This is a genomic window from Pseudomonas sp. lyk4-R2A-10 (assembly GCF_030209075.1).
Classification (GTDB): domain Bacteria; phylum Pseudomonadota; class Gammaproteobacteria; order Pseudomonadales; family Pseudomonadaceae; genus Aquipseudomonas; species Aquipseudomonas glycinae.
The window spans coordinates 1-112,758 of sequence record NZ_JARVSR010000006.1 but is presented as its reverse complement, the minus strand read 5'-3'; the positions used below and the strand labels follow the sequence as shown (position 1 = coordinate 112,758).

Annotated in this window: 112 protein-coding genes (1 of these 112 only partly in view); 20 read left to right on the top strand and 92 right to left on the bottom strand. The window is 60.8% G+C overall.

Annotation, left to right across the window (positions count from 1 at the left end):
* Positions 1–372, top strand: the 3' portion of a protein-coding gene (locus tag QRN46_RS09815) for a pirin family protein (RefSeq protein ID WP_285354591.1). Its footprint begins 519 nt before the window's first position; 372 of the gene's 891 nt are visible here — the last part of the coding sequence; the start codon falls outside the window, past its left edge; the stop codon is at positions 370–372.
* A gap of 42 nt (positions 373–414) precedes the next feature.
* Here QRN46_RS09815 and QRN46_RS09810 read toward each other — a convergent pair whose 3' ends face one another.
* The 4 genes from QRN46_RS09810 to QRN46_RS09795 form a co-directional block, all read right to left on the bottom strand.
* Positions 415–1,143, bottom strand: coding sequence for a dienelactone hydrolase family protein (locus QRN46_RS09810; RefSeq protein WP_285354590.1), 729 nt, complete (start codon positions 1,141–1,143; stop codon positions 415–417).
* Positions 1,144–1,211: 68 nt separating this feature from the next.
* Positions 1,212–3,116 (bottom strand): molecular chaperone HtpG, encoded by a 1,905-nt coding sequence (htpG, locus tag QRN46_RS09805; RefSeq protein ID WP_285354589.1) that lies wholly within the window; start codon positions 3,114–3,116, stop codon positions 1,212–1,214.
* Between the two features lie 81 nt (positions 3,117–3,197).
* Positions 3,198–3,650, bottom strand: coding sequence for a PaaI family thioesterase (locus QRN46_RS09800; protein ID WP_285354588.1), 453 nt, complete (start codon positions 3,648–3,650; stop codon positions 3,198–3,200).
* Complete coding sequence (locus QRN46_RS09795) at positions 3,647–4,123, bottom strand: PaaI family thioesterase (protein ID WP_285354587.1); 477 nt, start codon at positions 4,121–4,123, stop codon at positions 3,647–3,649. The genes QRN46_RS09800 and QRN46_RS09795 overlap by 4 nt, the downstream gene beginning before the upstream one ends.
* 158 nt (positions 4,124–4,281) lie before the next feature.
* On the opposite strand from QRN46_RS09795, the gene QRN46_RS09790 reads away from it, so the two are divergent.
* The gene (locus QRN46_RS09790) at positions 4,282–4,518 is read left to right on the top strand and encodes a hypothetical protein (protein WP_011333123.1); all 237 of its coding nucleotides are present in this window, start codon (positions 4,282–4,284) and stop codon (positions 4,516–4,518) included.
* 77 nt (positions 4,519–4,595) lie between these two features.
* Here QRN46_RS09790 and QRN46_RS09785 read toward each other — a convergent pair whose 3' ends face one another.
* From QRN46_RS09785 to sdhC, 12 genes are all read right to left on the bottom strand, one after another.
* A complete protein-coding gene (locus tag QRN46_RS09785; protein ID WP_085655465.1) occupies positions 4,596–4,997 on the bottom strand; it encodes an MAPEG family protein in 402 nt (133 codons plus the stop codon).
* Positions 4,997–5,734 (bottom strand): DUF599 domain-containing protein, encoded by a 738-nt coding sequence (locus tag QRN46_RS09780; RefSeq protein ID WP_011333121.1) that lies wholly within the window; start codon positions 5,732–5,734, stop codon positions 4,997–4,999. Before QRN46_RS09780 ends, QRN46_RS09785 begins: the two co-directional genes overlap by 1 nt.
* Before the next feature lie 151 nt (positions 5,735–5,885).
* The gene (brnQ, locus tag QRN46_RS09775; RefSeq protein WP_011333120.1) at positions 5,886–7,199 is read right to left on the bottom strand and encodes a branched-chain amino acid transport system II carrier protein; all 1,314 of its coding nucleotides are present in this window, start codon (positions 7,197–7,199) and stop codon (positions 5,886–5,888) included.
* 328 nt (positions 7,200–7,527) lie between these two features.
* Positions 7,528–8,412, bottom strand: a complete 885-nt coding sequence (sucD, locus tag QRN46_RS09770) for a succinate--CoA ligase subunit alpha (RefSeq protein ID WP_011333119.1) — start codon at positions 8,410–8,412, stop codon at positions 7,528–7,530.
* On the bottom strand, positions 8,412–9,578 hold the full coding sequence (gene sucC / locus QRN46_RS09765; RefSeq protein ID WP_007959029.1) for an ADP-forming succinate--CoA ligase subunit beta: 1,167 nt from the start codon (positions 9,576–9,578) through the stop codon (positions 8,412–8,414). The genes sucD and sucC overlap by 1 nt, the downstream gene beginning before the upstream one ends.
* Before the next feature lie 201 nt (positions 9,579–9,779).
* Positions 9,780–11,216 (bottom strand): dihydrolipoyl dehydrogenase, encoded by a 1,437-nt coding sequence (gene lpdA, locus QRN46_RS09760; RefSeq protein ID WP_011333117.1) that lies wholly within the window; start codon positions 11,214–11,216, stop codon positions 9,780–9,782.
* Between the two features lie 97 nt (positions 11,217–11,313).
* Complete coding sequence (gene odhB / locus QRN46_RS09755; RefSeq protein WP_085648494.1) at positions 11,314–12,537, bottom strand: 2-oxoglutarate dehydrogenase complex dihydrolipoyllysine-residue succinyltransferase; 1,224 nt, start codon at positions 12,535–12,537, stop codon at positions 11,314–11,316.
* 42 nt (positions 12,538–12,579) lie between these two features.
* Complete coding sequence (locus QRN46_RS09750) at positions 12,580–15,411, bottom strand: 2-oxoglutarate dehydrogenase E1 component (RefSeq protein ID WP_011333115.1); 2,832 nt, start codon at positions 15,409–15,411, stop codon at positions 12,580–12,582.
* A gap of 253 nt (positions 15,412–15,664) precedes the next feature.
* Positions 15,665–16,369 (bottom strand): succinate dehydrogenase iron-sulfur subunit, encoded by a 705-nt coding sequence (locus QRN46_RS09745; protein WP_007959035.1) that lies wholly within the window; start codon positions 16,367–16,369, stop codon positions 15,665–15,667.
* 11 nt (positions 16,370–16,380) lie between these two features.
* Positions 16,381–18,153, bottom strand: coding sequence for a succinate dehydrogenase flavoprotein subunit (gene sdhA, locus QRN46_RS09740; RefSeq protein ID WP_011333114.1), 1,773 nt, complete (start codon positions 18,151–18,153; stop codon positions 16,381–16,383).
* A 3-nt stretch (positions 18,154–18,156) separates the two neighbouring features.
* Positions 18,157–18,525, bottom strand: a complete 369-nt coding sequence (gene sdhD / locus QRN46_RS09735) for a succinate dehydrogenase, hydrophobic membrane anchor protein (RefSeq protein WP_007977503.1) — start codon at positions 18,523–18,525, stop codon at positions 18,157–18,159.
* A complete protein-coding gene (sdhC, locus tag QRN46_RS09730) occupies positions 18,519–18,893 on the bottom strand; it encodes a succinate dehydrogenase, cytochrome b556 subunit (protein ID WP_011333113.1) in 375 nt (124 codons plus the stop codon). Before sdhC ends, sdhD begins: the two co-directional genes overlap by 7 nt.
* Positions 18,894–19,257: 364 nt before the next feature.
* Between sdhC and gltA the strand changes: the two genes are divergently transcribed.
* Entirely contained in the window at positions 19,258–20,547 is a 1,290-nt protein-coding gene (gene gltA / locus QRN46_RS09725; protein WP_007959044.1) for a citrate synthase, read from the top strand.
* 1,039 nt (positions 20,548–21,586) lie between these two features.
* On the opposite strand, the gene QRN46_RS09720 is transcribed toward gltA, so the two are convergent.
* The 3 genes from QRN46_RS09720 to QRN46_RS09710 form a co-directional block, all read right to left on the bottom strand.
* Positions 21,587–23,245, bottom strand: coding sequence for a cation acetate symporter (locus QRN46_RS09720; RefSeq protein WP_011333112.1), 1,659 nt, complete (start codon positions 23,243–23,245; stop codon positions 21,587–21,589).
* Complete coding sequence (locus QRN46_RS09715) at positions 23,242–23,553, bottom strand: DUF485 domain-containing protein (RefSeq protein ID WP_011333111.1); 312 nt, start codon at positions 23,551–23,553, stop codon at positions 23,242–23,244. The genes QRN46_RS09720 and QRN46_RS09715 overlap by 4 nt, the downstream gene beginning before the upstream one ends.
* Before the next feature lie 230 nt (positions 23,554–23,783).
* Positions 23,784–24,635 (bottom strand): glycine betaine ABC transporter substrate-binding protein, encoded by an 852-nt coding sequence (locus tag QRN46_RS09710; protein WP_011333110.1) that lies wholly within the window; start codon positions 24,633–24,635, stop codon positions 23,784–23,786.
* Positions 24,636–24,922: 287 nt separating this feature from the next.
* On the opposite strand from QRN46_RS09710, the gene QRN46_RS09705 reads away from it, so the two are divergent.
* Positions 24,923–26,518, top strand: a complete 1,596-nt coding sequence (locus QRN46_RS09705) for a glycoside hydrolase family 17 protein (protein ID WP_285354586.1) — start codon at positions 24,923–24,925, stop codon at positions 26,516–26,518.
* A 30-nt stretch (positions 26,519–26,548) separates the two neighbouring features.
* Here the strand turns inward: QRN46_RS09705 and QRN46_RS09700 are convergent, their stop codons facing one another.
* Complete coding sequence (locus QRN46_RS09700; RefSeq protein ID WP_011333108.1) at positions 26,549–26,917, bottom strand: hypothetical protein; 369 nt, start codon at positions 26,915–26,917, stop codon at positions 26,549–26,551.
* Between the two features lie 223 nt (positions 26,918–27,140).
* Between QRN46_RS09700 and mlaY the strand changes: the two genes are divergently transcribed.
* Together mlaY and QRN46_RS09690 are read left to right on the top strand one after the other, a co-directional pair.
* The gene (gene mlaY, locus QRN46_RS09695; protein WP_011333107.1) at positions 27,141–28,439 is read left to right on the top strand and encodes a lipid asymmetry maintenance lipase MlaY; all 1,299 of its coding nucleotides are present in this window, start codon (positions 27,141–27,143) and stop codon (positions 28,437–28,439) included.
* Positions 28,432–29,220, top strand: coding sequence for an MlaA family lipoprotein (locus tag QRN46_RS09690; protein ID WP_011333106.1), 789 nt, complete (start codon positions 28,432–28,434; stop codon positions 29,218–29,220). Before mlaY ends, QRN46_RS09690 begins: the two co-directional genes overlap by 8 nt.
* Positions 29,221–29,284: 64 nt before the next feature.
* Here QRN46_RS09690 and QRN46_RS09685 read toward each other — a convergent pair whose 3' ends face one another.
* Positions 29,285–30,199: a DUF808 domain-containing protein gene (locus QRN46_RS09685; RefSeq protein ID WP_011333105.1), complete on the bottom strand. Its 915-nt coding sequence runs from the start codon at positions 30,197–30,199 to the stop codon at positions 29,285–29,287.
* A 134-nt stretch (positions 30,200–30,333) separates the two neighbouring features.
* On the opposite strand from QRN46_RS09685, the gene QRN46_RS09680 reads away from it, so the two are divergent.
* Positions 30,334–30,939, top strand: a complete 606-nt coding sequence (locus QRN46_RS09680; RefSeq protein WP_007959290.1) for a TetR/AcrR family transcriptional regulator — start codon at positions 30,334–30,336, stop codon at positions 30,937–30,939.
* A 90-nt stretch (positions 30,940–31,029) separates the two neighbouring features.
* On the opposite strand, the gene QRN46_RS09675 is transcribed toward QRN46_RS09680, so the two are convergent.
* Complete coding sequence (locus QRN46_RS09675; RefSeq protein WP_007959289.1) at positions 31,030–31,470, bottom strand: GlcG/HbpS family heme-binding protein; 441 nt, start codon at positions 31,468–31,470, stop codon at positions 31,030–31,032.
* Between the two features lie 268 nt (positions 31,471–31,738).
* Here QRN46_RS09675 and gcl point away from each other — a divergent pair, with 268 nt between their 5' ends.
* The 8 genes from gcl to QRN46_RS09635 all read left to right on the top strand — a co-directional run bounded on the left by gcl (position 31,739) and on the right by QRN46_RS09635 (position 41,220).
* On the top strand, positions 31,739–33,514 hold the full coding sequence (gene gcl / locus QRN46_RS09670; RefSeq protein ID WP_011333103.1) for a glyoxylate carboligase: 1,776 nt from the start codon (positions 31,739–31,741) through the stop codon (positions 33,512–33,514).
* A gap of 119 nt (positions 33,515–33,633) precedes the next feature.
* Positions 33,634–34,416, top strand: a complete 783-nt coding sequence (gene hyi, locus QRN46_RS09665; protein ID WP_011333102.1) for a hydroxypyruvate isomerase — start codon at positions 33,634–33,636, stop codon at positions 34,414–34,416.
* 42 nt (positions 34,417–34,458) lie between these two features.
* Entirely contained in the window at positions 34,459–35,352 is an 894-nt protein-coding gene (locus tag QRN46_RS09660) for a 2-hydroxy-3-oxopropionate reductase (RefSeq protein WP_085605836.1), read from the top strand.
* A 170-nt stretch (positions 35,353–35,522) separates the two neighbouring features.
* Positions 35,523–36,797: a glycerate kinase type-2 family protein gene (locus tag QRN46_RS09655; RefSeq protein ID WP_221615232.1), complete on the top strand. Its 1,275-nt coding sequence runs from the start codon at positions 35,523–35,525 to the stop codon at positions 36,795–36,797.
* Positions 36,794–38,209, top strand: a complete 1,416-nt coding sequence (pyk, locus tag QRN46_RS09650) for a pyruvate kinase (protein ID WP_011333099.1) — start codon at positions 36,794–36,796, stop codon at positions 38,207–38,209. The genes QRN46_RS09655 and pyk overlap by 4 nt, the downstream gene beginning before the upstream one ends.
* Positions 38,210–38,354: 145 nt before the next feature.
* Positions 38,355–39,269, top strand: coding sequence for an urea transporter (locus QRN46_RS09645; RefSeq protein WP_221615231.1), 915 nt, complete (start codon positions 38,355–38,357; stop codon positions 39,267–39,269).
* Between the two features lie 21 nt (positions 39,270–39,290).
* Positions 39,291–40,115, top strand: a complete 825-nt coding sequence (locus tag QRN46_RS09640; protein WP_039769763.1) for an ion transporter — start codon at positions 39,291–39,293, stop codon at positions 40,113–40,115.
* A 106-nt stretch (positions 40,116–40,221) separates the two neighbouring features.
* The gene (locus tag QRN46_RS09635; RefSeq protein ID WP_085747093.1) at positions 40,222–41,220 is read left to right on the top strand and encodes a sulfate ABC transporter substrate-binding protein; all 999 of its coding nucleotides are present in this window, start codon (positions 40,222–40,224) and stop codon (positions 41,218–41,220) included.
* Between the two features lie 55 nt (positions 41,221–41,275).
* Here the strand turns inward: QRN46_RS09635 and QRN46_RS09630 are convergent, their stop codons facing one another.
* Entirely contained in the window at positions 41,276–41,896 is a 621-nt protein-coding gene (locus QRN46_RS09630) for a DUF5666 domain-containing protein (RefSeq protein ID WP_085655459.1), read from the bottom strand.
* A gap of 241 nt (positions 41,897–42,137) precedes the next feature.
* On the opposite strand from QRN46_RS09630, the gene QRN46_RS09625 reads away from it, so the two are divergent.
* Positions 42,138–43,325, top strand: coding sequence for an MFS transporter (locus tag QRN46_RS09625; protein ID WP_011333094.1), 1,188 nt, complete (start codon positions 42,138–42,140; stop codon positions 43,323–43,325).
* Between the two features lie 45 nt (positions 43,326–43,370).
* On the opposite strand, the gene QRN46_RS09620 is transcribed toward QRN46_RS09625, so the two are convergent.
* The 12 genes from QRN46_RS09620 to ccmA all read right to left on the bottom strand — a co-directional run bounded on the left by QRN46_RS09620 (position 43,371) and on the right by ccmA (position 51,605).
* Positions 43,371–43,775: a type II toxin-antitoxin system HicB family antitoxin gene (locus QRN46_RS09620; RefSeq protein WP_011333093.1), complete on the bottom strand. Its 405-nt coding sequence runs from the start codon at positions 43,773–43,775 to the stop codon at positions 43,371–43,373.
* Entirely contained in the window at positions 43,775–43,987 is a 213-nt protein-coding gene (locus QRN46_RS09615) for a type II toxin-antitoxin system HicA family toxin (protein WP_041475177.1), read from the bottom strand. Before QRN46_RS09615 ends, QRN46_RS09620 begins: the two co-directional genes overlap by 1 nt.
* A gap of 234 nt (positions 43,988–44,221) precedes the next feature.
* Entirely contained in the window at positions 44,222–44,629 is a 408-nt protein-coding gene (locus QRN46_RS09610) for a hypothetical protein (protein ID WP_064378639.1), read from the bottom strand.
* A 25-nt stretch (positions 44,630–44,654) separates the two neighbouring features.
* Positions 44,655–45,857, bottom strand: coding sequence for a c-type cytochrome biogenesis protein CcmI (gene ccmI, locus QRN46_RS09605; protein WP_285354585.1), 1,203 nt, complete (start codon positions 45,855–45,857; stop codon positions 44,655–44,657).
* A complete protein-coding gene (locus QRN46_RS09600; protein ID WP_011333089.1) occupies positions 45,854–46,324 on the bottom strand; it encodes a cytochrome c-type biogenesis protein in 471 nt (156 codons plus the stop codon). The genes ccmI and QRN46_RS09600 overlap by 4 nt, the downstream gene beginning before the upstream one ends.
* The gene (locus QRN46_RS09595; RefSeq protein WP_285354584.1) at positions 46,321–46,857 is read right to left on the bottom strand and encodes a DsbE family thiol:disulfide interchange protein; all 537 of its coding nucleotides are present in this window, start codon (positions 46,855–46,857) and stop codon (positions 46,321–46,323) included. Before QRN46_RS09595 ends, QRN46_RS09600 begins: the two co-directional genes overlap by 4 nt.
* Entirely contained in the window at positions 46,854–48,842 is a 1,989-nt protein-coding gene (locus QRN46_RS09590; RefSeq protein WP_011333087.1) for a heme lyase CcmF/NrfE family subunit, read from the bottom strand. Before QRN46_RS09590 ends, QRN46_RS09595 begins: the two co-directional genes overlap by 4 nt.
* A 3-nt stretch (positions 48,843–48,845) precedes the next feature.
* Positions 48,846–49,301 carry a cytochrome c maturation protein CcmE gene (gene ccmE, locus QRN46_RS09585; protein ID WP_285354583.1) on the bottom strand — a complete coding sequence of 152 codons (456 nt, stop codon included), beginning with the start codon at positions 49,299–49,301 and terminating at the stop codon, positions 48,846–48,848.
* Entirely contained in the window at positions 49,298–49,474 is a 177-nt protein-coding gene (ccmD, locus tag QRN46_RS09580; RefSeq protein ID WP_011333085.1) for a heme exporter protein CcmD, read from the bottom strand. The genes ccmE and ccmD overlap by 4 nt, the downstream gene beginning before the upstream one ends.
* On the bottom strand, positions 49,471–50,226 hold the full coding sequence (locus QRN46_RS09575) for a heme ABC transporter permease (protein ID WP_039769743.1): 756 nt from the start codon (positions 50,224–50,226) through the stop codon (positions 49,471–49,473). Before QRN46_RS09575 ends, ccmD begins: the two co-directional genes overlap by 4 nt.
* 78 nt (positions 50,227–50,304) lie before the next feature.
* Complete coding sequence (ccmB, locus tag QRN46_RS09570; RefSeq protein WP_011333083.1) at positions 50,305–50,973, bottom strand: heme exporter protein CcmB; 669 nt, start codon at positions 50,971–50,973, stop codon at positions 50,305–50,307.
* A complete protein-coding gene (gene ccmA / locus QRN46_RS09565; RefSeq protein WP_011333082.1) occupies positions 50,970–51,605 on the bottom strand; it encodes a cytochrome c biogenesis heme-transporting ATPase CcmA in 636 nt (211 codons plus the stop codon). The genes ccmB and ccmA overlap by 4 nt, the downstream gene beginning before the upstream one ends.
* A 197-nt stretch (positions 51,606–51,802) precedes the next feature.
* Between ccmA and fliK the strand changes: the two genes are divergently transcribed.
* From fliK to QRN46_RS09550, 3 genes are all read left to right on the top strand, one after another.
* Positions 51,803–53,377 (top strand): flagellar hook-length control protein FliK, encoded by a 1,575-nt coding sequence (gene fliK, locus QRN46_RS09560; RefSeq protein WP_285354582.1) that lies wholly within the window; start codon positions 51,803–51,805, stop codon positions 53,375–53,377.
* Positions 53,374–53,712, top strand: coding sequence for an EscU/YscU/HrcU family type III secretion system export apparatus switch protein (locus QRN46_RS09555; protein WP_011333080.1), 339 nt, complete (start codon positions 53,374–53,376; stop codon positions 53,710–53,712). The genes fliK and QRN46_RS09555 overlap by 4 nt, the downstream gene beginning before the upstream one ends.
* Positions 53,713–53,843: 131 nt before the next feature.
* Positions 53,844–55,247: an RCC1 domain-containing protein gene (locus tag QRN46_RS09550; RefSeq protein ID WP_285354581.1), complete on the top strand. Its 1,404-nt coding sequence runs from the start codon at positions 53,844–53,846 to the stop codon at positions 55,245–55,247.
* Between the two features lie 136 nt (positions 55,248–55,383).
* Here the strand turns inward: QRN46_RS09550 and QRN46_RS09545 are convergent, their stop codons facing one another.
* From QRN46_RS09545 to flhA, 14 genes are all read right to left on the bottom strand, one after another.
* Positions 55,384–55,776, bottom strand: a complete 393-nt coding sequence (locus QRN46_RS09545) for a DUF2802 domain-containing protein (protein ID WP_011333078.1) — start codon at positions 55,774–55,776, stop codon at positions 55,384–55,386.
* Complete coding sequence (locus QRN46_RS09540; RefSeq protein WP_007959223.1) at positions 55,777–56,262, bottom strand: chemotaxis protein CheW; 486 nt, start codon at positions 56,260–56,262, stop codon at positions 55,777–55,779.
* Positions 56,263–56,335: 73 nt separating this feature from the next.
* Complete coding sequence (locus QRN46_RS09535) at positions 56,336–57,289, bottom strand: CheW domain-containing protein (protein WP_221615225.1); 954 nt, start codon at positions 57,287–57,289, stop codon at positions 56,336–56,338.
* Between the two features lie 2 nt (positions 57,290–57,291).
* Positions 57,292–58,080 carry a ParA family protein gene (locus QRN46_RS09530; RefSeq protein WP_011333076.1) on the bottom strand — a complete coding sequence of 263 codons (789 nt, stop codon included), beginning with the start codon at positions 58,078–58,080 and terminating at the stop codon, positions 57,292–57,294.
* A 43-nt stretch (positions 58,081–58,123) separates the two neighbouring features.
* The gene (gene motD / locus QRN46_RS09525) at positions 58,124–59,014 is read right to left on the bottom strand and encodes a flagellar motor protein MotD (RefSeq protein WP_011333075.1); all 891 of its coding nucleotides are present in this window, start codon (positions 59,012–59,014) and stop codon (positions 58,124–58,126) included.
* A 12-nt stretch (positions 59,015–59,026) separates the two neighbouring features.
* The gene (locus tag QRN46_RS09520) at positions 59,027–59,767 is read right to left on the bottom strand and encodes a flagellar motor protein (protein ID WP_011333074.1); all 741 of its coding nucleotides are present in this window, start codon (positions 59,765–59,767) and stop codon (positions 59,027–59,029) included.
* Entirely contained in the window at positions 59,767–60,903 is a 1,137-nt protein-coding gene (locus QRN46_RS09515; RefSeq protein ID WP_011333073.1) for a protein-glutamate methylesterase/protein-glutamine glutaminase, read from the bottom strand. Before QRN46_RS09515 ends, QRN46_RS09520 begins: the two co-directional genes overlap by 1 nt.
* 49 nt (positions 60,904–60,952) lie before the next feature.
* Positions 60,953–63,217 carry a chemotaxis protein CheA gene (locus QRN46_RS09510; RefSeq protein WP_285354580.1) on the bottom strand — a complete coding sequence of 755 codons (2,265 nt, stop codon included), beginning with the start codon at positions 63,215–63,217 and terminating at the stop codon, positions 60,953–60,955.
* 39 nt (positions 63,218–63,256) lie between these two features.
* Entirely contained in the window at positions 63,257–64,045 is a 789-nt protein-coding gene (locus QRN46_RS09505; RefSeq protein ID WP_011333071.1) for a protein phosphatase CheZ, read from the bottom strand.
* Between the two features lie 17 nt (positions 64,046–64,062).
* Positions 64,063–64,434, bottom strand: a complete 372-nt coding sequence (locus tag QRN46_RS09500; protein WP_003183998.1) for a chemotaxis response regulator CheY — start codon at positions 64,432–64,434, stop codon at positions 64,063–64,065.
* A 167-nt stretch (positions 64,435–64,601) separates the two neighbouring features.
* On the bottom strand, positions 64,602–65,342 hold the full coding sequence (gene fliA / locus QRN46_RS09495; RefSeq protein ID WP_011333070.1) for an RNA polymerase sigma factor FliA: 741 nt from the start codon (positions 65,340–65,342) through the stop codon (positions 64,602–64,604).
* Positions 65,339–66,169 (bottom strand): flagellar synthesis regulator FleN, encoded by an 831-nt coding sequence (gene fleN, locus QRN46_RS09490; RefSeq protein ID WP_003222917.1) that lies wholly within the window; start codon positions 66,167–66,169, stop codon positions 65,339–65,341. Before fleN ends, fliA begins: the two co-directional genes overlap by 4 nt.
* 113 nt (positions 66,170–66,282) lie before the next feature.
* Positions 66,283–67,623: a flagellar biosynthesis GTPase FlhF gene (gene flhF / locus QRN46_RS09485; protein ID WP_007951958.1), complete on the bottom strand. Its 1,341-nt coding sequence runs from the start codon at positions 67,621–67,623 to the stop codon at positions 66,283–66,285.
* A gap of 11 nt (positions 67,624–67,634) precedes the next feature.
* Positions 67,635–69,764, bottom strand: a complete 2,130-nt coding sequence (flhA, locus tag QRN46_RS09480) for a flagellar biosynthesis protein FlhA (RefSeq protein WP_011333069.1) — start codon at positions 69,762–69,764, stop codon at positions 67,635–67,637.
* A gap of 597 nt (positions 69,765–70,361) precedes the next feature.
* Here flhA and QRN46_RS09475 point away from each other — a divergent pair.
* The gene (locus QRN46_RS09475; protein ID WP_285354578.1) at positions 70,362–70,736 is read left to right on the top strand and encodes a DUF6124 family protein; all 375 of its coding nucleotides are present in this window, start codon (positions 70,362–70,364) and stop codon (positions 70,734–70,736) included.
* A 111-nt stretch (positions 70,737–70,847) separates the two neighbouring features.
* Here QRN46_RS09475 and flhB read toward each other — a convergent pair whose 3' ends face one another.
* The 43 genes from flhB to rfbF form a co-directional block, all read right to left on the bottom strand.
* Positions 70,848–71,987: a flagellar biosynthesis protein FlhB gene (flhB, locus tag QRN46_RS09470; protein WP_011333061.1), complete on the bottom strand. Its 1,140-nt coding sequence runs from the start codon at positions 71,985–71,987 to the stop codon at positions 70,848–70,850.
* 3 nt (positions 71,988–71,990) lie between these two features.
* Positions 71,991–72,776 carry a flagellar biosynthetic protein FliR gene (gene fliR, locus QRN46_RS09465; protein WP_011333060.1) on the bottom strand — a complete coding sequence of 262 codons (786 nt, stop codon included), beginning with the start codon at positions 72,774–72,776 and terminating at the stop codon, positions 71,991–71,993.
* A gap of 3 nt (positions 72,777–72,779) precedes the next feature.
* Positions 72,780–73,049: a flagellar biosynthesis protein FliQ gene (gene fliQ, locus QRN46_RS09460; RefSeq protein ID WP_007951951.1), complete on the bottom strand. Its 270-nt coding sequence runs from the start codon at positions 73,047–73,049 to the stop codon at positions 72,780–72,782.
* Positions 73,046–73,804 carry a flagellar type III secretion system pore protein FliP gene (gene fliP / locus QRN46_RS09455; RefSeq protein WP_007951950.1) on the bottom strand — a complete coding sequence of 253 codons (759 nt, stop codon included), beginning with the start codon at positions 73,802–73,804 and terminating at the stop codon, positions 73,046–73,048. Before fliP ends, fliQ begins: the two co-directional genes overlap by 4 nt.
* The gene (gene fliO / locus QRN46_RS09450) at positions 73,804–74,262 is read right to left on the bottom strand and encodes a flagellar biosynthetic protein FliO (protein ID WP_007951949.1); all 459 of its coding nucleotides are present in this window, start codon (positions 74,260–74,262) and stop codon (positions 73,804–73,806) included. Before fliO ends, fliP begins: the two co-directional genes overlap by 1 nt.
* Positions 74,263–74,721, bottom strand: coding sequence for a flagellar motor switch protein FliN (gene fliN, locus QRN46_RS09445; protein ID WP_011333057.1), 459 nt, complete (start codon positions 74,719–74,721; stop codon positions 74,263–74,265).
* Between the two features lie 57 nt (positions 74,722–74,778).
* Entirely contained in the window at positions 74,779–75,747 is a 969-nt protein-coding gene (gene fliM / locus QRN46_RS09440; protein WP_003222890.1) for a flagellar motor switch protein FliM, read from the bottom strand.
* A 9-nt stretch (positions 75,748–75,756) separates the two neighbouring features.
* Positions 75,757–76,260 carry a flagellar basal body-associated protein FliL gene (gene fliL / locus QRN46_RS09435; RefSeq protein WP_011333056.1) on the bottom strand — a complete coding sequence of 168 codons (504 nt, stop codon included), beginning with the start codon at positions 76,258–76,260 and terminating at the stop codon, positions 75,757–75,759.
* 145 nt (positions 76,261–76,405) lie between these two features.
* A complete protein-coding gene (locus QRN46_RS09430) occupies positions 76,406–77,767 on the bottom strand; it encodes a flagellar hook-length control protein FliK (RefSeq protein ID WP_011333055.1) in 1,362 nt (453 codons plus the stop codon).
* 105 nt (positions 77,768–77,872) lie between these two features.
* Positions 77,873–78,220: an Hpt domain-containing protein gene (locus QRN46_RS09425; RefSeq protein ID WP_007951942.1), complete on the bottom strand. Its 348-nt coding sequence runs from the start codon at positions 78,218–78,220 to the stop codon at positions 77,873–77,875.
* A gap of 30 nt (positions 78,221–78,250) precedes the next feature.
* A complete protein-coding gene (locus tag QRN46_RS09420; RefSeq protein WP_221615221.1) occupies positions 78,251–79,954 on the bottom strand; it encodes an ATP-binding SpoIIE family protein phosphatase in 1,704 nt (567 codons plus the stop codon).
* A gap of 5 nt (positions 79,955–79,959) precedes the next feature.
* Positions 79,960–80,259, bottom strand: a complete 300-nt coding sequence (locus QRN46_RS09415) for an STAS domain-containing protein (protein WP_011333053.1) — start codon at positions 80,257–80,259, stop codon at positions 79,960–79,962.
* Between the two features lie 101 nt (positions 80,260–80,360).
* Complete coding sequence (gene fliJ, locus QRN46_RS09410) at positions 80,361–80,810, bottom strand: flagellar export protein FliJ (protein ID WP_011333052.1); 450 nt, start codon at positions 80,808–80,810, stop codon at positions 80,361–80,363.
* A gap of 6 nt (positions 80,811–80,816) precedes the next feature.
* Complete coding sequence (gene fliI, locus QRN46_RS09405; protein WP_011333051.1) at positions 80,817–82,175, bottom strand: flagellar protein export ATPase FliI; 1,359 nt, start codon at positions 82,173–82,175, stop codon at positions 80,817–80,819.
* The gene (gene fliH, locus QRN46_RS09400) at positions 82,165–82,971 is read right to left on the bottom strand and encodes a flagellar assembly protein FliH (protein WP_221615220.1); all 807 of its coding nucleotides are present in this window, start codon (positions 82,969–82,971) and stop codon (positions 82,165–82,167) included. Before fliH ends, fliI begins: the two co-directional genes overlap by 11 nt.
* A gap of 4 nt (positions 82,972–82,975) precedes the next feature.
* A complete protein-coding gene (gene fliG / locus QRN46_RS09395; RefSeq protein WP_007958288.1) occupies positions 82,976–83,995 on the bottom strand; it encodes a flagellar motor switch protein FliG in 1,020 nt (339 codons plus the stop codon).
* Positions 83,988–85,775, bottom strand: a complete 1,788-nt coding sequence (fliF, locus tag QRN46_RS09390; protein ID WP_007958290.1) for a flagellar basal-body MS-ring/collar protein FliF — start codon at positions 85,773–85,775, stop codon at positions 83,988–83,990. Before fliF ends, fliG begins: the two co-directional genes overlap by 8 nt.
* A 15-nt stretch (positions 85,776–85,790) precedes the next feature.
* The gene (gene fliE / locus QRN46_RS09385) at positions 85,791–86,120 is read right to left on the bottom strand and encodes a flagellar hook-basal body complex protein FliE (RefSeq protein WP_201819386.1); all 330 of its coding nucleotides are present in this window, start codon (positions 86,118–86,120) and stop codon (positions 85,791–85,793) included.
* A gap of 129 nt (positions 86,121–86,249) precedes the next feature.
* Positions 86,250–87,641 carry a sigma-54-dependent transcriptional regulator gene (locus QRN46_RS09380; protein WP_201819388.1) on the bottom strand — a complete coding sequence of 464 codons (1,392 nt, stop codon included), beginning with the start codon at positions 87,639–87,641 and terminating at the stop codon, positions 86,250–86,252.
* A 5-nt stretch (positions 87,642–87,646) separates the two neighbouring features.
* Entirely contained in the window at positions 87,647–88,858 is a 1,212-nt protein-coding gene (locus tag QRN46_RS09375) for a sensor histidine kinase (protein ID WP_011333046.1), read from the bottom strand.
* Between the two features lie 110 nt (positions 88,859–88,968).
* Positions 88,969–90,444, bottom strand: a complete 1,476-nt coding sequence (locus QRN46_RS09370; protein WP_003222863.1) for a sigma-54 dependent transcriptional regulator — start codon at positions 90,442–90,444, stop codon at positions 88,969–88,971.
* A 172-nt stretch (positions 90,445–90,616) separates the two neighbouring features.
* Positions 90,617–90,913, bottom strand: coding sequence for a flagellar protein FliT (gene fliT / locus QRN46_RS09365; RefSeq protein WP_011333045.1), 297 nt, complete (start codon positions 90,911–90,913; stop codon positions 90,617–90,619).
* Between the two features lie 10 nt (positions 90,914–90,923).
* The gene (fliS, locus tag QRN46_RS09360) at positions 90,924–91,322 is read right to left on the bottom strand and encodes a flagellar export chaperone FliS (RefSeq protein ID WP_011333044.1); all 399 of its coding nucleotides are present in this window, start codon (positions 91,320–91,322) and stop codon (positions 90,924–90,926) included.
* A 129-nt stretch (positions 91,323–91,451) separates the two neighbouring features.
* Positions 91,452–92,906 carry a flagellar filament capping protein FliD gene (gene fliD, locus QRN46_RS09355; RefSeq protein ID WP_221615219.1) on the bottom strand — a complete coding sequence of 485 codons (1,455 nt, stop codon included), beginning with the start codon at positions 92,904–92,906 and terminating at the stop codon, positions 91,452–91,454.
* An 80-nt stretch (positions 92,907–92,986) separates the two neighbouring features.
* Complete coding sequence (locus QRN46_RS09350; RefSeq protein WP_011333042.1) at positions 92,987–93,346, bottom strand: flagellar protein FlaG; 360 nt, start codon at positions 93,344–93,346, stop codon at positions 92,987–92,989.
* A 74-nt stretch (positions 93,347–93,420) separates the two neighbouring features.
* Complete coding sequence (locus tag QRN46_RS09345; protein ID WP_011333041.1) at positions 93,421–94,272, bottom strand: flagellin domain-containing protein; 852 nt, start codon at positions 94,270–94,272, stop codon at positions 93,421–93,423.
* A 243-nt stretch (positions 94,273–94,515) separates the two neighbouring features.
* Positions 94,516–94,782 (bottom strand): hypothetical protein, encoded by a 267-nt coding sequence (locus QRN46_RS09340; protein ID WP_011333040.1) that lies wholly within the window; start codon positions 94,780–94,782, stop codon positions 94,516–94,518.
* Positions 94,779–96,071, bottom strand: a complete 1,293-nt coding sequence (locus QRN46_RS09335) for a motility associated factor glycosyltransferase family protein (RefSeq protein WP_285354577.1) — start codon at positions 96,069–96,071, stop codon at positions 94,779–94,781. The genes QRN46_RS09340 and QRN46_RS09335 overlap by 4 nt, the downstream gene beginning before the upstream one ends.
* An 86-nt stretch (positions 96,072–96,157) precedes the next feature.
* A complete protein-coding gene (locus QRN46_RS09330; RefSeq protein ID WP_011333038.1) occupies positions 96,158–97,084 on the bottom strand; it encodes a ketoacyl-ACP synthase III in 927 nt (308 codons plus the stop codon).
* Positions 97,085–97,309: 225 nt separating this feature from the next.
* Complete coding sequence (gene pseI / locus QRN46_RS09325; RefSeq protein WP_285354576.1) at positions 97,310–98,362, bottom strand: pseudaminic acid synthase; 1,053 nt, start codon at positions 98,360–98,362, stop codon at positions 97,310–97,312.
* Entirely contained in the window at positions 98,359–99,861 is a 1,503-nt protein-coding gene (gene pseG / locus QRN46_RS09320) for a UDP-2,4-diacetamido-2,4,6-trideoxy-beta-L-altropyranose hydrolase (protein WP_285354575.1), read from the bottom strand. Before pseG ends, pseI begins: the two co-directional genes overlap by 4 nt.
* A complete protein-coding gene (pseF, locus tag QRN46_RS09315) occupies positions 99,858–100,553 on the bottom strand; it encodes a pseudaminic acid cytidylyltransferase (RefSeq protein WP_201819393.1) in 696 nt (231 codons plus the stop codon). The genes pseG and pseF overlap by 4 nt, the downstream gene beginning before the upstream one ends.
* Positions 100,550–101,170 carry a pseudaminic acid biosynthesis-associated methylase gene (locus QRN46_RS09310; protein WP_011333034.1) on the bottom strand — a complete coding sequence of 207 codons (621 nt, stop codon included), beginning with the start codon at positions 101,168–101,170 and terminating at the stop codon, positions 100,550–100,552. Before QRN46_RS09310 ends, pseF begins: the two co-directional genes overlap by 4 nt.
* Positions 101,171–101,201: 31 nt before the next feature.
* Positions 101,202–102,359, bottom strand: a complete 1,158-nt coding sequence (gene pseC / locus QRN46_RS09305; RefSeq protein WP_285354574.1) for a UDP-4-amino-4,6-dideoxy-N-acetyl-beta-L-altrosamine transaminase — start codon at positions 102,357–102,359, stop codon at positions 101,202–101,204.
* Positions 102,356–103,357, bottom strand: a complete 1,002-nt coding sequence (gene pseB, locus QRN46_RS09300) for a UDP-N-acetylglucosamine 4,6-dehydratase (inverting) (RefSeq protein WP_011333032.1) — start codon at positions 103,355–103,357, stop codon at positions 102,356–102,358. Before pseB ends, pseC begins: the two co-directional genes overlap by 4 nt.
* A gap of 29 nt (positions 103,358–103,386) precedes the next feature.
* Positions 103,387–106,311, bottom strand: coding sequence for a glycosyltransferase family 2 protein (locus QRN46_RS09295; RefSeq protein ID WP_285354573.1), 2,925 nt, complete (start codon positions 106,309–106,311; stop codon positions 103,387–103,389).
* A 51-nt stretch (positions 106,312–106,362) separates the two neighbouring features.
* Complete coding sequence (locus QRN46_RS09290) at positions 106,363–107,091, bottom strand: cephalosporin hydroxylase family protein (RefSeq protein ID WP_011333030.1); 729 nt, start codon at positions 107,089–107,091, stop codon at positions 106,363–106,365.
* Between the two features lie 30 nt (positions 107,092–107,121).
* Positions 107,122–107,787, bottom strand: coding sequence for an acetyltransferase (locus QRN46_RS09285; protein WP_041475175.1), 666 nt, complete (start codon positions 107,785–107,787; stop codon positions 107,122–107,124).
* The gene (locus QRN46_RS09280) at positions 107,784–108,905 is read right to left on the bottom strand and encodes a DegT/DnrJ/EryC1/StrS family aminotransferase (protein WP_221615214.1); all 1,122 of its coding nucleotides are present in this window, start codon (positions 108,903–108,905) and stop codon (positions 107,784–107,786) included. Before QRN46_RS09280 ends, QRN46_RS09285 begins: the two co-directional genes overlap by 4 nt.
* Positions 108,902–110,128, bottom strand: coding sequence for a class I SAM-dependent methyltransferase (locus tag QRN46_RS09275; protein WP_201819403.1), 1,227 nt, complete (start codon positions 110,126–110,128; stop codon positions 108,902–108,904). Before QRN46_RS09275 ends, QRN46_RS09280 begins: the two co-directional genes overlap by 4 nt.
* A complete protein-coding gene (gene rfbC, locus QRN46_RS09270) occupies positions 110,125–110,685 on the bottom strand; it encodes a dTDP-4-dehydrorhamnose 3,5-epimerase (RefSeq protein ID WP_007958330.1) in 561 nt (186 codons plus the stop codon). The genes QRN46_RS09275 and rfbC overlap by 4 nt, the downstream gene beginning before the upstream one ends.
* Positions 110,682–111,764 (bottom strand): CDP-glucose 4,6-dehydratase, encoded by a 1,083-nt coding sequence (rfbG, locus tag QRN46_RS09265; RefSeq protein WP_011333026.1) that lies wholly within the window; start codon positions 111,762–111,764, stop codon positions 110,682–110,684. The genes rfbC and rfbG overlap by 4 nt, the downstream gene beginning before the upstream one ends.
* Positions 111,746–112,519, bottom strand: a complete 774-nt coding sequence (rfbF, locus tag QRN46_RS09260; RefSeq protein ID WP_011333025.1) for a glucose-1-phosphate cytidylyltransferase — start codon at positions 112,517–112,519, stop codon at positions 111,746–111,748. Before rfbF ends, rfbG begins: the two co-directional genes overlap by 19 nt.
* Positions 112,520–112,758 lie beyond the last annotated feature (239 nt).

The following is a 112,758-nucleotide window of genomic DNA, read 5'->3' as shown; positions in this document are numbered from 1 at the left end:
ACGCTGTATGCCGAATTGAAGATGCAAACCGCGACCACACTGCTGATCCCGACCGAGCATGAAGAGCGGGCGCTGTACGTGTTGAGTGGTGATGTGCAGCTGAATGGCGAAGCGGTCGAACCCCATGCACTGGTGGTGTTGCCGACCGGGGAAGAGATGAGCCTGTTCGCCGAAAGCGACAGCCACGCGGTGCTGTTCGGCGGTGCGCCACTGGACGGTCCACGGCGGATCAACTGGAATTTTGTCGCGAGCGATCCGGCGGCGATCGATGAGGCGCGGCGCAAGTGGGCGGCCGGGGATTGGCCGACGGTGCCGGGGGAAGTCGAGCGGATCGAGCTGCCTAAATCGCGCAGCGAGCCGACACCGCTGTAAAGCAACACTCCCACACCAGGCGTGGGAGTGTGTTCAGCCGATTCAGCCCTTGAACACCTCTTCCAGCAAGTCATGCATCGACTTGAACGCACGCGCTGCGGTCTTCGCGTCGTACATCATCTTGCCCGGCACATTGGCGTGCGGATCGGTGAACGAGTGCACCGCGCCGCCGTAGCTCAGCAACTGCCAGTCCACACCAGCAGCGTTCATCTCGTCTTCGAATGCCGGCAACTGCTCTTTCGGCACCAGCGGATCGGAAGCACCGTGCAGCACCAGCACCGAGCCCTTGATGTTCTTGGCGTCCGCCGGATTCGGCGAATCCAGGGTGCCGTGGAACGACACCGCCGCTTTTACCGAGGCACCGGTGCGAGCCAGATCCAGCGCACAGCAGCCGCCGAAGCAGAAACCGAACACCGCCAGTTTCGAGGTATCGACCGCCGCTTCGCCCTGCTTCTGCAATTGCTCGAATGCGGCCTGCATACGCTTGCGCAGCAGCGCACGATCATTCTTCAGTGGCATCATCGCCGCACCGGCCTGATCAGCGTTCTGCGGACGCACGGCCTGGCCGTATACGTCAGCGATCAACACCACATAACCCTTGGCCGCCACCGATTTGGCGATCTCTTCAGCGCCAGCGCTGACACCCATCCAGTTCGGCGCCATCAGCAGGCCCGGACGCGCGCCCTTGTGCTCGGCGTCAAATGCCAGGCGACCTTCATAAGGCTGGCCGTCAATCCGATAGACCACGGAACGTACAGTGACTTGGCTCATTTCTGACTCCAGATTGGTTGAATTCCAGAATGAAAAAACCCGCCGAAGCGGGTTTTTCTACAGTTTGATCAAGCCGACAGCTCGACCAGCAGCTTGTTCAGACGGCTCACATAAGCGGCCGGGTCTTTCAAGCTGTCGCCCGCCGCCAGGGCGGCCTGGTCGAAGAGGATGTGCGACAGGTCGCTGAAGCGATCTTCGCTGGCCTCGTTGTCGAGCTTCTCGATCAGCGGGTGGCTCGGGTTGAATTCGAAGATAGGCTTCGAATCCGGCACCTTCTGCCCACTGGCTTCAAGGATCTGACGCATTTGCAGACCCAGGTCCTGCTCGCCAATCGCCAGGATGGCCGGCGAATCGGTCAGGCGATGGGAAACCCGGACTTCGGCAACGGAATCGCCCAGTGCGGTTTTCAGACGCTCGACCAGTCCTTCTTTCGACTTGGCGACTTCTTCTGCGGCCTTCTTGTCCTCTTCCGAGTCCAGGTTGCCCAGGTCCAGGTCACCGCGCGCGACGTCGACAAACGTCTTGCCGTCGAATTCGCTGAGGTAGCTCATCAGCCACTCGTCGATACGGTCGGTCAGCAGCAGCACTTCGATGCCTTTCTTGCGGAAGACTTCCAGGTGCGGGCTGTTCTTGACCTGCGCGTAGGTTTCGCCGGTGAGGTAGTAGATCTTGTCCTGACCTTCCTTGGCGCGCGCCAGGTACTCGGCCAGACCGACGATCTGCTCGCCATCGGTGCCGTTGGTCGATGCGAAACGCAGCAGACCGGCAATTTTTTCCTTGTTGGCAAAATCTTCTGCCGGGCCTTCTTTCATGACCTGACCGAAGTTTTTCCAGAAGCCCTTGTATTGCTCAGGCTCGTTCTTCGCCAGTTTTTCCAGCATGTCCAGAACACGCTTGGTCAGCGCCGACTTCATCGAGTCGATGATCGGGTCTTTCTGCAGGATTTCCCGCGACACGTTCAGCGACAGGTCGTTGGAGTCGACCACGCCCTTGATGAAGCGCAGGTACAGCGGCAGGAAGGACTCGGCCTGATCCATCACGAACACGCGCTGCACGTACAGCTTCAGGCCTTTCGGCGCTTCACGCTGGTACAGATCGAACGGTGCGCGGGCCGGCACATACAGCAGCGAGCTGTACTCGAGCTTGCCTTCAACCTTGTTGTGACTCCACGACAGCGGGTTTTCGAAGTCGTGGGCGATGTGTTTGTAGAACTCCTGATATTCCTCGTCCTTGACTTCGGTGCGAGGACGGGTCCACAGGGCGCTGGCGCGGTTGACGGTTTCCCATTCAACTTCAGGCTTCTCTTCGCCTTCGGCCGCGGCCGCTTCTTTCGGCAGCTCGATCGGCAGCGCGATGTGGTCGGAGTACTTCTTGATGATGTTGCGCAGGCGCCAGCCATCGGCAAACTCGTCTTCACCGGATTTCAGGTGCAGGACGATGCGGGTGCCGCGTTCCGGTTTGTCGATGGTGGCGACTTCGAATTCGCCCTCGCCTTTCGACGACCAGTGCACGCCTTCGCTGGCAGCGGTGCCGGCGCGACGGCTGTACACGTCAACTTTGTCAGCAACGATGAAGGCCGAGTAGAAGCCCACACCGAACTGGCCGATCAGGTGCGAATCCTTCTTCTGATCGCCGGACAGGTTTTTCATGAAATCGGCGGTGCCGGATTTGGCGATGGTACCCAGGTGGGTGATCACATCGTCACGATTCATGCCGATGCCGTTGTCTTCGAGGGTGACGGTCTTGGCGTCCTTGTCGAAGCTCACACGGATTTTCAGTTCATCGCCACCTTCGAGCAACTCAGGCTTTGCCAGGGCTTCGAAGCGCAATTTGTCGACGGCGTCAGAGGCGTTCGAGATCAATTCGCGAAGGAAGATTTCCTTGTTGGAATACAGCGAATGGATCATGAGGTGCAGCAATTGCTTCACCTCGGTCTGGAAGCCCAGGGTTTCCTTTTGAGTTTCCACACTCATGGTCATCAAACTCCAATCAGATGGCATTGGCCGCGACCTTGCCGGTCGGCGGCGGGTTGTTCTGTGAGTTGGGGGCGTGCTTCAGGATTTCAAGGGCTCATCGATTTTGAAATGCGCGCGGGCGGTGGCAATCGGTTCGCTTTCGGTGCTTTGCCAGGCCGTGACCGCGACGTTGGCCACCCGCCGGCCCTGACGGCAGACCTGACACCGGGCCCAGGTGTCGCGAAACTGCCCGGCCCGCAGGTAATCGAGGGAGAAATCGATAATCTTCGGCACACCCGGCGCGCCGGTGAAAATCAACAGGTGCAGGGCGGCGGACAGCTCCATGAACCCGGCAATCACCCCGCCGTGGATCGCCGGCAATAGAGGGTTACCAATGTTGTCCTTGTTTGCCGGCAGCTTGAACAGCAAGTCATCACCGACCCGCGAACACTCGACACCAATCAGCTCGGCATAGGGAATCAGCTTCAGCAGCGGCGCATAGTCACCCTTTGCGTGTGCCTCTTGCAGTTGCTGCTTGAAATCGTCGCTCATGAGCTTTCTCCCTTGATCGCGCCACCAAAGCCTTTCGTGCCTTTAAGGCCTTTGCCCATGCGCATGAAGGTGCCGACGACATGGGCAATCGGCTGCTCGGGATCATCCTGATAGGCAAAGCCGCGAGCGAAGATCACATCTGTGGTGACTCGATAACATTGGGCGAAGCCATACACGTCTTTATGTGGCTCGGCGGCGTGCATGTAGTCGATGCGCAGATCGAGGGTCGGGCAGACTTCGAATTCCGGCAGCACGCACAGGGTCGACATGCCGCATGCAGTGTCCATCAGCGAAGTGATCGCCCCGCCGTGGACCACGCCGGTCAGCGGGTTGCCGACGATCTGCGCACTGTACGGCAGCACCACCGTCAGGCCTTCGTGGCTGGCGCTGTGCACTTTCAATCCCAGTACCTGACAGTGACGCAGGGCCGAGAGAAACCATGTCGCACGCTCAAAAACGGGGTTTTCGGCCATTTGATAATTACTCTTGTTAGTCGCTGTTCCCGGTAGTGGAAAGAACAGCAAAAGTTCCATTGCAAAACAAACTTATATATCTGAAACAAATGAGGAACTTAACCCTTGGGCGCGAGTTCTTAAGGCCAGTAGTTATTTTCCATAAGGAGAAACACCCCATGCGTAAGACTTTAGCTATTGCCTTGATGTTGACCGCTTCCCTCGGTCTCGCTGCCTGCGATAAAAAATCCGAGGACAAAGCTCAAGATGCCAACCAACATGCTGAACAAGCTCAGCAGAAAATGAACGAAGCTCAGGATAAAGTGAACGACGCGGCGAAAGAAAATGCCGAAGCCGCCAAAGATCAGGCCGAATCGAACGCTGCAGCGCAAGAAGAAGCTGCCAAGAAGCAATAAGCCGCTTCTCGCTGGCCAAAAAGAAAACCCGCCAAGTGCGGGTTTTCTTTTGCCTGTGATTTTTTGCCCATGCCGGCTTAGAGCAAGACGGTTCTAAAAGTCGGACTAATCATCAGCAACAATGAACACACTAAGCCGACCAGCCAGACCAGACTGCGCAGCTTGGGAATATCCGCCAGGTAGAACCACAGATAGAAAATCCTTGAGATCACAAAGATGATCGCCAGTGTATCGATCAGCCATCCCGCCGTCTGCGTGGTGTGTGCCATCAGCACACCAACGGCAAACAGGGCGAAGGCTTCGATGCTGTTCTGATGTGCCGCCAGCGCCCGAGCCCCATAACCGGTGAGTTGCGCCTGCTGCTGACGCGGCAAGTGGTTGTTGTAACCGCCCTGCTCTTTCATGGCCCTGCCGACCGGCATGCGCGCCACGTAGATCAACAATGCACTGATAAACACACACCAGAACGGAATACTCATCAAGCAGCCTCTTTGTTCGCTTCGGGCAATGGCGCCTCTGTAGGGGTATAGACCATTACATCGAGCACGTCGGAATGAAACTCCCGGCGATACAACACCAGCACCACGCCTGCGCTCATCAACATGAACAGCCACGGGCTGACGAACCACGCCAGCATGCTCATCCCGAAGTAATAGGAGCGCAGACCGAAGTTGAACTGGTTGGCCGCCATCGAAATCACCCGCGCCGCCCGCGAGGCGAACGCCTTGCGCTCCTGCTCCGAGACCTGCCGCTCACCGATCATCGGGGCCGAGCCGACCAGAATGGCGGCGAAGTTGTACTGGCGCATGCACCAGCTGAAGGTGAAGAAGGCATAGACGAACACCAGCGCCAGGCACAGCAACTTGATCTCCGACATCCCCTGCGAGGCCTGTTGCACCATCGGAATGTCTGCCAGCAGCGACACCGCGCGCTCGGAAGCACCGAGCACGGTCAGGATGCCCGCCAGGATAATCAGTGTGCTGGAGGCGAAGAACGAGGCGTTGCGTTCAAGGTTGCCGATCACGCTAGCGTCGGCGATACGGTTGTCACGCAGCAGCATGCGGCGCATCCAGTCTTCGCGGTACAGGTGCAGCACGCTGGCCAGGCACGCGGTGTCACGGCCCTTCCAGGTGGCATAACGGGTGTAACCGCCCCAGCAGATGACAAACCAGAGCGCGGCCAGCAGATGGATCAGGTTGGCTTGGATGAACGACATGCAATTCCCTGTGATGAAGATTTCGGCTCCCCTTCGACGTTAGTCGAGGGAAAAAGACACTGCCTGAAGCCCATAAAAAATGCCCCGTATCGATTGATACGGGGCATTTCTGTTTAATCGCTCGGCAGCCGCTTGTGGCGACCCGGCAATCTTAAGCGAGTGCTTCGGCGCGCTTGCCCAGCAGGCGGTCGCAAACCACGGCAACCACCAGGGTCATCACGCACGGCACCAGCCACGCCAGACCTTGCTCGCTGAGCGGCAGGTGGGCCAGTTGCGATGGCATCCAGTCCGCCAGACCGGCGCCTTTCAGCGCATCGATGGTGCCGAACACGAACGACACCAGCATCACCGGGCCCATGATGCGGCTCTGCTCATGCCAGAACGCGGCGCAGAAGCTCAGGGCCACCAGCACGATGCACGGCGGGTAGATCGCGGTGAGCACCGGGATCGAGAACGCGATCAGCTTGGTCAGGCCCAGGTTGGATACCAGCAGCGAGAATGCAGCCAGGATGATCACCAGTGTCTTGTAGGACAGTGGCAACACGCGGCTGAAGTACTCAGCACAGGCGCAGGTCAGACCGACCGCCGTCACCAGGCAGGCCAGCGAGATCAGCACCGCAAGGAAACCGCTACCCAGCGAACCGAAGGTGTGTTGCACGTAAGCGTGCAGCACCGCCGCGCCATTGGTAGCGCCAGCGGCCACTTCATGGCTGCCGGAACCCAGACGGAACAGGCTGACATACACCAGCGCCAGACCGACGCCGGCAATCAGCCCGGCGATGATCGCGTACCGGGTGATCAGCGCCGGCGACTCGACGCCACGGGAGCGGATCGCGTTGACGATGACGATGCCGAACACCAGCGCGCCCAGGGTATCCATGGTCAGGTAACCATTGATGAAACCTTGGGAGAACGGTGCCGCAACGTATTCCGGAGTGGCCACGCCGATGTCACCGGCCGGCAGTGCGAATGCGGCGATGCCGAGCACGGCCAGAGCAATGATCTTCAGGGGTGCGAGGAAGCGACCGACGGTGTCCAGCAGACGCCCAGGGTAGAGCGAAATGAAGAACACCAGCAGGAAGTACACCGAACTGTAGAGGAACAGTGCCAGCGGGCTCTCGCCGGTCAGCGGCGCCAAACCCACTTCAAAGGAAACGGTCGCGGTACGCGGGGTGGCGAACAGCGGGCCGACTGCCAGGTAGCACGCGGCAGCCAGTACGCCACCGGCGACCTTGCCGATCGGGCTGCTCAGGGCGTCCATTGCGCCACCGACCTTGGCCAGTGCAACCACGGTGACCACCGGCAGACCGACTGCCGTGATCAGGAAGCCCAGCGCCGCGATCCAGACGTTAGGCCCGGACTGCAAACCGACGATAGGCGGGAAGATGATGTTGCCGGCCCCGACGAACAGGGCGAATGTCATAAAGCCAAGTGCCAGGATGTCCTGACCTTTCAAAACTTTCATTAAGGAAATACCACACTACTGAATCGGAATTTAGAGGGGGATTTCCCTGTGGGGTTAGGGAAATGCTGTCAATCCGTATAAGACTGACCCGTTTAGCGCGTTGCATGCCTTGTGGGCGGCAGACGCAAAATGGCGGCTAGCCTAACGAATTTGCCCGACAAACGCACTGTTAGAGGGCGAACTATCCGATACGCGACGTTTCTGTGTCGCGTTTTTGCATGTTATTGGGTGAGTGCTTATAAATTGCCATCGTCCACCCGAACGCCGGAAACGACAAAGGCCACCCGAAGGTGGCCTTTGTTGCTGGAGCAGAGAAGTCAGCCGAAGCTTACTTCTTCACTTCCCAGCCAGTCAGCTCGGCCAGGGCCTTGCCGATGTCTGCCAGCGAACGCACGGTTTTCACGCCTGCGTCTTGCAGAGCAGCGAATTTCTCGTCTGCAGTGCCTTTGCCGCCGGAGATGATTGCGCCAGCATGGCCCATGCGCTTGCCCGGAGGAGCAGTCACACCAGCGATGTAGGAAACAACCGGCTTGGTCACGTTGGCCTTGATGTAGGCAGCCGCTTCTTCTTCAGCCGAACCGCCGATCTCGCCGATCATGACGATCGCTTCGGTCTTCGGGTCTTCCTGGAACAGCTTCAGGATGTCGATGAAGTTCGAACCCGGGATCGGGTCACCACCGATGCCGACGCAAGTCGACTGACCGAAACCGGCGTCAGTGGTCTGCTTCACAGCTTCGTAGGTCAGGGTGCCGGAACGGGAAACGATACCGACCTTGCCTGGCAAGTGAATGTGACCTGGCATGATGCCGATCTTGCATTCGCCTGGGGTGATCACGCCTGGGCAGTTAGGGCCGATCAGGGTAACACCCAGCTCGTCGCACTTAACTTTGGCGTCCAGCATATCCAGGGTAGGAATGCCTTCGGTGATGCAGACGATCAGCTTGATGCCGCCGAAAGCCGCTTCCAGGATCGAGTCCTTGCAGAAAGGAGCCGGAACGTAGATTACGCTGGCGGTGGCGCCAGTGGCTTCTACAGCTTCTTTCACGGTGTTGAACACTGGCAGGTTCAGGTGAGTGGTGCCACCTTTGCCTGGCGTCACGCCGCCAACCATTTTGGTGCCGTAGGCAATGGCTTGTTCGGAGTGGAAAGTACCCTGCGCACCGGTGAAGCCCTGGCAGATTACTTTGGTGTCTTTATTGATCAGGACGCTCATTACTTGCCCTCCGCAGCTTTAACGACTTGTTGAGCAGCGTCGGTCAGGCTGGTAGCAGCGATGATGTTCAAACCGCTTTCTGCCAGTACTTTAGCGCCCAGTTCAGCGTTGTTGCCTTCAAGACGAACAACAACCGGGATTTTCACGCCGACTTCTTTCACTGCACCGATGATGCCTTCGGCAATCATGTCGCAACGAACGATGCCGCCGAAGATGTTAACCAGTACTGCAGCGACATTGCTGTCGGACAGAATGATTTTGAAAGCTTCGGTTACGCGTTCTTTGGTAGCACCACCACCTACGTCGAGGAAGTTGGCTGGCTTGCCGCCGTGCAGGTTGACGATGTCCATGGTACCCATGGCCAGGCCGGCACCGTTCACCATGCAGCCGATGTTGCCTTCCAGTGCTACGTAGTTCAGTTCGAACTTGGCAGCGTGCGCTTCGCGCGGATCGTCCTGCGACGGATCGTGGAAAGTCTTCAGCTTAGGCTGGCGGTACATTGCGTTGGCGTCGATGTTGATCTTGGCGTCCAGGCAGTGCAGATCGCCGTCAGCCTTGATCACCAGCGGGTTCACTTCCAGCAGAGCCAGGTCGTGATCCTTGAACAGCTTGGCCAGACCTACGAAGATCTTGGCGAACTGAGCAACCTGCTTGCCTTCCAGACCCAGCTGGAATGCCAGCTCGCGACCCTGAAATGGCTGAGCGCCAACCAGTGGATCGATAGTGGCTTTCAGAATTTTTTCTGGAGTGTCGTGAGCGATTTTCTCGATGTCCACGCCACCTTCGGTGGAAGCCATGAACACGATGCGACGGCTCGAACGGTCAACGACAGCGCCCAGGTACAGCTCTTTAGCGATATCAGTGCACGATTCAACCAGGATCTTGGTGACTGGCTGGCCGTTGGCATCAGTCTGGTAAGTCACCAGACGCTTGCCCAGCCACTGCTGTGCGAAGGCTTTGGCGTCTTCTTTGCTGCGAACCAGCTTGACGCCGCCCGCTTTACCGCGACCACCGGCGTGAACCTGGGCTTTGACAACCCACTCGTTGCCGCCGATTTTGTCGCAAGCTTCTGCTGCTGCTTCCGGGGTGTCTACTGCGAAACCAGTGGAAACTGGCAGGCCGTATTCAGCGAACAGCTGCTTACCCTGATACTCGTGAAGATTCATGCTTTTTACCGTCTTCGTTAGGTACTGCGCATTCGGCGCTGCGCTCTTTATGAGTGCCGCGCCACCTGTGACTGCTGCTTGCGTAGCCTTTCCGGATACCCGGTGCAGCTACGCAAGGCTGCGTCCAGCGGACATTCCGCGGTGAGTCTTGCACGCAAGGCTCACGACGGGCCGTACCGCCGTGGTTTCTTATTGTGTGTCTTAACGCTTCTTGCGGTTGGCAATGTGGATGGCGCCGCCATTCACTGCCAAAGCGGCTTCGTGCAAGGCTTCAGACAGGGTCGGATGGGAGAAAACCATCATGCCCAGATCTTCAGCGCTGGTGCCGAATTCCATACCGATCGCGCCCTGCTGAACCAGTTCTGCGGCGCTCGGGCCAATCACGTGCACGCCCAATACGCGGTCAGTCTTGGCATCGGCGATGACCTTGACGAAACCACCGGTATCGTTGGCGGCCATGGCACGGCCGGATGCTGCGAACGGGAAGGTGCCGACGTTAACTTCAACGCCTTCAGCTTTCAAGGCCTGCTCGGTTTTACCGACCCATGCGATTTCCGGGTGAGTATAAATAACCGAAGGGATCAGGTCATAGTTCATCTGGGCCTTGTGACCCTTGATGCGCTCGACAACCATGATGCCCTCTTCCGAGGCCTTGTGAGCCAGCATCATGCCGCGAACCACGTCGCCGATGGCGTAAACGCCCGGTACGGTGGTGGCGCAGTGATCGTCAACGTGCACGAAACCGCGCTCGTCCAGGGTCACGCCGCTATCGGCAGCCAGCAGATCAGTGGTCACCGGACGGCGACCAACGGCTACGATCAGCTTGTCGAAAGTGATGGTCTGTTCGCCGTTGGCGTCGGTGTAGTTCACAACGACTTCGTCGCCGTTCACTTTCGAGCCGGTTACACGGGCGCCCAGCTTGATGTCCAGACCCTGTTTGGTCAGGGTTTTCAGCGCTTCCTTGGAAACCGCGGTGTCCGCTGCCATCAGGAAGGTGTCCAGGGCTTCCAGAACAGTCACTTCTGCACCCAAACGCGACCACACCGAACCCAGTTCCAGACCGATCACGCCAGCGCCGATCACGCCCAGACGTTTAGGTACGGATTGGAATTCCAGAGCGCCAGTCGAATCGACGATGACTTTCTGATCGACCGGAGCCGGTGGAATGTCGATCGGACGCGAACCTGGAGCCAGGATGACGTTTTCGGCTTCGATGACTTCAACCGAGCCGTCCGGCTTGGTGACTTCGACTTTCTTGCCGGCCAGCAGTTTGCCGTGGCCCTGAATCGAAGTAACGCCGTTGGCCTTGAACAGGGTGGCAACACCGCCGGTCAGGTTCTTGACGATACCAGCCTTGCGGCCAACCATCGCAGCGACGTCCATTTTGACTTCGCCGGTCGAGATACCGTGGACGTTGAAGCTTTCTTTCGCTTCCTTGTATTTCCAGGAGCTGTCCAGCAGCGCCTTGGAAGGAATGCAGCCTACGTTCAGGCAGGTGCCGCCCAGGGCTTGCTTGCCTTCAGCATCGGTGTACTTCTCGATGCAGGCAGTGCTCAGGCCGAGTTGCGCGGCCTTGATAGCTGCCACGTAGCCGCCAGGGCCCGCACCGATCACTACTACGTCAAATTTCTGCGACATTCAAAAAATCCTCTTTAGCGAAAAGCTTCAAGCCGCGCGCTGCAAGCCAGGCTGCGTTTTCCCGCAGCTTGAAGCTTGCAGCGCGTGACTGCTTCTATCAGATATCCAGCAACAGACGAGCCGGATCTTCCAGCAGGTTCTTGATGGTCACCAGGAAGGTTACAGCTTCTTTGCCATCGATCAGACGGTGATCGTAGGACAGTGCCAGGTACATCATCGGACGGATCACGACCTGACCGTTGATGGCCATCGGACGCTGGATGATGTTGTGCATGCCCAGAATCGCTGCCTGCGGCGGGTTGACGATCGGGGTCGACATCATCGAACCGAAGGTACCACCGTTGGTGATGGTGAAGGTACCGCCGGTCATTTCGTCCATCGACAGTTTGCCGTCACGGGCTTTCTTGCCGAAGGTGGCGATGCCGCCTTCGATTTCAGCCAGGCTCATGTGTTCGGCGTTACGCAGAACCGGAACCACCAGGCCGCGGTCGCTGGAAACAGCGACGCCGATGTCGGCATAACCGTGGTAAACGATGTCGTTGCCATCGATCGAAGCGTTGACCGCCGGGAAGCGTTTCAGCGCTTCGGTGGCAGCCTTCACGAAGAACGACATGAAGCCCAGGCGTACGCCGTTGTGGGACTTCTCGAACAGATCCTTGTACTTCGAACGCAGGGCCATGACTTCGGTCATGTCGACTTCGTTGAAAGTGGTCAGCATCGCCATGTTCGATTGAGCTTCAACCAGACGCTTGGCAACGGTGGCACGAACGCGGGTCATCGGAACGCGCTTCTCGATGCGGTCGCCAGCGGCGAACACAGGAGCGGCGGCGGCCGGAGCAGCAGCCTTGGCAGGCGCAGCAGCCGGAGCGGCTTTCTTGGCAGCAACGGCTGCAACCACGTCTTCCTTGGTCACGCGACCGCCTTTGCCGGTGCCGGCAACGGAAGCGATGTTGATGCCGTTCTCTTCAGCCAGCTTGCGCGCGGCAGGAGCAGCGATCGGGTCGTCTTCGCCATCAGCGGCAGCAGGTGCAGCGGCGGCTGCGGCCGGAGCAGCAGCGGCAGCCGGAGCGGCAGCAGCAGCGCCGCCTTCAACGATGGAGCCCAGGACTTCGTCGGACAGGACGGTTTCGCCCTCGCCCTTGACGATTGCGCCCAGCACGCCGTCGGCGGTAGCCAGCACTTCCAGTACGACTTTGTCGGTTTCGATGTCGACGATCAGTTCGTCACGCTTGACGGCGTCGCCCGGTTGCTTGTGCCAGGTGGCAACGGTGCCATCGGCAACCGATTCCGGGAAAGTGGGGGCTTTGATCTCGATAGCCATTATCTGTGGTTCCTTAAATTCGGTTTCAGGTGCGCGAAGGCGTTAAACGGTAAACGCGTCTTGCAGCAGTTGTTCCTGCTGCTCGGCGTGCATCGATGCGTAACCACATGCTGGGGCAGCAGAAGCCTCACGGCCCGCGTACTCGAGTACGAGAGATTTGTTGAGGTTGCTGATGCTGCGACGCAGGTGGTGCTGGCTGCAGTACCAGGCGCCCTGGTTCATCGGCTCTTCCTGACACCACACGGCCGCTTTGGCGTTGGTGTAAGGAGCCAGGACTTCTTTCAAGTCGTCCTCAGGGAACGGGTACAGCTGCTCGATACGCACGATGGCGATATCTTCGCGGCCTTCGGCACGACGTTTTTCCAGCAGGTCGTAGTAGACCTTGCCGCTGCACAGAACAACGCGCTCGACCTTTTTCGGGTCCAGGGCATCGATTTCCGGGATAACGGTCTGGAACGAACCTTCGGCCAGATCTTCCAGGGTCGAGATGGCCAGTTTGTGGCGCAGCAGCGACTTTGGAGTCAGAACGACCAATGGCTTGCGCAGCGGGCGAATCACCTGACGGCGCAGCAAGTGGTAGATCTGGGCCGGAGTGGTCGGCATGCACACCTGAATGTTGTGCTCGGCGCACAGCTGCAGGTAACGCTCAAGACGTGCCGAGCTGTGCTCAGGGCCCTGGCCTTCGTAGCCGTGTGGCAGCAGCATGGTCAGACCGCAGAGACGGCCCCACTTGTGCTCGCCGCTGGTGATGAACTGGTCGATAACAACCTGTGCACCGTTGGCGAAGTCGCCGAACTGGGCTTCCCAGATCACCAGCGCGTTCGGCGTGGTGGTCGAGTAACCGTATTCGAACGCCAGTACGGCTTCTTCCGACAGGAACGAGTCGTACAGGTCGAAGCGTGGCTGACCTTCATACAGATGCTTGAGCGGAATGTAGGTACCGGCATCTTTCTGGTTGTGCAGCACAGCGTGACGGTGCGAGAACGTACCGCGGCCGATGTCCTGACCGGTCATGCGGATCGGGTGACCTTCGAACGCCAGGGTCGCGTACGCCATGGTTTCGGCGTAACCCCAGTTGATCGGCAGGCCGCCGGCTTGCATCTTCTGACGGTCTTCGTAGATCTTCGCGACCTGACGCTGAACCACGAAGCCTTCCGGAATTTCCAGCAGCTTGGCGGACAGTTCCTGCAGGGTCTTGAGGTCGAAGCGAGTGTCGTGACGCGCAGTCCAGGCGTGGCCCAGATACGGACGCCAGTCCACGAACAGCTCTTTGTTCGGCTCTTTGACCAGCGATTTCACGACGTGCAGACCGTTGTCCAGCGCGTTGCGGTATTCGTCGACTTTCGCCTGAACACGCTCGGCGTCCAGCACACCGGCCTGGGTCAGACGATCAGCGTACAGCTCACGGGTGGTGCGCTGCTTGGTGATCTGCTGATACATCAGAGGCTGGGTGCCGCTTGGCTCGTCGGCCTCGTTGTGGCCGCGACGACGGTAGCAGACCAGGTCGATCACCACGTCACGCTTGAACTGCATGCGGTAGTCGATGGCCAACTGGGTCACGAACAACACGGCTTCCGGATCATCACCATTCACATGGAGGATCGGCGCCTGGATCATTTTCGCAACGTCGGTCGCGTACTCGGTGGAGCGCGAGTCCAGCGGGTTGCTGATGGTGAAACCGACCTGGTTGTTGATCACGATGTGCACGGTACCGCCGGTCTTGAAACCGCGGGTCTGCGACATCTGGAAGGTTTCCATGACCACGCCTTGACCGGCGAATGCAGCATCACCGTGGATGGAGATCGGCAGAACCTTCTCACCGGTAGGGTCGTTGCGACGATCCTGACGGGCGCGAACCGAACCCTCGACCACCGGGGAAACGATTTCCAGGTGGGACGGGTTGAACGCCATGGCCAGGTGAACTTCACCGCCGGTGGTCATTACGTTGGACGAGAAGCCCTGGTGGTATTTAACGTCACCGGAACCCAGCTCGACCTTCTTCTTGCCTTCGAACTCGTCGAACAGCTCGCGCGGGTTCTTGCCGAAGGTGTTGACCAGTACGTTCAGACGGCCACGGTGGGCCATGCCAATGACGACTTCCTTGGTGCCGTAGGAACCGGAACGCTGGATCAGTTCGTCGAGCATCGGAATCAGGCTTTCGCCGCCTTCCAGACCGAAACGTTTGGTGCCCGGGTATTTGGTGCCCAGGTATTTTTCCAGGCCTTCACCGGCCGTCACGCGCTCGAGCAGGTGGCTCTTGATGTCCGCGGAATATTCCGGACGGCCACGCACGCTTTCCAGACGCTGCTGGAACCACTGGCGCTGCTCGGAATCGGTGATGTGCGTAAATTCAGCGCCGATGGTGCGGCAATATGTCTGCTGCAACGCTTCGTGAATTTCGCGTAGGCTCGCTTCCTCTTTGCCGATGAACAGGTCGCCGGCACGGAAGGTCGTATCAAGATCGGCATTGGTCAAGCCGTAGTGATTGATCGACAGGTCTGCAGGTGCAGGACGCTGCCACAGCCCCAGCGGGTCAAGCTGGGCTGCCTGGTGGCCACGCATACGGTAGGCCTGGATCAATCGCAGCACTTCAACTTGCTTCTTCTCGTGCTCACTGCTCACGCTGCCGGCGGAAACCGGTTGGGCGCGGCGCTGGTTCTTTGCCAGCAGCACGAAATGATCGCGAATTGTGGAGTGCGAAACATCGGTGGCAGAGCTGCCGTCGGCAGGCAGCTTCTGAAAGTAGGTGCGCCACTCTTCTGGCACAGCGTTAGGGTCGTGCAGGTAGAGCTCGTAGAGCTCTTCCACATAGGCAGCGTTTCCACCTGAAAGGTAGGCGCTGTTCCACATGCGCTGCATCACGCTTTCTTGCATGCTTGGTCACCCTCGGTTAGGGGAACACCATCGGTGCCGACACCGAGCAAGCTTGCAGAAGTCCGAATGCAGCGACCAAAACAAGCCACTTAGGATCACACTGATAGTCCGGGTACCAGCCCGGATGCCCCTGCTTGTCTCATTTCTTCAAAATAAGAGCCGCAGCTTATGGCTGCTGCTCTGGTTATAGCCATGGCGCGGGTTGAAGCCCGCGCCTAAGCCCTCTGCGGGTACAGCGGTTACAGCAGCTGAATCACACGCCGCTCGAAAGCAGCATGTTACGGATGTGACCGATGGCCTTAGTCGGGTTCAGGCCTTTCGGACATACGTTGACGCAGTTCATGATGCCCCGGCAGCGGAAGACGCTGAACGGGTCATCGAGGGACGCCAGACGCTCGGACGTCTTGGTATCACGGCTGTCTGCCAGGAAGCGGTACGCTTGCAGCAGGGCAGCTGGACCCAGGAACTTGTCCGGGTTCCACCAGAAGGACGGGCAAGAGGTCGAGCAGCAGGCGCACAGGATGCACTCGTACAGACCGTCGAGCTTTTCACGCTCTTCAGGGGACTGCAGACGCTCGATGGCCGGAGCCGGCGTGTCGTTCTGCAGGAATGGCTTAACCTTCTCGTATTGCTTGTAGAAGATGCTCATATCGACAACCAGGTCACGGATAACCGGCAAACCTGGCAGCGGACGAACGATCAGCTTGTTACCTTTGACGACAGCGGACAGCGGCGTGATGCACGCCAGGCCGTTCTTGCCGTTGATGTTCATGCCATCGGAGCCACAGACGCCTTCACGGCAGGAGCGACGATAGGAGAAACCTTCGTCCTGCTCTTTGATCAGGGCCAGCACGTCCAGCACCATCAGGTCTTTACCACCGGTATCAACCTGGAATTCCTGCATGAACGGCGCAGCGTCCTGATCAGGGTTGTAACGATAAACACTGACTTGCAACATGGCGGTCACCCTTAATAAGTCCGGACTTTAGGTTCGAAAGTCGGAACAGTCTTCGGCGAGAAGTTCACGGCACGCTTGGCGACGCGTTTCTCACCCGGGAAGTACAGGGTGTGGCACAGCCAGTTTTCGTCGTCACGATCTTCGAAGTCTTCACGGGCGTGAGCACCGCGGGACTCTTTACGTACTTCGGCAGCGATGGCGGTAGCTTCAGCCACTTCCAGCAGGTTTTGCAGTTCCAGCGCTTCGATACGGGCAGTGTTGAACGCCTGCGACTTGTCGTTGATCTTCACGTTGGCGATGCGCTTGCGCAGATCGGCCAGCTGGGCAATACCCTTCTGCATGTATTCGCCGGTACGGAATACACCGAAGTAGTTCTGCATGCAGCTTTGCAGCTCGCGACGCAGGGTAGCGACGTCTTCGCCGTCGGTACGGTTGTTCAGGGCGTTCAGACGTGCCAGGGCAGCTTCGATGTCGGCTTCGGTAGCGTCGTCGTATTCGATGCCGTCGGTCAGCGCCTTCTCCAGGTGCAGGCCGGCAGCGCGGCCGAATACCACCAGGTCGAGCAGCGAGTTGCCGCCCAGACGGTTGGCACCGTGAACCGATACGCAAGCCACTTCACCTACCGCGAACAGACCAGGAATGATCTGATCCACGCCTTCGGCGTCCTGGGTGATCGCCTGGCCATGAATGTTGGTGGCAACGCCACCCATCATGTAGTGGCAAGTCGGAACAACCGGAACCGGAGCAACCACCGGATCAACGTGTGCGAAAGTCTTCGACAGCTCGCAGATACCTGGCAGACGGCTGTGCAGCACTTCCTCGCCCAGGTGGTCGAGTTTGAGCATCACGTGGTCGCCATTCGGACCGCAACCATTACCGGCGATGATCTCTTTAACCATCGAACGGGCAACCACGTCACGACCGGCAAGGTCTTTGGCGTTCGGAGCATAACGCTCCATGAAACGCTCGCCGTGCTTGTTGATCAGGTAACCACCTTCACCACGGCAACCTTCGGTCACCAGTACACCGGCGCCGGCGATGCCGGTCGGGTGGAACTGCCACATTTCGATGTCTTGTACCGGCACGCCAGCACGCAGAGCCATGCCGACGCCGTCACCGGTGTTGATCAGGGCGTTGGTGGTGGATGCATAGATACGACCTGCACCGCCGGTAGCCAGTACGGTGGCTTTGGCGCGGATGTAGGTGGTTTCGCCGGTTTCGATGCAGATCGCGATCACACCGACGAATTCGCCTTCCTGGTTTTTCACCAGGTCGACAGCGTAGTACTCGTTCAGGAACGTGGTACCGGCTTTCAGGTTGCCCTGATAAAGGGTGTGCAGCAGCGCGTGACCGGTACGGTCGGAAGCGGCGCAGGTGCGGGCAGCCTGCCCGCCTTTACCGTAATCCTTCGACTGACCGCCGAACGGACGCTGGTAGATACGGCCTTGCTCGGTACGCGAGAACGGCAGACCCATGTGGTCCAGCTCGAAAACGGCAGCCGGGCCTTCCTGACACATGTATTCGATAGCGTCCTGGTCACCGATGTAGTCGGAACCCTTGACGGTATCGTACATGTGCCAGCGCCAGTCATCGTTCGGGTCGGCCGAAGCGATGGCGCAGGTGATCCCGCCCTGTGCGGACACAGTGTGCGAACGGGTCGGGAAAACCTTGGTGATCACGGCAGTCTTGTGACCGCCCTGTGCCAGTTGCAGCGCTGCGCGCATGCCGGCACCGCCGCCACCAATAATGATGGCGTCGAAAGAAATCGTTGGAATGTTAGCCATGAATCAGATACCCCAGAGAATCTGCACACCCCAGACGAAGTAAGCGAACATCGCGACGCCGCATACTGCCTGGAAAAGGAAACGTACTGCAGTCGCGGACTTGCCCAGCGCCATTGGCGTCAGGTAGTCGGTCGCGATGGTCCACATGCCGACCCAGGCGTGAGCGCCCAGGGCAACCAGTGCCAGCAGACTGAAGATACGCATTCCGTTGTGGGCGAACAGGCCGTGCCATTGGTCGTAGCCAATGCCCGGGTTCGCGGCGAGGTAGCCGATCAGGAATATGAAATAAGCCGCGAGAACGACCGCAGACACACGCTGCGCCATCCAGTCATAGAGGCCCGAACGCGAAAGGTTTGTAACGCTGGTTACCATATCCAAACTCCTGCCAGAACGATCAGCACCACGGAAACGGCGATGATCAGTTTCGAGCCCAGGCGGCCGCCTTCCAGCGTCTCACCGATGCCCATGTCCATGATCAAGTGGCGCACACCGGCAACCAGGTGATACAGAAGAGCGGACAGGAGGCCCCATGCTACGAACTTGGCCAGCGGGCTGGTCAAGCATGCCTTCACCTCGACATAACCTTCCTCGGAACCCAGGGATTTGCCCAATGCATAAAGCATGATGCCAAGGCCCAGGAAGAGGATGATGCCGGAAACACGGTGAAGAAACGACGTAACGCCGGTGATGGGGAGTTTGATGGTCCTTAGGTCTAGGTTTACAGGTCGTTGGCTTTTCACGGCTTTTTTTTCACACTGAAGAGCCCCTAACAATCAGGGCAAAGTTGTTGGGGAGTGCACTGGTCAGGTAACCACCACCCAGGGATGCGACCCCCAATGAAAGCAAGCCCAAAAGCCCTTGGCGGTCGGTCGCCGAGTATAGACAGTTAGGCTACTAATGACAACGCAATCGCCTACCCCCAATAGCGGATTGCACAAGTCGTATAAAAGGCGTAAATGGCAGGCAATTTCGAGGAAAAAGTACGGTTAAAGCCTTCTGGAGCAAGACTTTAGGCAAATTGACATTCGAATTTATCTCACTATAGTGGTGCGGGCCCTGCGTGGGGGGTCTGTCTGATGATTTCAAGCATAAATAGGAGGCCACATGGCTGACAAAAAAGCGCAGTTGATCATCGAGGGCGCAGCCCCCGTCGAGCTGCCCATTTTAACCGGCACCGTTGGTCCCGATGTTATCGATGTTCGGGGCCTGACGGCCACGGGCCGCTTCACTTTCGACCCCGGTTTCATGTCGACCGCTTCCTGCGAATCGAAGATCACCTATATCGACGGCGACAACGGCATCCTGCTGCACCGCGGCTACCCGATCGAACAGCTGGCTGAAAAGTCGGACTACCTGGAAACCTGCTACCTGCTGCTGAACGGCGAATTGCCGACTGCAGAGCAAAAGGCCCAGTTCGTCGGCACCGTGAAGAACCACACCATGGTTCACGAGCAGCTGAAAACCTTCTTCAACGGCTTCCGCCGTGACGCCCACCCGATGGCTGTCATGTGTGGTGTAGTCGGCGCCCTCTCGGCCTTCTACCACGACTCCCTCGACATCAATAACCCGCAGCATCGCGAAATCTCCGCGATCCGCCTGGTTGCCAAGATGCCGACCCTGGCCGCGATGGTTTACAAGTACTCCATGGGCCAACCCATGATGTACCCGCGCAACGACCTGTCGTACGCGGAAAACTTCCTGCACATGATGTTCAACACCCCGTGCGAGATCAAACCGATCAGCCCGGTACTCGCCAAGGCCATGGACCGGATCTTCATCCTCCACGCCGACCACGAGCAGAACGCCTCGACCTCCACCGTGCGTCTGGCGGGCTCCTCGGGTGCCAACCCGTTCGCCTGTATCGCCGCCGGCATCGCCGCACTGTGGGGCCCTGCCCACGGCGGTGCGAACGAAGCCGTGCTGACCATGCTCGATGAAATCGGCGATGTTTCGAACATCGACAAGTTCATCGCCAAGGCCAAGGACAAGAACGATCCGTTCAAACTGATGGGCTTCGGTCACCGCGTCTACAAGAACCGCGACCCTCGCGCGACTGTCATGAAGCAGACCTGCGACGAAGTGCTGAAGGAACTGGGCATCCAGAACGACCCGCAACTCGAACTGGCCATGCGCCTGGAAGAGATCGCCCTGACCGATCCGTACTTCATCGAGCGCTCGCTGTACCCGAACGTCGACTTCTACTCGGGGATCATCCTCAAGGCGATCGGCATTCCGACCAGCATGTTCACTGTGATCTTCGCCCTGGCACGTACTGTCGGCTGGATTTCGCACTGGAAGGAAATGCTCTCAAGCCCGTACAAGATTGGCCGTCCGCGTCAGCTGTACACTGGTTATGAGTCGCGGGATATCACCAAGCTGGAAGACCGCAAATAAGAGCTGTCTTGCGATAGCGTCTTAGCGTTTTACCGGGAACGGCCTCCATGTGAATGGGGGCCGTTTTTCGTTTTGGGCATCTCAGCGGCCTTTGGGCCGACTGTTTTTTTGTTGATTGGGTGTATATCCGTTGCTTCGGGTGCTGCCGCTGGCGGTTTCGCTCTTACAGCGAGTCCCTTTTTCAAACGCCAAAAAGGAACCAAAAGGCTTTTGCCCCGGCGTACGGCACTTCGCTTAGGCTCAGTGCTCCCTCGCTACGGTGTCCATCAGGGGGCATCGCCTACGGTTTGCTTCGCTGCACCTCCTCTCGATGTATGCGGCTGCGCCGCACGGCGCTGCGCGCCTACCCCCTGATGGACACCTCCGCTCGGCCTGCCGAAGGGGCTAAAGATCAAAAGCCAGAGCCAGAGCAGAAGCCAGATCAAGAGCCCCCCCCTCACCCTAGCCCTCTCCCGGAGGGAGAGGGAACTGACTGAGTGGTTTGGGAGAGGTTCGCCGACGTGCGATAACGCGTTGAACTCAGGTTTTGAAAAGCACAAAAATCGGCTCCCTCTCCTCGGGGAGAGGGTTGGGGTGAGGGGTAAATCCACCACAAATCCAAAGCCGAACACCCCACGCCCCTCCCCACTCACCACTCACCACAATGAGCGTTAGCTCGAGTACCGCTTTTGATCGCAGGGCCCGTCGGCAGGCTGAGTGGAGGGATTGATCCGGGGGTGGGAGCGCAGCGACCGTTTGGCGAAGCCAAACACATCGAGAGGAGGTGCAGCGAAGCAAACCGTAGGCGATGCCCCCGGATCAATCCCGGAGCGAAGGAACCCGAGCCACAGCGAGGGCCGAACGTCAGGGTAAAGCCTTTTGGGTTACCTTTTCGGCGTTTGGAAAAGGTGACTCGCCGTAAGGGCGAAACCCTAAGAAGCCGTTACCGCAGCAACGGATATACACCCAACCCCCAAGAACATCCGATAACCGCCCACAAAAAAATGCCCCAATCTCTCGACCAGGGCATTTTCATTCAACTCAACCTACACAAAAAGCCTCAGTGCGAAACCGCCCCACTAGCCCCCAACCCAGTCTGCGAACGCACAAACTGCGGGAAGAACAGCGCACGCTCATTCTCGGCTTCGGCCGACTTATCGGTGACCGAGAAGAACCAGATCCCGATAAACGCAATGATCATCGAGAACAACGCCGGATACTCGTAAGGGAAGATCGCCTTCTCATGATGCAGAATCTGCACCCAGATGGTCGGGCCAAGAATCATCAGACCCACCGCACTCACCAGGCCCAGCCAGCCGCCAATCATGGCGCCACGAGTGGTCAGCTTCTTCCAGTACATCGAAAGCAGCAGCACCGGGAAGTTGCAGCTTGCCGCGATGGAGAACGCCAGGCCAACCATGAACGCAATGTTCTGGCTTTCGAACAGGATGCCCAGGCCAATGGCCAGAACGCCCAGCGCGATGGTGGTGATCTTCGAAACGCGGATCTCATCCTTCTCGTTGGCCTTGCCCTTCTTGATCACGCTGGCGTACAGGTCGTGAGACACCGCCGAAGCCCCGGCCAGGGTCAGACCGGCCACGACCGCCAGAATGGTCGCGAACGCTACCGCCGAGATGAAGCCGAGGAACACGCTGCCGCCCACGGCATTGGCCAGGTGCACCGCCGCCATGTTGTTGCCGCCGAGTAGAGCGCCCGCCGCATCTTTGAAGGCCGGGTTGGTGCTGACCAGCAGGATCGCGCCGAAGCCGATGATGAAGGTCAGGATGTAGAAGTAGCCAATGAAACCGGTCGCGTACAGCACGCTCTTACGGGCTTCTTTCGCGTCGCTAACGGTGAAGAAGCGCATCAGGATGTGCGGCAGGCCGGCGGTACCGAACATCAGCGCCAGACCCAGGGAGAACGCCGAGATCGGGTCTTTGACCAGACCGCCCGGGCTCATGATCGCTTCACCCTTGGCGTGAACCTTGATGGCTTCGGAGAACAGGGTGTTGAAGTCGAAGTTGACGTGCTTCATCACCATCAGCGCCATGAACGAGGCACCGGACAGCAACAGCACCGCCTTGATGATCTGCACCCAGGTAGTCGCCAGCATGCCGCCGAACAGCACGTACAGGCACATCAGGATACCGACCAGAATCACCGCGACGTGGTAGTCGAGACCGAACAGCAGCTGGATCAGCTTGCCGGCACCGACCATTTGCGCGATCAGGTAGAACGCTACCACCACCAGCGAACCGCAGGCCGACAGGGTGCGGATCTGGGTTTGCCCGAGGCGGTAGGACGCCACGTCGGCAAAGGTGTATTTACCCAAGTTACGCAGACGCTCGGCGATCAGGAACAGAATGATCGGCCAGCCCACCAGGAAGCCGATCGAGTAGATCAGGCCGTCGTAGCCGGAGGTGAACACCAGCGCGGAAATACCCAGGAAGGACGCCGCCGACATGTAGTCACCGGCAATTGCCAGACCGTTCTGGAAACCGGTGATCTTGCCGCCCGCCGCATAGTAGTCGGCCGCCGACTTGTTGCGCTTGGACGCCCAGTAGGTGATGCACAGGGTCGCGCCAACGAACACCACGAACATGACGATCGCGGAAACGTTGAGTGGTTGTTTGTGGACTTCGCCGGTCAGGGCGTCAGCGGCCCAGACGGCCGGAGCGAACGCTGCGATGCTCAAAAGAGCCAGTAGACGCCGGATCATTGCTGAGCCTCCTTGAGAATCGCGTTGTTCAGGTCGTCGAACTCGCCATTGGCGCGGCGCACGTAAATGCCGGTCAGGATGAAGGCCGAGACAATCAGTCCGACACCGATCGGGATGCCCCAGGTGATGGATGATTCGGGACTGATTTTCGTCCCGAGCACTTGCGGCCCGTACGCGATCAGAAGGATGAAGCCGGAGTAGAGCCCGAGCATGATCGCCGAGAGTATCCAGGCGAACCTTTCTCTTTTCTTGACCAGCTCCTTGAAGCGCGGGCTGTTCTGAATCGAGAGGTAAATGCTGTCGTTCATTGTTTTTATCCTCGCAGCACAGATTTTTATTTTTGGAACATATCCACTGTATGCGGCTGCGAGCCGGGTTCCAGACGACCTTAGTAGTAGAACGCCATGACGTTTTTGCCAATTTCCAGACGGATCGAAAACGGCCAACGCTGCCTATTAATAGAGGACAAACAAAAAAGGCCGCCCGACGGTCATGTCGGGCGGCCCTGGGAAGCGCAGATTAGACGCTTCGGCTTAAATCACTTGGTCCAGTCGGCAACACGCTCAGGGTGCTTGGCAACCCAATCCTTGGCCGCTGCGTCAGGTTTTGCACCGTCCTGAATTGCCAGCATGACTTCGCCGATTTCGTCTTTCGAAGCCCACTGGAAGTTCTTCAGGAACTTGGCCACTTCCGGCGCCTTGGTCGCCAGTTCCTTGCTGCCGATGCTGTTCACGGTTTCAGCCGCGCCATACACGCCTTTCGGGTCGTCGAGGAAGCGCAGTTTCCACTTGGCGAACATCCAGTGCGGCACCCAGCCGGTGACGGCGATGGATTCGTTTTTCTTCTCGGCGCGAGTCAGCTCGGCAATCATGCCGGCGCCGGAACTGGCCTTGAGGGTGTATTTGTCGAGGCCGTAATCCTTGATCGCCTGATCGGTCTTGAGCATCACGCCCGAACCGGCATCGATGCCGACGATGCGATTCTTGAAGGAGTCGTCGGTTTTCAGGTCTTCGATGGTCTTGGCCTTGACGTACTCCGGCACGATCAGACCGATTTTCGCGTCCTTGAAGTTCGGGCCGTAATCGACGACCTGATCCTTGTTCTTGGTCCAGTATTCGCCGTGGGTCACTGGCAGCCAGGCCGAGAGCATGGCGTCGAGTTTGCCGGTGGCAACGCCCTGCCACATGATGCCGGTGGCGACGGCCTGCAGTTTCACGTCGTAGCCGAGTTTCTGCTTGATCACTTCGGCTGCCACGTGAGTGGTCGCGACGCTGTCGGACCAGCCGTCAACGTAACCGATGTTCAGGGTCTGTTTTTCAGCGCTGGCGAAAGTGGAGCTCATCGCAAGTACCAGAGCGGCACCTGCGCCTAAAAGTCGTCGCATCTTCATCGTTACTTCCCCGAAATGCTGCGCCCGGCGGATGCCGGGCATCGTCAACGTATTGTTATGGTGCACAGCGCCCCCATCACGCCTGACCGCAAACTCGTTAGAACATCAGCGGAGTACTGACGCTTTTGATCATCAACCTGACGCCCGATAAGACCTGCTCTGCCAGCGACCTCGAAGCAATGAGAAACGACATCAGAAAGCCATTAACTGCGTCCGGATATTTGGCGCCAGACAATCCGCCCGAACTTTGCATGTCAAAATCGTGCGGGCCACCAACCTGCTTATAAATGCAGGTAACATGCGTCGCTTTGCAGCCACTCGGCCTGACCATGTCCGCGACTTCCCGTTTCCCCTTTCTTCCCTATCTGTTCGCCTGCCTGCTCGGGCTGTTTGCCCTGTGCGGTTTCTGGTACGGCCTCGGTAAACCGGTGATCCTGCCGGACGTCGCCACCCCTACCCACAAGCTGCAATGCGCCTCCTATACCCCGTTCGACAAAGACCAGTCGCCGTTCGACGTGCCGTTCAAACTGCGCCCGGAGCGCATGGACGCCGACCTCGCCCTGCTCGCCACCCGCTTCGAATGCATCCGCACCTACTCAATGAGCGGCCTCGAAGCGCTGCCGGATCTGGCGCGCAAACATGGTTTGAAGTTGATGATCGGTGCGTGGGTCAACAGCAATCCGGTGGACACCGAGAAGGAAGTCGACTTGCTGATCGCCTCGGCCAACGCCAACCCGGATGTGGTCAGCGCCGTGATCGTCGGCAACGAAGCCTTGCTGCGCAAAGAGGTTACCGCGACCCAGCTGGTGAAGCTGATCAACAAGGTCAAGAGCCACATCAAGCAGCCGGTGACCTATGCCGATGTCTGGGAGTTCTGGCTCAAGCACCCGGAAGTCGCGCCGGCGGTTGATTTCCTGACCATTCATTTGCTGCCGTACTGGGAAGACGATCCGTCGAACATCGACGCCGCGCTGCATCATGTAGCGGAAGTGCGCCAGGTGTTCGGCAACAAGTTCGCCCCCAAGGACGTGATGATTGGCGAAACCGGCTGGCCGAGCGAAGGTCGCCAGCGCGAGACCGCCCTGCCGAGCCGGGTCAACGAGGCCAAGTTCATTCGTGGTTTTGTCACCCTCGCCGAAAAGGAGGGCTGGCGTTACAACCTGATCGAAGCGTTCGACCAGCCATGGAAGCGCGGCAGCGAAGGCGCGGTCGGCGGTTACTGGGGGCTGTTCGATGCTGATCGCCAAGACAAGGGCGTGCTGGCCGGCCCGGTGTCGAACGTGCCGTACTGGTCGCAGTGGCTGGCGGTCGGCGGGCTGATTTTCCTCGGAACATTGCTGCTGGGCGGTCGGGTTAGTACGACGCGTTCGGCACTGATCCTGCCGCTGCTCAGCGCCCTCGCCGTCTGTTCGATCGGTGCCTGGAGTGATCTGGCCCGGGTCACCACGCGGTTTGCCAGCGAATGGTTGTGGGTCGGGTTGCTGACGGCTTTGAATCTGTTGGTGCTGGCCCATGCCGCGCTGACCTTGAGCGCCCGTAATGGCTGGCGTGAACGGGCGTTCAACGCTTTCGAGCGACGGGCCGGCTGGCTGGTGGCGGCAGCCGGTTTTGCCGCTGCGGTGATGATGCTGGAGTTGGTGTTCGATCCGCGCTATCGCAGCTTCCCGAGCGTGGCGTTCATCCTGCCGGCGCTGGTTTACCTGTGCCGTCCAGTGCGAGTGGCCCGTCGAGAGATTGCCCTGCTGACCTTCATCATCGGCGCAGGCATTGCGCCGCAGCTGTTCCGTGAAGGATTGCAGAATCAGCAGGCGTGGGGTTGGGCGCTGGTCAGCGTGTTGATGGTGGCTGCACTTTGGCGCTGCCTGCGGGTTCGCGAGGGTTGACTCATAGAGATTACCCGCGATGACTGACGATCAGGCGTCGCGGGATTCCCGGACCAGTCGCAACCCGGCAATCACCACCGCAAACACCGCCAGCGTCGTGTTGTACAGCGCCAGCGCCGGCAACCCGAACACCAGCGCCAGCACCGCCAGCCACCACCCTGCCCGTCCCGGCACGACAAAACCGATCACCGCAGCCGCGACCGCCGCCCAGCCCAGCATCTGGAAATGAATCATCAGGCCCAGGTTCGAGCGCACCGAGCATTCCCAGCGGCTCGCCTCATCCACGCAGATGCCCACCCACTGCGCATCCTCCATGAAGCCATAACGCGCGCCATAACTGGCGGCCAGCCACAGCGGCAACAGAACGAGCAGCAGAATCACGGGCAAGCGGCGGGACATGGAACACTCCAATCGATGAAATCGGCGGCCAGCTTAATCTGCCGCCGCGCATACGCAAGGACTAACAACTCTTAACTGGTCATTCCTTCCTTGCAAAGTGTATCGTCCGGCTACTATTACTCCGAATTCCGTCAGTTTGGTGCCGTGGCATGGCACTTTGGCGCAAACCCGGTGGTCATAGCCTGCGAACCTCATTCGGCACCTTCCTCTAAGGGATCTAGTCATGCTCCGTTCCTTGCGCTTCGCCGCCCTGTTTGGCGGCCTTATTCTGAGTGCGTCCGCGCTGGCGGTGGATATCGACGCCGCCAGCTATGGCTATCCCCTGACCAACCCGTTCGAGGCGACCATCGCCACCACGCCGCCGGACTTGCGCCCTGATCTGCCACTGGACGAGGACATCGATCAGACTGATCGCAGCGTCACCCTGCGCCCCGAGCGCGAATTCATCCTGCCGGACAATTTCTGGCCAGTGAAAAAACTGACCTATCGCATCGCCACCCAGGACAAGGCCGCACCGCTGATCTTTCTGATCGCCGGCACCGGCGCGCGCTACGACAGCACGCTCAACGAATACCTGAAGAAGCTTTATTACAAGGCCGGTTACCACGTGGTGCAGTTGTCATCGCCGACCAGCTTCGACTTCATGAGCGCCGCCTCGCGTTTCGCCACCCCCGGCGTGACCAAGGAAGATGCCGAAGACATGTACCGGGTGATGCAGGCCGTGCGGGCGCAAAACCCGAAACTGCCGGTCACTGACTATTACCTCAGCGGCTACAGCCTCGGCGCGCTGGACGCGGCGTTCGTGGCCCATCTGGATGAAACCCGGCGCAGCTTCAACTTCAAGAAAGTCCTGCTGCTGAATCCGCCGGTCAACCTCTACACCTCTATCACCAACCTCGACAAGCTGGTGCAGACCGAGGTCAAGGGCATCAACAACAGCACCACCTTCTATGAACTGGTGCTGAGCAAACTGACCCGCTACTTCCAGCAAAAAGGCTACATCGACCTCAACGATGCACTGCTCTACGACTTCCAGCAGTCCAAGCAGCACCTGAGCAACGAACAGATGGCGATGCTGATCGGCACCTCGTTCCGTTTCTCGGCGGCGGATATCGCGTTCACTTCCGACCTGATCAACCGTCGCGGCCTGATCACTCCGCCGAAATTCCCGATCACCGAAGGCACTAGCCTCACGCCGTTCCTAAAGCGTGCGCTGCAGTGCGACTTCGACTGCTACCTCACCGAACAGGTGATCCCGATGTGGCGCGCCCGCACAGACGGCGGCAGCCTGCTGCAACTGATCGATCAGGTGAGCCTGTACGCCTTGAAGGATTACCTGCACGACAGCCCGAAAATCGCCGTCATGCACAACGCCGATGACGTGATCCTCGGCCCGGGCGACCTCGGTTTCCTGCGCCGGACCTTCGGCGATCGCCTGACCGTTTACCCGCTGGGCGGCCATTGCGGCAACCTTAACTACCGCGTCAACAGCGACGCCATGCTGGAGTTCTTCCGTGGCTAAATATCTCCTGCTGATTGCAGCGCTCCTCAGTGCAGGTATGGCCCAGGCCGACAACAGCAAAGCCAATGCACCGGTGGTCATCGACAGCGACGGCTTCAAGGAGCCGCTGTCCAAACTCAAATTCAACCCGGGGCTGGATCAGCGCGAGTTCGAGCGCTCGACCCTCAGCGCGCTGAACGTCTACGACCCGCTGGAAGAGTGGAACCGCCGCGTCTACCACTTCAACTACCGCTTCGACCAATGGGTGTTCCTGCCGGTGGTCGATGGCTATCGCTACATCACCCCGAGCTTCGTGCGCACCGGCGTGAGCAACTTCTTCAACAACATTGGCGACGTGCCGAACCTGGTCAACAGCCTGTTGCAGTTCAAGGGCAAGCGCTCGATGGAAACCACCGCGCGCCTGCTGCTCAACACCACTATCGGCATCGCCGGGCTCTGGGATCCGGCCACCGCCATGGGCCTGCCGCGCCAGAACGAAGACTTCGGCCAGACCCTGGGCTTCTATGGCGTGCCGGGCGGTGCTTACTTCGTGCTGCCAATCCTCGGCCCGTCGAACCTGCGCGATACCGCAGGTCTGGCCGTGGACTACACCGCCGAGTCCGCGATCAACTTCCTCAACGTCTCGGAAGTCAGCTCCAACCATCCGGAAGTCTGGGTACTGCGCGGCGTCGACAAGCGTTACCAGACCAGCTTCCGCTACGGCCAGCTGAACTCACCGTTCGAGTACGAGAAGGTGCGCTACGTCTACACCGAGTCGCGCAAGTTGCAGATCGCCGAGTAAAAATGCCAGCCACAAAAAAGGCCATTCGATGCGAATCGAATGGCCTTTTTGTTTGCTTCAGGATTTAGCCTTTCAGGGCTTTCCAGACTTTGCCGATCACGGACACGCCCGCCAGCACCACCGCACCCGCGATGATCCCCGCCACGCCGTTCAACAGCATCGGCACCACAAACCCGGCGCCACCGGCCGCTGCGCCGACGCTTTCGATCCAGTGATGCACCACCGGCACGCCGTGGGTCAGGATGCCGCCACCGACCAGGAACATCGCAGCAGTGCCGATTACCGACAGGCTTTTCATCATGTACGGCGCCGCACGCAGAATGCTGTTGCCGATGCTTTTGGCCATCTGCCCGGGCTTCTGGGTCAGCCACAGACCGAGGTCATCGAGTTTGACGATGCCGGCCACCAGACCGTAAACGCCTACGGTCATGACGATGGCGATGCCCGACATCACGATCACTTGCTGGGTCAGCGAAGCATCGGCCACGGTGCCGAGGGTGATGGCGATAATTTCCGCCGAGAGGATAAAGTCGGTGCGGATCGCGCCCTTGATCTTGTCCTTCTCGTACGCCACCAGATCGGTTGCCGGATCAGCCACGGCTTCAACCAACTGCGCATGCTCGGCCTCGTCTTCAGCCTTGCTGTGCAGGAATTTGTGCGCGAGTTTTTCGAAACCTTCGAAACACAGGTAGGCGCCACCGACCATCAACAGTGGCGTCACCAGCCACGGCACGAACGCACTGATCGCCAGCGCCGACGGCACCAGAATCAGTTTGTTGACGAACGAGCCCTTGGCCACCGCCCAAACGACGGGGATTTCCCGCTCCGCGCGTACGCCCGAGACCTGCTGGGCATTGAGCGCCAAGTCGTCGCCGAGCACGCCGGCGGTCTTCTTGGCAGCCATTTTGGTCATCAACGCAACGTCGTCCAGAACGGTGGCGATGTCGTCGATCAGCACCAGCAAACTGCTTCCTGCCATGAATCTTGTTTCCTTATGTGAATAATGCCGCGCAGCATACCGCGACTGCAGGCCACACGGGGCATTGTTGAGCGCCGCGCGAGGCCGGTGCTACCATGCGCAACCGCCAGAACAGGCAAGGAACCACCGGGTTTATGAGCACAATCCGCGAGCGCAACAAAGAACTGATCCTGCGTGCAGCCAGTGAAGAGTTTGCCGACAAGGGCTTCGCTGCGACCAAAACCAGCGACATCGCCGCCAAGGCAGGACTGCCCAAGCCCAACGTCTATTACTACTTCAAGTCCAAGGAAAACCTCTACCGCGAGGTGCTGGAAAGTATCATCGTGCCGATCCTGCAGGCCTCGACCCCGTTCAACCCGGACGGCGTACCGAGCGAAGTGCTGAGCGGTTACATCCGCTCGAAGATCCGCATCTCTCGCGACCTGCCCTTCGCCTCCAAGGTGTTCGCCAGCGAAATCATGCACGGCGCCCCGCACCTGAGCGCCGACCTGGTCGAGCAGCTCAACGGCCAGGCCAAGCACAACATCGACTGCATCCAGACCTGGATCGACCGCGGCCAGATCGCCCCGATCGACCCCAACCACCTGATGTTCAGCATCTGGGCCGCAACCCAGACCTACGCCGACTTCGACTGGCAGATCTCCGCCGTCACCGGCAAGGACAAGCTCGACGAAGCCGACTATGAAGCGGCAGCACAAACCATCATCCGGTTGGTGCTCAAGGGCTGCGAGCCGGACTGAAGACCGCCCTCCAGACACAAACAAGCCCGCCCTCACATCATCCTGTGAGGGCGGGCTTGTGCGTTTCAGCGACTATCCGGTTTTAGCCACTCAGGCCGCCACCCCCGCATCCGCCCGCAGGTCCAGAGCCTCCACGGCCTTGATTGCCACCTGCTCATCGATGTCCGACAGATCGCCGCTGATGCCGATCGCACCCAGCACGTTCCCCGCCTGATCACGAATCAACACACCGCCCGGTGCCGGCACGACGCTGCCCTGCCCCATGCTGTTGAGGGCGGCGATGAACGCCGGGCGTTGTTGCGCGTCCAGCGCCAGCAGGCGTGAGCCCTTGCCCAGGGCGATGGCGCCCCAGGCTTTGCCGATGGCGATGTTCGGGCGCAGCAGGCTGGCGCCGTCTTCGCGTTGCAAGGTGACCAGGTGGCCGCCGGTATCCAGTACTGCAATGGTCAGCGGTGCGGCGGAGATCGCCCGCCCTGCGCTGATGGCTTCGTTGACCAGCTTGACTGCGACTTTCAAGGTTAAAGCGCTCATGGTGCCGTCCTCATTTTGTTATTGGGAAAGTCGTTGGGCTGCGCTTTTCTGCCGCAGCCCGATGCAACAAATAGAACACAATGAATTATTTTTTTGTATACAATAATTCTCGAAAAGCGCCTCATGCGACGAAAAGCCACAGCAGAACAGGCTTCCGACGAATGAAACAGGCGCTTGAGAAAATGGATTGACCTGCGCCGTCCGCCGTGAATACACTCTGCGCAAAGCCACTTGTATACAATTACAAAACGTAAAGAGGCACAAAACCATGAGCAAAATGAGAGCAATCGAAGCCGCCGTTCTGGTGATGCGCCGTGAAGGGGTTGATACCGCTTTTGGCATTCCAGGCGCTGCAATCAACCCGCTGTACTCCGCCCTGCAGAAAGTCGGTGGCATCGATCACGTCCTCGCTCGCCACGTTGAAGGCGCCTCGCACATGGCCGAGGGCTACACCCGCACCAAGGCCGGCAACATCGGCGTGTGCATCGGTACTTCCGGCCCGGCCGGTACCGACATGGTCACCGGTCTGTACAGCGCCTCCGCGGACTCGATCCCGATCCTCTGCATCACCGGGCAAGCCCCCCGCGCCCGTATGCACAAGGAAGACTTCCAGGCCGTCGACATCACCAGCATCGTCAAGCCGGTGACCAAGTGGGCGACCACCGTTCTGGAGCCGGGCCAGGTGCCTTACGCCTTCCAGAAAGCCTTCTACGAAATGCGCTCCGGCCGTCCAGGCCCGGTGCTGATCGACCTGCCGTTCGACGTGCAGATGGCTGAAATCGAATTCGACATTGACGCTTACCAGCCACTGCCGCTGGCCAAGCCGAGCGCGACCCGCGTGCAAGTCGAAAAAGCCCTGGCGATGCTGGACCAGGCCGAGCGTCCATTGCTGGTGGCCGGCGGCGGCATCATCAACGCCGACGCCAGCGAGCTGCTGGTCGAGTTCGCCGAGCTGACCGGCATTCCAGTGATCCCGACCCTGATGGGCTGGGGCACCATTCCGGACGATCACCCGCTGATGGTCGGCATGGTCGGTCTGCAGACTTCGCACCGCTATGGCAACGCCACCCTGCTCAAGTCCGACGTGGTACTGGGTGTCGGCAACCGCTGGGCCAACCGTCACACCGGTTCGGTCGACGTTTACACCGAAGGCCGCAAGTTCATTCACGTCGACATCGAACCGACCCAGATCGGCCGCGTGTTCACCCCGGACCTGGGCATCGTTTCCGACGCCGCTGCCGCGCTGACCGTGTTCATCGAAGTCGCCCGTGAATGGCAAGCCGCCGGCAAACTGAAAAACCGCAGTGCCTGGCTGCAGGATTGCCAGCAGCGCAAAGCCAGCCTGCAACGCAAGACCCACTTCGACAATGTGCCGGTCAAGCCGCAGCGCGTTTACGAAGAAATGAACCAGGTGTTCGGCAAGGACACTTGCTACGTCAGCACCATCGGTCTGTCGCAGATTGCCGGCGCGCAGTTCCTGCACGTCTACAAGCCGCGTCACTGGATCAACTGTGGCCAGGCCGGCCCGTTGGGCTGGACCATTCCGGCAGCGCTGGGCGTGGTGAAGGCCGATCCGAACCGTAAAGTCGTGGCCCTGTCGGGGGACTATGACTTCCAGTTCATGATCGAAGAACTGGCGGTCGGCGCTCAGTTCAAACTGCCGTACATCCACGTCGTGGTGAACAACTCGTACCTGGGGCTGATCCGTCAGGCCCAGCGCGGGTTCGATATGGACTACTGCGTGCAGCTGTCCTTCGATAACCTGAACGCGCCGGAACTCAACGGTTATGGTGTCGACCACGTGGCAGTCGCCGAAGGCCTTGGCTGCAAGGCACTGCGTGTGTTCGAACCGGCTGACATCGCTCCTGCCCTGCGCAAGGCCGAAGAGCTGATCGAAGAGTTCAAGGTGCCGGTGATCGTCGAGATCATTCTGGAGCGTGTGACCAACATCTCCATGGGGACCGAGATCAACGCCGTCAACGAATTCGAAGACCTGGCGCTGGTCGGCAACGATGCGCCTACCGCGATTTCGTTGCTCGACTGAACGTAACCGGCTCCCTCTCCCTCCGGGAGAGGGTGGCTACATGTCCCTCTCCCCCAGGAGAGGGGACTTGATCGCGTTCAGTCTGACCAACCGTGTCAAAACTGTTTTAGGAGACCACCATGCCGCGTTTCGCAGCCAACCTGTCCATGCTGTTCACCGAACAGGATTTCCTTGCCCGTTTCGATGCCGCCGCCAAGGCTGGCTTCAGCGGTGTCGAGTACCTGTTCCCGTACGATTTCAGCTCTGCCGAAATCAAGGCCAGACTCGACGCCAACGGTCTGACCCAAGTGCTGTTCAACCTGCCGGCCGGTGACTGGGCCAAGGGCGAGCGCGGTATCGCGTGCCTGCCGGACCGGGTCGAAGAGTTCCGCGCCGGGGTCGATCTGGCCATCGCTTACGCACAGGTGCTGGGCAACACCCAGGTCAACTGCCTGGCCGGTATCCGTCCGCAGGGCGTGGACGATGCCACCGTTGAAAAGACCTTCGTCGCCAACCTCAAGTACGCCGCCGACAAGCTGCAAGCCGTCGGCATCAAACTGGTGATGGAAGCGATCAACACACGCGACATCCCGGGCTTCTACCTGAACAACACGGCACAGGCCCTGTCGATTCGCGAGCAAGTCGGCAGCGCCAATCTGTTCCTGCAATACGACATCTATCACATGCAAATCATGGAAGGCGATCTGGCCCGCACCCTGCAATCGCACCTGGCCGAGATCAACCATGTGCAGCTGGCCGACAACCCGGGCCGCAACGAGCCGGGCACTGGCGAAATCAACTACCGCTTCCTGTTCGAACACCTCGATCGCATCGGTTATCAGGGCTGGGTCGGCTGCGAGTACAAACCGCTGACCACCACTGAAGCGGGCCTCGGCTGGCTGAAGACCCACAACGCGATCTGACCCCTATTTGCTTGAGCAAGACAAAAACAAGAGGAATTTCTCATGGCTAAAATCGGATTTATCGGCACCGGCATCATGGGCCACCCAATGGCGGCGAACCTGCAGAAAGCCGGTCACAGCCTGTTCCTGTCGGCGCACCACGATGCTGCCCCTGCCGACCTGGTCGCCGCTGGCGCCGTCGCTCTGGCCAACCCGCGCGAAGTGGCTCAGGAAGCTGAATTCATCATCGTCATGGTGCCGGATACCCCGCAGGTCGAAGACGTGCTGTTCCGCGCCGACGGCGTCGCGGCCGGCATCGGCAAAGGCAAGGTGGTGATCGACATGAGCTCGATCTCGCCGACCGCCACCAAGGCTTTCGCCGCGAAGATCAACGAGAAAGGCGCGCAATACCTCGACGCCCCGGTGTCCGGCGGTGAAGTCGGCGCCAAGGCCGCGACCCTGAGCATCATGGTCGGTGGCGACGCCGATGCCTTCGAACGCGCACTGCCGCTGTTCCAGGCCATGGGCAAGAACATCACCCTGGTCGGTGGCAATGGCGACGGTCAGACCGCCAAGGTGGCGAACCAGATCATCGTTGCCCTGAACATTCAGGCCGTCGCCGAAGCCCTGCTGTTCGCCTCGAAAAACGGTGCCGATCCAGCCAAGGTGCGTGAGGCATTGATGGGCGGTTTCGCCTCCTCAAAGATCCTCGAAGTGCACGGCGAGCGCATGATCAAGGGCACCTTCGATCCGGGCTTCCGTATCAGCCTGCACCAGAAGGACCTGAACCTGGCCCTGCAAGGCGCCAAGGAGCTGAACATCAACCTGCCGAACACCGCCAACGCCCAGCAAGTGTTCAGCACCTGCGCGGCCATCGGTGGCAGCAACTGGGACCACTCGGCGCTGATCAAGGGCCTGGAACACATGGCCAACTTCTCGATTCGCGACAAGAAGTAAGTTGCGTCCCTGACCCGCTCCCTGTGGGAGCGGGCTTGCCCGCGATGGCATCGACTCGCTCGGCCTGAAAGACCGCAGCGCCTGAATCGCTGGCAAGCCAGCTCCCATAAGGATCGCGTCGCTGCATCGCTGTCGCTCTATCCCAATAACAAGAATTCCGGGAGCCCGCCATGTCGGTCGATCCGCAACAACTGCTGCGCGAGCTGTTTGCCACAGCCATCGACGCGGCCCATCCGAACCAGGTCCTCGAAGCTCATCTGCCGGCCGATCGCACAGGTCGCGTGATCGTCATCGGCGCCGGCAAGGCTGCCGCTGCCATGGCGCAAGTGGTCGAGCGCTGCTGGGAAGGTGAAGTCTCGGGTCTTGTGGTGACCCGCTACGGTCACGGCGCCCCGTGCGAAAAAATCGAAGTGGTCGAAGCCGCGCACCCGGTGCCGGACGCTGCCGGGCTGGCCGTGGCCAAGCGCGTGCTGGAACTGGTCAGCAACCTGACCGAAGACGACCGCGTGATTTTCCTGTTGTCCGGCGGCGGCTCTGCCCTGCTGGCGCTGCCGGCCGAAGGCATCACCCTGGCCGACAAACAATCGATCAACAAAGCCCTGCTCAAATCCGGCGCAACCATCGGCGAGATGAACTGCGTGCGCAAGCACCTCTCGGCGATCAAGGGCGGACGTCTGGGCAAAGCCTGCTGGCCAGCGACTGTTTATACCTATGCGATTTCCGATGTGCCGGGCGACCTTGCCACGGTCATCGCCTCCGGCCCGACCGTGGCCGACCCGAGCACCAGCGCCGAAGCGCTGGCGATCATCAAGCGCTACGGCATCGAGATCCCGGCCTCCGTGCGCAGCTGGCTGCAAAGCCCGGAATCGGAAACCGTCAAACCCGGTGATCCGAGCCTGGCCCGCAGTCACTTCCAGTTGATCGCCCGCCCCCAGCAATCGCTGGATGCGGCGGCGGTGAAATGCCGTCAGGCCGGTTTCAGCACGCTGATCCTCGGCGACCTGGAAGGCGAATCCCGCGAAGTGGCGAAAGTCCACGCCGGCATCGCGCGCCAGATCATCCATCACGGTCAGCCGCTGGCGGCGCCGTGCGTGATTCTCTCCGGTGGCGAAACCACGGTGACCGTGCGCGGCAATGGCCGTGGCGGACGCAACGCCGAATTCCTCCTCAGCCTCACCGACAGCCTCAAGGGCCAACCCGGCGTCTATGCGCTGGCCGGCGACACCGACGGCATCGACGGCTCGGAAGACAACGCCGGCGCAATCATGACCCCGGACAGCTACGCCCGCGCCGCCACCCTGGGCCTGAGCGCCAGCGACGAGCTGGATAACAACAACGGCTACGGCTACTTCGCGGCGCTCGATGCGCTGATCGTCACCGAGCCGACTCGCACCAACGTCAACGACTTCCGCGCCATCCTGATCCTCGAGAGCTCTAAATCATGACGCCTGATAAAAAGGTCAAAATCCTCGCCACCCTCGGGCCTGCCGTCGACGGCATCGAAGACATCCGCGAGCTGGTCGAGGCCGGGGTCAATATCTTCCGCCTCAACTTCAGCCACGGCGACCACGCCGACCACGCCAAGCGCTATCAGTGGATCCGCGAAGTCGAGCGCCAGCTCAACTACCCGCTCGGGATCCTGATGGACCTGCAAGGGCCGAAGCTGCGGGTCGGCAAGTTCGCGGACGGCAAGGTTCAGTTGCATCGTGGTCAGGCCTTCCGCCTCGATCTGGATGCGACACCGGGCGACGAACGCCGGGTAAACCTGCCGCATCCGGAAATCATCGCGGCGCTGGAAGCCGGGATGGATCTGCTGCTGGATGACGGCAAACTGCGCCTGCGGGTCGTCACCAAATACTCCGACGCGATCGACACCACCGTGCTCAACGGCGGCGAACTGTCGGACCGCAAAGGCGTGAACGTGCCGCAAGCGGTGCTCGACCTGAGCCCGCTGACCACCAAGGATCGTCGTGACCTGAGCTTCGGTCTGGAGCTGGGTGTGGACTGGGTCGCGCTGTCGTTCGTGCAGCGTCCGCAAGACATCCTCGAGGCCCGCGAACTGATCGGCGACAAGGCGTTCCTGATGGCGAAAATCGAGAAGCCATCGGCCGTCGAGCAGCTGCGCGAGATCGCCGAGCTGAGCGACGCGATCATGGTGGCTCGTGGCGATCTGGGCGTGGAAGTGCCCGCCGAGAGCGTGCCGCAGATCCAGAAAAACATCATCACCACCTGCCGTCATCTCGGCAAACCGGTGGTGGTGGCGACGCAGATGCTCGAGTCGATGCGCTTCTCGCCGGCCCCGACCCGCGCCGAAGTCACCGACGTCGCCAACGCCGTGGCCGAAGGTGCCGATGCGGTGATGCTGTCGGCAGAAACCGCGTCCGGCGAGTATCCGCTGGAAGCCGTGCAGATGATGAGCAAGATCATCCGCCAGGTGGAGAACGGTCCGGACTACCAGACCCAACTCGACGTCAGCCGCCCGAAAGCCGAAGCGACCGTGTCCGATGCGATCAGCTGCGCAATCCGCCGGATCAGCAACGTGCTGCCGGTGGCGGTGCTGGTCAACTACAGCGAGTCCGGCGCATCGAGTCTGCGTGCGGCGCGGGAGCGGCCGAAAGCGCCGATCCTGAACCTGACGCCGAACCTGCAGACCGCCCGCCGGTTGAGCGTGGCGTGGGGCATTCATTCGGTGGTCAATGATCGCCTGCGTCAGGTGGATGAGGTGTGCTCGACCGCGCTGGAAATCGCTCAGGCGCAAGGAATGGCCGAGCGTGGCGATACGTTGCTGATCACCGCGGGTGTGCCGTTCGGGCAGCCGGGGTCGACTAATTCGCTGCGGATCGAAACATTGATTTAAGCAACACCTGTGTGGCGAGGGAGCGTGCTCCCGTCGCCCGGCATGACGGTTTCCACAAGAGACGCCGCATGCACCGGGCACGAGCTCCCTCGCCACCGTTTCACGCAAGACCCTTTGATTTTCCTACTGCCCAGATTCTCCAGACATGCCTGCCAATCATTTCAACACCCACTGCCCTGACTGGGCCGAGGCTTTGCTCAACGGCTTCAGTCAAATCTTCCTCCAGCGCCATCCGCTGTGTGGCCTGCTGTGCCTTCTGGCCATTTTATTCACCGCGCCGGTGCTGTTCGCCGGCGCGCTGCTCGGTGCGGTCGCCGGTTTGCTCACCGCGCAACGGCGCAACTACGCCAAGGCGGATCGCCAGGCCGGACTGTTCAGCTACAACGGCGTGCTGGTCGGCCTGTTGCTGAGCCTGTATTTCCCTTGGTCGCCGATGCTGCCGCCGCTGATTCTGGCGGCCGGTGGCCTGAGCGCGATGATCACGCAGCAATGGCTCAAACGCGCACGCCTCACCGAATACCTGCCCGCCTACACCGCGCCGTTCGTGTTGCTGAGCTGGGTGTTCCTGTGTTTCGCCGAGCCTTTGTCCGCCGCACCGGTGCTTGAACTGAACACCGTGAACCTGCTCGGTGCCGCCCTGAAAGGTTTCGGTCAGGTGATGTTCCTCGATCATCCGCTGGCCGGTGGTTTGATCGCTGCCGGTTTGCTGATCGCCGATCGCCGGGCCTTTGCCTGGGCGCTGCTGGCTTCGGCGATTGGCCTGGGTTCCAGCCTGTTGCACCACGACAGTCAGGTCGCGTTGCTCGGTCTGGGTGGCTACAACGCGGTACTTGCCGCCCTCGCCTTCAGCACCCAGCGCCAGCAACCGTGGCTGCCGCTGTTCGGCATCGGCCTGGCGCTGCTGTTGGCGCCGCTGTTCAGCGCCCTGGGTCTGGCGCCCCTCACTGCACCGTTCATTCTCGCCTGCTGGCTGCTGCGCACCGGCATTCGCCTGATGCGCCAACCGGAGATCAATGTCACGCCTTGCGCTCGCGGGGAGAATCAACCTAGGCTGCGCTGATCTTTGATTCAGGCGTGATCCATGGACAGTAACCAGCACTGGCGTGAACAGCTTTACGTCATGATTTTCCAGAGCGACACCCCCGCCGGGCGACGTTTCGACGGCATCCTGCTGTTGATCATTCTCGCCAGCCTGGTGATCGTGATGCTCGACAGCATCGACAGCGTTCACCGCAATTACGCCGATGTGCTGGCGTATATCGAGTGGGGGTTCACCATCATCTTTGCCGGCGAGTACATCCTGCGTCTGTACTGCTCGCCCAAACCGTTGCGCTATGCCTTCAGTTTTTACGGATTGGTGGATCTGCTGGCGATCGTGCCGGGCATCCTCGCGCTGTACTACAGCGATGCGCAGTATTTGCTGATTATCCGGATCATTCGGATGCTGCGAATTTTCCGCGTCCTCAAACTCAGTCCGTACCTCAAGCAAGCCAACTACCTGATGTCGGCGCTGCGCGGCAGCAAGCAGAAGATCGTGGTGTTTCTGGTGAGCGTCTGCACACTCGTGACGGTCTTCGGCACGTTGATGTACGTGATCGAAGGCCCGGAACACGGCTTCACCAGCATTCCCAAGGGCATCTATTGGGCTATCGTGACCCTGACCACCGTCGGCTTCGGCGACATCGTGCCGAAGACTCCGTTGGGCCAGGTGATTTCGTCGCTGGTGATGATCACTGGTTACTCGATCATCGCGGTACCCACCGGAATCTTCACCGCCGAACTGGCCAATGCGATGCGTGGTGAACAGTTGCAACACGACTGCCCGGTTTGCCAGAAAAAAAGCCATGAAAGCGGCGCCGCATTCTGTTCGCGATGCGGCAATCCGTTATTCAAAAAAATGGAATAAGCAAAGTTCTTTTTAATCTTTAAACGACTATGCGTGCCCCGCTATAGTCGCTGGCAAATGGCCTCATCTTTGTAAAAAAACACCCCTACAGAACAAGGAATGCGTAGTGAAAAAACTCTTTGGCGCCTCACTTCTCGCCGCAGGTCTTGCCTTCGGCAGCGTGGCTCAGGCCGCACCGACCCTGCTCAACGTGTCCTACGACGTGATGCGCGATTTCTACAAGGACTACAACACTGCGTTCCAGAAACACTGGCAGGCCGAACACAACGAAAACATCACGGTGCAGATGTCTTTCGGCGGTTCGAGCAAGCAAGCCCGTTCGGTGATCGACGGCCTGCCGGCTGACGTCATCACCATGAACATGGCCACCGACATCAATGCCCTGGCCGACAACGGCCAACTGGTGCCGAAGGACTGGGTCACCCGTCTGCCGAACAACAGCGCGCCGTTCACCTCGGCCACCGTATTCATCGTGCGCAAAGGCAACCCGAAAGCCCTGAAAGACTGGCCGGACCTGCTCAAGGACGGCGTGCAGGTTATCGTGCCGAACCCGAAAACCTCGGGCAACGGCCGCTACACCTACCTGTCGGCGTGGGGCTATGTGCTGAAAAACGGCGGTGACGAGAACAAGGCCAAGGACTTCGTCGGCAAGCTGTTCAAACAGGCACCGGTGCTGGATACCGGTGGCCGCGCCGCGACCACCACGTTCATGACCAACCAGATCGGCGACGTGCTGGTGACCTTCGAAAACGAAGCCGAAATGATCGCCCGTGAATTTGGCCGCGACCAGTTCGAAGTCATCTACCCGAGCGTCTCCGCCGAAGCCGAGCCGCCGGTGTCGGTGGTCGACAAAGTGGTCGAGAAGAAAGGCTCCCGCGCCGCTGCCGAGGAATACCTGAAGTTCCTGTGGTCGCCGGAAGGTCAGGAAATCGCGGCCGCCAACTACCTGCGTCCACGTGACCCGGCGGTGCTGGCCAAGTACACCGACCGCTTCCCGAAAGTCGACTTCCTGTCGGTCGAGAAGACCTTCGGCGACTGGCGCACCGTGCAGAAGACCCACTTCAACGATGGCGGGATCTTCGACCAGATCTACAGCGGCCAGTAAGGCGTGAGCTGATATGAAGAAGGCGACCTGAAGAGGTCGCCTTTTTTGTGGCCGGCTACATGGGTGGCTTGACGCCATCCTTGCCCGCCGAGATCGATTGCGCGGTCAGCGTGCCGTCCGCGCTCTGGGTCACGAAGGTAACGATCTTCACCCCGACCTTGAGCAGGCTGCGATCGCCCGGCGTCAGGTTGACGATCGGCACATCCTCCGGCACCAGGATCTTCTGCTGGCCGCCCTTGTAGTTGACGGTCAGCACCCGGCCGTTGCTGACCACCAGATCGCCGACGCTGCCGTTGGTCATGCTGCTGCCCTTGGCCAGGTCGAACGGCCGATGACCGTCGCCGCTGCCGGCCAGCTCCGGCGGAAACACATGAACCTCCAGCGCCTTGAGCGTGCCATCTTCCTGGGGAATGGCGGCCGAGCCGATGTAGCTGCCGGGCTTGATGTCTTCGATATTGGCCAGGGTGACCGCGCGAACCTTGGTGTCCGGGGTCAACTGGACCACCACGTTTTCACCCGTGTTGACGTGAATCTTGAGCGAGTCTGGACCGACCCCGGTGATTTCGCCGCGCACGCCCATGCGCATGCCGGGCGCTTCGGCGGCCTGCACGGCCGTGGCGCCGAGCAGACTGATCAGGGCAATCGTTGTGGTGTGGCGAAGCAACTGACGAAACATCGCAATCCTCCGTTGATGAATGCTGAAACCCGGTCACAACATAAGCACGCTATCGAACAAGATGTAAGTGAATGTATCATCGACGCTCAACGGTCGGACGCAAGGTTCGCCGATGAACAATGGGTTGTTCGGCGCCACCCATTCCGCAACGGAATAACTGATATCGATCAGAAGCCTCTACTGCCGGCTCGGCCCGTCCCTTAGCCTCACCGCATTCCTTTTCGCTGGATCGAGAAACCCTATGACCGCCACAACTCACGCAATGACCCGAGGCATGGTGCTGCTGTTCGCTTTCTGCTGCGGCGCCATCGTTGCCAACATCTACTACGCCCAGCCGATCATCGGCCTGATCGCGCCGGACATCGGCCTGAGCGACACCATGGCCAGTTTCATCGTGTCGCTGACCCAGATCGGCTATGCGCTGGGCCTGTTCTTTCTGGTGCCGCTGGCGGATCTGCTGGAAAACCGCCGTCTGATGATCATCACCACCGTGGTGGCAATTGCCAGCCTGCTGGGTGCGGCGTTTACCGATCAACCGAATGTGTTCCTGCTGATTTCGTTGCTGGTGGGCTTCAGCTCGGTGTCGGTGCAGGTGCTGATTCCATTGGCGGCGCATCTGGCGCCGGAAGAATCCCGTGGCCGGGTGGTCGGCGGGATCATGGGCGGTCTGCTGCTGGGGATTCTGCTGGCGCGGCCAGTGTCGAGCGTGGTCGCCGACCACCTCGGCTGGCGGGCGATGTTCATGATCGCGGCAGGCTTGATGGCCGCGATCAGCGTGGTTTTGGCGCTGACTGTGCCCAAGCGCCAGCCGGATCACAGCGCCTCCTACGGCCAATTACTCGGATCGTTGTGGACGCTGCTGCGCAAACAACCGGTGCTGCGTCAGCGCGCGTTCTACCAGGCCTGCATGTTCGCCACGTTCAGCCTGTTCTGGACTGCCGTGCCGCTGGAACTGGCGCGCAACCATGGCCTGTCCCAGAGTGAAATCGCGATCTTCGCCCTGGTCGGCGCCATCGGTGCCATCGCCGCTCCGATCAGCGGACGTCTGGCCGACGCCGGCCACACCCGCATCGCTTCGTTGCTGGCCATGCTGTTCGCCAGCCTGAGCTTCCTGCCCGCCTTCATCCACCCGGCCTACAGCGTGATCGGCCTGGCCGTGACCGGTGTGGTGCTCGACTTCTGCGTACAGATGAACATGGTGCTCGGCCAGCGCGCGGTCTACTCCCTCGACGCCAAAAGCCGCGGCCGCCTCAACGCGCTGTACATGACCAGCATCTTCGTCGGCGGCGCCTTCGGCTCGTCGGTGGCCAGTGCGGTATACGAGCATGGTGGCTGGTTGTGGATCGTGATTGTCGGCAGCGCGTTCCCGCTGCTGGCGCTGGTGCGGTTTTTGAGTGCTTCGCAGAAGCCTGTTCTGGCAACGGCCTAGAATCTGAAAGCACTGCCGGATCGCTGATCCGACAGTCCCTGATGCTCAATGCCGGACCAGTTTTTCCATGGCGGCATCCGCCAGAAAGGAAGAGCGGCTCTTGACATTGTGCTCACGCACATAGCGGTCAATGCGCTGGATGACATAGCCCGGCAACGTCACGTTGACCTTTTCGGTCTTGCCCATGTACGGCGAGATGTCCAGCTCGAGCATGCCCCAACCCATGTCCGCGAACTCCGGGTTGTTGCGATGGGTCGCCGCCGAAGTCGGCATCGGGATCGAATCACCATCCGCCGCGATCTCCTGCAGCATGATGTGGGCAATCTCGACGGCCGCGTTGTAGGCATCCTCAAACGTATCCCCGGCAGTAATCGCGCCGGGAATATCGGGGATCTGAATCCCGATGGCGGTGTTCTCGTCACCCCATTCGATGCAGATTGGGTATTGCATTACGGATCTCCTCTGTAACTGGCTGGCGGGTCGTACAACCCGGCACGCCTCCTGATGCTCTTGACCGTCCCGACCGGCAAATCCTTTTTCGGATGCGGGACGGGAATCGTGTATGGGTTGTAACGGTGCGTGAAGATGTGGTGGCTGCCGGTTATCCGGTCCAGCGTCCAGCCTGCCTCCTCCAGCTCCTTGATCAATAACCTGCTCTGCACCAACCGCCTCCTTGCTTCGGCTTAACAAAAGTAACCCTAGAGTTATCTTTACTCAAGCACAGAAATTCGCAGCACGACGTTCGGTTGTTTTGCAGCATGTGATTGATGCACTGCCCCAGCGAGCAGGCAATGACGCTTCTTGCAGAGCAAGCTCAGGCGTTGAGGACAGGATACGAGTGAGGTATTGCTCATTACCCCAGACAGCAAAACGGCGATCCAAGGATCGCCGTTTTTTTACTCCCCGAACTGCTTGCCCAGTCCCGCCGGTACGCCGTGGATGTTGGTTTCTTCCCACGGGCCGTTGGGGCTGATCGAGCGGCTCCAGCCGTTGTTCCAGCGGTAGTAGGTGCGCTGGCGGTAGAAGGTGTTGGTCTGGTCGTCGAGTACGTACACGCCCAGTTTCTGGTCCCAGTGGCTGTTGCCGCCCGGGGGCGGGGCGAAGCTGGCGGAGGTGCGCGGGACGGGTTTGGCGGGTTTGGCCGGAATGCCCGGTTTGCTCGGCGTCGGGGTGGTTGACGGGGTCGGGCCGGGTTGTGACGGCGGGATCGGCGGCAGCCTGGTGGTAGGCTCCGGTCGTTGCACCGCACATGCGCTCAAGCCCAGGGCCAGTGTGAGGACTGTGATTCGGGCGATGGCATTCATGGCGGTGCTTTCCTGTTGGTTCCGGCTATTTGTCCGGGCTGTCGATGGTCAGTGTCTGCGGCGCGGTGGTGCTGCTGGGCAGAGGCCCGCTGCGACCGACCCACTCTCCGGCGGTCGGCTGACCGGCACGGGAGATACGCGCAACCAGTTGGACTTCGGGGAAGTTCGACAGTTTCAATTGCGGCATCATTGCGTCGGCATCGCTCAGTTCGACGGTCACCGGCAGGTCGGCGACGGTCAGGCGCTTGGCCGCCAGCGGTGCCGGCGGGCCCGAGGTGGCCCGGGCAAAAATGAACACGCTATCGCCCGGTTGCACCTTGGCTTTGAGCTCGCTGGCCAGATCCACACGCACTTTCAACAACGCCGCCGCTTTCGCCGCCGGTGCCTGGGCGACCTTGCCGCCGCTGGCCTGCAGCTTTTCGGTGGCGCGGGTGATGCCGCCCTGCAGGGCCTCGCGGGATTTGTCCTGCGGCGGCAGTTGCGCCAGCAGACGGTTCCAGTAGTCGATGGCTTCCTGATAACGCTCGCCTTCGAACGCGGCGATGCCCAGCAGGCCGAGACTGGTGACTTCTTTCGGATCGGCTTTCAGCGCTTCATCGGTCAGAGCCTGAACCTTGTCCGACCATTTTTTGTTGTCGGCAAAGTACTGGGCCTGCGCCCACTGGCCGAGCAGTTCCGGCTGACGACCGGCGAGATTGACCGCGCGTTCGAACATCTTCGCCGCGTCCGCCGGGCGATCCTGGGCCATGTAGGTACGACCGAGGAAATACACGCCTTCAGCCGAATCCGGTTGTGCTGCGACTGCGCGCTCCAGACGTTGGGTCATCTCTTCCATCGACTGTGGCGCCTGGGCGAACTCGCGGGTCAGTTCGACCTTGTCGCTCGCGCCAAAGTGCAAGTACAGACCGAGGCCCAACACCGGCACCAGCACCGCTGCCAGCAATGGCAAAGGCTTGCCCAAACGCGAAACCCGCGCCGGCGCCACGCCTTCGGTGTCGGCCAGCAATTCACGGGCGGCTTCGGCGCGGCCGCTGTCCATTTGTGCGGCGTCGAGAACGCCTTCGGCCTGCTGCGATTGCAGTTCGGCGACGCGTTCCTGATACAGGGCGACGTTGAGAGCGGTTCGATCCTCCTCACGCTGGGCGCGACGTTCGCGCAGGACAGGGATCAGCAGAAAACTCAGGGCGACCAGAAGCAACAGCCCTGCGGCAAGCCAGAAATCAATCATTCTTGGTTTTTATCCAACAGTTGGTCGAGGCGCTGACGCTCTTCAGGGGACAGCGATTGCGGCGTCTCGGCGCGTTGCCCGCGACGGCGGCGGACGATCACGGCAATCACCACGAACCCACCCAGCAGCAGACCGGCCGGGCCGAACCAGAGCAAAGCGGTCTTGGCATTGAGCGCCGGTTTGTAGCGGACGAAATCACCGTAGCGATCGACCATGAAGTCGATGATCTGCTGATTGTCCTTGCCCTCGCCGAGCATGCGGAAAATCTCTTTGCGCAGGTCGGCGGCAATCGGTGCGTTGGAATCGGCGATGTCCTGGTTCTGGCACTTGGGGCAGCGCAGTTCCTTGGTCAGCTCGCGGAAACGCTCGCGATCGCCTTCTTTGGCGAACTCGTAGGTGTCGATGGCGGCGTGGGCCACACCGGCCAGGCTCAAGCCCAGCACCATGGCCGCTAAAAAGCGCTTCATGGCTTGGCCTCGTCAACCAGTGCCTGATACTTGGCCGCCAGTTTTTCCCGCCAGACCTGCTCGTCGATCACGCCGACGTACTTGTCGCGGATGATGCCCTTGGCGTCGATGAAGAAGGTTTCCGGTGCGCCGTAGACACCCAGATTCAAGCCCAGCGAGCCCTCATCGTCACGGATGTCCAGTTGATAAGGGTTGTGGAATTCGGCCAGCCACTTCAGCGCATCGGCGTTGGTGTCCTTGTAGTTGATGCCGTAGATCACTACGCCGCGCTCGGCGAGTTTGTTCAGCACCGGGTGCTCGACCCGGCAGGAAATGCACCAGGTGCCCCAGACGTTGACCAGCGCCGGTTTGCCGAGGATGTCAGCCTTGGTCAGGGTCTTGTCGCCCTGCACCGGCGGCAGGGAAAACTCCGGAAACGGTTTGCCGATCATCGCCGACGGCAGTTCCGCCGGATCCAGGTACAGACCGCGATAAAGGAATACGGCCACCAGCAGGAAAATCGCCAATGGCACCAGCATCAACCAACGTCTCATGCAGCGGCTCCTTCCATGCCCAGCGCTTCACGCACCTTGGCTTTGACCTTCACTCGATAACGCCGATCCAGCGCCGCCAGCAAACCACCGAAACCGGTCAGCAGGCCGCCGAACCAGATCCAGCGCACGAACGGTTTGACGTGAACCCGCACCGCCCAGGCGCCGTCACCCAGCGGTTCACCCAGTGCGACGTAGAGGTCGCGGGTGAAACCGGCGTCGATCCCGGCCTCGGTCATCACCGAGTTCTGCACGGTGTACAGGCGCTTTTCCGGGTGCAGCACGCTGACTTCCTGACCGTTGCGGATCACCCGAACGGTGCCCTTGTCGGAAGTGAAGTTCGGGCCTTCGAAGTGCTTGGCGCCTTCAAACACGAACTGATAACCGGCCAGATCCATCGACTCGCCCGGCGCCAGGCGCAGGTCACGTTCGGCACTGTTCTGGCTCGACAACACCACGCCCAGCGCACAGACGGCGATGCCCAGATGCGCGATCTGCATGCCCCAGTAGCTGCGGGTCAGGGTCGGCAGGCCTTTGATCAGGCCTTTGTGGCGGGTCTTGTCGAAGATGTCGCGCACGCCGGCCAGCAACACCCAGGCCGCGAGCAGGAACGTCGCGATGACGGCCCAGTTGAAATCGCCGTAAGCGACACCGGCCACCACCGCCAGCGCCACGCTGCCGAGCAGCACCGGAGTCAGCATGCTGACCAGCCATTTCACCGGGGTGTCTTTCCAGCGCACGATCACGCCGACCGCCATCACCAGCATCAACAGCGCCATCAACGGAATGAACAGCGCGTTGAAGTACGGCGGGCCGACCGACAGTTTGGCGCCGCTGATCGCATCAAGAATCAGCGGGTACAGCGTGCCAAGCAGGATCATCGACGCCGCCACTACCAGCACCAGGTTGTTACCCAGCAGCAGGGTTTCCCGCGACCACAGGTTGAAGCCGACCTGGCTCTTGACCACTGGCGCCCGCAGCGCGAACAGGGTCAGCGAGCCGCCGACCACAAACAGCAGGAAGATCAGGATGAACACGCCGCGCTCGGGATCGGAGGCAAACGCGTGCACCGAGGTCAGCACGCCGGAACGCACCAGGAACGTACCGAGCAGGCTCAGGGAGAATGCGGCAATCGCCAGCAACACCGTCCAGCTCTTGAACACGCCACGTTTCTCGGTGACCGCCAGTGAGTGAATCAGCGCCGTGCCCACCAGCCATGGCATGAAGGAAGCGTTTTCCACCGGGTCCCAGAACCACCAGCCGCCCCAGCCGAGTTCGTAGTAAGCCCACCACGAACCGAGGGTGATGCCGATGCCGAGGAAGGCCCAGGCGACGATGGTCCACGGACGCGACCAGCGTGCCCACGCTGCATCGAGACGACCGCCGAGCAATGCGGCGATGGCGAACGCGAACGCCACCGAGAAACCGACATAGCCCATGTAAAGCATCGGCGGATGAACGATCAGGCCGATGTCCTGCAGCAACGGATTGAGGTCACGACCGTCGGCCGGGATCTGCGGCAGGATCCGCGAGAAGGGGTTGGAGGTGAGGATCAGGAACAGCAGGAAACCTGTGCTGATCATGCCCATCACCGCCAGCACGCGAGCGAGCATGACTTGCGGCAACTGCCGCGAGAACACCGACACCGCGAAGGTCCAGCCGCCGAGGATCAGCGCCCACAGCAGCAGCGACCCTTCGTGGGCGCCCCACACCGCGCTGAACTTGTAGTACCACGGCAGCGCGCTGTTGGAGTTCATCGCGACGTAGGCCACGGAGAAATCGTCGGTCATGAAGGCGTAAGTCAGGCAACCGAAGGCGAACAGCAGGAACGCAAACTGCCCCCACGCCGCCGGTTGAGCGAGGCCCATCCACAGACGATCACCGCGCCAGGCACCGAGCAACGGCACCACGGCCTGCACCAGCGCAAAACACAGCGCGAGGATCATGGCCAGATGGCCCAACTCAGGAATGAAAATGCTGGATGTCATCGATCAACCCTCCTTCGCAGGGGTTGGCGCGGATTGACCGCTGTCCTTCAGGGCTTTGGTCACTTCCGGGGGCATGTATTTCTCGTCGTGCTTGGCCAGCACTTCATCGGCCACCACCACGCCGTCAGCATTGAGCTTGCCCAGTGCGACGATGCCCTGCCCTTCGCGGAACAGGTCCGGCAGGATCCCGCGATAGGTGATGGTCACGGACTTGTTGAAATCGGTGACCACGAATTTGACGTCCAGCGAATCTGTGGAGCGTTGCAGTGAGCCCTTCTCGACCATGCCGCCGGCACGGATGCGGGTGTCTTGCGGCGCTTCGCCGCTGGCGATCTGGGTCGGCGTGTAAAACAGGTTGATGTTCTGCTGCAGGGCGCTCAGGGCCAGGCCGACGGCAGCGCCGACCCCGACCAGAATTGCCAGGATGATGATCAGACGCTTTTTACGCAGCGGATTCACTTGCCATTCTCCCGGCGCAGACGACGCGCCTCTTGTTGCAGATAACGCTTGCGGGCCGCGATCGGCGCCGCCACGTTGAGGATCAGTACCGCCAGACAGATGCCGTAGGCCGACCAGACGTACAGGCCGTGATGGCCCATGGCGAGGAAGTCGCCGAATGACGCGAAACTCATCGAGCGGCCTCCAGGCTGTTCTGCACTTCTTCTTTCACCCAACTGGCGCGGGCTTCGCGCTTGAGCACTTCAAGGCGCATGCGCAGCAACAGCACGGCGCCGAAGAAACAGTAGAAACCCAGCACCGTCAGCAGCAGCGGCAGCCACATCTCGACGGGCATCGCCGGTTTTTCGGTGAGGGTGAAGGTCGCGCCCTGATGCAGGGTGTTCCACCACTCCACCGAGTATTTGATGATCGGAATGTTGATCACACCGACGATGGCCAGCACCGCGCAGGCCTTGGCGGCGCTGTCGCGATTGCTGATGGCGTTGCCCAGGGCGATCACGCCGAAATACAGAAACAGCAGAATCAGCATCGAGGTCAGGCGCGCGTCCCAGACCCACCACGAACCCCAGGTCGGCTTGCCCCAGATCGCCCCGGTGACCAGCGCCACGGCGGTCATCCACGCGCCGATCGGTGCGGCGCATTGCAGGGCGACGTCGGCCAGTTTCATCTTCCACACCAGCCCGACCACCCCGCACACCGCCAGCATCACGTAGATCGACTGAGCGAGCATCGCGGCTGGTACGTGGATATAGATGATGCGAAAGCTGTTGCCTTGCTGATAGTCCGGCGGCGCGAAGGCCAGGCCCCAGATGACGCCAACGCAGATCAGCAACAACGCGGCGAGGCTCAACCACGGCAGGAACTTGCTGCTGATGCCGTAGAACCACTTGGGCGAGCCGAGCTTGTGAAACCAGGTCCAGTTCATACTGTTTCCATCACGGGTGCCGCTCATCGGTGTGAGCAGTCTCAGGGTCTTTGCTGGTTAAATTTTAACCAGACCTCATTATTCGCCGACGCTGATCTTCAGGCCAGCCGCTATTGCAAAAGGTGTCAGGGTTATTGCCAGGGCGGTCAGGCTGCCAAGCCACAACAGATAACCAAGCGCCGGCATGCCCTGCAACGCCGCCTGCAAGGCGCCACTGCCGAGGATCAACACCGGGATGTACAACGGCAGAATCAGCAGCGCCAGCAACAGGCCACCGCGTTTCAGACCGACCGTCAGCGCCGCGCCCACCGCACCGAGCAAGCTCAGCACCGGTGTTCCCAGCAACAACGAAAGCAGCAATACCGGCAGACACGCAGCCGGCAACCCGAGCATCAACGCCAGTAACGGCGAGAGCAAAACCAGTGCCAGCCCGGAAAAAAGCCAGTGTGCCAGCACCTTGGCCAATACCAGAAGTGGCAGGGGGTGCGGCGAAAGGACCCACTGTTCAAGGGAGCCATCTTCGAAATCACTGCGGAAAAGCCCGTCCAGCGAGAGCAGGACCGACAAAAGTGCCGCCACCCAGACTAACCCCGGAGACAAGTTTTGCAATACTTGAGTTTCCGGTCCGACGGCCAGCGGGAACAGCGCGATGACGATAGCGAAGAAAATCAGCGGATTGGCCAGCTCCGCCGGGCGGCGGAACAGCAGTCGGGATTCACGGGCAACCAGCAGGCCGAACACACTCATACCGCCCAATTCCCCAGATCGATGTCGCGATAACCGGCCGGCATACGGCTCAGCGTGTGGTGGGTGGTGAGCACCACCAGGCCGCCCCGTTCGCAGTGCCCGGCCAGGTGTTCTTCAAGCTGTGCCACGCCCTGCTTGTCCAGCGCGGTGAACGGTTCGTCGAGAATCCACAACGGCGGGCTATCGAGATACAACCGCGCCAGCGCCACGCGGCGCTGCTGGCCGGCGGACAGGCTGTGGCAGGGAACATCCTCGAAACCGCGCAATCCAACCGCCGCCAGGGCCTGCCAGATCGCGTCGCGTTCGGCGGGTTGATGAAGGGCGCAGAGCCAGGTGAGGTTTTCTTCCGGGGTGAGCAAGTCCTTGATCCCGGCAGCATGGCCGATCCACAACAGATTGCGCGCCAGCTCGCTGCGTTGCTCGCCTAGCGGCTTGCCGTTGAGCAGCACCTGACCGTCGGTCGGCTGCATCAGACCGGCCAGCAAACGCAGCAAACTGGTCTTGCCGCTGCCGTTGGGGCCGCTGATCTGCACCATATCGCCACTGGCCAGTCTCAATTCGAGATTATCGAAGAGCAGTCTGAGATCACGCTCACACGCGAGGGCAACGGTTTGCAGGACAGGACTGGTCAAGGGTTCACGGGCCTTATACGGTTCAAGTCGGCTCTGGCGCGGCCGTTAAAGAGTTGCAGCATAAATGCAATGACGGCTCAATCCAGAGAGCTGCGTCAAACAATTGCTATGTTTTTTGAACGAATGGAAGGACGGGCGGCATTATACATGGCGCCCCCCGCTCTCCCGAGTGCATTTTCCTCAGGTTGTGTCCGCGTATGACAGGCGAAATGAACATCCTCCCGCTCCCGCCCACCACCCCGGCGACCGTTCGCCCGCAGGCGGGTGAGCTGCTGAAGTTGCTGACGCCGGTCGACGGGCTGATTGCCGCTGGCCAGAGCGCCAAGGCCGAGGTGTTGTCACTCAAGCAGGCGGATCAGACCTTTGAGTTGCTGCTCAAGGTGACACTGGACAGCGGTCGTCAAACCACCGTGCAGGCGACCAGCAATCTGCCGCTGCCTCAGGGCACCAGCCTGGCGATCACCCAGCCGTCGGCGGGCAATCTGGCGATCACCGTGCAACAGGCCATCGCCAGCAGCGTCGCCACCCTCACCCGCATCGACACCGCGCAACTGCCGGTCGGCACGCTGCTGCAAGGCAAGGTACTGACGGCTCAGGTCTTGCCGCAGGTGCCGGGGCAACCGACGGTGTACCGCTCGATGGTCAGCCTGCTCAACACCGCGTTGAGCGGCACCACCCTGAGCATCGACAGCCCGCAACCGTTGCGCATCGGCACCTTGCTGTCGGCGCTGGTGCAGGACTCGCAGACTTTGAAGTTTCTGCCGCTGAGCAATCGCCAGGAACAACTGGCGGTCAGCCAGCAACTGGTCAGTCAGCAAAGCCGTCAGGGTTCGCTCGATGGCTTGCTGAAAATGCTCCAGAGCCTGCCCCCCGCCACCGATCAGACCTCCCAGGATTTGCGCGCCGCCGTGGACAAACTGCTCGCCAATCTGCCGGACGTGCAGCAACTGAGCACACCGAAAGGTCTGGCCCAGGCGCTGGCCAACAGCGGCGTGTTCCTCGAGGCCAAGCTGTTGACCGGGCAGAACCCGACGCTGGCCCCGGACCTGAAAGCCGATCTGCTCAAGCTGATCGCCCAGCTCACCCCCGGCCTGCCCGGCAACACCAACCTGAACGCGATCATCGCCGCCAACACCCTGGCCCAGGCGTTGCCGAGCTTCGTGCGCAACGCCCTCGGCATGCTCGGTCAGGTCAGCGCGAAACCGGTGCCGAGCAGTTTCCCGCTGCCCGACCGGCTGCTGCAAAGTCTGGAAGGCGAAGGCGATCTGGAAAATTTGCTGCGCCTGGCCGCAGCTGCCGTTTCGCGCCTGCAAAGTCATCAGCTGTCGAGTCTGGAACAGACCGGCGTGACCGACGACGGCCGTCTGCTCAGCACCTGGCAACTGGAAATCCCGATGCGCAACCTGCAGGACATCGTGCCGTTGCAGGTCAAGTTCCAGCGCGAAGAAGCACCGGAGAAACAGGAAGCCAACGAGCAGCGCCGCGATGAGCGCGAACCGAAGCAGCAACTGTGGCGCGTCGATCTGGCGTTCGACATGGAACCGCTGGGGCCGATGCAGATTCAGGCGCAATTGATCAGCGGCAGCCTGTCCAGCCAGTTGTGGGCCGAGCGGCCGTACACCGCGAGCCTGATCGAAAACAACCTGAGCGCACTGCGCCACCGTCTGCTGGATTCCGGGCTGAACGTCGGCGACCTCGACTGCCACCTCGGCACCCCGCCGCAAGGCATCCAAACCCGCCTCGAACACCGCTGGGTCGATGAAACCGCATGAATGACACCACCGCTCCACGCCAGGCCATCGCCCTCAAATACGACGGCAACCACGCCCCGACCCTCACCGCCAAGGGCGACGAAGAACTGGCCGAAGAAATCCTGCGGATCGCCCGCGACTGTGAAGTGCCGATCTACGAAAACGCCGAGCTGGTGAAGTTGCTGGCGCGGATGGAACTGGGCGACAGCATCCCCGAAGAGCTGTACCGCACGATCGCCGAGATCATCGCGTTTGCCTGGAATCTCAAAGGAAAATTTCCAGCAGGTCAGGACCAGCCTGCAGCAGAGTCGGAAAAGGATGTAACCGATCGCGGAGATGATTACCTCGCACGCTGAGCCATCGCGCGCCCTCACACCCCAACCTTATGTCTCCACTGTCAAATCTGACAGTAGACATCCCGCACTCTGGAGCGCTTAGATGCCTGATCTCCTGTCACTCAGAAGCGGCTGAGGAGGCGCATCCCGAGATGATCAGAAAATCAGCAAAGGTTGATGGTACAGGGCCACAAAACCCCGTCGCAGAAGACGAGCTGCTCGTTCTGGGCGCACGCGCCTGTCATCGAGTGGTCGGCACCTTTCGCTCCAACAGCTACAGACTTGTGTCTCTGAACGCCCGGACCCTTGAGCCAATTGAGGCTGTCTGGCAATACGAAGATCACGATCAATCTGTAACGGGAATCGATTTCTTTGATACCAACCCCTCGCACCCCCTGCTTGTCACCTCGGGGAAGCAGAGGCTGGTCCTCTCCCGTTCGAACATCATTGGCAACTTCCCTGCCCTGTGCGCTCTTCGTAATGATCAAAAACTGCACGCATGGGGCTGGGGGGAAAATGGCGGTAATTTGCCTCCCCAACTGGCCGGCCTCAGGGATATTCGCGAAGTGGCATCTTCCATGGCCGCTTTTGCGGTCAGGCGCGCAAAAGGGAACGTCCTGGCCTGGGGCAGCGCTGGAAATCCCAGCTCCTGCGTCCCCGAGGAGATTGCAAAGCGAACCGACATTGTCGCTCTGTACGGAGGGGCCTATGCATTTGCGGCACTCCTGTCCACGGGAAATCTCGTGACATGGGGATTAAAGGAAACGGGAGGGGATCTTCCAGACAGGATTGCCCGACTCTCCGACATTGTGCATGTCCAGGGATCAGAGTTTGCATTTGCAGCCATACGCAAGAATGGTCACGTGGTGACTTGGGGCCACCCGGATTATGGCGGTGCTTTGCCTGATGACATCGGCAAGATGAGCGGTGTCGTTCAATTGGCAAGCAGCGGCTTCGCTTACGCCCTGCGCCGCGATGACGGAAGTGTTGCCGTCTGGGGCCGTATTGCCCCCATGCCTGAACGTATTGCCGGGTTGAGGGACATTGTCAATATACAGGGTAATGCGGGTGCATTCGCAGTACGTCAGGCGAGTGGCCAAGTTGATGGCTGGGGAGACTTCACCTGGGATACGCCTCCCGCCCCCATTACTGAATACAGAGACATCGTGCATTTTAGTCCGACATCGGATGGTTTTGTGGTACTGCGCGCCAATGGTCAGGTGGATGCATGGGGAGCCGGCGCGGCTGCCAACGTGCCGGATACGATCAAAGCGCTGACAGATGTGGTGGGGATAAGTACCAATCATGAGGCAGCCGTCGCCTTACGCAGCAACGGGGAAGCCGTCGCCTGGGGAGACCCTGAGGCAGGCGGTGACAGCAGCAACGTTGCTCCTCTGCTTCAAAACGTACGGGCTGTCTATGGAGGGACTCGAACATTCGTCGCACTGAGGGAGGATGCAAGAGTAGTGGCTTGGGGTGACGCACACAAAGGTGGCACCGGCGAACAAAAAGCACTCTACCGACGGATCGCTTACTCAAGGAAGGTTGCGCCTTGACCAGGAAGGGGCCTGGCACTCAATCATGGCGATAACGAGATGACGGAAAAAATCGCAGCGTTCGTCAGCGCCTACAGGGATCGAACACCTCTGTAGACGCTGCCGAACGCTGCGATCTTTTGATCTGGTCTTTGCTTCAGCTTTTATGCAGCTTGCGCATCAACTCCGCCTCAGCCTGGGTCAACCCGCAGGACTGGGTCAGCTCATCGACACTCGCGCCCATTCCCACCAGTTTCGCCGCCTGGGCGAATGACAGGCTGGAAGGATCGCGCTGTTCGAGCTGGGAAAGCTTGTCCGGAATCGGACTGACTACCGCGCGCAGCTCGTGCAGGGCTTCGCCCATGCGCACGTTGCCGTTCTGGTAATCGTCGACACGTTTGGCCAGGTCCCTGATGCGCTGATCACGCAGCGCATCGCCCTGGGCCTGTTGCGCAGCGATCACGCGCTGCGCCTTGATGTACGCCAGAAACATTGCCAGCGTGCCTGCCCAGAACAGGAACAGGACAATGACCGCTACCTCGAGAATCAATCAGATGTTCTCCAGTTCCGACCACTCTTCTTCGCTCATCATCTTGTCCAGCTCGACCAGGATCAGCAACTCGTTGTTCTTGTTGCAAACGCCCTGGATGAACTTGGCCGACTCTTCGTTACCGACGTTCGGTGCGGTCTCGATTTCCGACTGACGCAGGTAAACCACTTCAGCCACGCTGTCGACCATGATGCCCACGACCTGCTTGTCGGCTTCGATGATGACGATACGGGTGTTGTCGCTGATCTCACCGCTCATCAGGCCGAAGCGCTGACGGGTATCGATCACGGTCACCACGTTGCCGCGCAGATTGATGATGCCCAGTACGTAGCTTGGCGCACCCGGAACCGGAGCGATCTCGGTGTAGCGCAGGACTTCCTGAACGCGCATCACGTTGATGCCGTAGGTTTCGTTGTCCAGCTTGAAGGTCACCCATTGCAGGATCGGATCTTCGGAACCCTTTGCCGCCGTAGCCTTGTCGTTCATACCCTAGCCCCTCGAAAAACCGCGCCTGGCGGTGTGTGTTTCGTTCGCCGGCATTTGAATGCCGGTACTGTCTTTATGTCGGTTTGTGGTTCGGCTTACTGCCGGACATGTGCTTTGCCCCACCGCTGGCGATCAACTCGGCCAGTGCGGAAACATCGAGCAAGGCGCACATGTGTTCAATCACCGTGCCGGCGAGCCATGGCCGCTGACCCCGGTGACTTCTCCATTTGATTTCATTCGGGTCCAGGCGCAACGAGCGACTGACCTGATGCACCGCCAGGCCCCACTCGTAACCCTGAACCGAAATCACGTATTGCAGACCCTGACGGAAATCGTCGCGATAACGGTCCGGCATGACCCAGCGTGCGGTGTCCAGCACCTTCAGATTTCCGGCCTGGCTCGGCAGAATCCCGAGGAACCATTCCGGCTGACCGAACAGCGGCGTCAGCTCATGGCCGGCCAGCGAATAGATCGACCCCAGGCACACCAGCGGCACCGCCAGCGTCAACCCGGCGACGTCGAACAGCAGGCATTCGAACGCTTCCGAAGCCCAGGCCGGACGACCGTCGGTTTCTACCGGTGGCGGCGTGTTGCTGGGCGGCAGATGCACTTCCACCAGCGGCGCAACCAGGGTTGGTTCGACCGGCGCTGGCGCAGGCGCTACAGGCTCGGGTTCTGGCGCTGCCGGAACCGGAGGCGTTTGCAGAAGTTGAGTTTGCAACAGCGGTGCCAGGGGCGAGATCACGCGCACCGGCTCAGGCTCTTTGATCAGGGTCGCGGGCGCTTTGGCCGCCACAGCGGCAGGCGCTGCAACCGGGGCGATCGGCCGGGCGGCTTTTTGCGCATCCCGGGCCTGTTCTTCAAGCACGGCAGCCTGGAATTCATCGAGTGCCGCAGTGGTCTCGACCACCTCGACCGGCGCTGCGATTTCCTGCTCGACCTCGTCCGTCACTTCCTGCAGCAAGCCGTCCAGATAGGACTGCAGCGCCAGTTGCGGCTTCGACGTCAGCTTGATCGGCCGATTCATGCTCAAGCCACCTGCGGAACGAGTTGCTGCGCCAGCAGATGCTTGAGCAGCGCGCGATAAGCCAGCACGCCACGGCTCTTGCCGTCGAACTGCGAAGGGGTGACACCGGCACGACTGGCGTCGCGCAGACGGGTATCGACCGGGATGTAACCCTGCCATATCTCGTCGGGGAATTTGTCACGCAGCACGCGCAAGGTGCCCATCGACGCCTGAGTGCGGCGGTCGAACAGGGTCGGCACGATGCTGAACGGCAGCGCCTGTTTGCGCGAGCGGTTGATCATCGCCAGGGTGTTGACCATGCGCTCCAGGCCTTTGACGGCCAAGTGCTCGGTCTGCACCGGGATCACCAGTTGCTGACTCGCGGCCAAGGCGTTGACCATCAACACGCCGAGCAACGGCGGGCTGTCGATGATCGCGTAATCGAAGTCCTGCCACAGTTGCGCCAGACTCTTGGCGATCACCAGACCCAGGCCACTCTGCCCCGGCGACTGGCGCTCGAGGGTGGCCAGCGCGGTGCTCGACGGCAACAGGGAAATGCGTTCGTCGCTGGTCGACAGCAGCAGTTGGCCCGGCAGACCTTGTGGCACGCCGCCCTTGTGCAGAAACAGGTCGTAGTTGCTGTGTTCCAGGCTGTCGGGGTCGTAACCGAAATAGCTGGTCATCGAGCCGTGCGGGTCGAGATCGACCACGACCACGCGCTTGCCCGCCTCTGCCAGCAAACCGGCTAAAGCGATGGAAGAAGTGGTTTTACCAACACCACCCTTTTGATTGGCGACTGCCCAGACTCTCATTCGGATCGTTCCTCCCGGCCGGAATACTCGGCCGAGACATGGTTCAGCGTATTAATGCGGGCGACGGAGAATTGACGGCACTCTCGCGTCCCGGCGTCTTGACCGGGGTCGGTGCAGTTTGTGTGCCAGCACGCTTCAACGCGGCATCCGGTTGCGCATGGGCGGTTCCGGTGCCGGTCAGGCTGCGACGAACATCCAGATTGCGCGACACCACCAGCACCACGCGACGGTTCTTCGCCCGACCTTCGGCGGTGGCGTTGTTGGCCACCGGCTGGAATTCGCCGTAGCCCACCGAGGCCAGGCGGCCAGGGTTCACACCCTGCATGGCCAACATGCGCACGATGCTCGCCGAACGCGCCGAGGACAGTTCCCAATTGGTCGGGTACTGCGCGGTGCGGATCGGTTGATCGTCGGTGAAACCTTCGACGTGGATCGGGTTGTCGAACGGTTTGAGGATCGCTGCGACCTTGTCGATGATGTTGAACGCGATGTCGCTCGGCATCGCATCACCGCTGCCGAACAACAGGCTGGAGTTGAGTTCGATCTCGACCCACAGCTCGTTGCCGCGCACGGTCATCTGGTTCGAGGAGATCAGGTCGCCGAACGCGGCACTGATGTCATCGGCGATGCTTTTCAACGGATCGCTGGCCCCGGCGATGCCGGCGTCAACCTGTTCGGCGTCCTTGACCAGCGGCTTGGCCGGGGTCACGGTCTTCGGTCGTTCTTCACCGATCGGGATCGGCTTGAGCGCGCGGTCGGAGTCGGTGAAGACCCCGATCAGCGCTTCGGAGATGATCTTGTACTTGCCTTCGTTGATCGACGAGATGGAGTACATCACCACGAAAAAGGCAAAGAGCAAGGTGATGAAGTCGGCGTAGGAAACCAGCCAACGTTCATGGTTTACGTGCTCTTCATGCTGGCGACGACGTGCCATGAGGTCAGTCCCTTAATCCATGAAGCCCTGGAGCTTCAACTCGATGGAGCGTGGGTTTTCACCTTCAGCGATCGACAAGATCCCTTCCAACAACATTTCGCGATAACGCGACTGTCGCAACGCGATTGACTTGAGCTTGGCAGCCACCGGCAACAGGATCAGGTTGGCACTGGCCACACCGTAGATGGTGGCAACGAACGCGACCGCAATACCGTTGCCCAGTTGCGACGGATCGGCCAGGTTGCCCATCACGTGGATCAGACCCATCACCGCACCGATGATGCCGATGGTCGGCGCGTAGCCGCCCATACTTTCAAACACTTTGGCCGCTTCGACATCGCGGGCTTCCTGAGTGTAGAAATCCACTTCGAGGATGCTGCGGATCGCTTCCGGCTCGGCGCCGTCGACCAGCAGTTGCAGGCCCTTGCGCGAGTAGGCGTCGGGCTCGGCATCCGCCACGCCTTCCAGACCCAGCAGGCCTTCCTTGCGGGCGGTGAGGCTCCAGTTGACCACGCGGTCGATGCCGCCAGCCAGGTCCACCCGCGGCGGAAAAAAGATCCAGGCCAGAATCTGCATGGCGCGCTTGAACGCGCTCATCGGCGATTGCAGCAGCGCGGCACCGATGGTGCCACCGAGCACGATCAGCGCTGCCGGGCCGTTGGCCAGCGCGCCGAGGTGACCACCTTCAAGGTAGTTGCCGCCAATGATGGCGACGAACGCCATGATGATCCCGATAAGGCTTAGAACATCCATCAGACGCACGCCTCGACGATGTGCTTGCCGATATCGTCCAGGCTGTACACCGCATCGGCGAGGTCAGCCTTGACGATGGCCATCGGCATGCCGTAGATCACGCAACTGGCTTCATCCTGGGCCCAGACCGTGCTGCCGCCCTGCTTGAGCAGGCGTGCGCCTTCACGGCCGTCGGCGCCCATGCCGGTCAGTACGACCGCCAGAACTTTGTCGCTGTAGGATTTGGCTGCGGAACCGAAGGTGATGTCCACGCACGGCTTGTAGTTCAGACGCTCGTCGCCCGGCAAGATTTTCACTGCGCCTCGGCCGTCGATCATCATCTGCTTGCCACCCGGTGCCAGCAGCGCCAGGCCCGGACGCAGGATGTCGCCATCCTCGGCTTCCTTGACGCTGATGCGGCATAGCTTGTCCAGGCGTTCGGCGAAGGCCTTGGTGAAGGCCGCCGGCATGTGCTGGATCAGCACGATCGGCGCCGGGAAGCTGGCCGGCAATTGAGTCAGAACCCGTTGCAGCGCTACCGGGCCGCCGGTCGATGTACCAATCGCCACGAGCTTGTAGTTCTTGCGTTTCGGCGCTGGCGACGAAGCGCTGGCCGCTGGCGCGCGAGTCGGTGCAGGCGCAGGAGCCGGACGGGCCGGAGCGCTGTGGCTGCCAAAGCTCGACGGCGCTGCTGCCGGAATCGGTGCAGGCGTAGGTGCAGCGGCAGGCGCCGGCGCACTGTAGGCACTGAAACGACGGTTGCTGCGCGAGATGCTGTGCACCTTCTCGCACAGCAGTTGCTTGACCTTCTCCGGATTGCGGGAGATGTCTTCGAAATTCTTCGGCAGGAAATCCACCGCGCCGGCATCCAGCGCATCCAGGGTGACCCGGGCGCCTTCGTGCGTCAGCGAGGAGAACATCAACACCGGGGTCGGGCAGCGCTGCATGATGTGCCGCACGGCCGTGATGCCATCCATCATCGGCATCTCGTAGTCCATGGTGATCACGTCCGGCTTGAGGGCCAGGGCCTGATCGATCGCCTCTTTACCGTTGGTTGCCGTGCCGACAACCTGGATGCTCGGATCCGCTGAAAGAATTTCCGAGACGCGGCGGCGGAAAAAACCCGAATCGTCCACCACCAGGACTTTGACTGCCATAAACACTCCATTAGGTGCGGCGGGACGTTGTCGCCCCGCCACCCCGGATTCAAATACGCCGTGCGGCGTAACGCTTGAGCATGCTCGGAACATCGAGAATCAGTGCAATGCGGCCGTCACCGGTGATGGTGGCGCCGGACATGCCCGGGGTTCCCTGGAGCATCTTGCCCAATGGCTTGATGACCACTTCTTCCTGACCGACCAGTTGATCGACGACGAAGCCGATCCGCTGGGTGCCCACCGAAAGAATCACCACATGGCCTTCGCGCTGCTCTTCGTGAGCGGCGGAGCTGACCAGCCAGCGCTTGAGGTAGAACAATGGCAGCGCCTTGTCCCGCACGATCACCACTTCCTGGCCGTCCACCACGTTGGTGGTCGACAGGTCGAGGTGGAAGATTTCGTTGACGTTCACCAGCGGGAACGCGAACGCCTGGTTGCCGAGCATCACCATCAGGGTCGGCATGATCGCCAGCGTCAGCGGCACCTTGATGACGATCTTCGAGCCCTGGCCCTTGGTCGAGTAGATGTTGATCGAACCGTTGAGCTGGGAAATCTTGGTCTTCACCACGTCCATGCCGACACCGCGGCCGGACACGTCGGAGATCTCGGTCTTGGTCGAGAAACCCGGGGCGAAAATCAGGTTGTAGCACTCGGTGTCGCTCAGACGATCGGCGGCATCCTTGTCCATCACACCGCGTTTCACGGCGATGGCACGCAGGACGTTCGGGTCCATGCCTTTGCCGTCGTCGGAGATCGACAGCAGGATGTGGTCGCCTTCCTGCTCGGCCGCCAGGATCACCTTGCCGCCACGGGCCTTGCCCGAGGCTTCGCGTTCTTCCGGCGACTCGATGCCGTGGTCGACGGCGTTGCGCACCAAGTGGACCAGCGGGTCGGCCAGTGCCTCGACGAGGTTCTTGTCGAGGTCGGTCTCTTCGCCCACCAGTTCCAGGTTGATCTCTTTCTTGAGCTGGCGTGCCAGGTCGCGAACCAGACGCGGGAAGCGGCCGAAGACTTTCTTGATCGGCTGCATCCGGGTCTTCATCACCGCGGTCTGCAAGTCGGCGGTGACCACGTCGAGGTTCGACACGGCCTTCTGCATCGACTCGTCACCGCTGTTCAGGCCCAGGCGCACCAGACGGTTACGCACCAGCACCAGCTCGCCGACCATGTTCATGATTTCGTCGAGACGTGCGGTGTCCACACGCACGGTGGTCTCGGCTTCAGTCGTCGGTTTTTCCGGTGGCGGCGTCGCCGGTGCACGGGCCGGAGCCGGTGCCGCAGCGGCTGGCTTGGCCGGTTCAGCTTTCGGCTCAGGTGTTTTTGCAGCAGGTTTTGCCGCAGCGGCCGGGGCCTTCGCAGCAGGCGCTGCAACTGCCGAAGCACTGCCGGCAGTCACGACGGCACCGGTGGCGACGTCAGTGAACTTGCCTTTGCCATGCAGATCGTCGAGCAGCGATTCGAACTCGTGGTCGGTGATCAGATCGCTACCGGCCGCAGCCGCTGCCGGAGCAGCCGGCGCAGGCACCGAAGCAATCGCCGATTCCAGCGCATCAACAGCAAAGTTGCCCTTGCCATGCAACTGATCGAGCAAGGCTTCGAATTCGTCGTCGGTGATGTCCGAGCTGTCGCCCGCCGCCGGAGCAGCAGGTGCCGCAGCAGCCGGAGCCACGGCGTCGGCCGCGAACTGGCCCTTGCCATGCAACTGGTCGAGCAGCGACTCGAACTCGGCGTCGGTGATTTCATCGCTGGCCGCTCCGGTGGAAGCAGGTGCAGCAGCAGCCGGGGCTTCGGCTTCGGCCTTGACGGCGTTCAGCGAGTCCAGCAGCTGTTCAAATTCGTTATCGGTGATGTCGCCCGAATCGCCTTCGACGACCAGTTCTTCGATCATCTCGGCAACCGGCGAAGCCGGGGCTTCATCCGCCGATTGCGGTTCGGCCAGACGCGCCAGGGCGGCCAGCAGTTCCGGGGTGGCGGCGGTGATCGGGCTGCGATCGCGGACTTCGCTGAACATGCTGTTCACCGCGTCCAGCGCTTCAAGCACCACGTCCATCAGTTCTGCATCGACGCGTCGTTCACCCTTGCGCAGGATGTCGAACACGTTTTCGGCGATGTGACAGCACTCCACCAGCTCGTTGAGCTGAAGGAAGCCGGCGCCCCCTTTTACAGTGTGGAAACCGCGAAAAATTGCGTTGAGCAGATCTGCGTCATCCGGGCGGCTTTCCAGCTCGACCAGTTGTTCGGACAGTTGCTCAAGAATCTCGCCGGCCTCAACCAGGAAATCCTGAAGGATCTCTTCATCGGCGCCGAAGCTCATTAATGGGGTGCTCCTACAGGTCTAAAAACCCAAAAAAACTCAAAATCCAAGGCTGGATAACAAATCGTCCACATCGTCCTGACCGGACACAACGTCTTCTCGTTTATCGGCATGAATCTGCGGACCTTCACCCTGCGAGAGATGTTTTTGTGGATCTTTTTCAGCAAGCATCGCCGCACGGTCATGTTCGATGCCCGCAAAGCGGTCCACCTGGCTGGCCATGAGCACGAGCTTGAGCAGGTTGCTTTCGACTTCGGTGACCAATTGGGTCACGCGCTTGATCACCTGACCGGTGAGGTCCTGGTAATCCTGGGCGAGCAGAATGTCGTTCAGATTGCTCGACACCGCGCGGTTGTCCGCGCTGCTGCGTGCCAGAAAACCGTCGACCCGGCGCGCCAGCTCACGGAACTCTTCAGCCCCGACCTCACGGCGCATGAAGCGGCCCCAATCGGCGCTCAAGGCCTGGGCTTCGTCAGCCAGGCCATTGACCACGGGGGTCGCGCTTTCCACCAGATCCATGGTGCGGTTGGCGGCAGCTTCGGTCAGTTTGACCACGTAGCCCAGGCGCTCGGTAGCGTCGGTGATTTGCGACACTTCCTCAGCCTGCGGCATGTGCGGATCGATCTGGAAGTTGACGATCGCACTGTGCAGTTCACGCGTGAGCTTGCCCACTTCCTGGTACAGGCCACGGTCACGGGTCTGATTGAGCTCATGGATCAGTTGCACGGCGTCGCCGAACTTGCCTTTTTCAAGGCTTTCGACCAGTTCGACGGCGTGTTTTTTCAGAGTCGACTCGAAGTCGCCCTGTGAAGATTCGTTATGCTCCATAGCTCCCCCGCGCGTCATCAGCCGATGCGTTCGAAAATCTTCTCGATTTTTTCTTTCAGCGCCTGAGCCGTGAAAGGTTTGACCACGTAGCCGTTAACGCCGGCCTGGGCCGCTTCGATGATCTGCTCGCGCTTGGCTTCAGCGGTCACCATCAGCACCGGCAGGTGCTTGAGCTTTTCATCGGCGCGCACGTGGCGCAGCAGGTCGATACCGGTCATGCCGGGCATGTTCCAGTCGGTCACCAGAAAGTCGATGCTGCCGCTGTTGAGCACCGGAATGGCAGTAGTGCCATCGTCGGCTTCAACGGTGTTGGTGAACCCGAGATCACGCAACAGGTTCTTGATGATCCGCCGCATCGTTGAGAAGTCATCAACGATGAGGATTTTCATGTCTTTGTTCAATTCGACCTCCAAGCAGTCTTAAACGCGCCCAGCACCTGGACGCGCCATTTCAATCAATCCGGCAAAACACTCGATGACTGTCTGGAGCACAACAGAGCAAGACCGGTGCCGTTCACCACCGCACCAGCCTCGTTCGCAGTGTCCCCACACTGCCTTCAGCGCGCTCGCCACTCCCCCAAACGCCCCCGCAAGCGGGCCGCGCACTGGCTGTGTAACTGGCTGACCCGCGATTCACTGACGCCAAGGACTTCACCGATCTCCTTGAGGTTCAGCTCTTCGTCGTAGTACAGCGCCAACACCAGTCGCTCACGCTCCGGCAAATTGGCAATCGCGTCCGCCAGCGCGGCCTGGAAACGTTCGTCTTCCAGATCGCGCGACGGCTCCAGATGAGCACTGGCGCCATCCTCGTGCAGCCCTTCGTGTTCGCCGTCCTGCAACAGGTCGTCGAAACTGAACAGGCGGCTGCCCAGGGTGTCGTTCAAAATCCCGTAGTAATCGTCGAGACTCAATTGGAGTTCGGCCGCAACTTCGTGATCTTTAGCGTCACGGCCGGTTTTAGCTTCAATCGAGCGAATCGCGTCGCTGACCATGCGGGTATTGCGGTGAACCGAGCGTGGTGCCCAGTCCCCCTTACGGACTTCATCGAGCATCGCACCACGGATCCGGATGCCCGCGTACGTTTCAAAACTGGCGCCCTTGCTGGCGTCGTATTTGGTCGAGACTTCGAGCAGGCCGATCATCCCGGCCTGGATCAGGTCTTCGACCTGCACACTGGCCGGCAACCGCGCCAGCAAGTGGTAGGCGATGCGTTTGACCAGTGGCGCGTAACGCTCGATCAGCTCGTACTGCGCGTCACGCGCCGACTTCTTGTAGAAATTCATACCGCTGGCGGTCATAGCACAGGTCCTGCCGTTTGCTGCACGAGGCGCTCGACGAAAAATTCGAGGTGGCCGCGCGGGTTGGCGGGCAGCGGCCAGGTGTCGACCTTCTGTGCGATCGCCTTGAACGCCAGTGCGCACTTGGAACGCGGGAAGGCTTCATAGACCGCACGCTGCTTCTGCACCGCCTTGCGCACGCTTTCGTCGTAGGGCACCGCGCCGACGTATTGTAGGGCGACGTCGAGGAAGCGATCCGTGACCTTGGTCAACTTGGCGAACAGATTGCGACCTTCCTGCGGGCTCTGGGCCATGTTGGCCAGGACGCGGAAGCGGTTCATGCCGTAATCGCGGTTGAGCAGTTTGATCAGCGCGTAGGCGTCGGTGATCGAGGTCGGCTCGTCGCAGACCACCAGCAACACTTCTTGCGCTGCGCGAACAAAACTGACTACCGAGTCACCAATACCCGCAGCGGTGTCGATCACCAGCACGTCGAGATTGTCGCCGATGTCGCTGAAGGCCTGAATCAGGCCGGCATGCTGGGCCGGGCTCAGGTGAACCATGCTCTGGGTGCCGGAAGCGGCCGGCACGATGCGGATCCCGCCGGGGCCCTGTAACAGGACGTCGCGCAGCTCGCAGCGGCCTTCGATCACGTCGGCCAGGGTTCGTTTGGGTGTGAGGCCCAGCAGAACGTCGACGTTCGCCAGCCCCAGGTCGGCGTCCAGCAGCATGACCCGACGGCCAAGCTCTGCCAGGGCCAGGGACAAGTTCACTGACACATTAGTCTTGCCGACGCCACCTTTGCCGCCGGTCACCGCGATCACCTGTACGGGATGCATGCTGCCCATGTTATTTCTTTACCTTGTCTTGCATAGACGGAGGCCACATTACTGGCTGCGCGTTCACAACCGGAACAATGCGTGGCAGGCCATCGATGTAGGTACGAAAACTGTTCATTACCTCAGCCAACCTGCTTGGTCGGACTGTGGTAGATATCAGCGAACATGTCAGCCATGGCTTCTTCGCTGGGTTCTTCCTGCATTTGCACGCTGACGGCGCGACTGACCAGTTGATGACGCCGCGGCAGATGCAGATCATCCGGAATCCGTGGGCCATCGGTCAGGTAGGCAACCGGCAGTTCGTGACTGATCGCCAGGCTCAACACTTCGCCCAGACTGGCCGTCTCATCCAGTTTAGTCAGGATGCAGCCGGCCAGCCCGCAACGCTTGTAACTGTGATAAGCGGCGGTTAGAACCTGTTTTTGGCTGGTGGTTGCCAGAACCAGATAATTTTTTGACCGAATGCCACGACCGGCCAGACTTTCCAGCTGCATGCGCAGGGCCGGATCGCTGGCCTGCAGGCCGGCGGTATCGATCAGCACCACGCGCTTGCGCAGCAGTGGATCCAGCGCCTGCACCAGGGACTGGCCCGGATCGACGTGGGTCACCGAAACGTTAAGGATGCGGCCCAGCGTCTTGAGCTGCTCCTGCGCGCCGATACGGAAACTGTCCATGCTCACCAGCGCGATGTTCTGCGCGCCGTACTTGAGCACGTAGCGGGCGGCCAGTTTGGCCAGGGTGGTGGTCTTGCCCATGCCGGCAGGACCGACCATCGCAATCACCCCACCCTCTTCCAGCGGCTCGACTTCCGGCACGGCAATCATCCGCGCCAGGTGCGCCAGCAGCATGCGCCAGGCCTGACGAGGCTCGTCGATCTCGGTGATCATCGACAGCAGATCCCGGGACAACGGGCCGGACAAACCGATGCGTTGCAGACGACGGTACAGATTGGCCTGGGCCGGACGGCTGCCTTGCAGCTGGTTCCAGGCCAGGGTGCCGAGTTGCACTTCCATCAGTTCGCGCAGGCTGTTGAGTTCGAAACGCATCGAGTCCAGAGCACGCGGATCGACGCCAGCGGAAACCGCTGCAGGCGCTGGTGCCGGACGAGCCGGAGCTTCGTAGGTCGGTTCGGTCAGCGGCTCGGCAGCGGTCAGCGGCAGGCCGGCCGTCAACGGCAGCCCGGCGAACAACTGGCGATTGGTGTTGCCGTCGGCTTCGCCACGCAGGCTCAGCTCGGCCTGGGCGGTGACGATGCGCGACTGGGTCTTGCGCAGCTCATCCTCGAGTTCCATGTTCGGAACACGCGGGGCCAGCGCAGACAGTTTGTAATCGAGCGCCGCGGTCAGCTCGACGCCGCCAGCGATGCGGCGGTTGCCAATGATGGCGGCATCAGCGCCCAGCTCATCACGAACCAGCTTCATGGCCTGACGCATATCGGCGGCGAAAAAACGCTTAACTTGCATAAACCACTACCTCAGCCGTTGGGCCCTACTGTCGCAACGATGGTCACTTGCTTGTTGTCCGGAATTTCCTGGTAGGCCAGCACATGCAGTCCGGGAACTGCCAGGCGACCAAAGCGCGAGAGCATCGCGCGAACCGGGCCTGCTACCAACAGGATCACCGGCTGACCTTGCATTTCCTGGCGCTGCGCCGCTTCGATCAGCGAACGCTGCAGCTTCTCGGCCATGCTCGGCTCCAGCAGAACGCCCTCTTCCGAGCCTTGCCCTGCCTTCTGCAGACTATTGAGCAATATTTGTTCCAACCTTGGCTCCAGCGTGATAACTGGCAGCTCCGACTCAGTCCCTACAATGCTTTGGACGATGGCGCGCGATACGCCAACCCGCACAGCAGCCACCAAAGCGGCGGTATCTTGACTCTTGGCGGCATTGTTGGCGATGGCCTCGGCAATGCTGCGGATATCGCGCACCGGCACGTGTTCGGCCAGCAACGCCTGCAATACTTTGAGCAGCTGCGACAGCGTGACCACGCCTGGTACCAACTCTTCAGCCAGTTTCGGCGAGCTCTTGGCCAGCAACTGCATCAATTGCTGCACTTCTTCGTGACCGATCAGCTCGCTGGAGTGCTTGTACAGAATCTGGTTCAAGTGGGTCGCAACCACGGTGCTGGCGTCTACCACGGTGTAACCGAGCGATTGCGCCTGGGCGCGCTGGCTGACTTCGATCCACACCGCCTCCAGGCCGAAAGCCGGATCTTTGGCGGTAATGCCGTTGAGCGAGCCGTAGACCTGCCCCGGGTTGATCGCCAGTTCGCGATCCGGGTAGATCTCGGCTTCGGCCAGAATCACGCCCATCAGGGTCAGGCGATAGGCGCTCGGCGCCAGGTCGAGGTTGTCGCGGATGTGCACGGTCGGCATCAGAAAGCCCAGATCCTGCGAGAGCTTCTTGCGCACGCCCTTGATCCGCGCCAGCAATTGCCCGCCCTGGTTGCGGTCCACCAGCGGAATCAGGCGGTAGCCGACTTCCAGGCCGATCATGTCGATCGGGGTCACGTCGTCCCAGCCCAGCTCCTTGGTTTCCATGGCGCGGGCCGGCGACGGCAGCAGTTCCTGTTGACGCTGAACCTCTTGCAGCGCCTGCACTTTGGCGACGTTCTGCTTCTTCCAGAACAGGTAAGCACCACCGGCAGCCAGGGCAGCCATGCTCAGGAACGAGAAGTGCGGCATGCCCGGCACCAGACCCATGACCGCCATCAGACCGGCCGCCACCGCCAGCGCTTTGGGCGAGGCGAACATCTGGCGATTGATCTGCTTGCCCATGTCTTCCGAGCCGGAAGCACGAGTCACCATGATCGCTGCAGCTGTAGATAACAACAGTGATGGCAATTGCGCCACTAAACCGTCACCGATGGTCAGCAAGGCGTAAACCTTGCCCGCGTCGGCGAAAGTCATGTTGTGCTGGAAGATACCGACGGCCATGCCGCCGATCAGGTTGATGAACAGAATCAGCAGGCCGGCGATGGCGTCACCGCGCACGAACTTGCTGGCACCATCCATCGAGCCGTAGAACTCTGCCTCTTGAGCCACTTCCTGACGACGGGCCTTGGCCTGCGCCTGGTCGATCAGACCGGCGTTGAGGTCGGCGTCGATCGCCATTTGCTTGCCGGGCATCGCATCGAGGGTGAAGCGCGCGCTCACCTCGGAGATCCGGCCGGCACCCTTGGTCACCACGACGAAGTTGATGATCATCAGGATCGCGAAGACCACGATACCGACCACGTAGTTACCGCCGATCACCACCTCACCGAAGGCCTGGATCACCTTACCGGCGGCGGCGTGGCCGTCCTGACCGTGGAGCATCACCACCCGCGTCGACGCCACGTTCAGCGCCAGTCGCAACAGCGTCGCCACCAGCAGGATCGTCGGGAACACCGCAAAATCCAGCGGCCGCAAGGCGTACACGCAGACCAGCAGCACGACGATCGACAGGGCAATGTTGAAGGTGAAGAACACGTCGAGCAGGAACGGCGGCACCGGTAACATCATCATCGCCAGCATGACCAGCAGCAACAGCGGCACACCCAGATTGCCCCGACTGAGATCGGCAATGTTCGAGCGAGCACTGTTGATTAACTGAGAGCGATCCACCGGTTTTCCCCGTTCCTTTAAAGCAAACTTTTGACGCCCAGAGCGGGCGCAGTGCGGCTATTGCAAGAAGCCTTCCAACTTTTGCCGATGATTGAAACAGAGGGGGTCGGGCGTGGTTTTTCTGCTGGGCGGGATGTCGCTTTCGCGAGCAAGCTCGCTCCCACAGGGGAACGCATTCCAAATGTGGGAGCGAGCCTGCTCGCGAAGGGGCCCGAGAACTCAGCACAAAATGCCTTTTAAACTCGGGTGTTTAAAAGACACCTCCAGACACGCCTTACAGGCTACGAATCCTTGCGCCGTTGCCTACGGCTACGCCAGAATCCGCCGGCTTGTGCGCTGTGGGGTCGGGTTCTATTGTGGATCGGTCGCTGACGAATCAGCGATCGGGTTTAGCGATCCGGCACTTTACAGACACAACATGCCCAGTCTCGATTGCAGGTTTTTCCTTCCTACAATTGGCGTCATGGTGGCTGTGCGCGGGAGACCTTAGGGTCTACCCGGGGTTCCTGTGGCCCGGATCGCTAACCTGCGTACAGCCGCCACCTTTACTTGTTTAGCGATGAGCCGTGGCGGCTAAATCAACCACGGAGCTTCACCATGATCAAACCAACACCCAACCCACCCGTAACCGACCCCGCCTCGCCCTACGAATCCGCCGATTCCAGAAAGCTTCACGAAGCCGCCGACCGCGCCCTCGATCACTATCTCTGCCCGCCCGGCTCCACGCCACCACCGCGCAAAAACCGCAGAATGTATGCCGTCACCGCGGACTTCAAAAACGAAGAACTGCTGGCCGATGCCTGCGAAACCCTGGCCTCAGCCAGAACCATCGTCAATGACTTCACCCACCTCATGCCCGCCTCGCAGCGCAGGACGCTGGTGGGGATTGCGCAACTGATCATGCTCGGCGAGCTGGCAGTGAATCGGGTGCTGGATAATCTGGAACTGCCGCCATCGCAGACCTCCGCGTAAAGGCTTGAGAGATGTGTCGCGAAGGCGGCCTCACAGGCAACACAGGTCATCAGGCATAAAAAAAACCGCCACCGGCTGCAACCGGATGGCGGTTTTTTTGCTTCATCACAATCAGGAATCACGCCGCAGATCCGGCGGGATCGGCAGGTCGTCCTTGAGCGGTTCCGGGAACTTGCCCTTGCCCGCGCGGTGCTGGCGGATCTGGTAGACGTAGGCCAGTACCTGGGCGACCGCCAGATACAGCCCCCCAGGGATTTCTTCTTCCAGCTCCGTGGAGTAATAGATCGAACGCGCCAGCGCCGGCGATTCGAGAAGCATGACGTTGTTGGCCACGGCGATTTCGCGGATCTTCAGCGCCAGGAAGTCGCTGCCCTTGGCCAGCAGCATCGGCGCCCCGCCCTTCTCGGCGTCGTACTTGAGCGCCACGGCGTAGTGGGTCGGGTTGGTGATGACCACGTCGGCATCCGGAATCGCCGCCATCATCCGCCGCTGCGACATCTCGCGCTGGAGCTGGCGAATGCGCTGCTTGACCTCCGGCCGACCTTCCTGATCCTTGTGCTCGTCGCGCACTTCCTGCTTGGTCATCTTGAGCTTCTTGATGCTTTCCCAGATCTGCACGGGCACGTCGACGGCGGCGATGATGATCAAACCGCAGGCCAGCCACAGCGAGCTCCAGCCCACCAGTTGCAAGCTGTGAATGATCGCCCGGTCCAGCGGCTCGTGGGCAATGCGCAGCAGGTCGTCAATGTCCGAATTGAGCACCACCAGCGCCACACCCAGCGTGATGAGAAACTTGGCCAGCGCCTTGAGCAGCTCGACCACAGCCTTCATCGAGAACATCCGCTTGAGGCCTGCCGCCGGGTTCATCCGACTGAACTTGGGCGCCAGCGAACCGGCGGCGAACAACCAGCCACCCAGCGCAATCGGCCCCAGAAAGGCCGCCAGCAACAGGGTGATCATGATCGGCTGAATCGCCAGCAACGCCTGCAATCCGGAGCTCATCAGGAACGTCGCCATCGAGCGCTCGTCCATGATCACTTCCCGCGACAGCGTGAAGTTCTGGCGCATCAGGTCCATCAATTCCTGCGCCAGCATCCCGCCGAAAATCAGCAGCGCGGCAGAGCCGGCGAGCATGATCGCCAGCGTGTTGAGCTCCTTGGAGCGCGCAATCTCACCCTTTTCCCGGGAGTCTTTCTTGCGCTTCTCCGTGGGGTCTTCTGTTTTATCCTGACCGCTCTCGCTCTCAGCCATGACTCAGCGCGCCTGTGCCAGTTCGCGTAAAAACTGCAAGGCCTCGGTGGCCAGCGGTTGATACTGATTGAGTATGTCCGCCAGCCCGACCCAGACGATGAACAGGCCGAGTACGAGGGTCAGCGGAAAGCCGATGGAGAAAATGTTGAGCTGCGGCGCGGCGCGGGTCATCACGCCAAACGCGATGTTGACCACCAACAGCGCGGTGACCGCCGGCAGCACCAGCAACAACGCGGCGCCCAGTACCCAGCCGAGTTTGCCGGCCAGTTCCCAGTAATGCGTGGTCATCAACCCGCCGCCGACCGGCAGCGTGGTGAAGCTTTCGGTGAGCACTTCGAAGACCACCAGGTGCCCGTTCATCGACAGGAACAGCAAGGTCACCAGCATCGTGAAGAACTGCCCGATCACCGCCACCGACACGCCGTTGGTGGGGTCGATCATCGACGCGAAGCCCATGCCCATCTGGATCGCGACGATCTGCCCGGCCACCACGAAAGCTTGAAAGAACAATTGCAGCGAGAAACCCAGCACCGCGCCAACGAGAATCTGCTCGGCGATCAGCAGCAGGCCGCTGAGGTCCAGAGGACTGACCGCCGGCATCGGCGGCAGGTTGGGCGTGATCACCACGGTGATCGCGAAGGCGAAATACAGACGGATCCGCCGGGGCACCAGCGTGGTTCCGAAGACCGGCATCACCATCAACATCGAGGCGACGCGAAACAGCGGCAGCATGAACGTCGCCACCCAGGTACTGATCTGGGCATCGGTCAGCTGAAGCAGCGATTGCATGGCTTAGCCGATGACCATCGGAATGTTTTTGTACAACTGGGTGATGTATTCCATGAACGTCTGCACCAGCCACGGGCCGGCGACGATCAGCGTCACCAGCATCACCAGCAGACGCGGCAGGAAGCTCAGGGTCTGTTCGTTGATCTGGGTCGCGGCCTGGAACATCGACACCAGCAGGCCCACCAACAGACTCGGCACCACCAGAATCGCCACCATCATGGTGGTCAGCCACAGGGCTTCGCGAAAGATGTCGACCGCTACTTCTGGCGTCATGGCGATACACCTCCGAAACTGCTGGCCAGGGTGCCGATGATCAGCGCCCAGCCATCCACCAGCACGAACAGCATGATTTTGAACGGCAGGGAAATGATCAGCGGCGAGAGCATCATCATACCCATCGCCATCAGCACGCTCGCCACCACCAGGTCGATGATCAGGAACGGGATGAAGATCATGAAGCCGATCTGGAACGCGGTCTTCAGTTCAGACGTCACGAACGCCGGCACCAGAATGGTCAGCGGCGCCTGATCCGGCGTCGCGATGTCGGTGCGTTTGGACAGGCGCATGAACAGCTCCAGATCGCTGGAGCGGGTCTGGGCGAGCATGAAGTCCTTGATCGGCACCTGGGCCTTTTCCACTGCCTGCTGGGCCGTCAGCTTTTCCGCAAGGTACGGCTGCAAGGCATCGTTGTTCACGCGATCGAACACTGGCGCCATGATGAACAGCGTCAGGAACAGCGCCATGCCGGTGAGGATCTGGTTCGACGGAGTCTGCTGCAGGCCGAGGGCCTGACGCAGGATCGAGAAGACGATGATGATCCGGGTGAAACTGGTCATCAGGATGACGGCGGCCGGAATGAAGCTCAGCGCCGTCATGATCAGCAGGATCTGCAGGCTGACCGAGTACTCCTGCGCGCCCTCGGCGTTGGTGCCCAGGGTGATCGCCGGGATCGACAACGGATCGGCGGCAAATGCCAGCGGCGCGGCCAACATCAAGGCCAGGGTCAAGACGATGCGCAACGCACCCATTACTTCTTATCCTTCTGATCCTTGCCGAGGATCTTCAACAGATGCTGGGCAAATTCCGGTGTCGCTTTGTCGGCGGTGCTCGGCACCTCGACCGGCTCTTTGAGCACGTGCAACGCAGTGATGGTTCCGGGGCTGAGGCCGAGCAGAATCTGCTCGTTGCCGACCTGCACCAGCATCAGACGGTCACGCGGCCCGAGCGCGCGGGAGCCGATCAATTCGATCACCTGACCCTTGCCGGCGGGACCGGCCTGCTGCACCCGGCGCAGCAGCCAGGCGAGGAAGAAGATCAACCCCAGCACCAGCAACAGACCCAGCACCAGTTGCGTCAGCTGACCGGCCACGCCGCTGTTGACGGCTGGCGCAGCAGCCGCCGCGGTGGTCGCCACCGGCTCGGCCGCCAGCACGCTGAACGGCAACGCCAGCGCCAGACCGAACAAGGCACCCAGAACCTTTTTCACTCAGCGCAGCTTCTTGATGCGTTCGCTCGGGCTGATCACGTCGGTCAGACGGATGCCGAACTTTTCGTTGACCACGACCACTTCACCGTGGGCGATCAGGGTGCCGTTGACCAGCACGTCCAGCGGCTCGCCGGCCAGGCGATCGAGCTCGATCACCGAACCCTGGTTGAGTTGCAGCAGGTTGCGGATGTTGATGTCGGTGCTGCCCACTTCCATCGAGATCGACACCGGGATGTCGAGAATCACGTCCAGGTTCGGGCCGTCGAGGGTCACCGGGTCGTTGTTCTTCGGCACGCTGCCGAACTCTTCCATCGGCAGACGGTTGGAGCTCGAAGTACCTGCGTCGGCGGCCAGCAGCGCGTCGATGTCGGCCTGCCCGGCTTCACCGGTTTCTTCCAGGGCGGCAGCCCATTCATCGGCCAGTGCCTGATCGTCCTGGGTGTTCATATCGTCGTTCATCATTTGTCCTCGGCGGGCAAAAAACCGGTAAAAGAATCAGGGAGTGAGGGCGCCGCTTCAGCGGCGCTCGATCGGCTCGATCACCTGCAACGCAAGGTTGCCTTTGTGCGAGCCCATCTTGACCTTGAAGGCCGGCACGCCGTTGGCGCGCATGATCATGTCTTCCGGCATCTCGACCGGGATCACGTCCCCCGGCTGCATGTGCAGGATGTCGCGCAGTTTCAGCTGGCGACGAGCTACGGTGGCGCCGATCGGCACGTCGACATCCAGCACGTCCTGGCGCAGGGCATTGACCCAGCGCTCGTCCTGGTCGTCGAGGTCCGACTGGAAACCGGCGTCGAGCATTTCGCGCACCGGCTCGATCATCGAGTACGGCATGGTCACGTGCAGATCACCGCCACCGCCGTCGAGTTCGATGTGGAACGTGGAAACCACGATCGCTTCGCTCGGACCGACGATGTTGGCCATGGCCGGGTTCACTTCCGAGTTGATGTACTCGAAGTTGACTTCCATGATCGCCTGCCAGGCTTCTTTCAAATCGACGAACGCCTGCTCCAGCACCATGCGCACCACGCGCAGTTCGGTCGGGGTGAATTCACGCCCTTCGATCTTGGCGTGACGGCCGTCGCCGCCGAAGAAGTTGTCCACCAGCTTGAACACCAGTTTGGCGTCGAGGATGAACAGCGCGGTGCCGCGCAGGGGTTTGATCTTGACCAGGTTGAGGCTGGTCGGCACGTACAGCGAGTGCACGTATTCGCCGAACTTCATCACCTGTACGCCACCGACGGCAACGTCCGCCGAGCGGCGCAGCATGTTGAACATGCTGATGCGGGTGTAGCGGGCAAAACGCTCGTTGATCATTTCCAGAGTCGGCATGCGTCCACGGACGATGCGATCCTGGCTGGTCAGGTCGTAGCTTTTGACACTGCCGGGTTCGGCAGCGTTATCGGTCTGTACCAGACCATCGTCGACGCCATGCAACAGCGCGTCGATTTCATCCTGGGACAGCAGATCCTGCACGGCCATGTCGTGTTCCTACTGCAGTACGAAATTAGTGAAAAGCAACTGTTCGATCACCACTTTGCCCAGCTCTTTCTGCGCCACTTCCTGGACGCTGGCTGTGGCCTTCTGGCGCAACATCTCTTGACCGACCGGGGTCGCCAGCGTGGCGAAATCCTGACCGGAGAAGAGCATCACCAGGTTGTTGCGGATCACCGGCATGTGCACTTTGAGCGCTTCCAGATCCGCCTGATTGCGCGCCAGCATGGTGATGCTCACCTGCATGTAGCGCTGACGGCCGTTCTGGTTGTAGTTGGCCACGAAGGCCGGCGCCATGGGCTCGAAAATCGCCGGTTGCTTGCCGACCGGGGCCGCTTCGGCGGTCGCCGCAGGCTTGCTCTGGGCACTGTGCATGAAGAACCAGGTCGCCCCCACGGACGTGCCGATCGCCAGCAACAGACCCAGCACGATCACGATGATCAGTTTGAGTTTGCCTTTGGTTGCGGGGTCTTTTACTGCTGCAGCTTCGCTCTTCGCCATGCCAATAATCCGTCACTAATCGGGTTTTCACAGTCGCACGGCAAGGCAAGAGCAAGTGTTATGCCAGAAGTGTCGGAGGAAAACGGAGAGCGGTGGCAAAACGGACGAGGGAGCGGACAGGGCCGCTTCCTCGGGGGAGGATGAATCAGGCGTAGTAGTCGACGGCGCTGGAGCCGATCACGTGAGTGGCGGTGGCCGCAGCTTCAGCGACAGCAGTCGGCGTCAACTCTTCTTCAGCCGAATCCAGGCGACCGCCGGCAGCGCTGGTGCGACCACTCTGCCCCTGCTGCGCCTGTTCCTGGCCTTGGCCCTGCCAGCCACGGTTCTGGTCGGAAACGTTGACGTCGACCTGCCCCATGCCTTGCTGGTTGAACATGTCGCGCAGGCGGTGCATCTGACCGTCGAGGGCTTCACGCACGCTCGGATGCGCGCTCATGAAGGTCACCTGGGTCTGCTGGTCCGGGACCATGTTCACCCGGATATCCAGACGCCCAAGCTCCGCTGGCTGCAACTGGATGTCAGCCGCCTTCAGGTTGTTGCTCGACAGGTACATGACCCGGTTGACCACTTCTTCGGTCCAGCCGTTCTGGTGCATGGCAATCGGTTGGTTCACCGGCACCGCGTTGGCGGTTTTCGGCGTGGCAGCCTGGGTCAGCGCCGCCAGACGGTTGGCGAAATCATCCACGCGGGTGTCGCTGGTGGCGGTCTTCAGGTCTTTCAGGCCGTCATCGATCAGGCCGCTGAACGCCTTTTCACCGCCCTGGCTGGTGCTGTCCTTGTCAGCCTGCACATCGAGCATGCTGGCCATGCCGGCAGCGAAGTTCTGCGCCGAGGTCAATTCGCCGTCAGCCTGAGCCTGGGCCGGGGTGGCCTTGGGCTGGGACTGGCTGGAAGCAGAAATGTGACCACTCTGCTCCATGGCCATGCGCACGGCGGGCAGTGAATCGAGCGGATCCGCCTCGGGGTCGAAAGCCGGGTCAGTGGCCGGCGCCGGATCCTTGACCATACCCGGCAATGCCGCCACGGCAGGTTGATCGGTTTCCGTTTTTGCGGCGGTTTCGACGACGGGGGTAGCCACTACCGGCGCAGTGACGACAGGTTCTACCGCTGCCACCAGCGCCGGGTCCACCGGCGCCGTATCGACAACGGGAGCCGGCGCGGTGTCGGCCAAGTCATCATCAGTAGCGGTCTTGTCGTCCGTTGCCGGCGTCGCCGGTTTGTCGGCGGGCAAGGCTTTGCCGCTATCGGCAACCGCCGGCTCCGGGGCGGCAGACTGATCCTTGCCGAGGTCTTTCTTGCCGCCGTTGTCGGCCACCTTGTCACGGGCAGGTTTTGCCGAATTGTCGACGGTCACCGAAGGCTTGTTCGAGCCTTGATCGGCAAACACCTGAGCGAAGCTGGAGGCCTTGTCCCCGGGCTCTGCGGCCACTGCCGATGATTTGGCCGAGGCAGCTTGTGCCTTGGCCTGGGCGGCGGTCTGAAGAAGAATGTTGGGGCTTGCAGGCATGGCACGGTCTCCGCTGCACTGGGATCGTAGGTACAGTTGGGATAGATGACTGCAAGTGCCGGGCCAGTTTCGTCAGAAATCCGACAAAACCGCCCAACGGCAGGATCAGTGTGTCAGCGAGCGCTGCCGCTCGGCGACATAAACGGGCCGCACATCGGCGAATTCGCTATGAATATCGGCGACCAGTTTGATGATCTCGGAAGGGCTTTTGTCTTTGGCATGCTGTTCCAGCTCCTGGCACAGCACGGCAAGACGGGTCGCGCCCATGTTGCTGCTGCTGCCCTTGAAGCTGTGCGCAACGGAAGACAATGCGTCGGCATCGGCAGTCTGCTGCAACTCCCGCAGGCGGTTTTCGGAATCGGCGAGGAAGGTATCCAGCAGTTCCGGATAGCTGTCTTCCATCACTTCCCGCAGCGCGCTCAGCGCCTCGTGGTCCACATGTGTATCAGCCACTTGTTCACTCCCTGATCAAGAATGCGCGGATTATGCCAGAGCCTCCCAGAAAAACTCCACGCGAGCACTGCGACCATCGTCTGACCAGCTGGCATTTCGGGCCAATTGCCGGATCAGGCTGACTCCGCGTCCCGACAGACGGACACCGTCCAGCGGCCGCTCCATCACGCGCGAGACATCGAATCCCTGGCCGCTGTCTTCGACCCGCACCACCAGACAACCGCCCTCGCCTTCCGGCCGCACCTGCAAATGCACGCGCACATAACCGTCCTGCAAGGCTTCGAGACGGGCATTGCGCTGCTCGTAATATCGGGCGAAACCCGACGCATCGCGCTTGAGGCTCGAATCCAGGCCCAGCACGCCATGCTCCAGCGCGTTGGAATAAAGCTCGGCCAGCACGCTGTACAGTGCGCCACTCTGCGCCCGCAATCCATGCACCTCAAGCAGTAACTGCAACAGGTAAGGCAGCGGATTGAAGCGCTTGAGCGTGGCACCGCGAAATTCGAAGCTCACCGACCAGTCCAGCGGACAGGACTGACCACTGTCCGAATACACCGGCGCCGGCGGGTTGACCTGCTCGGCTTCCAGCAGGCTGACCTCGACCATGCTCACATCGTCCCGGGCCTCTCCGCGAAAGTCCTGCAGCGCCTGCTCGATGTCCTCGAACAGCCGATCCGGCTGGCGATTGGCGGCGAACACCTTGTGCAAGCGCTCGACACCGAACAGCTGGTCGTTGGCATCGCAGGTGTCGATGACCCCGTCGGAGAGCAGAAACACCCGATCGCCCACCGCCATCGAGTGAACCTCGGTGCGGTCATCGAAGGTCTGCGGGCTGAGCACACCCAGCGGCAAGTGGCGCGCCGCCAGTGGCTTGCGCTCCCCGGTGGCGAGGCAATGCAGATAGCCGTCGGGCATGCCGCCGTTCCAGACTTCCACCGAGCGCCGCTGAAAACTCAGGCACAACAGCGTCGCGCAGCAGAACATGTCCACCGGCAGGATGCGCTTGAGCTTGGCATTCATTTCCCGCAGGGTTTCGGCCAGGCCGTAACCCTTGGCAGTCATGCCGTAGAACACCTCGGCCAGCGGCATCGCGCCGACCGCCGCCGGCAAGCCGTGACCGGTAAAGTCACCGAGCAACACATGCATGTCGCCGGCCGGGGTGTACGCGGCCAACAGCAGATCGCCGTTGAACAGCGCATAGGGCGATTGCAGGTAACGGATGTTCGGCGCGCTCAGGCAGCCGGAATGCGCGACCTTGTCGAACACGGCCTTGGCGACCCGCTGCTCGTTGAGCAGATACTCGTGGTGTTTGGCGATCAGGTCGCGCTGCTGAAGAACCGTGGCCTGCAAACGCCGCAAGCGATCCATCGCCTTGATTTTGGCGGCGAGGATCACCTGGTTGTAGGGCTTCGCCAGAAAGTCGTCACCGCCGGCCTCAAGACAACGAGCCAGGGCTTCGCTTTCCGTCAACGACGTGAGAAAGATGATCGGCACCAGGTTCTCACCCGCCAGCTTCTTGATCTGCCGTGCAGCTTCGAACCCGTCCATCACCGGCATCATGGCGTCCATCAATACCAAATGCGGCTTTTGCCGGATAAATGTCTCGACCGCCTCCCCACCGTGGGTGGCCGTCAGCACTTCATGCCCCTGGCGACGGACGATGGTCGACAACAGCAACCGGTCAGCGGCGCTGTCTTCGGCGATCAGGATCGTCAGCGGCTCTTGCGGCTGCATGGCCGTCAACTGATGTCGAACAGTTTGTCGAAGTTGGAGATGGCGAGAATCTTCTTCACATCGGAACTGCTGTTGACCACGCGGATTTCCGAATCGTCGCCACCGACGTGATCACGCAGCAGAAGCAGCATGCCGAGGGCCGAACTGTCGAGATAGGTCGCCTCCTTGAGGTCGACAATCACCGATTCGGGCTGCTCTTTTTCGTAGGATTGGCGAAATTCCTGATGCTTGGCGAAATCAAATCGCCCCTTGACCGAAATCGTCAGTTTTTTCTTGTCCGCAGAAACTTCTGTAACGACTGACATGTACTGGCTTCCTTGTCATTGACGAACCTGTACAAGGTTTAGCACTTGGAGGGGCCATGGGCAAGGTGCGATGGCGTCGGGATCTGTGCGAGATCTGCCCGTCAAAATGCCTCGTGGCGCGGCAAACGCTGGGACAACTCGTCGAGCAGCTTCTGTTCGCGCTTGTCTTCGGCACGCTGGGCTTCGTCGCGGTAGCGTTGTACAAGTTTGCGCAGACCTTCGACCCGGGCGAATGCCTGTTGCCAGGCATCACGGGCCTTGTCCAAATTGTTCTGGTGCCACTGCAGACTTTGGCGCTGCTGATCGACGGCGGTGTCGAGTTGCGCCAGAAAGCCCTGAAAACCCAGCAGCCATTGACCGGTCACACCGGTGCTGCCGCGCACGATCCACTGCTGCGAGTAATCCAGACGAAAGGCGTTGAGGTCGGCGAGTTTGCTCTCAGCGACTTTCACCTGCCCCTGAAAATAACCCAAACGCTGCACGGCGGTTTTTTCGGCCTTCTCGGCCATGTCCACCACCGGCGCCAGACGCGCGGCGCGACTCAGGGCCATGACCGGTTACCCGCCGGCCGCCGGGGCGAAAATCGTTTCGAGGTACGCCTCGCTTTCACCCAGGCTGATTTTGTCGTTGAGCCCCTGACGCAGGTATCTGACCAACTGTGGTTGCAGATTGATGGCAAGGTCAGTCTCGCGGTCACCGCCAGCGACATAGGCGCCGACGCTGATCAGGTCGCGGCTCTGCTGATAGCGCGACCACAGCTGTTTGAAGTACTGCGCGCGCTGCATGTGTTCCGGCGCCACGACTGCCGGCATCACCCGGCTGATCGAGGCTTCGATGTCGATGGCCGGGTAATGACCTTCCTCGGCCAGCCGCCGCGACAGCACGATGTGCCCGTCGAGCACGCCCCGTGCGGAGTCGGCAATCGGATCCTGCTGGTCATCGCCTTCGGACAATACGGTGTAGAACGCGGTGATCGAACCCCCGCCCTTCTCCGCGTTACCGGCACGCTCCACCAGTTTCGGCAGTTTGGCGAATACCGACGGCGGATAACCCTTGGTCGCCGGCGGCTCACCGATGGCCAGGGCGATTTCTCGCTGGGCCTGGGCGAAACGGGTCAGGGAATCCATCAGCAACAGGACGTTCTTGCCCTTGTCGCGGAAATACTCGGCGATCCGCGTGCAGTACATCGCCGCACGCAGACGCATCAGCGGCGCATCGTCCGCCGGCGACGCGACCACCACGGAGCGCTTGAGGCCTTCTTCACCGAGGATGTGCTCGATGAATTCCTTAACCTCACGACCCCGCTCGCCGATCAGGCCGACGACGATGATGTCGGCCTCGGTGAAGCGGGTCATCATGCCCAGCAACACCGACTTACCGACACCGGTACCGGCGAACAGACCCAGACGCTGACCACGACCGACCGTCAACAAACCGTTGATGCTACGAATGCCGACATCCAGCGGCACGCTGATCGGGTCACGATTGAGCGGGTTGATGGTCGGGCCGTCCATCGGTACCCAGTCTTCGGCCTTCATGCCGCCCTTGCCGTCCAGCGCACGTCCGGCGCCGTCCAGCACACGACCGAGCATGCTCATGCCCATCGGCAGGCGGCCGGTATCGGCCAGCGGCACCACGCGGGCGCCCGGGGCAATGCCGGCCACGCTGCCGACCGGCATCAGGAACACCTTGCTGCCGGAGAAGCCCATGACTTCGGCTTCCACCTGGGACGGGTGATAGGTGTCGTCGTTGATCACCATGCAGCGGGTGCCCATGGCGGCGCGCAGGCCTTCGGCTTCCAGCGTCAAGCCGACCATGCGCAAAAGGCGCCCTTCGAGGATCGGCGCACCGGCGATTTCGGTGGCCTCGGCGTAAGTGCTCAGGCGCTTGGCGAAGCTGGTGCGTTCAAGGCGCATCGGGGGCGTCCGCGAGCGGCTCTTCTGTAATCGGTGCCGGCTTCGGTGTTTCCGGCAGGTCCAGGCTCAGGTCCGGCTCGGCCGGGTGCAGGGCCTGTTCGTGCAACTGGTCGAACAGCTTGGCCATGACCTGGCTGACGCGGGTTTCGATGCTGGCATCGATCCGGCTGTGGTCGGTCTCGACCCGGCAACCGCCCGGCAGCAGGGATTCGTCCTCGACGATGCGCCAGGTTTCCTCATGACGTTCGCGCAGGGCTTTGACCTGTTCGAAATCCTGCGGATTGACGTACAGCCGCACATTGCCCACGCCCAGCGGCAACAGCTTCAGCGCGTCGCGCATGACGTGTTCGATCTGCGTCGAGTCGATGGCCAGTTCGCGCTGAATCACCTGTTTGGCGATGTGCTGCACGAGGTCGACCAGCGACTTTTCGATCTGGGTGTCTTGCTCGGCGATGGGCTCGAACAGGTGCGCCATCAATTGCTCAAGGCTCTCGACCTTGGCCGTCAGGACCACTTCGGCTTCCTGGCGCACCTTGAGGGTGGCGCTGTGAAAGCCTTCCTTTTCACCGATGGCGAAGCCCTCGTTGTAGGCCTCCTGACGGATGCTTTCGAGCTCTTCCAGCGTCAGTGGCTGGACTTCCTCCAGCGGCACCTCTTCCATTTCCGGCGGTTCAGGCTCCGGTTCCGGCTCGGGCTCAGGTTTCGGCGGGTCGAAGCTGGGCAACGCCCAAGATTCGAAACCGCGGACGTCCCGGGCACGGATCAGGTCCGTCACATCGTCGTCATGCTTGTCCATGGGCTTAGATCATTTCCTCGCCGCCCTTGCCACCGAGCACGATTTCTCCGGCTTCGGCCATACGGCGGGCGATGGTGAGGATTTCCTTCTGTGCGGTCTCCACGTCGCTGACGCGCACCGGGCCCTTGGCCTCGAGGTCGTCGCGCAGCAGTTCGGCGGCACGCTTGGACATGTTCTTGAAGATCTTCTCCTTGACGCCTTCGTCCGAACCCTTGAGGGCCAGCACCAGCACATCGGAAGACACTTCGCGCAACAGCGCCTGGATACCGCGATCGTCGACATCGGCCAGGTTGTTGAACACGAACATGAGGTCTTCGATCTGACCGGACAGGTCTTCGTCGACTTCGCGGATCGAGTCCATGAGCTGGCCTTCGATCGAGCTGTCGAGGAAGTTCATGATGTCCGCCGCGCGCTTGATGCCACCCAGGGTGGTGCGCGAGGCGTTCGAGTTGCCGGAGAACTGCTTCTCGAGGATCTGGTTCAATTCTTTCAGCGCGGCCGGCTGCACGGTGTTCAACGACGAGACGCGCAGGATGATGTCCAGACGTACCTTGTGGTCGAAGTTGCCCAGCACTTCACCAGCCTGATCCGGATCGAGGTACGCGACCACGATCGCCTGGATCTGCGGGTGCTCGTAACGGATCACGTCGGCAACGGCGCGCGGCTCCATCCATTTCAGGCTGTCGAGGCCACTGGTGTTGCCGCCCAGCAGAATGCGGTCGATCAGGCCGTTGGCCTTGTCTTCACCCAGGGCCTGGGTGAGCATTTTGCGCACGTAGTCGTCGGAGCCGACGCCCAGGCTGGTCTGGTCGCCGACGATGTCGACGAACTCGCTCATGACCTGCTCGACCTGCTCACGGTGGACGTTGCCCATCTGGGCCATGGCCACGCCGACTCGCTGGACCTCTTTGGGGCCCATGTGGCGCAGCACTTGTGCGGCATCGGTCGAACCCAGGGACAGCAGCAGAATCGCGGCTTTATCGACCCGGGACAGTTTGGCGACGGCGGCTCGGTTATCACTCATCTGCGTTAATCCACTCTTTCACGACCTGGGCCACACGACCCGGGTCTTCTGCCACCAGACTCTTGATTGCGTTCAACTGAGCGTCATAACCCTCGCTCGGGCTCGGCAGCAGAATGCTGGTCGGGCCGCCGAGGCTGACGCGATCGTTGGACAGTTCACCATCCAGACCGCCCATGCCACCGAGTTCCATGTCGCCGCCCAGACCGGCCAGCTCCTTGCTTTTGCCGCCACCGGTGATGTTGTTGAGCACCGGACGCAGCACGCCGAACACCAGCACCAGGATGAACAGCACACCCAGCACTTGTTTGACGATGTCCCAGAACCATGGCTGGGAGTAGAACGGAATGTCGGCGATCACTTCGCCGCGCTCGGCGGAGAACGGCATGTTGATCACGCTGACGCTGTCGCCACGGCTGGCGTCGAAGCCGACGGCGTCCTGTACCAGACGGGTGAAGCGCGCCAATTCGTCGGCGCTCCACGGCGCGCGAGTCGTTTCGCCGTTGGCCGGGTTGATCTTGACCTGATCGTCCACCACCACCGACACCGACAGGCGATTCAGGCGACCCTGCTGCTGTTTGGTGTGGCTGATGGAGCGATCGAGCTCGAAGTTCTTGGTGGATTGTTGACGCTTGTCCGCCGGGTACGGCGCGAGCATCGGCTGGCCGGTGGCCGGGTCCATGATCTGCTGACCGTTGGCATCAACCAGTGGCTGACCTGGCTGCACCATGCTCGCCGGAGCGGCTGCGCCACCGGTGGTCTGCGGCGCCGAAGCCGGCGACGGTGGCTGGTTGCTCAGGGCACCCGGCACACCTTGCGGGCCATTGCTGGCGGTGCGTTGTTCGTTGACCGACTGTTCGCTGCGCAGGGCCGGTTGATCCGGGTTGAACTGCTCGGCAGTCGATTCTACGGCACTGAAATCGACGTCGGCCGAGACTTCAGCCTTGTAACGATCGTTGCCCAGTACCGGTTGCAGAATGTTGTGCACGCGCTGGGTGAGCATGCTTTCCATACGGCGGCTGTAGTCGAACTGCTTGCCGGCCATGGTCATTTCGGAGTTTTCCGCCTGATCCGACAGCAGGTTGCCCTTCTGGTCGACGACGGTGATCTGCGATTTGCTCAGCTCGGGAACGGAGGTTGCCACCAGGTTGATAATGGCAACGACCTGGCCCGGCTCCAGCGAACGACCGGAGTACAGCTCGACCAGTACCGAAGCGCTTGGCTTGCGTTCGTCACGCACGAACACCGAACTTTTCGGGATCGCCAGGTGAACGCGCGCGCCCTTGACGTTGTTCAGGCTGGAAATGGTGCGAGCCAGTTCACCTTCGAGGCCGCGACGATAACGGGTCGCTTCCATGAACTGGCTGGTGCCCAGACCCTGTTCCTTGTCGAGGATTTCAAAACCGATGTTGCCGTCGCTGGGAGTGACACCAGCGGCCGCGAGCTTGAGCCGCGCACGGGACAGGTCATCGGCCTTGACCAGCAAGGCGCCGGAATTCGGTTCGACGGTGTAGGGAATGTCAGCGGAGGCCAGGGTGTCCATGACCTGCTTGGCGTCCATGCCGGCAAGGCTGCCGTACAGAGGCCGGTAATCCGGTTGCTGCGACCACAGCACCACGGCAAAGCCAATCGCCACGCTCGCGGCCAGGCCGACCAACAGGCCCACCTGACGCAGCACGGTCATCTCGGAGAGGTTTTCCAGGAAGGACAGGCCGAACAACGGCGGTTTGCCGTCTATCGGGGTGGCCTTGGCCGGAACGTTATCGGCGACTGCTTCTGCCATGACTCAATCTCGTCCTTAAACCGGCATCTGCATGATGTCTTGATAAGCCTGCACCAGCTTGTTGCGCACCTGGGTCAGAGCCTGGAACGAAACGCTGGCCTTTTGCGAGGCAATCATCACGTCCGTCAGATCGACGCCGCTCTTGCCGATTTCGAACGCGTTGGCCAATTGGCTCGACGCCTGTTGGGTATCGTTCACTTTGTTGATGGCCTGACCAAGCATGTCGGAAAAGTTGCTGCCTGCCAGTTCCGGGACAGCGGAAGTCGATTTCGGCTTCGACATGGCGTCCATTTGCATGGCCTTCATGTCCATCATCAACCGATTAAATTCAATACCTTGGCTCATGGTCTACTCTCTTGGGCGCCCCGCAATTTTTTGACACTCACTCGGCGGGTACTCAGGTGTTAGCAACAACGGTGCCAGCTCATGGGCACCGCTTTCAGAAAAAGCCGTTTCAAACGTTTGCGCCACCCGTCAGGTGGCGAACAGGTAGCCTTCGACATCCATGCCCGCATCGCGCATTTGCGCCAGTTTGTACCGCAGGGTGCGCGGACTGATGCCGAGTTTTTCGGCGGCTTCCTTGCGTCGGCCGCGCTCGGTACGCAGGGTGTCGATGATCATCTGGAACTCCCGGCGACGCAGGTCATCGCCCAGTGCACCGGCCGAATCCGCGTCGATTTCGACCTCTCGAATGATCGACGCGGCGGGCACCACCGCCGGCAATGGAGCAAACAACGCAGGGCCGGAGAGACAGAAATCCTGCGGCTGGATCAAGCCGCCCTGCTGCAGAATCAAGGCCCGCTGAACCGCGTTATCCAGCTCGCGCACGTTGCCCGGCCACGGATAACCGATCAGGCACGCTTGCGCCTCGGGCGAGAACTTCGCCATCGCATGCTTCATTTTATTGACGTGTTTGGCCAACAGACGCTCGGCCAGCGGCAGGATATCGGCGGTGCGCTCGCGCAACGGACGCCAGGCCAGCGGAAATACCGACAGACGATAATAGAGGTCTTCACGGAATCGCCCCGCTGCTACTTCACCGGCCAGATCACGGTTGGTGGTGGCTACCACGCGAATATCGAGGGTGATCGGCTTGCGTGCGCCGACCCGCTCGACTTCCCGCTCCTGCAACACCCGCAGCAGCTTGGCTTGCAGGCCGAGGGGCATTTCGGAAATCTCATCGAGCAGAATGGTGCCGCCGTCCGCCTGTTCGAACTTGCCGGCCTGGGCCGCGATGGCGCCGGTGAACGAGCCTTTTTCGTGACCGAACAGGGTAGCTTCGAGCATGTTGTCGGGGATCGCCGCGCAGTTGATCGCAATGAACGGCTGACTGGCACGATGGGATTGCTGGTGAATGTAGCGCGCCAGCACTTCCTTGCCGGTGCCGGACTCGCCGGAAATCAGCACGGTGGAATCACTGCGTGCGACCCGCGCCGCCAGATCCAGCAATTGTGCGCTGGCGGGCTCGACCGCGACCGGGCCTTCGGCGTCGCTGGCGCCAAGACTGCCCAAGGCGTGACGCGCTACCAGATCCAGCAGAGCCTTGGGCTCGAACGGCTTGACCAGATAATCCGCCGCGCCCTGGCGCATGGCATCGACCGCGCGCTCGACCGCGCCATGGGCGGTCATCAGCAGCACCGGCAATTGCGGTTGCCGTGCGCGCAGCAGGCCGAGCAATTGATGGCCGTCCATGCCCGGCATATTGACGTCACTGACCACCAGACTGAACGCTTCGCGCTCGACCGCGCTCAGCGCCTCTTCGGCCGAACCCACCGCGTGATAGTCGTGACCGGCCAGCAGCAGCGTATCGGCCAGCGCTTCGCGCAACGAGCGGTCATCCTCGACCAGCAGAACCTTGATGCCCATGACCTTCACTCAGCTCCCTGTACAGCAGAAAACAACGGCAGGATGACCTGCGCGCACGTACCGCGCCCGACCCGCGAACGCAGCTGCAATTCTCCCTGATGCGCACGCGCCACGGCCTTGACCACGGTCAGGCCCAGGCCCGTCCCGGTAACTTTGGTGGTGAAAAACGGCTCGCCCAGCCGCGCCAGCACCGCCGCATCAATACCGCTGCCGCTGTCACTGACACACAAACGCAGGGTGTTGTCGCGGGTATAGCAATGCACCTTCAGACGCACCTCACCGGCACTCGCCTGAATGGCGTTTTCAATCAGATTGAGCAGCGCCCCGACCAGCGTGTCGCGATTGCACAGCAACTCGCCGGCATGGCTGTCGCACTGCCAGCGGATCGGCAGGTCCTGCACGTGGGTCAGCGCCGCGGCCTGCAGCGACTGCATCAAGGCATTCGGCGTGACACGGTCGGTCAGCGGCAGCTCACCGCGGGCGAACACCAGCATGTCGCGCACCTGATGCTCCAGTTCGTGCAGGCGCTCCTTGAGGCGCCCGGCAAAACGCTGCTGGGTGGCGACCGGCAGTTCCTGCTCGGTCAAATGACTGGCGTACAACAAGGCGGCGGACAATGGCGTGCGGATCTGATGCGCCAGCGACGCGACCATCCGCCCCAGGGACGACAGCCGCTCGTGGCGCGCCAGTTGATCCTGCAAGTGACGGGTTTCAGTCAGGTCGTTGAGCAGCACCAACTGCCCCGGCTCGGCATCCAGCGAGCGGGTGGCAATCGACAGGCGTCGACCGTTCTTCAAGGAAATTTCGTGACCGTCGTCCTCACGGGGCGCAAAGCAACGGGCGATGACATGGCGCCACAGCTCACCTTCCAGCGGCAGGCCGAGCAATTCGATGGCGGCAGGATTGGCCTCGCACACAATGCCGTGACCGTCGATGACGATGACGCCACCGGGCAACAGATCGAGGAGATTTTGCAGACGGTTGGCCAAGCGTTCTTTTTCCGCCAGTTCCTGCATGCGCTGGGCGCTGACCACGGCCAGCTCGCCCTTGAGCTCGGTGACCCGGGCTTCGAGCATGCTGTAGGAATCGGTCAACTGGCTGGACATCTGATTGAACAGTGCGAATGCCTGCTCAAGCCCCTGGCGGCTCGCCTGCTCTACGGACGGCAGTTGCCCCGAGGACTCGGGAACAGAAGACATCTGGGAGGCTTGGGGCATTGTGCTCTCTCGCTTGGCTGACCGTCAGTTAAACGGAACGTTGCGAGGGACTTAGCAATACCCGTGCCTAAAAAAAACCGCTTATAAATGAAGCGGTTGAAAAACAGGCGTCAATCATCCGCCTGTTCATCTCCTTCACGGCGGCTCATGCCGTACTTGCGCATCTTCTCCACCAGCGTGGTGCGGCGAATACGCAGGCGTTCGGCGGCACGGGCCACGATGCCGTTGGCGTCGTCCAGCGCCTGCTGGATCAGCCCCTGCTCCAGACCACCGAGGTAGTCCTTCAGGTCGAGACCTTCCGGCGGCAGCATGGCGTTGGCGGTGAAGTCCGGCGTATGGCCGTTGATCGCCACGCGCTCTTCCAGATCGCTGCGCAGGCTGTCGACCATTTGCTCGTCTTCGTCGTCGACGTAGCGGAATTTCTTCGGCAGCTCGACCACGCCGATCACCCCGTACGGATGCATGATCGCCATGCGCTCCACCAGGTTGGCCAGCTCGCGGACGTTGCCCGGCCAGCCGTGGCGGCACAGGGACATGATCGCGGCGGAGTTGAAGCGGATCGAACCGCGCTTTTCGTGCTCCATGCGCGAGATCAGCTCGTTCATCAGCAACGGAATGTCTTCGACGCGCTCACGCAGCGGCGCCATCTCGATCGGGAACACGTTCAGGCGATAGTAGAGGTCTTCGCGGAAGGTGCCGATCTCGATCATGCTTTCGAGATTCTTGTGGGTCGCGGCGATGATGCGCACGTCGACGCTCTGGGTCTTGTTGCTGCCCACACGCTCGAAGGTGCGCTCCTGCAGCACGCGCAGCAGCTTGACCTGCATCGGCAGCGGCATGTCGCCGATTTCGTCGAGGAACAGCGTACCGCCGTTGGCCAGCTCGAAGCGGCCGGCACGGCTGGTGATAGCGCCGGTAAAGGCGCCCTTCTCGTGGCCGAACAGTTCGCTTTCCAGCAACTCGGCCGGGATCGCCCCGCAGTTGACCGGTACGAATGGCGCGTCACGACGCTTGGAATGGTAATGCAGGTTGCGCGCAACCACTTCCTTGCCGGTCCCGGACTCGCCGAGGATCAGCACGCTGGCATCGGTGTCGGCCACTTGCTGCATCATCTGGCGCACGTGCTGGATCGCGCGACTGGTGCCGACGAGACTGCGGAAAAGGTTGGGTTCGCGATGACGGCCGCGTTCGCGGGCCTGGTCGTACATCTCGCGATAGACCTGGGCACGGTGCAGGGAGTCGAGCAGCTTGCTGTAGCTCGGCGGCATTTCGAGGGTCGAAAGCACCCGGCGGCGCTGGTCTTCGGGCAGGTCCACCGAAGAATTATCGCCCATCAGCAAAACCGGAAGGAACTCATCCCAGGTTGAGAGTGTCTTTAGCAAGCCCAAAAGCGCACCAGGAGCATTGACCGTCCCGATCAGTACGCAAATGACCTCACGACTAGACGACAAAGAGCCGACTGCCTGCTGCCAGTCATGGCTTCCGCAGGGTAAATTTTCTTCGCCAAGAAAATTTAAAATCACCGCCAGGTCGCGGCGGCGGACGCTATCGTCATCGATCAGCAGAATTTTGGTTTCACGCCACATGCAATAGCAACTTCCCTAGTCAACTCAATGCCCAAAATGAGGGGCAAGCGAGACGCTTGCAGGACACCTTGTGCCTGTAGACGCCTGAAATCTGAAAACAGCCACTAGTTAAGTCAAAAAACCGTGCACAGTCAAATTTATGGCGCACATGTCTGGATTAACTGAGGGTTAATTAACCAAACAGATGGTAAACCTTTGCCGCGTTCTGCGCTTGGGTGATCTGCGACATCTCGTCGACTATCGCCTGACGCTCACCCATCGCCACTTCAAGCAGCTGCTTGTAGACATGCAGCAACTCCTCAAGATTATCGCGCAGCGCCACTTCATCAAGCGAAGCCTCACTCAAGACATCTTCCATGCAGGAACGGCAATCGAGATCCAATTGACCGATGGCTTCCCAGTTGCGCTCGGCCAGGGCACCGACCAGCGCTACTCGGGTTTCTTCGATTCGCTGCAATACAAGACTCATGATGATCTCCTCAGAACTGCGGAGCAGGCGCAGGCGCGATTGCGTCCCAGCCTTCCTTGACCGTGCTCAGCAAGCCGGCGACCTCGTCAAGGATGCGTGGATCGCTGTCGATGTTCGCCTCGGCGAGACGCTTCATCATGTAGATATAAAGACCGTCCAGATCAGCCAGCGTATCGGCGGACTTTTCCAGATCCAGACCTTCACGCAAGCCGCTGACGATGCCGATGGCCTTGCTGATCGCCGTGCACTTGGCGGCAATGTCCTTGCGCTCGATGGCGCCCTTTGCCTGAGCGATACGGTCCAGACCACCTTCCATCAGCATTTGCACCAGACGGTGGGGACTCGCTTCGGACGTCTGGGCCTGAGCGCCGACTTTCTGGTATTGCCGAAGGGCCAACATCGGATTCATGTTCTACCTCATTTGCAACTATGACTCGTATGAGCAGTGTATCGCCTGCAAGCCAGAAAACTTTAGACCATAAGACAAAAACCCGGCACACGCTCAAAAGCGTAGCCGGGTTTTTGTCGCTCTTGCATGTTACTTCGCGGATTGCTGAGCGTTGAGCGAGGCAAAGAAGGACGTAATGTTGCTTGCCGTCGCTTTCATTTGCCCTACCAGCAAGTCCATGGCGTTGTACTTGGCAGTCAACGTCTTGGTCAGGTTGGCCACACGCAGATCCAGCGCCAGCTGCTGGGAAGTAATATTGCGGGTGTTGTTGTTCAGGATCGTCATGCGCTGGTCAAGCAGACCCGTGGTGGTCTTGCCGTCAGCCGATGGCTTGAGATACGGATCCACTGCCTTGCTCATGCGCGTCAGCAGACCGTTCTTGTCGTCAGTGCCGGTGAACATCTTCTGCACCTGACCAGTCATGCCCGGCGTGGCCATCGCCTTGTTGAACGCCGTCGTGTCGAGGGTCAGGTTACCGGTGAGCCGGTCGGTCATAACTCCCATTTGCGACAGGTATTTCAATGTATCGCCTGCGCCGCCCTCAGTCAGTTGAGCACGGATATCGGCAATCAGAGAACGCGGCAGGGAGTCACCAGTGAAGGCCGCCTGAACGGTCAGCTTGCCATCTTCGTCCGGCGTCGCCTTGGACAAGGTATCGATGGTGCTCTTCAAGGTGTTGAAGGCGTCGACGAAGGCCTGAACCGACGTCTGCAAGCCTTTGGTGTTGGTGTCGACAGTGACCGTGACTGGCGTACCCGGCGTGGCAGGGACCGTCAGCAGGTTCATCGTCAAACCGCTGATGGCTCCGGTTACCGTGTTGCTTTTGCTGCTCACCGAAAGACCGTCGATGGTCAGCTGCGCATCCTGTGCAAGACCATTGACGGAACCGGCAGCGCCAGGCGCCGGAGTCGCACCCAACTGCTGGGTACCATCAATTTCCAGGCCGGTAATGCCACTGACACTCAGGTCAGTACCCGCACCCGTTTTGCTGGAGCTGATCACCAGGCGCGAAGCACCCGTGCTGTCAGTCACGATGTTGGCAGAAATACCATTGACGCCCTGAGCCGTGTTGATTGCGTCACGAGTGCTCTGCAAGGTCGCGTTGGCTGGAATCGTGACATTGTAATCAGTGCCATTCTGACTGATTTTCAGGGTACCACTCGGAATGGCACTGGCCGCACCGCCGGCGAAGGATGCACTGGCTACTTTCGAGCCGGTGGCCAGCTTAGTCACAACAACGCTGTAAGTACCGGAAACTGCGGTGTTATCCGAAGTCACACCCAAAACTGCGGGCGTACCCGAAGTCGCGGTATAACCGGCAAACGCAGGACTGGTCTTGCTGCCCAGATTGGTCATCGTCGTCTGAAATGCGGTCAGCGCACTCTTCAACGTGCCAATGCCGGAAATCTTCAGCGTATTGGTTTTTGTCGCGTTATCGATCTGCGTCTGCTTCGGCGACTTGTCGGCGTTGACCAGCGCAGTAACGATTGCACCGATGTCCAGGCCGGAACCCAGGCCCGAACCCGGTAAAATTGGACTTGCCATGTGCATCTCCCTAGGGTTGTTGCCAGTCTTTTGACCAATACCTGCGTCTAAAGAACTTCAAACACTATTCATGCCAGCTATCAGACTTTGGCGTCGAACAACACGTGACTCGCATTGGCGAGGCTGTCTGCCAGCTTCAGGGCTTCTGCGGAGGGAATCTGTCGAACGACTTCACCCGTCTCGCTAGCGATCACCTTGACGATGACTTTTCCGGAATGCTCGTCGATCGAGAATTCCAGGTTGCGCTTGATCGACTGGACGAACTTCTCGATCTCCTGCACCGCCAGCTTCAATTTCGCCTCATCCGTGTCCTGCTTCTTGTCAGCAACCGGAGCGACGGTATTTCTGGGAGCCTCAGGCGTCTCTGACGGCTTATCAACAACCGGAGCTGTTGGCTTGGGAGCCGGATAAGACACGTTAAGCTTTACGCTCATGTCCATGCCCATCACCTCCTAACATGAAAAAAGCGAGAGAGCACGCCAAGCGCACTCCCCCGCCAAAACTCATTCCGAAATTACTGAAGCAGCTTCAGTACAGCGGAAGGCAGTTGGTTGGCTTGAGCCAGAACAGAGGTCGAAGCCTGTTGCAGGGTTTGCTGCTTGGTCAGGTTAGCAGTCTCTGCGGCGAAGTCGGTATCTTGTACGCGACCTTGTGCAGCAGTGGTGTTCTCGGTGATGTTCTGCAGGTTGGAGATGGTGCTGGTCAGACGGTTTTGCGAAGCACCCAGAGCAGCGCGGGTGGCGTTGATGTTCGCAATTGCAGCGTCGATCGCGGTGATCGCGTTGTCGATGTTCGAAGCGGCGGCTGCGGAAGTAGCACCGGTCAGAACAACAGTACCGCTACCTACCGACAGGCTTGCAGCGTCGAACTTGCCGCTCAGTACCAGGTCGATGTGGTTGGCGGAGCCAGTGTTGGCGCCAACTTGCAGAGTTACAGTACCAGCCGAACCGTCCAGCAGGTTTTTGCCGTTCAGGTTGGTAGCAGCCGAGATACGGGTGATTTCGTCAGACATCTGAGCGAATTCAGCGTTGGTTGCGGTCTGGTCAGCAGTGCCGTTGGTACCGTTACGAGCTTTAACAGCCAGTTCACGCATACGCTGCAGGATGTCGGTCGAAGCTTGCAGAGCGCCTTCAGCGGTCTGAGCAACGGAGATACCGTCGTTGGCGTTCTGGATCGCCTGAGTGTTACCACGGATCTGCGAGGACATACGGGTAGCGATCTGCAGGCCGGCGGCGTCGTCTTTAGCGCTGTTGATTTTCAGGCCGGAAGACAGGCGCTGCATCGAAGTCGACAGAGCGTCGGAAGCGCGGTTCAGGTTTTTCTGAACGTTCAACGACGTGGTGTTGGTGTTTACTGTTAAAGCCATGACGAATTCCTCGTTGGTTGGGTACTGCGGCTTCCGGCCCTGGCAACCGCCGGGTATGGCCTAGAGAACCTTCGTAATAGTTATCGTCGGGTTTGCAGGTTGCTTGAGGGCTTTTTTGAAAAAATTTGCCATCACCCTGCCACCCCCTAGAAAACAAAGACTTAGCAGCACTTTACTTTCGAAAAAATGGCGTCATAAAACCGTCCGCGGCGCAAACCTGCGAGCCAGCGCCTTCAGCCCTCTTCAGGCAGATGGCTCTTCCAGCAATTGAATCAACTCGTACTCCATGAAATCGGCAAGTCCCAGCCAGTCCTGACGCTCCTGGCACTCGAGCATTTGCGTGAGCAATTGCGCCCAGACTTGCTGCGTCTGCGCGCCGGCCGACAGCAATGACTGCTGCGCGCCCTCGAACACATCGACCATGGTCAAAGCGGCCTCGACATCACGACCCAAGCGAAAAAGCCCGGCGCACTGGCGGCATTCGTCTATCCAGCCTTGCAGCGCAGTCATTGCACAAACTCCTGATTGAACGCTGTACCGGCAATCTGCGCCCCCGCGCGACTACTGTTGAAAAACGCCACCTGCGGCTGACTGGCGATGTATCGCTCGAGCACGCACAGATAACCGCGAAAATTGAGTTGGGTACTGACGCGCTCGCCATACCCGTCACGCACCCAGTGCCGCGCCTGATTCACCGACGGCCCCAGGTCACCATCACTCCAGCCGGCATGGGTCTTGTTCATCGGGAAGGCAAAATCGGCGCCGAACAGGGTGATGCGTGCAGCGCCCATCTTCACTGCCAGATCCACGGCCGGGTGAATCACGCTGCCGCCCACATGCAACAGCGCCCTCGGGTACTGCTCACGCAATGCCGCATAGACCGGACTGGCAGAGTAAGCGCCATAACGCTTGCCCTTCCAGGCCCTCAGCACTTCGGGGTCACTCATGGGCAGATACACCAGCGGGATGCCGTCGGAGTCCTCGAAAGGCAAATGCCGGAAGCTGATGCGCTGATCGATGCTCACCACATAGTCGGGCACGATCCCGTGCTCGCGCAGCGGCCGGTACGCGGTATCGACACAAATGTACAACGGACGATCGGCCCGCTCGCGGATCGCCGCCAGACGTTCGAAATGCTGCTCCAGTGTCGGCCCCGTGCCAATCACGAAAATCTCCCGACCGGCACAGGTGCCGAACAGCGTCGCCACATCATCGTCATCCAGCAATACCGGCAAGCAGTCCTGCAGACGCTGTTGAATGAACGGTGACTGCGGATCGAACTCGCGGTTGTTGAAGCTCAGGTGCACTTCGCTGACCAGCCGATCGCGAATCTTTGCGTTGAAGTCATCGGCCAGCAGCATCTCGGCAGGCAATGCAAAAAACGGCGTGCAGATGTCGGGCAGGTCGCCGGCGTAGAGCAATTCAACTCGCGGATCCTGCAGCCACTGACGCTGATCGATCAATTGCAGCACCAGGGCGAACAGCGCGCCATTGAGGATGTGTACGTAAAGTCGCTCAAGCCCGATGCGCTCCAGCAACACCGCGGGCAAATCCCCGAGGCCGGTGCCGTAGACATGCAGTTGCGGCTTGTCCGCCGGCAGGCTGGCGGCCTGAATCTGCGCCTCGCGGACACGGTCATGTCGGCTGGTGAGCTGAATGCCGCCAATGCTCAGCGTCGAGCCCAGCCCTTGCGTCAGCTCAGCCTCGATCGCCGAACCGTCTTCGTTCAGCAATCTCGCGAACAGCGCCGGCCAGCGTCGTTCGATGACTTCAGCATTGGCCTGGAAAAACTCACTCATGACGCCTCGCGCTCCCTTCAGGCAAAAAAATAGCGTTCAAGGTTAACCCTTGAACGCTATTTTTGTATCCGTCGTTCTTAGCGGATTCAAGGACGATAAATAATCGCCGAACCCCATGACAAACCGACACCGAAACCACTGATTGCAATGCGATTCCAGTCGGAATCCATCACGTGTTTTTCCAGCAGCAGCGGCACACTGGACGACACGGTGTTGCCGGTCTCGACCATGTCCTTGATGAACTTCTCCGGCTCGCCTTCGAAGCGCCGCGCCACGGCGTCGACAATCGCCGCACTGCCCTGGTGAATGCAGAAGGCATCGATGTCATCGGCCTTGAGACCGGAATCGTCGAGCAGTTCGTGCAGGTGGGCCGGCACCTTGAGCAGCGCGAAGTTGAACACCTGACGGCCGTTCATGAAGAACACGCCATCGGTGACTTTCAGGTGCGGTGCGCCGGAACCGTCGGTGCCGAACTTGGCCTTGCCCAGCGCCCAGACCGGGTCTTCGCCCATCCAGGTGGCGGTAGCAGCGTCGCCAAACAGCATGGTGGTGTTGCGGTCTTCCGGGTCAACGATCTTCGAATACGGGTCAGCGGTGATCAGCAGGCCGTTCTTGAGGCCGGCAGCTTCCATGAAACCTTTGATCGCATAGATGCCGTAGACGTAACCGGAGCACCCCAGGGAAATGTCGAACGCGGCCACGTTGGTTGGCAGACCAAGCTTGTCCTGAACGATGGCTGCGGTGTGCGGCAGGCCTTCTTCGTCACCGTTCTGGGTGACGACGATCAGTGCGTCGATGGACTCGCGTTTCAGATCCGGATTGCTGGCAAACAACGCATTGGCCGCTTCAACGCACAGATCGGAGGTCTCCTGTTCCGCGTCTTTGCGCGGCAGGAAGGCCGAACCGATCTTGCCAAGGATGAACTCTTCATCCTTCTCGAATTTCGCACCTTGTGCGTAGTTATCCACGCCGGCTACAGGAACGTAGCTCGCAATGCTTTTTATGCCAATCATTACGGCTTCCCAATAATAAACTGCCCAATACCACCGCTCGCAAGGATTCGAGGGGCGCCGACAAACAGAAAACGGCCGCCACAACGGGCAGCCACGGGGAGCGCAAAGGGCTATCACTGGGCCGAAAACGGGCCAGGCGCCATCTCCCCGGTCATTACAATACAGTGAAGATGCGCGTTATGACTCGCAGGTCACGCTATTTTGCCGAATCGGTGGCAGATTGGGTCATTCGACCAATGACCAGTCCAGCGGTGTACCACGCTTGATCGGCTGGCGCGCACGGCGCCCGAGGACCGCATCGGTGTGCTTGGGCGGCAGACCGAGACCGGGACGAATGGCGCGCAGGTTGGCCGCCGTGAAGGGTTCACCGACCGCCATATCGGCCGTGACGTACAGCGACCGACGGTAAACCAGCGACTTCTGCTCAGCCTCGGTCACCCCGTAATGCACCTGGCCCATGGCCTGCCAGGCACGTTCGGTCTCGACCACCAGGCTGGCCAGTTCCGCCGGCTCCAGCGAGAAACTGGCGTCCACCCCTCCGGCTGAACGGTCGAGGGTGAAGTGTTTTTCCACCACGGTCGCGCCGAGTGCCACCGCCGCCACCGACACGCCTACACCCATCGAGTGATCGGACAGCCCGACCTCGCAGCCAAACAGCTCACGCAGATGCGGAATCGTGCGCACGTGGCTGTTGAGCGGCGTCGCCGGGTAGGTGCTGGTGCATTTGAGCAGCACCAGATCCTTGCAACCTGCCTCACGGGCAGCGCGCACGGTTTCATCGAGTTCGGCGATGCTGGCCATGCCGGTGGAAATGATCAGCGGTTTGCCGGTCGCCGCGACACGGCGAATCAACGGCAGATCGGTATTTTCGAAACTGGCGATCTTGTAGGCCGGCACATCGAGGCTTTCGAGAAAGTCCACGGCGCTGTCATCGAACGGCGTGGAAAACGCGAGCATGCCCAATTCCCTGGCCCGGGCGAAGATCGGCGCATGCCATTCCCAGGGCGTGTGGGCCTTTTCATACAGGTCGTAGAGCGAGGTGCCCGCCCAGAGACTGTTCGGATCCTTGATGAAGAACTCGCCTTGCGCCAGATCCAGAGTCATGGTTTCGGCGGTGTAGGTTTGCAGCTTCAGGGCGTGCGCACCGGCCTTTGCTGCCGCTTCGACAATCTGCAGGGCTACGTCCAGCGACTGGTTATGGTTGCCGCTCATTTCCGCGATGATGAACGGCGGCGCATCGGCACCGATCTGACGGTTGCCGATCTTGAAACTGCTCATTGACGGGATTCCTTCAATACCTTGGTGAACGCACAGGCACTCTGGGTGAACCCGGCGTCACGAAAAACATTCATCGAGGGCCGATTGGCCGGCAACACCTGAGCGGTGATGGCGGTCATTTGCGGCCAGTGCGCAGCCAGAAAGGCTTCACCCTGCGCCAGCAGCGCCCGGCCCCAGCCGAGGCCGAAACGCCCCTCAAGCAGATACAGCGAAACCTCCGCCTCAAAGCCGCGCAGATCGTAGCGCAGGATCCCGACCGGGCCGTCATCCGCCTCGGCCACCAGCAGCAACCGCTGAGGATTGCGCAGGCTCGCGCCCAGCCAGTTAACGTGCTGCGTCCAATCAATCGCGGCGCTGTCCAGCGACCATCGGCGCACCGCCTCGGCATTGCGGCCATCGAACAGCAACTGCGCGTCATCCGGCGTAGCCGGACGCAACTTGAGCACCGCGCCGGCCAGTGCCGCCGCTACCCGCAGCGCGCCGCGCCCGTCGACCAGTCGCCGCGAACGCTCGGCCAGGCTCTGGCGCAGATAAAAGTTGCCCACGACAAAGCCAATCGCATCACGCAGTTGCTCGACGCTGACCTGCTCCCGCGCGCCCATGAACACATGCGCCCCGGCCGCCGCCATCGCTTCGCCGTTGGCCTGCTGGTTGTTCGACACCGCAATGCAGATCGTCGGCAGGCCCAGGGCCGCGCGTTCCCAACTGGTGCCACCGCCGGCGCCGATAAACAGGTCGGCCTCGGTCATGCGCCGATGAAAATCACTGACGAAACTGTGCAGGCGCCAGTGCGGCCGCGTTTCGGCCAGCGCCTGCATCTCTGCCCAGGCCGGGTTGTCGGCGCCGGCGACAAAATCCACTTCAAGCGCCGAAAAATCCGCCAGCGCCAGCATCGCGTGATGAGTCTGGCGTGCCGCATCAAAGCCACCGAAATTCACCAGCACCCGGCGCGCCACCGGTTTGATCTCGATGGCCGGGCCACTGAATTCTTCACGCAACATGGCAAAGCGCGGACCGAGCAGCGTTCGGCAACCGGCCGGCAGCAGCGGCTGATAGTTTTCGCTGAGCCCGGAGAGGTTCTGATTGAGCAGCAGATCCACGCTGTACCGGCGGGTCGCCAGATCGTCGACGGCGGCGATCCGTGGCGCGAAGCGACGGGCAGCGGTCTGCCAGTGATGGTCGAGGCCGTAATGGTCGGCGATCACCCAGTCAAATCCGGGCTGCCCTTCCAGCTGCGCCGCCAGTGCATCGATATCCGCCTGCCACGGCAGCATCGATTCGATGGCTTGCTCCGGGTCTTCACCGGCATAGCGATCCGGCAACGCGAAGGTCTCGAAGCCTTCGCTCTGCAACGCATCAAGCCGATGCCCCGGCAAACGACGGCAGGCAAACGCGACATGACTGCCTTGCGTGCGCAATACCCGCGCCAGCGTCAGGCACCGGGCGATGTGGCCGCTGCCGATGGTCGGCGAGGCGTCGGCGCGGATCAGCACTCTCATTGCAGTTCTCCGCCGGCCTTGAGTGCCGCGTAAAGGTACTCGGCGCGCTTCCAGTCTTCGGCGGTATCGATGTCCTGCACCAGATGGCGTGGCAGGATCACCGGCAGACTGGCCGGCGAATACAACACCTCGCTACCCAGCCACGCCTCGCGGCGACCCCAATAGAACTGGCCGGCATCCTGAAAGGCAGCCGGCAGATCCTGCGAACGGGTATTGCGAAACTCGGGGTACAACGCCGTCAGTGCGCCCTGCCCGTCCAGGGTCAGGGCGCGCTGCACCGGAAAGCCGAAATCGGTGACTGAAAAAGCAAAGGACTTGTCCGGGTGTCGCTCCAGCAATTCAACGCCCTGACGCAGAAACCGTGCCTGCAACAGCGGCGCCGTGGCGTACACACAGCAGGCGTATTCGAAGGCCGGCAGTTGCTGCAAGGCATGCACGATCACTGCCGCAGTGCCGGTGAAATCATCGGCCAGCTCCGCCGGACGCATGAACGGCACGTGAGCACCGTTGGCCCGCGCCACGTCGGCGATCTCTGCGTCGTCGGTGCTGACCACCACTTGCTCGAACAACCCAGAATCGAGGGCCGTGCGAATCGAACGGACAATCATCGGCACACCGTCGAACGGCTTGAGATTCTTGCGCGGGATGCGTTTGCTGCCCCCGCGGGCCGGGATGATTGCGACGTTGTTCAAGGACGTTTTTCCAAAAGGAACCAGGTGATGTCGTCCACCGGAAACTGCGGATCGCGGTGATAACCGAAGCCGTAATCCAGCAGTTGCAGATCAGGATAACGATCAAGCATTTCACCGGCGAAATCACGCTTGAACAGCTTGCCGCTGTTGCCGCGATAGGACACTTCCACCGGCGACGGATTGTAGTACTCGGCGATCAGGATGTAGCGCGAACTCAACGCATACAACTGCGCATACGCCGTCGCCAGTAGTTCCGGCGCCAGATGGATCAGCACGCCTTTGCTCAGGGTCAGGTCGTATTGGCGTTCACGGGGAAAGTCGAACAGCGAACCGTGCCAGATGTTCGCAATCTCCAGCGCACGCGCCTGGGCACAGGCACTGGCATTGATTTCGACCCCGAACAGCTCGCAGCGGGGCAACAACTGACGCAGCGCCTGCAAGTTGTTGCCGGCGTTGGTGCCCAGCTCCAGCAGGCTGTCGATCCGCCCGGCCCGGGTCAGCGCCTTGGCGAACAACGCCAGATTGGCCGCCACCAGTGGCTGGCCGACGTTGCGGTCAACGTACTGGTTGCCGAATTCGCCCTGCCAGAATTGTTCCTGCTCGCTGAGATCACGCATTACCGTTTTCCATCCACCGCCGTGGCGGCAATCATTCAGTCAACCGACGCAATTGCTCAACCACATAATCCTGCTGCTGATCGCTCAGCAACGGAAACAGCGGCAGGCTGATCGCTTCGGCGTAATAACGCTCCGCTTCGGGGAAGTCACCCTCGGAGAAAACCAGGTCACGATAGTACGGCTGCAAATGCACCGGAATGTAGTGCAGGTTCACGCCGACGCCGGCGGCGCGCAAGCCTTCGAACACCTGACGGTGGCTGAGGCTGATGCGTTCGGTCTGCAAACGCACCACATAAAGATGCCAGGCCGATTCGGCGTCCGGCTGGAGGCTCGGCACAGTCACCGGCAAGTACGCCAGCAAGCGGTCGTAACGCGCGGCCAGCTCCCGGCGACGGGCGATGAACTCGTCCAGTTTGCCCAACTGTGACAGGCCCAGCGCGGCTTGCAGATCGGTGATCCGGTAATTGAAACCCAGTTCGACCTGCTGGTAGTACCACGGGCCGTGGCTGGGTTCGGTCATCTGCTGCGGATCGCGGGTCATGCCGTGGCTGCGCAGGCGTTGCAGGCGCTCGGCCAGTTCCGGGCGATTGGTCAGCACCATGCCGCCTTCAGCGCTGGTGATGATCTTCACCGGATGAAAGCTGAACACGGTCATCGCGGCAAATTCACCGCAACCCACCGGGCGCCCGGCGTAACTGGCGCCGACCGCGTGGGAGGCGTCTTCGATGACCGTGAAGTTATAGCGCTCGGCCAGTTCGGCAATCCGCCGCATGTCGCAGCTCTGCCCGGAGAACGCCACTGCCACCAGCACTTTGGGCAGCGTACCATCGCGTTCGGCAGCATCGAGTTTGCTTGCCAGAACTTCGGCATCGAGGTTCCAGGTCAGCGGATCGATGTCGACGAAATCAACGTCGGCACCGCAATAACGGCCGCAGTTGGCCGACGCGAGAAAGGTGTTCGGCGTGGTCCACAAGCGGTCGCCCGTTCCCAGCCCCGCCGCGAGACAGGCAATGTGCAGCGCCGCCGTGGCGTTGCACACTGCCACGGCGAAATCGGCCTGACAACGCTCGGCCATCGCCTGCTCGAAGCGTTCGATGGTCGGACCCTGGGTCAACCAGTCGGACTGCAACACCTCGACCACCGCGTCGATGTCCGTCTGGTCGAGGCTTTGCCGGCCGTAGGGAATCATACCGACAGCTTCGCGTGCAGGTCGGCGATCTGCCCCACCGAGAGGAAGTGCGGGTTGGTGTCGGAGCGGTACTCGAAATCTTCACCGACCGGCACGCCACGCTCGCCGAGTTTGTCCTCGGCAAAATCCACGTCGACGCTGGTGAAACGAATCGACGGCTGGATCGTGTAGTGATCGGCAAACTCCAGGGTCATCCGTGCATCGTCCAGCGGCACCATCAGTTCATGCAGCTTCTCGCCCGGACGGATGCCGACGTTCTTGTGCGGCAGGTGCTCGGCCATGCCACGCGCGAGATCGACCACACGAATCGACGGGATCTTCGGCACGAACACTTCACCGCCGTGCATCCGCGCAAAGCTGTCGAGCACGAATTGCACGCCGTGATCGAGGGTGATCCAGAAGCGGGTCATGCGCTCGTCGGTGATCGGCAGTTCTGTCGCGCCATCGGCAATCAGCTGGCTGAAAAACGGCACCACTGACCCGCGCGAGCCCGCCACGTTGCCGTAGCGCACCACGGCAAAACGCGTCTGCTGTTCACCGGCAATGTTGTTGGCCGCGACGAACAGCTTGTCCGACAGCAACTTGGTGGCGCCGTACAGGTTGATCGGGCTCGCGGCCTTGTCGGTGGACAGCGCGACGACTTTCTTCACGCCGTTGTCGATGGCGGCGGCGATGATGTTCTCCGCGCCGTTGACGTTGGTGCGGATGCATTCGGTCGGGTTGTATTCCGCCGCCGGCACCTGCTTCAACGCCGCGGCATGCACCACGTAATCGATGCCGCGCATGGCCTGGCGCAGACGATCGGCATCGCGTACGTCACCGAGGAAGTAACGCATGCACGGCGCGTTGAACGTCTGCTGCATTTCGTATTGCTTGAGCTCATCCCGGGAAAACACCACCACGCGCTTGGGCTGGTATTGCTCCAGCAGGCGCGCGATGAACTTGCGCCCGAACGAGCCGGTGCCACCGGAGATGAAAATCGATTTACCGTTGAACATGTCTTGAATCCTGTTCCCTGTGCGAAGGCTTAGGCGAGCAACTGCGCCCAGTCCAGCGAAGCACTTTCGTTGAGAACAAAACCTTTGCCGCTCAGGCTCAGGTTCGGGTTATACGCCGTGTCCCGGGCAAAAGCGCCGGACCATTTTTCACGCAGCGCTTGCAGTGCCTGTGGAGCCTGCGGCACCTCGCCCGAATGGATGACCTGAACCAGCGGCGTCCAGACGGTGAGGAAACCGGCTTCACCCGCCTTCAGGCACAGATCGACATCGCTGAAGCCGTCAGCAAATTGCGCGTCATCCAGACCATCCAGCGCATTGAACAGTGCTTTGCCAATCATCAGGCAGATGCCCGACACCGCCGAGTAGTTCTGATCCACGGCCAGACGCTGCATGTAGCCCTCGGCGTCATGTTTCTCACCGATGAAGGCAGAACCGACACCATCGTTCAGCCCCAGAATCAGACCGGCCTGAGCGATCTTGCCATCGCGGTCCACCAGTTTCGCACCGACCACGCCGACTTCCGGACGCTGGGCATGGTTGAGCAGCGACTCGATCCAGTTCGGATTGACCACTTCACCGTCGGCGGCCATCAGCACCAGGTATTCACCCTGCGCCTGCTGGCTGGCGGCGTTGCTCAGCGCCACAGCACCGAGTGGCTGATCGGCACGCAAGACCTGCACCTTGGCGTGCTGCAGTGTGCCCAGCCAGTCATTGACCGCGGCGGACAGATTGGGACCTGCGGCGATCAACACCTCATAGCGGGTGTAGCGGGTTCGCAGCAGTACGCCTTCGATGCAACGCTGCAGCGCAGGAAGATCATCGATTGCCGGCACGATGACCGACACCAATGGCTGTTCGCCGTGACGGTAGTCGACCTGATAAGTGCCCGGTTTCGACGAGGTGATTTTCGCCTTGTAACCACGATTGCCCAGGTGACGCAGCAGCGCCTGACGCTCATCGGCGTTTTCTTCCAGCACCGAAGCACCGGCAATCAACAGCGGTTCGTCAAGGTGAGCCAGGCCATCCAGACCACCTTGCTCAATGATGCGCAGCAGCAGATCGAATTCCAGCGCCTTGCTGAAGTCGGCCTGATAACCACCGGCCTCGATCAACACTTCACGACGGATCAACCAGTGCCGTGCCATCAGTGCCGGCAGGCTTTGCAACAGATCGAGGTTGAAGCCCGGACGGAAGACATCCACCAGTGCGCCATCGGCGGTGCGCTGGATTTCGTCGGTGGCCACCGCGCGGCACCCGTCGGCAGACGCCAGCTCCAGACCGGCGCGCAACAGACCGCCGGCGGTGAACTCGTCGCCCGCTTCGGCCAGCAACAGCCAGTCGCACGGCGACTGATTGACGCTCAGGTTCAGCTTGTCGACAAAATTGCTCGGCGAGACCCGGACAAAGTGCAAAGTGTTTTGCGCAGTGGTCGCGGCCGGCGGCTCACCCGTGGTGAACACCACCACCTTGAAGGCCTTGCTGTGACCTTCGAGCAGGCTGTCCAGGGTGATCTGCAACTTGTCGATGTCGTTGTCCAGATCGAGCAGGAAGATGCCGAACTGCGGACCGCCATCGTGGGCTGCCAGGTGACCGGCGATAGCCTCGAGCTGTCCGGCATCCGGTTGACGCGCCGCGAGCCATTCAAGCAGGCGACCGGTCCTCATCTTGCCGAATGCCTGATCGTTGCCTTTGAGGGAGGTCGCTTGCAGACGCGCGATCCAGTCGCGCAGTTTTTGCGCGTCCTCTTCTTCGCCCATCGATTGCAACTGGTCAATCAGACGCGTGATGACCTGGCGGTTGAACACGTTGCTGTCGTGGGCCTGCCACAAACGGTCGACCACACTTTCCGGGGTGTCGTTGTTGCGGGCCAGCATCAGGTTCTGCTGGCGCGCCCAGATGCCTTCCAGGCCTTGCAACTGCAGGCGCCCTGCCGGCATCGAGTGCAGCAGGAATTCGAACTGGGTCAATTGATCGAAGAACGCCTGATTGTAGAACGGCATCTCGACGTACTGTTTCGGGCCGAAACGGCGCTGTGGGCCCGCCTCGATATCGGTCCAGGCCGACTCGAATACCAGCTCGGCAGTCAACGCGCGACCGGCGCGCAGGCTATCGGCCAGTGCTTCGAAGCTATCCAGCACGAACTGTTTGCCCTGCTCCGGATCCTGATGCTTGACCTGGGTCGGCAACCCGGCAAGGAAACCGGCAAAGGCTTCGCGTTCGGCGACGTGCCTGGCGTCGGTGTAGGCCAGCGAGTGATAAATCTCGGTGTTGTGGTCGGAGTGCTGATAGTTGAGCTCACGCACCACGTACGGGATCGGCAGAATCCGCGCCTTGCCCCGCGCCAGCATGTAGTAGGTGTGACCGACTTCCTGCCACTGGAAGATCGTGTCTTGCGGCATGGCCGCATACCAGTCGCGCAGAATCTCCGTACGTTGCACGGCATAGAACGGCGGCAGGTACTGATACATGTAGTCGATCAGGCGATCCTGGGCGAGATCGGCCGAGTAGTCCTCGCAGACCTTCTTGTCGCGACGGTAGTAGCTGACGCTGTTGGCCAGCGACAGGTACATCATGCTGTAGCCATGGCACAGGCTGTAATCGGGGTTGGCATTCATGAAGGCGACGGCTTCATGCAAGGCATCGTGCACGAGGAAGTCGTCGTCCGCCGCAAACACCATGTACGGCGTCTGCAATTGCTCGACACCGTAGGCCAGCTTGGCGCGGATGCCCCAGTAGCCATACTGCGGCAAGTGCTGGTAGTCGACGTTGGCAAACTGCCCGAGCATGTCCGGTTGTGCCTCGGCCGAAGAATCCAGCACCAGGATCCTGCACGGCAGGGTGCTGTAGAAACGCACGGCCCTGCGCAGAAACGCCGGGCGTTCGTGAGATATCAGCACAACGGTCAACTGTTCGTTGAGTGCCAAACCGTGTCCAGAACTGTTCTTGCCTTGCATAAATTCCCCACAAGCGACGAGTCGCCGAAAACTCAACGTTGTTTTTGTCGATTAACGAACGCGACGCAGATAGCCATCCGGCGCGACAGTGATCAGCAACTTGCTGTGAATGGCCTGATCGATTTCGAAATCGCTGCTCTCTTTCAGGTAAGCCCACACAGCAGTTTTCGGGTTGTCACCCTTGCCCCACGGGCGATCCGGGAAGGCGTCTTGCGGCATGTCTTCGACCACGGTGTCCATGACCACGCAGTAGCTGCCCACCGACACCAGCGGTGCGTACAGACGCAGCTCTTCGAGGACGTGCTCGTGGGTGTGATTGGAATCCAGCACCACCAGCACTTTCTTGCCCTGCACGCGTTCGCGCACCTGGTCGACGATCGCGGTGTCGATGCTCGAACCCTGGATCATGCTGATCCGCTTGAACATCGGGTGCGCTTCGATGGCTTCGCGATTGTGCTGGCGGATGTCGATATCGATGCCCAGGACTTCGCCGTGACCGATCAGCTCGAGGATCGAGGCGTAGAACACCAGCGAACCGCCGTGGGCGATACCGGTTTCCACGATGATGTCCGGGCGCAGGTTCCAGATGATTTCCTGCATGGCGACCATGTCCTGCGGGAACTGAATGATCGGCCGGCCCATCCAGCTGAAGTTGTAGGTGTACTTGTGTTTAGCGGTAGTGCCGACCCAATCCAGAGACTCGGTTTGCAGCGCCTTGTCCTGTTGCAGGCCTTCGATGTTGGCTTTTACTTCTTCGCGAAACTGCTCATGTGGATTCATTGCGACTCTCCAAAAATTCGGGAAAACGGCTTACCTGAACACCCTGGCGTCAGGGTATGGCACGGTGTTGGTCTTGATGATCCTGGCGGGATTGCCCACCACGACCGAAAAATCCGGGACATCCTTTGTCACCACAGCGCCGGCGCCGATGGTCACCCAGCGACCGATGCGCAGACGCGGCAGAATCGTGGCGTTGGTACCGATAAACGTACCGTCGCCGATTTCCACACAGCCGGCGATGCACACGCCCGGCGCCATGAACACTGAATGGCCGATCCGCCCTTCATGCCCCACGACGCTACCGGCGCTGATGCTGGTGTTGTCGCCGAGTTCGACTTCGGCCTGCATCAACACGCCTTCCTGCAGGTAACTGCCCTGCCCCATGCGGATCATGCTCAGGTCGATACCGGGATGAACGAACTGGCCGAGCTTCGCCCCTGCCTCCACCAACTGACAGGTGGTTTCGTAGCGTAACCGGGTACTGCCGGTGATCAGATTGACGAAGCGCACGTCCGGGCCATTGAGCTCGGCGACCCGCTCCGAACCACCCACCACCGGCACCCCGTAAAACAGCGTGCCGTGCTTGCGCGGATCGTTGTCCAGAAAGGCGAACTCGACATTCGGCGTACTGCGCTTGACCGCGTGCAGCATGCGCACCGCTTCCGGGTTGGCGGCCCCCAGCAGATACATCTTCACAGCGCGGGCCTGCCTGCCAACATGTCCAGCACCACTTGCACCACGCGCTGCTGATCGGCGTCGGTCATGTCGTGATAGCTCGGCAGATTGAAGGCGCGCTCCGGCAGGGCGAATGACACCGGGGTGTCAACGTTGTGCCCGCTGAACATCGGCAACGTCGACAGCGGCCAGAAGAACACCCGGGCATCGATGTCAGCCGCCTGGAAAGCCGCGATCAACTGGTCGCGATGGATACCGGTGTCGGCATCGAACACCACGGTCGGCATCCAGTAACCGTTGCGCCCGTGAGCCGGCTCGGGATTGAGCGACACGCCCGGTACGCCTTCCAGCGCCTGTGCATAGTTGGAAAAGATCGCCCGCTTGCGCGCGATCAACTCTTCGATCCGCTCGACCTGCGCGCAACCGACGGCCGCCTGCAGGTTGCTCATCTTGTATTTGAAACCGACGAACTCTGGCCAGAACTGCTTGGTGCAGCCCGCCACGCGACCGTGGTTGGACAGGGTCAGCACGCGCTCGTACAAGGCCTTGTCCGAGGTAACGAACATTCCGCCCTCGCCGGTGGTCATGGTCTTGGTGCCGTGGAACGAGAAAGCACCGAAGGCTCCCATCGAACCGGCCGCCTGACCGCGCCACTGCGAACCGATGGCTTCGGCCGCATCTTCGATCACGGGAATCCCGAATTCCTTGCCGATGGCCAGCAAGGCATCCATGTCACACAGATTGCCGTACAGGTGCACCGCCAGAATGGCCTTGGTGCGCGGGCTGATCGCGTTTCTGACCTGCTGCGGGTCGAGGCACCAGCTGTCGGCCAGCACATCGACAAATACCGGGGTCGCGCCCAGGTAGGTGATCGGCGCCGCCGAAGCGATCCAGTTGGTATTGCCAAGGATCACTTCGTCACCGGCACCGACCCCCAATGCCGCCATGCCCATGTGCAACGCCCCGGTGCAACTGGAAGTAGCGATCGCATAGGTCGCGCCCAAATGCTCGGCGAAGCCGTGTTCGAAGCGGGTCAGGTATTCGTAGCAGCGCGCGCCCCAGCCGTTCTGCACGGCATCCAGGGCATATTGCGCTTCGAGTTCGCCGACGCTGGGTTTGGTGTAGTGAATTCTGCTCATTGAATGCTCAACTCCGGAACGGCGACGACAAAGCGTGCACCCCATGTTTTGGCTTCGGCCAGTTGTTGCGTCACTTCGCTCAACAGGTTCCAGGGCAGAACCAGAATGTAGTCCGGCCGCTCTTGCGCAATGCGCTCGGGCGCCACGATCGGAATGCGACTGCCCGGCAGGAACTTGCCCTGTTTGTGCGGGTTGGCATCGGCGACCCAGGCCAGCAGATCCGTCCTCACACCGGCGAAGTTGAGCAAGGTATTTCCTTTGGCTGCCGCGCCATAACCGACCACGCGCTTGCCCTCGGCCTTGGCCTGCAACAGGAAGCGCAGCAGCTGGTGCTTGATGTTTTCGGCGGCAGGCGCCAGCGTCGCGTAGTACCCGGTGGTTTTCACCCCGGCGTCGAGCTCGGCCTGCAACTGCTGCTGCACCGCTGGCTGCACGGCGCGGCGTAAACCGTCCTTGCGCTGGACGAACACCCGCAGCGATCCGCCATGGGTGGTCAGCTGGCTGACGTCGAACACTTCCAGGCCGTTGCGCTCGCACAGCGTCTGCACGGCGGTCAGGGACAGGTAGGAATAGTGCTCGTGATACAGCGTGTCGAACTGCGCGCCGGCCATCAGCGTCAGCAGTTGCGGGAATTCGAAGGTGGCGACGCCGGTCGGCTTGAGCAGCGTGGCGAAACCACCGAGGAAATCGTTGATGTCCGGCACATGGGCCAGCACGTTGTTGGCGGCCATCAGGTCGGCGGCCCAGCCTTCGCTTTTCAGCTGGGCGGCGGTGTCGCGACCGAAGAACAGTTCACGAATCTCCAGGCCTTTTTCCCGTGCCGCCTGCGCGGTGCTGCGGGTCGGCTCGACGCCCAGGCACTGGATGCCGCGACCGGCCACGTATTGCAGCAGGTAGCCGTCGTTGGCCGCGACTTCCACCACGCGGCTGTCGGCGGTCAGGCCGAAGCGCTCGACCATCTCGGCCACATAACGCTCGGCATGAGCCAGCCAGGTGCTGGAGAACGAACTGAAGTAGGCGTATTCGGCGTCGAACAGGCTGTCGGCAGAGGTGTAATCCTCGGTCTGCACCAGCCAGCATTGCTGGCACACGGCGACCTTCAGCGGCACCCATTGTTCGGCCTGCTCCAGCCGATCGACGTGCACGTAGGCGTTGGACGGTGGCGAGGTGCCGAGGTCGATCAGCGGCAAGCTCAGCGGTGCGGCGCACCCACGGCAGTTCATAGACGCACTCCAGCAAAGTGTTGATCGAGCGCGGGATGGCTGGAATCACGCGCTGACAAATTATTGACAGGCAACGGCCAGGCGATCGCCAGCCGTGGATCGTTCACCGACAGACCGCCCTCGTGCTCCGGCGCGTAATCGGCGCTGTGCAGGTAAAGCAGTTCGGCGTCTTCGGTGAGGGTCTGGAAACCGTGGGCGAAGCCGGCCGGAATCAACAGGCTGCGACCGTCACCGGCCTTCAGGTGCTCGGCGTGCCAGTGCAGGAAGGTTTCCGAGTCCGGGCGCAGGTCTACCGCTACGTCCCACACTTCACCTCGCAGGCAGGTGATCAACTTGGCTTCCGGCGCATTGGCGTTCTGGTAATGCAGACCGCGCACGCTGCCCTTCTCGCGGGTGCAGGAATGGTTGATCTGGCGGATGTGAAATTCACTGCCGAACGCTTTCAGGCTGCCTTCGCAGAACAGACGGGCGAAGTGCCCGCGCTGATCTTCGAAGCGCTTGTGCTGGACGCTGAACAACCCGGCCAGCGGCAACGGTTTCAAGGAAAACTCGCTCACAGCGCGCCCCGGTACAGGTTCAGTTGGCCGAGGGTCACGGTGCGCATGTCGTCGCCGTTCTGCCACGCCAGGTGCCAGTCGAGGGTCTGGGTCAGGCATTGCTGCAACGTCCAGCGCGGTTGCCAGCCGAGCACCTGACGGGCGCGGCTGCTGTCCAGGCGCAGCAGACCGGCTTCGTGCAGGTCGCTCTTTTCGAGGCGCAGCCCACGGGCCTGAGGCCAGCGGTTGGAGAGCAGTTCGACCACTTCACCGACGCTGCACATGTCCGCCTCGCCCGGACCGAAGTTCCACGCGCCGGCGTACTCCGGGCCTTGTTCGTAGAGCCCGGCGGCCAGTTGCAGATAGCCGGCCAGCGGCTCCAGCGCGTGCTGCCACGGGCGCACGGCTTGCGGGTAACGCAAGGTCACCGGCTCGTCGGCCGACCAGGCTTTCAGTACATCGGGAATCAGCCGTTCTGGGGCGAAGTCGCCACCACCCAACACGTTGCCGGCGCGCGCGGTGGCCAGGGCCAGACCATGCTCGGCGTACTTGTCGGCCGGGAAGAACGATGCCGCGTAAGACTGCGCCAGCAACTCGCAGCAGGCCTTGCTGCTGCTGTAAGGATCGTGACCACCGAGGGCTTCGTCCTCGCGGTACGGCCACAGCCATTCCTTGTTGGCGTAGACCTTGTCGGTGGTCACCAGCACGCAGGCCCGCACGCAACCGACCTGACGAATCGCTTCGAGCAGATTGAGGGTGCCCATGACGTTGCTGGAATAAGTCCCCAGCGGATCGCGATAACCTTCACGCACCAGCGGCTGGGCCGCCAGGTGCAGGACGATCTCAGGCTCGGTGTCAGCGATGATCTCGAGCAAGGCGCCGAGGTCACGCAGGTCGCCGCGCTGGTCGTTGATGCCTTCGCTCACGCGCGCCAGTTCGAACAGGCTCGGCTCGGTCGACGGATCGAGGGAAAAACCGCTGACTTGCGCGCCGAGGCTTTGCAGCCACAGGGTCAGCCAGCTGCCCTTGAAACCGGTGTGGCCGGTGACCAGAACCCGCTTGCCGCGCCAGAATTCCGGACTCAGTCCCATTGCTTCCATGGGGCCTCCCCGCTCTGCCACAAGGCTTCGAGGTGGTTCTTGTCACGCAAGGTGTCCATTGGCTGCCAGAAGCCTTCGTGCTGGTACGCCATCAACTCGCCGCGCTCGGCCAGACCGTCGAGCGGGCCGGACTCCCACGAGGTTTCGTCGCCTTCGATCAGCGGCAAAACCTTGGGCGAGAGCACAAAGAAACCACCGTTGATCCAGCCACCGTCACCGCGCGGTTTTTCCGTGAAACCGAGAACCCGGTCGCCGTCACGATCCAGCGCGCCATAGCGGCCCGGCGGTTGTACGGCGGTGACTGTCGCCAACTTGCCGTGAGTCAGGTGGAAATCCACCAGCGAGCTGATATTCAGGTCGGAGACGCCGTCGCCATAGGTGAAGCAGAAGGCTTGTTCGTTTTCCAGATAGCGTGCGGCGCGGCGCAGACGGCCACCGGTCATGGTTTCCTCGCCGGTGTCGATCAGCGTCACGCGCCACGGTTCGCTGTAGTTCTGGTGAACGTCCATGCGATTTTCACGCATGTCGAACGTCACGTCGGAGGTGTGCAGGAAGTAGTTGGCGAAGAAGTCCTTGATCGCGTAGCCCTTGTAGCCAAGGCAAATCACGAAGTCATGAATCCCGTGGGCGGAATACTGTTTCATGATGTGCCAGAGAATTGGCTTGCCACCGATCTCGATCATCGGTTTCGGCTTGAGGTGCGACTCTTCACTGATGCGCGTGCCCAGGCCACCCGCCAAAATAACTGCCTTCATGGTCTCCCCTCTCGTTCGTCACAGGGCTGCGCGCTGCTTTTTGCGCATTGCGGCCTTCTGGCTAAACCTTTCTGCCGGTACGGGCGCAGGGGCAATGACCGCGAGCGCTCGTTTTATGGCGATTTGAGGGGGACTTGCAGGAAACGCGCCAGCTCCGCTGGCTGCGCGTCGGCAGGACAGCTGCTGTCTAGTCCTGAAATAGGTTTACACCTGTTTCAGCCTCAAAACGCCCGATGCAC

What these genes read in the sequence shown, in the direction of transcription:
- QRN46_RS09290 (WP_011333030.1), bottom strand. Translation starts at nt 107,091, where the DNA reads ATGAATCCACATGAGCAGTTTCGCGAAGAAGTAAAAGCCAACATCGAA.
- QRN46_RS09335 (WP_285354577.1), bottom strand. Translation starts at nt 96,071, where the DNA reads ATGAGTGAGTTTTTCCAGGCCAATGCTGAAGTCATCGAACGACGCTGG.
- flhB (WP_011333061.1), bottom strand. Translation starts at nt 71,987, where the DNA reads ATGGCTGAGAGCGAGAGCGGTCAGGATAAAACAGAAGACCCCACGGAG.
- QRN46_RS09330 (WP_011333038.1), bottom strand. Translation starts at nt 97,084, where the DNA reads ATGATTGGCATAAAAAGCATTGCGAGCTACGTTCCTGTAGCCGGCGTG.
- QRN46_RS09790 (WP_011333123.1), top strand. Translation starts at nt 4,282, where the DNA reads ATGCGTAAGACTTTAGCTATTGCCTTGATGTTGACCGCTTCCCTCGGT.
- QRN46_RS09780 (WP_011333121.1), bottom strand. Translation starts at nt 5,734, where the DNA reads ATGTCGTTCATCCAAGCCAACCTGATCCATCTGCTGGCCGCGCTCTGG.
- gcl (WP_011333103.1), top strand. Translation starts at nt 31,739, where the DNA reads ATGAGCAAAATGAGAGCAATCGAAGCCGCCGTTCTGGTGATGCGCCGT.
- fliF (WP_007958290.1), bottom strand. Translation starts at nt 85,775, where the DNA reads ATGGCAGAAGCAGTCGCCGATAACGTTCCGGCCAAGGCCACCCCGATA.
- QRN46_RS09430 (WP_011333055.1), bottom strand. Translation starts at nt 77,767, where the DNA reads ATGCCTGCAAGCCCCAACATTCTTCTTCAGACCGCCGCCCAGGCCAAG.
- lpdA (WP_011333117.1), bottom strand. Translation starts at nt 11,216, where the DNA reads ATGTCGCAGAAATTTGACGTAGTAGTGATCGGTGCGGGCCCTGGCGGC.
- fliL (WP_011333056.1), bottom strand. Translation starts at nt 76,260, where the DNA reads ATGGCGAAGAGCGAAGCTGCAGCAGTAAAAGACCCCGCAACCAAAGGC.
- fleN (WP_003222917.1), bottom strand. Translation starts at nt 66,169, where the DNA reads ATGGGCAGCATGCATCCCGTACAGGTGATCGCGGTGACCGGCGGCAAA.
- QRN46_RS09575 (WP_039769743.1), bottom strand. Translation starts at nt 50,226, where the DNA reads ATGAACTGGACCTGGTTTCACAAGCTCGGCTCGCCCAAGTGGTTCTAC.
- fliR (WP_011333060.1), bottom strand. Translation starts at nt 72,776, where the DNA reads ATGCAATCGCTGCTTCAGCTGACCGATGCCCAGATCAGTACCTGGGTG.
- ccmD (WP_011333085.1), bottom strand. Translation starts at nt 49,474, where the DNA reads ATGAGTTTCGCGTCATTCGGCGACTTCCTCGCCATGGGCCATCACGGC.
- QRN46_RS09520 (WP_011333074.1), bottom strand. Translation starts at nt 59,767, where the DNA reads ATGGATGTTCTAAGCCTTATCGGGATCATCATGGCGTTCGTCGCCATC.
- QRN46_RS09610 (WP_064378639.1), bottom strand. Translation starts at nt 44,629, where the DNA reads ATGAATGCCATCGCCCGAATCACAGTCCTCACACTGGCCCTGGGCTTG.
- fliP (WP_007951950.1), bottom strand. Translation starts at nt 73,804, where the DNA reads ATGGGTGCGTTGCGCATCGTCTTGACCCTGGCCTTGATGTTGGCCGCG.
- QRN46_RS09350 (WP_011333042.1), bottom strand. Translation starts at nt 93,346, where the DNA reads ATGGACATGAGCGTAAAGCTTAACGTGTCTTATCCGGCTCCCAAGCCA.
- QRN46_RS09655 (WP_221615232.1), top strand. Translation starts at nt 35,523, where the DNA reads ATGTCGGTCGATCCGCAACAACTGCTGCGCGAGCTGTTTGCCACAGCC.
- ccmB (WP_011333083.1), bottom strand. Translation starts at nt 50,973, where the DNA reads ATGAGTGTGTTCGGCCTGCTGGTTGCCCGTGAATCCCGACTGCTGTTC.
- pseC (WP_285354574.1), bottom strand. Translation starts at nt 102,359, where the DNA reads ATGATTCCCTACGGCCGGCAAAGCCTCGACCAGACGGACATCGACGCG.
- QRN46_RS09500 (WP_003183998.1), bottom strand. Translation starts at nt 64,434, where the DNA reads ATGAAAATCCTCATCGTTGATGACTTCTCAACGATGCGGCGGATCATC.
- odhB (WP_085648494.1), bottom strand. Translation starts at nt 12,537, where the DNA reads ATGGCTATCGAGATCAAAGCCCCCACTTTCCCGGAATCGGTTGCCGAT.
- QRN46_RS09590 (WP_011333087.1), bottom strand. Translation starts at nt 48,842, where the DNA reads ATGACATCCAGCATTTTCATTCCTGAGTTGGGCCATCTGGCCATGATC.
- fliS (WP_011333044.1), bottom strand. Translation starts at nt 91,322, where the DNA reads ATGAATCCGATGTTGGCCCTTCGGCAATACCAGAAAGTCGGCGCTCAG.
- QRN46_RS09375 (WP_011333046.1), bottom strand. Translation starts at nt 88,858, where the DNA reads ATGCCCCAAGCCTCCCAGATGTCTTCTGTTCCCGAGTCCTCGGGGCAA.
- QRN46_RS09345 (WP_011333041.1), bottom strand. Translation starts at nt 94,272, where the DNA reads ATGGCTTTAACAGTAAACACCAACACCACGTCGTTGAACGTTCAGAAA.
- QRN46_RS09640 (WP_039769763.1), top strand. Translation starts at nt 39,291, where the DNA reads ATGGACAGTAACCAGCACTGGCGTGAACAGCTTTACGTCATGATTTTC.
- rfbF (WP_011333025.1), bottom strand. Translation starts at nt 112,519, where the DNA reads ATGAAGGCAGTTATTTTGGCGGGTGGCCTGGGCACGCGCATCAGTGAA.
- fliA (WP_011333070.1), bottom strand. Translation starts at nt 65,342, where the DNA reads ATGACCGCCAGCGGTATGAATTTCTACAAGAAGTCGGCGCGTGACGCG.
- fliN (WP_011333057.1), bottom strand. Translation starts at nt 74,721, where the DNA reads ATGAACGACGATATGAACACCCAGGACGATCAGGCACTGGCCGATGAA.
- QRN46_RS09510 (WP_285354580.1), bottom strand. Translation starts at nt 63,217, where the DNA reads ATGAGCTTCGGCGCCGATGAAGAGATCCTTCAGGATTTCCTGGTTGAG.
- QRN46_RS09785 (WP_085655465.1), bottom strand. Translation starts at nt 4,997, where the DNA reads ATGAGTATTCCGTTCTGGTGTGTGTTTATCAGTGCATTGTTGATCTAC.
- fliQ (WP_007951951.1), bottom strand. Translation starts at nt 73,049, where the DNA reads ATGACGCCAGAAGTAGCGGTCGACATCTTTCGCGAAGCCCTGTGGCTG.
- QRN46_RS09530 (WP_011333076.1), bottom strand. Translation starts at nt 58,080, where the DNA reads ATGAGAGTCTGGGCAGTCGCCAATCAAAAGGGTGGTGTTGGTAAAACC.
- QRN46_RS09280 (WP_221615214.1), bottom strand. Translation starts at nt 108,905, where the DNA reads ATGAGCAGAATTCACTACACCAAACCCAGCGTCGGCGAACTCGAAGCG.
- QRN46_RS09370 (WP_003222863.1), bottom strand. Translation starts at nt 90,444, where the DNA reads ATGTGGCGTGAAACCAAAATTCTGCTGATCGATGACGATAGCGTCCGC.
- pyk (WP_011333099.1), top strand. Translation starts at nt 36,794, where the DNA reads ATGACGCCTGATAAAAAGGTCAAAATCCTCGCCACCCTCGGGCCTGCC.
- fliH (WP_221615220.1), bottom strand. Translation starts at nt 82,971, where the DNA reads ATGGACAAGCATGACGACGATGTGACGGACCTGATCCGTGCCCGGGAC.
- pseB (WP_011333032.1), bottom strand. Translation starts at nt 103,357, where the DNA reads ATGTTCAACGGTAAATCGATTTTCATCTCCGGTGGCACCGGCTCGTTC.
- QRN46_RS09720 (WP_011333112.1), bottom strand. Translation starts at nt 23,245, where the DNA reads ATGATCCGGCGTCTACTGGCTCTTTTGAGCATCGCAGCGTTCGCTCCG.
- QRN46_RS09310 (WP_011333034.1), bottom strand. Translation starts at nt 101,170, where the DNA reads ATGCGTGATCTCAGCGAGCAGGAACAATTCTGGCAGGGCGAATTCGGC.
- QRN46_RS09415 (WP_011333053.1), bottom strand. Translation starts at nt 80,259, where the DNA reads ATGTCAGTCGTTACAGAAGTTTCTGCGGACAAGAAAAAACTGACGATT.
- QRN46_RS09620 (WP_011333093.1), bottom strand. Translation starts at nt 43,775, where the DNA reads ATGCAATACCCAATCTGCATCGAATGGGGTGACGAGAACACCGCCATC.
- QRN46_RS09715 (WP_011333111.1), bottom strand. Translation starts at nt 23,553, where the DNA reads ATGAACGACAGCATTTACCTCTCGATTCAGAACAGCCCGCGCTTCAAG.
- QRN46_RS09515 (WP_011333073.1), bottom strand. Translation starts at nt 60,903, where the DNA reads ATGGCAGTCAAAGTCCTGGTGGTGGACGATTCGGGTTTTTTCCGCCGC.
- QRN46_RS09535 (WP_221615225.1), bottom strand. Translation starts at nt 57,289, where the DNA reads ATGAATCGGCCGATCAAGCTGACGTCGAAGCCGCAACTGGCGCTGCAG.
- QRN46_RS09660 (WP_085605836.1), top strand. Translation starts at nt 34,459, where the DNA reads ATGGCTAAAATCGGATTTATCGGCACCGGCATCATGGGCCACCCAATG.
- QRN46_RS09625 (WP_011333094.1), top strand. Translation starts at nt 42,138, where the DNA reads ATGACCGCCACAACTCACGCAATGACCCGAGGCATGGTGCTGCTGTTC.
- hyi (WP_011333102.1), top strand. Translation starts at nt 33,634, where the DNA reads ATGCCGCGTTTCGCAGCCAACCTGTCCATGCTGTTCACCGAACAGGAT.
- QRN46_RS09555 (WP_011333080.1), top strand. Translation starts at nt 53,374, where the DNA reads ATGAATGACACCACCGCTCCACGCCAGGCCATCGCCCTCAAATACGAC.
- QRN46_RS09750 (WP_011333115.1), bottom strand. Translation starts at nt 15,411, where the DNA reads ATGCAAGAAAGCGTGATGCAGCGCATGTGGAACAGCGCCTACCTTTCA.
- QRN46_RS09700 (WP_011333108.1), bottom strand. Translation starts at nt 26,917, where the DNA reads ATGTCCCGCCGCTTGCCCGTGATTCTGCTGCTCGTTCTGTTGCCGCTG.
- QRN46_RS09745 (WP_007959035.1), bottom strand. Translation starts at nt 16,369, where the DNA reads ATGTTGCAAGTCAGTGTTTATCGTTACAACCCTGATCAGGACGCTGCG.
- QRN46_RS09475 (WP_285354578.1), top strand. Translation starts at nt 70,362, where the DNA reads ATGATCAAACCAACACCCAACCCACCCGTAACCGACCCCGCCTCGCCC.
- QRN46_RS09800 (WP_285354588.1), bottom strand. Translation starts at nt 3,650, where the DNA reads ATGAGCGACGATTTCAAGCAGCAACTGCAAGAGGCACACGCAAAGGGT.
- sdhA (WP_011333114.1), bottom strand. Translation starts at nt 18,153, where the DNA reads ATGGCTAACATTCCAACGATTTCTTTCGACGCCATCATTATTGGTGGC.
- fliM (WP_003222890.1), bottom strand. Translation starts at nt 75,747, where the DNA reads ATGGCCGTGCAGGATCTGCTGTCCCAGGATGAAATCGACGCGCTGTTG.
- fliG (WP_007958288.1), bottom strand. Translation starts at nt 83,995, where the DNA reads ATGAGTGATAACCGAGCCGCCGTCGCCAAACTGTCCCGGGTCGATAAA.
- QRN46_RS09710 (WP_011333110.1), bottom strand. Translation starts at nt 24,635, where the DNA reads ATGAAGATGCGACGACTTTTAGGCGCAGGTGCCGCTCTGGTACTTGCG.
- QRN46_RS09685 (WP_011333105.1), bottom strand. Translation starts at nt 30,199, where the DNA reads ATGGCAGGAAGCAGTTTGCTGGTGCTGATCGACGACATCGCCACCGTT.
- fliJ (WP_011333052.1), bottom strand. Translation starts at nt 80,810, where the DNA reads ATGGCCCTGAGTCGCGCCGCGCGTCTGGCGCCGGTGGTGGACATGGCC.
- QRN46_RS09340 (WP_011333040.1), bottom strand. Translation starts at nt 94,782, where the DNA reads ATGACTGCGCTGCAAGGCTGGATAGACGAATGCCGCCAGTGCGCCGGG.
- motD (WP_011333075.1), bottom strand. Translation starts at nt 59,014, where the DNA reads ATGGCACGTCGTCGCCAGCATGAAGAGCACGTAAACCATGAACGTTGG.
- brnQ (WP_011333120.1), bottom strand. Translation starts at nt 7,199, where the DNA reads ATGAAAGTTTTGAAAGGTCAGGACATCCTGGCACTTGGCTTTATGACA.
- rfbG (WP_011333026.1), bottom strand. Translation starts at nt 111,764, where the DNA reads ATGGAAGCAATGGGACTGAGTCCGGAATTCTGGCGCGGCAAGCGGGTT.
- QRN46_RS09600 (WP_011333089.1), bottom strand. Translation starts at nt 46,324, where the DNA reads ATGAAGCGCTTTTTAGCGGCCATGGTGCTGGGCTTGAGCCTGGCCGGT.
- QRN46_RS09810 (WP_285354590.1), bottom strand. Translation starts at nt 1,143, where the DNA reads ATGAGCCAAGTCACTGTACGTTCCGTGGTCTATCGGATTGACGGCCAG.
- fliE (WP_201819386.1), bottom strand. Translation starts at nt 86,120, where the DNA reads ATGAGCCAAGGTATTGAATTTAATCGGTTGATGATGGACATGAAGGCC.
- QRN46_RS09275 (WP_201819403.1), bottom strand. Translation starts at nt 110,128, where the DNA reads ATGAACTGCCGTGGGTGCGCCGCACCGCTGAGCTTGCCGCTGATCGAC.
- pseI (WP_285354576.1), bottom strand. Translation starts at nt 98,362, where the DNA reads ATGAGCAGTTTCAAGATCGGCAACCGTCAGATCGGTGCCGATGCGCCG.
- QRN46_RS09630 (WP_085655459.1), bottom strand. Translation starts at nt 41,896, where the DNA reads ATGTTTCGTCAGTTGCTTCGCCACACCACAACGATTGCCCTGATCAGT.
- fliD (WP_221615219.1), bottom strand. Translation starts at nt 92,906, where the DNA reads ATGGCAAGTCCAATTTTACCGGGTTCGGGCCTGGGTTCCGGCCTGGAC.
- QRN46_RS09595 (WP_285354584.1), bottom strand. Translation starts at nt 46,857, where the DNA reads ATGAGACGTTGGTTGATGCTGGTGCCATTGGCGATTTTCCTGCTGGTG.
- QRN46_RS09550 (WP_285354581.1), top strand. Translation starts at nt 53,844, where the DNA reads ATGATCAGAAAATCAGCAAAGGTTGATGGTACAGGGCCACAAAACCCC.
- QRN46_RS09705 (WP_285354586.1), top strand. Translation starts at nt 24,923, where the DNA reads ATGCAGGTAACATGCGTCGCTTTGCAGCCACTCGGCCTGACCATGTCC.
- sucD (WP_011333119.1), bottom strand. Translation starts at nt 8,412, where the DNA reads ATGAGCGTCCTGATCAATAAAGACACCAAAGTAATCTGCCAGGGCTTC.
- QRN46_RS09675 (WP_007959289.1), bottom strand. Translation starts at nt 31,470, where the DNA reads ATGAGCGCTTTAACCTTGAAAGTCGCAGTCAAGCTGGTCAACGAAGCC.
- mlaY (WP_011333107.1), top strand. Translation starts at nt 27,141, where the DNA reads ATGCTCCGTTCCTTGCGCTTCGCCGCCCTGTTTGGCGGCCTTATTCTG.
- QRN46_RS09795 (WP_285354587.1), bottom strand. Translation starts at nt 4,123, where the DNA reads ATGGCCGAAAACCCCGTTTTTGAGCGTGCGACATGGTTTCTCTCGGCC.
- gltA (WP_007959044.1), top strand. Translation starts at nt 19,258, where the DNA reads ATGGCTGACAAAAAAGCGCAGTTGATCATCGAGGGCGCAGCCCCCGTC.
- pseG (WP_285354575.1), bottom strand. Translation starts at nt 99,861, where the DNA reads ATGAGAGTGCTGATCCGCGCCGACGCCTCGCCGACCATCGGCAGCGGC.
- QRN46_RS09295 (WP_285354573.1), bottom strand. Translation starts at nt 106,311, where the DNA reads ATGCAAGGCAAGAACAGTTCTGGACACGGTTTGGCACTCAACGAACAG.
- QRN46_RS09380 (WP_201819388.1), bottom strand. Translation starts at nt 87,641, where the DNA reads ATGGGCATCAAGGTTCTGCTGGTCGAGGATGACCGCTCGTTGCGCGAA.
- fliK (WP_285354582.1), top strand. Translation starts at nt 51,803, where the DNA reads ATGACAGGCGAAATGAACATCCTCCCGCTCCCGCCCACCACCCCGGCG.
- sucC (WP_007959029.1), bottom strand. Translation starts at nt 9,578, where the DNA reads ATGAATCTTCACGAGTATCAGGGTAAGCAGCTGTTCGCTGAATACGGC.
- ccmI (WP_285354585.1), bottom strand. Translation starts at nt 45,857, where the DNA reads ATGATTGATTTCTGGCTTGCCGCAGGGCTGTTGCTTCTGGTCGCCCTG.
- htpG (WP_285354589.1), bottom strand. Translation starts at nt 3,116, where the DNA reads ATGAGTGTGGAAACTCAAAAGGAAACCCTGGGCTTCCAGACCGAGGTG.
- QRN46_RS09505 (WP_011333071.1), bottom strand. Translation starts at nt 64,045, where the DNA reads ATGGAGCATAACGAATCTTCACAGGGCGACTTCGAGTCGACTCTGAAA.
- sdhD (WP_007977503.1), bottom strand. Translation starts at nt 18,525, where the DNA reads ATGGTAACCAGCGTTACAAACCTTTCGCGTTCGGGCCTCTATGACTGG.
- QRN46_RS09540 (WP_007959223.1), bottom strand. Translation starts at nt 56,262, where the DNA reads ATGAACGACAAGGCTACGGCGGCAAAGGGTTCCGAAGATCCGATCCTG.
- QRN46_RS09420 (WP_221615221.1), bottom strand. Translation starts at nt 79,954, where the DNA reads ATGCAGCCGCAAGAGCCGCTGACGATCCTGATCGCCGAAGACAGCGCC.
- QRN46_RS09680 (WP_007959290.1), top strand. Translation starts at nt 30,334, where the DNA reads ATGAGCACAATCCGCGAGCGCAACAAAGAACTGATCCTGCGTGCAGCC.
- flhF (WP_007951958.1), bottom strand. Translation starts at nt 67,623, where the DNA reads ATGCAAGTTAAGCGTTTTTTCGCCGCCGATATGCGTCAGGCCATGAAG.
- fliI (WP_011333051.1), bottom strand. Translation starts at nt 82,175, where the DNA reads ATGCGCCTTGAACGCACCAGCTTCGCCAAGCGCCTGAGCACTTACGCC.
- fliT (WP_011333045.1), bottom strand. Translation starts at nt 90,913, where the DNA reads ATGAGTCTTGTATTGCAGCGAATCGAAGAAACCCGAGTAGCGCTGGTC.
- QRN46_RS09645 (WP_221615231.1), top strand. Translation starts at nt 38,355, where the DNA reads ATGCCTGCCAATCATTTCAACACCCACTGCCCTGACTGGGCCGAGGCT.